Source organism: Amphritea pacifica (assembly GCF_016924145.1).
Lineage (GTDB): Bacteria > Pseudomonadota > Gammaproteobacteria > Pseudomonadales > Balneatricaceae > Amphritea > Amphritea pacifica.
This window is the reverse complement of the sequence record NZ_JAFFZO010000002.1, coordinates 57,672-173,014: the sequence shown is the minus strand read 5'-3', so window position 1 is coordinate 173,014 and position 115,343 is coordinate 57,672. Positions and strand designations below refer to the sequence as shown.

General features: G+C 50.1%; 105 protein-coding genes and 1 tRNA gene (2 of these 106 cut by a window edge). 22 read left to right on the top strand and 84 right to left on the bottom strand.

Going from position 1 to position 115,343, the window contains the following annotated elements:
* The 5 genes from JW499_RS01715 to nhaA form a co-directional block, all read right to left on the bottom strand.
* On the bottom strand, positions 1–9,282 hold the 5' portion of the coding sequence (locus JW499_RS01715; RefSeq protein ID WP_205208957.1) for a filamentous hemagglutinin N-terminal domain-containing protein. Its footprint begins 4,230 nt before the window's first position; 9,282 of the gene's 13,512 nt are visible here — the first part of the coding sequence; its start codon is at positions 9,280–9,282; the stop codon falls past the left edge of the window.
* Positions 9,283–9,373: 91 nt separating this feature from the next.
* Entirely contained in the window at positions 9,374–11,164 is a 1,791-nt protein-coding gene (locus JW499_RS01710; protein WP_205208956.1) for a ShlB/FhaC/HecB family hemolysin secretion/activation protein, read from the bottom strand.
* Between the two features lie 77 nt (positions 11,165–11,241).
* A complete protein-coding gene (gene tagH / locus JW499_RS01705) occupies positions 11,242–12,564 on the bottom strand; it encodes a type VI secretion system-associated FHA domain protein TagH (protein WP_205208955.1) in 1,323 nt (440 codons plus the stop codon).
* A 197-nt stretch (positions 12,565–12,761) separates the two neighbouring features.
* On the bottom strand, positions 12,762–14,246 hold the full coding sequence (gene trpE, locus JW499_RS01700; RefSeq protein ID WP_205208954.1) for an anthranilate synthase component I: 1,485 nt from the start codon (positions 14,244–14,246) through the stop codon (positions 12,762–12,764).
* Positions 14,247–14,529: 283 nt separating this feature from the next.
* Positions 14,530–15,750, bottom strand: a complete 1,221-nt coding sequence (gene nhaA, locus JW499_RS01695; RefSeq protein ID WP_205208953.1) for a Na+/H+ antiporter NhaA — start codon at positions 15,748–15,750, stop codon at positions 14,530–14,532.
* A 273-nt stretch (positions 15,751–16,023) separates the two neighbouring features.
* On the opposite strand from nhaA, the gene nhaR reads away from it, so the two are divergent.
* Positions 16,024–16,932, top strand: coding sequence for a transcriptional activator NhaR (nhaR, locus tag JW499_RS01690; protein ID WP_205208952.1), 909 nt, complete (start codon positions 16,024–16,026; stop codon positions 16,930–16,932).
* 41 nt (positions 16,933–16,973) lie between these two features.
* Here nhaR and JW499_RS01685 read toward each other — a convergent pair whose 3' ends face one another.
* Both JW499_RS01685 and rpe read right to left on the bottom strand, forming a co-directional pair.
* The gene (locus JW499_RS01685; RefSeq protein ID WP_205208951.1) at positions 16,974–17,663 is read right to left on the bottom strand and encodes a phosphoglycolate phosphatase; all 690 of its coding nucleotides are present in this window, start codon (positions 17,661–17,663) and stop codon (positions 16,974–16,976) included.
* 33 nt (positions 17,664–17,696) lie between these two features.
* Positions 17,697–18,368: a ribulose-phosphate 3-epimerase gene (gene rpe, locus JW499_RS01680; RefSeq protein WP_205208950.1), complete on the bottom strand. Its 672-nt coding sequence runs from the start codon at positions 18,366–18,368 to the stop codon at positions 17,697–17,699.
* A gap of 115 nt (positions 18,369–18,483) precedes the next feature.
* Here rpe and JW499_RS01675 point away from each other — a divergent pair, with 115 nt between their 5' ends.
* Positions 18,484–19,590 (top strand): DUF3530 family protein, encoded by a 1,107-nt coding sequence (locus tag JW499_RS01675; protein ID WP_205208949.1) that lies wholly within the window; start codon positions 18,484–18,486, stop codon positions 19,588–19,590.
* A 15-nt stretch (positions 19,591–19,605) separates the two neighbouring features.
* On the opposite strand, the gene djlA is transcribed toward JW499_RS01675, so the two are convergent.
* From djlA to JW499_RS01660, 3 genes are read right to left on the bottom strand one after another with little or no spacing between them, the layout of a single operon-like run.
* The gene (djlA, locus tag JW499_RS01670; RefSeq protein WP_091362175.1) at positions 19,606–20,451 is read right to left on the bottom strand and encodes a co-chaperone DjlA; all 846 of its coding nucleotides are present in this window, start codon (positions 20,449–20,451) and stop codon (positions 19,606–19,608) included.
* On the bottom strand, positions 20,441–21,133 hold the full coding sequence (murU, locus tag JW499_RS01665) for an N-acetylmuramate alpha-1-phosphate uridylyltransferase MurU (protein WP_205208948.1): 693 nt from the start codon (positions 21,131–21,133) through the stop codon (positions 20,441–20,443). Before murU ends, djlA begins: the two co-directional genes overlap by 11 nt.
* Entirely contained in the window at positions 21,133–22,185 is a 1,053-nt protein-coding gene (locus JW499_RS01660) for an aminoglycoside phosphotransferase family protein (RefSeq protein ID WP_205208947.1), read from the bottom strand. The genes murU and JW499_RS01660 overlap by 1 nt, the downstream gene beginning before the upstream one ends.
* A 133-nt stretch (positions 22,186–22,318) precedes the next feature.
* Here JW499_RS01660 and JW499_RS01655 point away from each other — a divergent pair, with 133 nt between their 5' ends.
* The 9 genes from JW499_RS01655 to JW499_RS01615 are packed head-to-tail and all read left to right on the top strand — an operon-like array spanning position 22,319 to position 31,475.
* Complete coding sequence (locus JW499_RS01655) at positions 22,319–24,964, top strand: LPS-assembly protein LptD (RefSeq protein WP_205208946.1); 2,646 nt, start codon at positions 22,319–22,321, stop codon at positions 24,962–24,964.
* Between the two features lie 25 nt (positions 24,965–24,989).
* Positions 24,990–26,246: a peptidylprolyl isomerase gene (locus JW499_RS01650; RefSeq protein WP_232846163.1), complete on the top strand. Its 1,257-nt coding sequence runs from the start codon at positions 24,990–24,992 to the stop codon at positions 26,244–26,246.
* A gap of 5 nt (positions 26,247–26,251) precedes the next feature.
* Positions 26,252–27,247 carry a 4-hydroxythreonine-4-phosphate dehydrogenase PdxA gene (gene pdxA / locus JW499_RS01645; RefSeq protein ID WP_205208945.1) on the top strand — a complete coding sequence of 332 codons (996 nt, stop codon included), beginning with the start codon at positions 26,252–26,254 and terminating at the stop codon, positions 27,245–27,247.
* A 4-nt stretch (positions 27,248–27,251) separates the two neighbouring features.
* On the top strand, positions 27,252–28,052 hold the full coding sequence (rsmA, locus tag JW499_RS01640; RefSeq protein WP_205208944.1) for a 16S rRNA (adenine(1518)-N(6)/adenine(1519)-N(6))-dimethyltransferase RsmA: 801 nt from the start codon (positions 27,252–27,254) through the stop codon (positions 28,050–28,052).
* A gap of 19 nt (positions 28,053–28,071) precedes the next feature.
* On the top strand, positions 28,072–28,458 hold the full coding sequence (apaG, locus tag JW499_RS01635) for a Co2+/Mg2+ efflux protein ApaG (protein ID WP_205208943.1): 387 nt from the start codon (positions 28,072–28,074) through the stop codon (positions 28,456–28,458).
* 10 nt (positions 28,459–28,468) lie between these two features.
* A complete protein-coding gene (locus JW499_RS01630) occupies positions 28,469–29,290 on the top strand; it encodes a symmetrical bis(5'-nucleosyl)-tetraphosphatase (RefSeq protein ID WP_205208942.1) in 822 nt (273 codons plus the stop codon).
* On the top strand, positions 29,290–29,610 hold the full coding sequence (gene glpE / locus JW499_RS01625; RefSeq protein ID WP_205208941.1) for a thiosulfate sulfurtransferase GlpE: 321 nt from the start codon (positions 29,290–29,292) through the stop codon (positions 29,608–29,610). The genes JW499_RS01630 and glpE overlap by 1 nt, the downstream gene beginning before the upstream one ends.
* A gap of 3 nt (positions 29,611–29,613) precedes the next feature.
* Entirely contained in the window at positions 29,614–30,738 is a 1,125-nt protein-coding gene (locus tag JW499_RS01620) for a hypothetical protein (protein ID WP_205208940.1), read from the top strand.
* Entirely contained in the window at positions 30,735–31,475 is a 741-nt protein-coding gene (locus JW499_RS01615; protein ID WP_205208939.1) for a pteridine reductase, read from the top strand. Before JW499_RS01620 ends, JW499_RS01615 begins: the two co-directional genes overlap by 4 nt.
* 22 nt (positions 31,476–31,497) lie before the next feature.
* On the opposite strand, the gene JW499_RS01610 is transcribed toward JW499_RS01615, so the two are convergent.
* The 8 genes from JW499_RS01610 to JW499_RS01575 form a co-directional block, all read right to left on the bottom strand.
* The gene (locus JW499_RS01610) at positions 31,498–32,178 is read right to left on the bottom strand and encodes a Crp/Fnr family transcriptional regulator (protein WP_205208938.1); all 681 of its coding nucleotides are present in this window, start codon (positions 32,176–32,178) and stop codon (positions 31,498–31,500) included.
* Between the two features lie 112 nt (positions 32,179–32,290).
* A complete protein-coding gene (locus JW499_RS01605) occupies positions 32,291–33,508 on the bottom strand; it encodes a cytochrome-c peroxidase (protein ID WP_205208937.1) in 1,218 nt (405 codons plus the stop codon).
* 10 nt (positions 33,509–33,518) lie between these two features.
* Entirely contained in the window at positions 33,519–33,821 is a 303-nt protein-coding gene (locus tag JW499_RS01600) for a nickel-binding protein (RefSeq protein ID WP_205208936.1), read from the bottom strand.
* Between the two features lie 237 nt (positions 33,822–34,058).
* The gene (locus tag JW499_RS01595) at positions 34,059–35,960 is read right to left on the bottom strand and encodes a M48 family metallopeptidase (RefSeq protein WP_205208935.1); all 1,902 of its coding nucleotides are present in this window, start codon (positions 35,958–35,960) and stop codon (positions 34,059–34,061) included.
* Between the two features lie 37 nt (positions 35,961–35,997).
* Positions 35,998–36,594, bottom strand: a complete 597-nt coding sequence (locus JW499_RS01590) for a LemA family protein (RefSeq protein ID WP_205208934.1) — start codon at positions 36,592–36,594, stop codon at positions 35,998–36,000.
* Between the two features lie 38 nt (positions 36,595–36,632).
* Positions 36,633–37,142: a 2-amino-4-hydroxy-6-hydroxymethyldihydropteridine diphosphokinase gene (gene folK / locus JW499_RS01585; protein WP_091362159.1), complete on the bottom strand. Its 510-nt coding sequence runs from the start codon at positions 37,140–37,142 to the stop codon at positions 36,633–36,635.
* The gene (gene folB / locus JW499_RS01580; RefSeq protein WP_205208933.1) at positions 37,142–37,498 is read right to left on the bottom strand and encodes a dihydroneopterin aldolase; all 357 of its coding nucleotides are present in this window, start codon (positions 37,496–37,498) and stop codon (positions 37,142–37,144) included. Before folB ends, folK begins: the two co-directional genes overlap by 1 nt.
* 55 nt (positions 37,499–37,553) lie before the next feature.
* The gene (locus tag JW499_RS01575) at positions 37,554–37,868 is read right to left on the bottom strand and encodes a hypothetical protein (protein WP_205208932.1); all 315 of its coding nucleotides are present in this window, start codon (positions 37,866–37,868) and stop codon (positions 37,554–37,556) included.
* A gap of 98 nt (positions 37,869–37,966) precedes the next feature.
* Between JW499_RS01575 and plsY the strand changes: the two genes are divergently transcribed.
* On the top strand, positions 37,967–38,557 hold the full coding sequence (plsY, locus tag JW499_RS01570; RefSeq protein WP_205208931.1) for a glycerol-3-phosphate 1-O-acyltransferase PlsY: 591 nt from the start codon (positions 37,967–37,969) through the stop codon (positions 38,555–38,557).
* Positions 38,558–38,573: 16 nt separating this feature from the next.
* Here the strand turns inward: plsY and tsaD are convergent, their stop codons facing one another.
* Positions 38,574–39,623 (bottom strand): tRNA (adenosine(37)-N6)-threonylcarbamoyltransferase complex transferase subunit TsaD, encoded by a 1,050-nt coding sequence (tsaD, locus tag JW499_RS01565; RefSeq protein WP_205208930.1) that lies wholly within the window; start codon positions 39,621–39,623, stop codon positions 38,574–38,576.
* Positions 39,624–39,843: 220 nt separating this feature from the next.
* On the opposite strand from tsaD, the gene rpsU reads away from it, so the two are divergent.
* The 5 genes from rpsU to JW499_RS01540 all read left to right on the top strand — a co-directional run bounded on the left by rpsU (position 39,844) and on the right by JW499_RS01540 (position 44,748).
* The gene (rpsU, locus tag JW499_RS01560; protein ID WP_019622914.1) at positions 39,844–40,059 is read left to right on the top strand and encodes a 30S ribosomal protein S21; all 216 of its coding nucleotides are present in this window, start codon (positions 39,844–39,846) and stop codon (positions 40,057–40,059) included.
* A 45-nt stretch (positions 40,060–40,104) separates the two neighbouring features.
* The gene (locus tag JW499_RS01555) at positions 40,105–40,554 is read left to right on the top strand and encodes a GatB/YqeY domain-containing protein (RefSeq protein ID WP_205208929.1); all 450 of its coding nucleotides are present in this window, start codon (positions 40,105–40,107) and stop codon (positions 40,552–40,554) included.
* 47 nt (positions 40,555–40,601) lie between these two features.
* Positions 40,602–42,524 carry a DNA primase gene (gene dnaG / locus JW499_RS01550; protein ID WP_205208928.1) on the top strand — a complete coding sequence of 641 codons (1,923 nt, stop codon included), beginning with the start codon at positions 40,602–40,604 and terminating at the stop codon, positions 42,522–42,524.
* 217 nt (positions 42,525–42,741) lie between these two features.
* Positions 42,742–44,559 (top strand): RNA polymerase sigma factor RpoD, encoded by a 1,818-nt coding sequence (rpoD, locus tag JW499_RS01545; RefSeq protein WP_205208927.1) that lies wholly within the window; start codon positions 42,742–42,744, stop codon positions 44,557–44,559.
* Between the two features lie 112 nt (positions 44,560–44,671).
* Positions 44,672–44,748 (top strand) — tRNA-Ile (locus JW499_RS01540).
* A 495-nt stretch (positions 44,749–45,243) separates the two neighbouring features.
* Here the strand turns inward: JW499_RS01540 and JW499_RS01535 are convergent.
* From JW499_RS01535 to rfbB, 19 genes are all read right to left on the bottom strand, one after another.
* Entirely contained in the window at positions 45,244–47,163 is a 1,920-nt protein-coding gene (locus JW499_RS01535; RefSeq protein ID WP_205208926.1) for a polysaccharide biosynthesis protein, read from the bottom strand.
* A gap of 31 nt (positions 47,164–47,194) precedes the next feature.
* Positions 47,195–47,743 (bottom strand): sugar transferase, encoded by a 549-nt coding sequence (locus tag JW499_RS01530; RefSeq protein ID WP_205208925.1) that lies wholly within the window; start codon positions 47,741–47,743, stop codon positions 47,195–47,197.
* Entirely contained in the window at positions 47,740–48,693 is a 954-nt protein-coding gene (locus JW499_RS01525) for a UDP-glucose 4-epimerase family protein (protein WP_205208924.1), read from the bottom strand. The genes JW499_RS01530 and JW499_RS01525 overlap by 4 nt, the downstream gene beginning before the upstream one ends.
* Complete coding sequence (locus JW499_RS01520; RefSeq protein ID WP_205208923.1) at positions 48,690–49,613, bottom strand: glycosyltransferase; 924 nt, start codon at positions 49,611–49,613, stop codon at positions 48,690–48,692. Before JW499_RS01520 ends, JW499_RS01525 begins: the two co-directional genes overlap by 4 nt.
* Before the next feature lie 42 nt (positions 49,614–49,655).
* Positions 49,656–50,756 carry a glycosyltransferase gene (locus JW499_RS01515; protein ID WP_205208922.1) on the bottom strand — a complete coding sequence of 367 codons (1,101 nt, stop codon included), beginning with the start codon at positions 50,754–50,756 and terminating at the stop codon, positions 49,656–49,658.
* Positions 50,753–51,340, bottom strand: a complete 588-nt coding sequence (locus JW499_RS01510) for a DapH/DapD/GlmU-related protein (protein ID WP_205208921.1) — start codon at positions 51,338–51,340, stop codon at positions 50,753–50,755. Before JW499_RS01510 ends, JW499_RS01515 begins: the two co-directional genes overlap by 4 nt.
* Positions 51,341–51,379: 39 nt before the next feature.
* Entirely contained in the window at positions 51,380–52,147 is a 768-nt protein-coding gene (locus JW499_RS01505) for a glycosyltransferase family 2 protein (RefSeq protein WP_205208920.1), read from the bottom strand.
* 174 nt (positions 52,148–52,321) lie between these two features.
* Positions 52,322–53,476 carry a glycosyltransferase gene (locus JW499_RS01500; RefSeq protein ID WP_205208919.1) on the bottom strand — a complete coding sequence of 385 codons (1,155 nt, stop codon included), beginning with the start codon at positions 53,474–53,476 and terminating at the stop codon, positions 52,322–52,324.
* Positions 53,473–54,378: an NAD-dependent epimerase/dehydratase family protein gene (locus JW499_RS01495; RefSeq protein WP_205208918.1), complete on the bottom strand. Its 906-nt coding sequence runs from the start codon at positions 54,376–54,378 to the stop codon at positions 53,473–53,475. The genes JW499_RS01500 and JW499_RS01495 overlap by 4 nt, the downstream gene beginning before the upstream one ends.
* On the bottom strand, positions 54,368–55,021 hold the full coding sequence (locus JW499_RS01490) for an acyltransferase (protein WP_232846175.1): 654 nt from the start codon (positions 55,019–55,021) through the stop codon (positions 54,368–54,370). The genes JW499_RS01495 and JW499_RS01490 overlap by 11 nt, the downstream gene beginning before the upstream one ends.
* Positions 55,021–56,040, bottom strand: coding sequence for a glycosyltransferase family 2 protein (locus tag JW499_RS01485; RefSeq protein WP_205208916.1), 1,020 nt, complete (start codon positions 56,038–56,040; stop codon positions 55,021–55,023). The genes JW499_RS01490 and JW499_RS01485 overlap by 1 nt, the downstream gene beginning before the upstream one ends.
* Positions 56,041–56,063: 23 nt before the next feature.
* Positions 56,064–57,521: a lipopolysaccharide biosynthesis protein gene (locus tag JW499_RS01480; protein ID WP_205208915.1), complete on the bottom strand. Its 1,458-nt coding sequence runs from the start codon at positions 57,519–57,521 to the stop codon at positions 56,064–56,066.
* A 324-nt stretch (positions 57,522–57,845) separates the two neighbouring features.
* The gene (locus JW499_RS01475) at positions 57,846–58,865 is read right to left on the bottom strand and encodes a sulfotransferase (protein ID WP_205208914.1); all 1,020 of its coding nucleotides are present in this window, start codon (positions 58,863–58,865) and stop codon (positions 57,846–57,848) included.
* Positions 58,866–58,969: 104 nt separating this feature from the next.
* A complete protein-coding gene (locus tag JW499_RS01470; protein ID WP_205208913.1) occupies positions 58,970–59,659 on the bottom strand; it encodes a WbqC family protein in 690 nt (229 codons plus the stop codon).
* A complete protein-coding gene (locus tag JW499_RS01465) occupies positions 59,650–60,771 on the bottom strand; it encodes a DegT/DnrJ/EryC1/StrS family aminotransferase (RefSeq protein WP_232846162.1) in 1,122 nt (373 codons plus the stop codon). The genes JW499_RS01470 and JW499_RS01465 overlap by 10 nt, the downstream gene beginning before the upstream one ends.
* Entirely contained in the window at positions 60,758–61,318 is a 561-nt protein-coding gene (gene rfbC / locus JW499_RS01460) for a dTDP-4-dehydrorhamnose 3,5-epimerase (RefSeq protein WP_205208912.1), read from the bottom strand. Before rfbC ends, JW499_RS01465 begins: the two co-directional genes overlap by 14 nt.
* Positions 61,319–61,332: 14 nt before the next feature.
* Complete coding sequence (gene rfbA, locus JW499_RS01455) at positions 61,333–62,205, bottom strand: glucose-1-phosphate thymidylyltransferase RfbA (protein ID WP_205208911.1); 873 nt, start codon at positions 62,203–62,205, stop codon at positions 61,333–61,335.
* Positions 62,202–63,077, bottom strand: coding sequence for a dTDP-4-dehydrorhamnose reductase (rfbD, locus tag JW499_RS01450; protein ID WP_205208910.1), 876 nt, complete (start codon positions 63,075–63,077; stop codon positions 62,202–62,204). The genes rfbA and rfbD overlap by 4 nt, the downstream gene beginning before the upstream one ends.
* Position 63,078: 1 nt before the next feature.
* Positions 63,079–64,152, bottom strand: a complete 1,074-nt coding sequence (gene rfbB / locus JW499_RS01445) for a dTDP-glucose 4,6-dehydratase (RefSeq protein ID WP_205208909.1) — start codon at positions 64,150–64,152, stop codon at positions 63,079–63,081.
* Positions 64,153–64,289: 137 nt separating this feature from the next.
* Here rfbB and mnmC point away from each other — a divergent pair, with 137 nt between their 5' ends.
* Together mnmC and JW499_RS01435 are read left to right on the top strand one after the other, a co-directional pair.
* The gene (gene mnmC, locus JW499_RS01440) at positions 64,290–66,281 is read left to right on the top strand and encodes a bifunctional tRNA (5-methylaminomethyl-2-thiouridine)(34)-methyltransferase MnmC2/FAD-dependent 5-carboxymethylaminomethyl-2-thiouridine(34) oxidoreductase MnmC1 (RefSeq protein ID WP_205208908.1); all 1,992 of its coding nucleotides are present in this window, start codon (positions 64,290–64,292) and stop codon (positions 66,279–66,281) included.
* Positions 66,282–66,316: 35 nt separating this feature from the next.
* On the top strand, positions 66,317–66,976 hold the full coding sequence (locus JW499_RS01435; RefSeq protein WP_205208907.1) for a CBS domain-containing protein: 660 nt from the start codon (positions 66,317–66,319) through the stop codon (positions 66,974–66,976).
* Positions 66,977–66,983: 7 nt separating this feature from the next.
* On the opposite strand, the gene JW499_RS01430 is transcribed toward JW499_RS01435, so the two are convergent.
* The 14 genes from JW499_RS01430 to ccmA form a co-directional block, all read right to left on the bottom strand.
* Positions 66,984–67,661 (bottom strand): DUF4126 domain-containing protein, encoded by a 678-nt coding sequence (locus JW499_RS01430; RefSeq protein ID WP_205208906.1) that lies wholly within the window; start codon positions 67,659–67,661, stop codon positions 66,984–66,986.
* Between the two features lie 17 nt (positions 67,662–67,678).
* A complete protein-coding gene (locus JW499_RS01425; RefSeq protein WP_205208905.1) occupies positions 67,679–67,891 on the bottom strand; it encodes a YheU family protein in 213 nt (70 codons plus the stop codon).
* A 3-nt stretch (positions 67,892–67,894) separates the two neighbouring features.
* A complete protein-coding gene (locus JW499_RS01420) occupies positions 67,895–68,482 on the bottom strand; it encodes a transglycosylase SLT domain-containing protein (RefSeq protein WP_205208904.1) in 588 nt (195 codons plus the stop codon).
* 13 nt (positions 68,483–68,495) lie between these two features.
* On the bottom strand, positions 68,496–70,526 hold the full coding sequence (gene ligA, locus JW499_RS01415; protein WP_205208903.1) for an NAD-dependent DNA ligase LigA: 2,031 nt from the start codon (positions 70,524–70,526) through the stop codon (positions 68,496–68,498).
* A gap of 19 nt (positions 70,527–70,545) precedes the next feature.
* On the bottom strand, positions 70,546–72,594 hold the full coding sequence (gene zipA / locus JW499_RS01410) for a cell division protein ZipA (RefSeq protein WP_205208902.1): 2,049 nt from the start codon (positions 72,592–72,594) through the stop codon (positions 70,546–70,548).
* Positions 72,595–72,663: 69 nt separating this feature from the next.
* The gene (gene ccmI / locus JW499_RS01405) at positions 72,664–73,917 is read right to left on the bottom strand and encodes a c-type cytochrome biogenesis protein CcmI (RefSeq protein WP_205208901.1); all 1,254 of its coding nucleotides are present in this window, start codon (positions 73,915–73,917) and stop codon (positions 72,664–72,666) included.
* Positions 73,914–74,387: a cytochrome c-type biogenesis protein gene (locus JW499_RS01400; protein ID WP_091361361.1), complete on the bottom strand. Its 474-nt coding sequence runs from the start codon at positions 74,385–74,387 to the stop codon at positions 73,914–73,916. The genes ccmI and JW499_RS01400 overlap by 4 nt, the downstream gene beginning before the upstream one ends.
* A complete protein-coding gene (locus JW499_RS01395) occupies positions 74,387–74,920 on the bottom strand; it encodes a DsbE family thiol:disulfide interchange protein (protein ID WP_332874402.1) in 534 nt (177 codons plus the stop codon). Before JW499_RS01395 ends, JW499_RS01400 begins: the two co-directional genes overlap by 1 nt.
* A gap of 21 nt (positions 74,921–74,941) precedes the next feature.
* Entirely contained in the window at positions 74,942–76,903 is a 1,962-nt protein-coding gene (locus JW499_RS01390) for a heme lyase CcmF/NrfE family subunit (RefSeq protein ID WP_205208900.1), read from the bottom strand.
* Positions 76,904–76,905: 2 nt separating this feature from the next.
* Entirely contained in the window at positions 76,906–77,367 is a 462-nt protein-coding gene (gene ccmE, locus JW499_RS01385; protein ID WP_205208899.1) for a cytochrome c maturation protein CcmE, read from the bottom strand.
* Positions 77,367–77,543 carry a heme exporter protein CcmD gene (ccmD, locus tag JW499_RS01380; protein ID WP_205208898.1) on the bottom strand — a complete coding sequence of 59 codons (177 nt, stop codon included), beginning with the start codon at positions 77,541–77,543 and terminating at the stop codon, positions 77,367–77,369. The genes ccmE and ccmD overlap by 1 nt, the downstream gene beginning before the upstream one ends.
* Before the next feature lie 10 nt (positions 77,544–77,553).
* Positions 77,554–78,306 carry a heme ABC transporter permease gene (locus JW499_RS01375; RefSeq protein ID WP_091361372.1) on the bottom strand — a complete coding sequence of 251 codons (753 nt, stop codon included), beginning with the start codon at positions 78,304–78,306 and terminating at the stop codon, positions 77,554–77,556.
* Positions 78,307–78,326: 20 nt separating this feature from the next.
* Entirely contained in the window at positions 78,327–79,016 is a 690-nt protein-coding gene (gene ccmB / locus JW499_RS01370; protein WP_205208975.1) for a heme exporter protein CcmB, read from the bottom strand.
* A 35-nt stretch (positions 79,017–79,051) separates the two neighbouring features.
* The gene (gene ccmA, locus JW499_RS01365; RefSeq protein ID WP_205208897.1) at positions 79,052–79,690 is read right to left on the bottom strand and encodes a cytochrome c biogenesis heme-transporting ATPase CcmA; all 639 of its coding nucleotides are present in this window, start codon (positions 79,688–79,690) and stop codon (positions 79,052–79,054) included.
* Between the two features lie 154 nt (positions 79,691–79,844).
* On the opposite strand from ccmA, the gene fliK reads away from it, so the two are divergent.
* Positions 79,845–81,404: a flagellar hook-length control protein FliK gene (fliK, locus tag JW499_RS01360; protein ID WP_205208896.1), complete on the top strand. Its 1,560-nt coding sequence runs from the start codon at positions 79,845–79,847 to the stop codon at positions 81,402–81,404.
* Positions 81,405–81,416: 12 nt separating this feature from the next.
* The gene (locus JW499_RS01355; protein ID WP_205208895.1) at positions 81,417–81,680 is read left to right on the top strand and encodes an EscU/YscU/HrcU family type III secretion system export apparatus switch protein; all 264 of its coding nucleotides are present in this window, start codon (positions 81,417–81,419) and stop codon (positions 81,678–81,680) included.
* Between the two features lie 21 nt (positions 81,681–81,701).
* On the opposite strand, the gene JW499_RS01350 is transcribed toward JW499_RS01355, so the two are convergent.
* The 32 genes from JW499_RS01350 to JW499_RS01195 form a co-directional block, all read right to left on the bottom strand.
* Positions 81,702–82,094 carry a DUF2802 domain-containing protein gene (locus JW499_RS01350; protein WP_205208894.1) on the bottom strand — a complete coding sequence of 131 codons (393 nt, stop codon included), beginning with the start codon at positions 82,092–82,094 and terminating at the stop codon, positions 81,702–81,704.
* A gap of 9 nt (positions 82,095–82,103) precedes the next feature.
* Positions 82,104–83,570: a hypothetical protein gene (locus JW499_RS01345; protein ID WP_205208893.1), complete on the bottom strand. Its 1,467-nt coding sequence runs from the start codon at positions 83,568–83,570 to the stop codon at positions 82,104–82,106.
* Positions 83,567–84,343 carry a ParA family protein gene (locus JW499_RS01340; RefSeq protein WP_091361385.1) on the bottom strand — a complete coding sequence of 259 codons (777 nt, stop codon included), beginning with the start codon at positions 84,341–84,343 and terminating at the stop codon, positions 83,567–83,569. Before JW499_RS01340 ends, JW499_RS01345 begins: the two co-directional genes overlap by 4 nt.
* A complete protein-coding gene (locus JW499_RS01335; RefSeq protein ID WP_091361387.1) occupies positions 84,343–85,323 on the bottom strand; it encodes a flagellar motor protein MotB in 981 nt (326 codons plus the stop codon). The genes JW499_RS01340 and JW499_RS01335 overlap by 1 nt, the downstream gene beginning before the upstream one ends.
* A 1-nt stretch (position 85,324) precedes the next feature.
* On the bottom strand, positions 85,325–86,074 hold the full coding sequence (locus JW499_RS01330) for a flagellar motor protein (protein ID WP_205208892.1): 750 nt from the start codon (positions 86,072–86,074) through the stop codon (positions 85,325–85,327).
* On the bottom strand, positions 86,074–87,204 hold the full coding sequence (locus JW499_RS01325; RefSeq protein ID WP_205208891.1) for a protein-glutamate methylesterase/protein-glutamine glutaminase: 1,131 nt from the start codon (positions 87,202–87,204) through the stop codon (positions 86,074–86,076). Before JW499_RS01325 ends, JW499_RS01330 begins: the two co-directional genes overlap by 1 nt.
* 39 nt (positions 87,205–87,243) lie before the next feature.
* A complete protein-coding gene (locus JW499_RS01320) occupies positions 87,244–89,391 on the bottom strand; it encodes a chemotaxis protein CheA (RefSeq protein ID WP_205208890.1) in 2,148 nt (715 codons plus the stop codon).
* 12 nt (positions 89,392–89,403) lie between these two features.
* A complete protein-coding gene (locus JW499_RS01315) occupies positions 89,404–90,222 on the bottom strand; it encodes a protein phosphatase CheZ (protein WP_205208889.1) in 819 nt (272 codons plus the stop codon).
* Positions 90,223–90,231: 9 nt separating this feature from the next.
* The gene (gene cheY, locus JW499_RS01310; protein WP_091361397.1) at positions 90,232–90,606 is read right to left on the bottom strand and encodes a chemotaxis response regulator CheY; all 375 of its coding nucleotides are present in this window, start codon (positions 90,604–90,606) and stop codon (positions 90,232–90,234) included.
* A gap of 73 nt (positions 90,607–90,679) precedes the next feature.
* The gene (locus tag JW499_RS01305; RefSeq protein WP_205208887.1) at positions 90,680–91,390 is read right to left on the bottom strand and encodes an RNA polymerase sigma factor FliA; all 711 of its coding nucleotides are present in this window, start codon (positions 91,388–91,390) and stop codon (positions 90,680–90,682) included.
* A 29-nt stretch (positions 91,391–91,419) separates the two neighbouring features.
* Positions 91,420–92,235, bottom strand: a complete 816-nt coding sequence (locus JW499_RS01300) for a MinD/ParA family protein (RefSeq protein ID WP_205208886.1) — start codon at positions 92,233–92,235, stop codon at positions 91,420–91,422.
* A 26-nt stretch (positions 92,236–92,261) separates the two neighbouring features.
* Positions 92,262–93,821 (bottom strand): flagellar biosynthesis protein FlhF, encoded by a 1,560-nt coding sequence (flhF, locus tag JW499_RS01295; protein ID WP_205208885.1) that lies wholly within the window; start codon positions 93,819–93,821, stop codon positions 92,262–92,264.
* A 23-nt stretch (positions 93,822–93,844) separates the two neighbouring features.
* Entirely contained in the window at positions 93,845–95,959 is a 2,115-nt protein-coding gene (gene flhA, locus JW499_RS01290; protein WP_205208884.1) for a flagellar biosynthesis protein FlhA, read from the bottom strand.
* A gap of 183 nt (positions 95,960–96,142) precedes the next feature.
* A complete protein-coding gene (gene flhB / locus JW499_RS01285; RefSeq protein ID WP_205208883.1) occupies positions 96,143–97,279 on the bottom strand; it encodes a flagellar biosynthesis protein FlhB in 1,137 nt (378 codons plus the stop codon).
* 2 nt (positions 97,280–97,281) lie between these two features.
* Positions 97,282–98,067 (bottom strand): flagellar biosynthetic protein FliR, encoded by a 786-nt coding sequence (fliR, locus tag JW499_RS01280; protein WP_205208882.1) that lies wholly within the window; start codon positions 98,065–98,067, stop codon positions 97,282–97,284.
* Positions 98,068–98,070: 3 nt separating this feature from the next.
* On the bottom strand, positions 98,071–98,340 hold the full coding sequence (fliQ, locus tag JW499_RS01275; RefSeq protein ID WP_091361412.1) for a flagellar biosynthesis protein FliQ: 270 nt from the start codon (positions 98,338–98,340) through the stop codon (positions 98,071–98,073).
* A gap of 43 nt (positions 98,341–98,383) precedes the next feature.
* On the bottom strand, positions 98,384–99,115 hold the full coding sequence (gene fliP / locus JW499_RS01270) for a flagellar type III secretion system pore protein FliP (RefSeq protein ID WP_408627310.1): 732 nt from the start codon (positions 99,113–99,115) through the stop codon (positions 98,384–98,386).
* Between the two features lie 8 nt (positions 99,116–99,123).
* Entirely contained in the window at positions 99,124–99,576 is a 453-nt protein-coding gene (gene fliO, locus JW499_RS01265; protein ID WP_205208880.1) for a flagellar biosynthetic protein FliO, read from the bottom strand.
* 5 nt (positions 99,577–99,581) lie between these two features.
* Entirely contained in the window at positions 99,582–99,989 is a 408-nt protein-coding gene (gene fliN / locus JW499_RS01260; RefSeq protein ID WP_091361417.1) for a flagellar motor switch protein FliN, read from the bottom strand.
* Positions 99,990–100,013: 24 nt separating this feature from the next.
* The gene (gene fliM, locus JW499_RS01255) at positions 100,014–100,988 is read right to left on the bottom strand and encodes a flagellar motor switch protein FliM (RefSeq protein WP_205208879.1); all 975 of its coding nucleotides are present in this window, start codon (positions 100,986–100,988) and stop codon (positions 100,014–100,016) included.
* 13 nt (positions 100,989–101,001) lie between these two features.
* Positions 101,002–101,529, bottom strand: coding sequence for a flagellar basal body-associated FliL family protein (locus tag JW499_RS01250; protein WP_205208878.1), 528 nt, complete (start codon positions 101,527–101,529; stop codon positions 101,002–101,004).
* A gap of 125 nt (positions 101,530–101,654) precedes the next feature.
* Positions 101,655–103,982, bottom strand: coding sequence for a flagellar hook-length control protein FliK (locus JW499_RS01245; RefSeq protein ID WP_205208877.1), 2,328 nt, complete (start codon positions 103,980–103,982; stop codon positions 101,655–101,657).
* A gap of 77 nt (positions 103,983–104,059) precedes the next feature.
* Positions 104,060–104,503: a flagellar export protein FliJ gene (gene fliJ / locus JW499_RS01240; RefSeq protein WP_091361424.1), complete on the bottom strand. Its 444-nt coding sequence runs from the start codon at positions 104,501–104,503 to the stop codon at positions 104,060–104,062.
* On the bottom strand, positions 104,500–105,897 hold the full coding sequence (gene fliI, locus JW499_RS01235) for a flagellar protein export ATPase FliI (protein ID WP_205208876.1): 1,398 nt from the start codon (positions 105,895–105,897) through the stop codon (positions 104,500–104,502). Before fliI ends, fliJ begins: the two co-directional genes overlap by 4 nt.
* Positions 105,890–106,654, bottom strand: a complete 765-nt coding sequence (locus JW499_RS01230; RefSeq protein WP_205208875.1) for a FliH/SctL family protein — start codon at positions 106,652–106,654, stop codon at positions 105,890–105,892. The genes fliI and JW499_RS01230 overlap by 8 nt, the downstream gene beginning before the upstream one ends.
* Before the next feature lie 5 nt (positions 106,655–106,659).
* Entirely contained in the window at positions 106,660–107,676 is a 1,017-nt protein-coding gene (gene fliG, locus JW499_RS01225; protein ID WP_091361428.1) for a flagellar motor switch protein FliG, read from the bottom strand.
* Positions 107,669–109,369 carry a flagellar basal-body MS-ring/collar protein FliF gene (fliF, locus tag JW499_RS01220; RefSeq protein ID WP_091361430.1) on the bottom strand — a complete coding sequence of 567 codons (1,701 nt, stop codon included), beginning with the start codon at positions 109,367–109,369 and terminating at the stop codon, positions 107,669–107,671. Before fliF ends, fliG begins: the two co-directional genes overlap by 8 nt.
* Before the next feature lie 53 nt (positions 109,370–109,422).
* Positions 109,423–109,776: a flagellar hook-basal body complex protein FliE gene (gene fliE, locus JW499_RS01215; RefSeq protein ID WP_205208874.1), complete on the bottom strand. Its 354-nt coding sequence runs from the start codon at positions 109,774–109,776 to the stop codon at positions 109,423–109,425.
* A 177-nt stretch (positions 109,777–109,953) separates the two neighbouring features.
* Positions 109,954–110,553, bottom strand: coding sequence for a 3'-5' exonuclease (locus JW499_RS01210; protein ID WP_332873974.1), 600 nt, complete (start codon positions 110,551–110,553; stop codon positions 109,954–109,956).
* A gap of 34 nt (positions 110,554–110,587) precedes the next feature.
* Entirely contained in the window at positions 110,588–112,414 is a 1,827-nt protein-coding gene (locus JW499_RS01205) for a DUF294 nucleotidyltransferase-like domain-containing protein (protein ID WP_205208872.1), read from the bottom strand.
* A gap of 153 nt (positions 112,415–112,567) precedes the next feature.
* Positions 112,568–114,376: a sodium:solute symporter family protein gene (locus JW499_RS01200; protein ID WP_205208871.1), complete on the bottom strand. Its 1,809-nt coding sequence runs from the start codon at positions 114,374–114,376 to the stop codon at positions 112,568–112,570.
* Between the two features lie 32 nt (positions 114,377–114,408).
* Entirely contained in the window at positions 114,409–114,672 is a 264-nt protein-coding gene (locus JW499_RS01195; RefSeq protein WP_205208870.1) for a DUF4212 domain-containing protein, read from the bottom strand.
* 281 nt (positions 114,673–114,953) lie between these two features.
* Here JW499_RS01195 and JW499_RS01190 point away from each other — a divergent pair, with 281 nt between their 5' ends.
* A protein-coding gene (locus JW499_RS01190) for a hybrid sensor histidine kinase/response regulator (RefSeq protein ID WP_205208869.1) crosses the window boundary here: on the top strand, positions 114,954–115,343 show its 5' end (the start). Its footprint extends 3,552 nt past the window's final position; the window shows 390 of its 3,942 coding nt (coding positions 1–390); it begins with the start codon at positions 114,954–114,956; the stop codon falls past the right edge of the window.

The window sequence follows — 115,343 nt, the reverse complement described above, 5'->3', positions numbered from 1 at the left end:
AGCGCTGACCAGATCGTGAATGGTTGTGTTGCCTGCGATTCGAACGTCCCGGGCTTGCACGGTCGATGCAAAATTTGCAGCGCCGCCAATCGACAGATCACTGACAGAGACTGCGCCGTTCAGATCAGCATCACCGCTCACCACCAGATGATGAGGCCCGGTCACGGATTGTGCACTGACATCACCGGTCAGGGTGACATTGCGGCTAAGACTCAAACCATTCATATAGGTTTGCACGCCCGCATAGATATCCACAGCAAGATCGGTCGCTTTATTAAAGACAACCTCACTCAGGGCGTCATCTGCCCCCATGTCACCCGCCAGATTGACCACTGCATCCAGCACCAGGCGATGATTGCCGTCAACCGTACTATTAAAATCAATGGTTGTGGCTGACAAGTTAGAATCGTTGCTCAGAGTAACCGCGCCTCCGAACACTTGTCCGGCCACCGTGGTGATATCTCCCCCCAGATCGGTGGTTCCCTGGATGACCAGACTTTCTGCGGAAACGGTATCCTCTATAACACTGTTGCCTCCGATGTTGATATCCCTGGCATTAACAGTGGATGCAAATGCAGCATTACCCGTGACACTCAGATCATTGACAGATACAACACCGTTCAGATTCGCATCACCGGTAATGGTCAGGTCTTGTGCGCCATTGACATCAGAAGCGGTGACCGTTGTAGCCTTAAGAATAACCGTATCACTCAGCGCTACTGCACCGTTGTATACCTGTGTTCCGGTGGTGGTAATAGCAGCGGCAAGATCACTGGTTCCGGACACGATCAGAGTTTCAGCGCTTACCGCATCTGAAATGGAAGTATTACCACCAATGCTGATAGCCCCGGCATCTACCGTAGCCCCAAAATCAGCATCGCCACTCACCAGAAGATCATGAACAAACACGGCGCCCTGCATAGCTGCATCACCATCAATGGTAAGATCCCGTGTACCCGTCATGCCTCCTGCGGTAATGGTTGTGCCTGAAAGGGTGAGATCGTTATCCAGAGTCACAACCCCGGCATAACTCTGCGAACCGGTAGTGGTGATATCCCCAGCGAGTATTGCATCGCCACCCACCACAAGACTGCCTGCGGTAACGGTATCCGACGCAGCAGTATTACCGGTAATGCTGATAATATCGGCAATCAGAGTTGATCCAAAAGCGGCGCTGCCATTAACTGACAGATTATTAACATCCACCGCGCCTTGAAGATTTGTATCACCGTTCAAGGTCAGATTATGACTGCCTGCCACACCATTAGCTGTAATGCTGGAGCCAGTAAGAGTGATGTCATCGCCCAGTGTCACAGCCCCTTCATAGCGCTGTGCACCTGTTGTCTGAATATCGGCAGCCAGATTACTGCTGCCGCCAACAGTCAGACTATCAGCGGTTACCGTGCCTTCAATCAGAGCATTTCCACCAATACTCATAACACCGGCATCAACGCTCGCGGCAAATGAGCCATCCCCACTGACGGTCAGATCATTCACTGACACCACACCCTGCAGCTTTGCATCACCATTAACCATCAGATTATGGGGCCCGATCACCGATTGAGCCGTAATATCACCATTAAGAACAGCATCCTGATGGAGGGTCAGATCACTCATATAGGTCTGCACCCCGGCGTAGAGATTACCAGCCAGTTCGGTTGCCCGGGTAAAGACAACTTCGCTCAGTTGTTGCCCCCTGCCTACATCTGCGGACATATTAACAACGGCATCCAGTACCAAACGGTGATTACCATCCACTGTGCTGTCAAAATTGATGGTTGTTGCTGACAATACTGCATCCTGTGTCAGCGTAACTGCACCGCCATATGTCTGCGAGGCAACCGTGCTGACATCTGCACCAAGCTGCGTTTCTCCGACAATCGCCAGACTATCTGCGGTCACTGTATCAGTAATGGCAGTATTACCACCTATCGTGATAACTCCGGCATCTACGGTAGAGGCAAAATCCGCATTGCCACTGATGCTCAGATCCTTGACGGATACGGTTCCATGCTGGACTGTGTTGCCCGAAACAGCCAGATTATGAGCGCCCGTCATACCGTTGGCATCGATGTCACTCCCGGTGAGGGTAATTGCCTTACTGAACCGTAAGCCACCATTGTATGTCTGAGCACCGGTGGTCGTGATATCGGCGGCCAGATCGCTGGCTCCATCCACGACCAGACTATCGGCAATAACAGTGTCCACGAAGATGGCATCACCACCAATAGTGATGCCTCCCGCATCCACTAATGATCCCAAACGGGTATGACCGCTCACTGAGAGATCATCTATAGTGACATCCCCATCCAGGTTGGCATTGCCATGAATAACTAAGTTATGTAAACCGCTAACAGACTGGGTTGTAACCTCTCCTGTTAGCAGGACATCCTGACTCAGACTCAGATGATTCAGATAGGTCTGTACATCTGCCGAGATATCCGCAGTCAGATCAACTGCTTTAGCAAAAACTATTTCATGAAGTTGTTGATTACCGCCAATACGATCTCCCTGACTAACTTGCGCGTCCAGGAACAAGCGATGATTACCATCAACCGTACTGACAAAATCGACAGTGGATCCGGTCAGTCTTACATCACCGGACAAAGAAACAGGCCCACCGTACAGCTGGCCGGCGACTGTCGAGATATCACCACCAAGATCGGTTGAGCCTGTGATGGATAAGCTATCTGTTGAAACAACATTATTCAGATCAGCATTACCGTCAACCGTCAGGCTAAACGGGCCATTTATCATCTGAGCAGTAACATTGCCGCCCAGCGTAACATTGTCTGTCAGAACCAGGCTGTCCATAAAGGTCTGAGTGTCCGCATTGATATCAACCCCCAGCGTTGTCCCCTGATCAAAGACAATCTCTCTCAGCGACTGGGTTGTACCGATATCTCCGGTCAGATTAACGGCAAGTGCATCCAGCTCCAGCCGGTAAGCGCCATCAATGGTATTGTCGAAATTAACAATAGCCCCCTTCAGTACCGTATCGCCGGTGAGGGTCACAGCCCCCATATAGGCCTGATCGGCGATGGTGGTGACATCTGCCCCCAGGCTGGCAGGCCCCGTAACATAGAGGCTCCGGGTATCAGTAGCCCCATCGATGACGGCGGCACCATCGACAGTAAAGTTATACGCTCCGCTGACTCCGTGAGTGGTGACCGAAGCGCCCCTCAGCACAACATCATTACCCAGCAACAACGTACCACCGTAGTTCTGGGTGCCGCTGGTATTCACATCAGCAAACAGCTTGCTATTACCCTGGATATCCAGGCTGCTGATATCAACCAGATTATTTAAATCGGCATTCCCGGTAACAGTCAGAGCAAACGGCCCGTTTACTGTCTGCGCAGTGACACTACCGTTTAACCTGATATTGTCCATCAGTCCCAGCGTGTCATTAAACGTCTGAATATCAGCATTAATATCGACTCCGAGAGCTATCGCCTGATCAAAGACAATCTCTCTCAGTGACTGGGTGGCGCCAATCTCCCTTGCCAGATTAATAACAGGTGCATCCAGTTCCAGTCGGTGAGCACCATCAATACTGTTGTTGAAGTTAAGACTGCTAGCCGTCAGTACTGCATCGCCGGTGAGGGTCACAGCATCCCTATAGGTCTGATCGTTAATGGTCGTAACATCGGCCCCCAGACTGGCTGAACCGTTAACATAGAGGCTCTGAGTATCAATAGCACCATCGATAACAGCAGTACCGTCAATAATAAAGTTATGTACACCACTGACCCCATGAGTGGTGACCGAGGCCCCCCTCAGTACAACATCATTGCCCAGCAACAACGTACCGCCATAGCTCTGGGCTCCAGTGGTAAGTACATCATTAGACAGATTGCTGTTACCCTGTATATCCAGACTGCTGATATCAACCACATTGTTTAAATCAGCATCCCCTGACACAGCCAGAGCAAACGGACCATTTATCATCTGCGCTGTGACATTACCCTTTAACGAAACATTATCACTCAGCGTCAGACTATCCATAAAGGTCTGAGTGCCAGCATCAATATCACCCCCGAGAGTTATCGCCTGGTCAAAGACAATCTCACCCAGCGACTGGGTGGCACCGATATTCCCGGTCAGATTTACAGCAGATGCATCCAGCTCCAGCCGGTGAGTTCCATCAATGGTATCGCTGAAGATAAGACCAGCACCAGTCAGTAATGTATCTCCGGTGAGAGTCACTGCGCCCATGTAGATCTGATCAGCGATAGTAGTGACATCTGCCCCCAGACTGGCTGGCCCCGTAACATAAAGACTCTGCGTACCAATAGCACCATCGATGACGGCGGCACCATCGACAGTAAAGTTATACGCTCCATTGACTCCGTGAGTGGTGACCGAAGCGCCCCTCAGCACAACATCATTACCCAGCAACAAGGTACCGCCGTAGTTCTGGGTGCCGCTGGTATTCACATCAGCCAACAGCTTGCTATTACCCTGGATATCCAGGCTGCTGATATCAACCAGATCATTTAAATCGGCATCCCCGGTAACAGTCAGAGCAAATGGGCCATTTACTGTCTGCGCAGTGACACTACCGTTTAACCTGATATTGTCCATCAGTCCCAGCGTGTCATTAAACGTCTGAGTATCAGCATTAATATCGACTCCGAGAGCTATCGCCTGATCAAAGACAATCTCTCTCAGTGACTGGGTGGCGCCAATCTCCCTTGCCAGATTAATAACAGGTGCATCCAGTTCCAGTCGGTGAGCACCATCAATACTGTTGTTGAAGTTAAGACTGCTAGCCGTCAGTACTGCATCGCCGGTGAGGGTCACAGCATCCCTATAGGTCTGATCGTTAATGGTCGTAACATCGGCCCCCAGACTGGCTGAACCGTTAACATAGAGGCTCTGAGTATCAATAGCACCATCGATAACAGCAGTACCGTCAATAATAAAGTTATGTACACCACTGACGCCATGAGTGGTGACCGAGGCCCCCCTCAGTACAACATCATTGCCCAGCAACAACGTACCGCCATAGTTCTGAGCGCCAGCGGTAAGTACATCATTAGACAGATTGCTGTTACCCTGTATATCCAGGCTGCTGATATCAACCAGATTGCTTAAATCGGCATCCCCTGACACAGTCAGAGCAAACGGGCCGTTTATCATTTGCGCAGAAACATTACCGTTCAGAGTAACGTCATCTGCCAGTGTCAGGCTGTCATTGAAAGTCTGAACACCTGCGGATATGTTCCCTCTCAGGTTAACCGCTTTATTGAATACAATCTTTGTTAGTGACTCTGTAGCACCGATATTACTATTGAGGCCTGTTTCTGCATCCAGTATCAGCCGGTGGGTACCATCCACTGCACCATTAAAGCCAACACGATTCGCTATTAATCTTGAGTTGGAAGCTAACGCCACATCCCCTTCATAATTCTGATCCAGGACTGTCATTATGTCAGCCTGAAGCTCCGCTTTACCAAAGACGATCAGATTATGAATACTGACAGCATCACCAAAAACTACATCGCCATGGATCGCAAGATCATAATCGCCACTGATGCCATGAGTAGTAACGTTGGTACCACTCAGGCTAACATCACCGCCCAGGGTTATCTCTTTAGCGTAGCTCTGATTTCCCAGTGTGGTTACATCACTGTTAATAGTGCTGCTACCTCTGACATCCAGACTATTCAGAGACACAGGACCATTCAGAGATGAGTTACCGTCAACGATCAGTTTTTTGCCACCTGTAATCGTCTGCGCATTCAGGTTACCTGCCAAAGTTACATCATCATAAAGATTCAGGTCGGATAGAAACGTCTGAGTACCCGCAAAAATATCTACTGCCAGATCAGCCGTTTTCTTAAACACGATGCTGGTCAAAGCCTCAGTGGCACCAATATTATTATTAATATTGGCATAGGCATCGAGTATCAATCGGTGTGCACCATTCACGCCGCCACCGAAGTTAACATTATTCGCTGTTAATCTGGCATCCCCTGTTAGCAGAACATCTCCGTAATAAGTCTGATCCCTTGTGGTGGTGACGTCAGCCAGGAGCTCTGTTGTGCCGGTAGCCGACAGATCATTGACACTCACGGTATCAGCCAGCAGTAAATCTCCGATAACGGTAAGATCATGACCACCACTAATACCCTGGGTAGAGATACTGGTACCGCTTAATTGAACATCACTACCCAGAGTTAAGTCTTTAGCGTAACTCTGCTGCAGAGTTGTTGTCACATCACCAATAACGGTGCTGCTGCCTTTAACAGTCAGACTGTTAACTGAGACATTACCATTGAGAGCGGCATTGCCGTCAATAATAAGATTTCCAGCGCCTGCAACTACCTGCGCATTGACATCACCTGTCAGTGTCACATCGTTGGCCAAAGACAGATCGGAGAGAAAAGTCTGAGACCCTGCAAAAACATCGACTGCCAGATTTGTTGCTCTGTTGAAGACGATACTTTTCAGGGATGCTGAAGCCCCCACATCGGTGGTGAGGTTTACATCAGCATTCAGTCTCAGAGTATGGGCACCATCAACGGCATCATTAAAACTGACAGTGTTTGCCGTCAGTTTTGAGTCATTTGTCAGGACAACCTTTCCACCATACACCTGATCCAAACCTGTAGTGACATCAGCCCCTAAATCAGTATCTCCCGTGATATTCAGGCTTTCAGCATTTATAGCGCCACCAATACCCGTCCGTCCTCCGATTGTGACTGTTTTGGCATGAACATCTGAAGCAAAAATAGTATCACCCGACACGTTCAGGTCATTAACGTCAACAGCCCCGGCAAAGCTTGCATTGCCTGAAATGCCATCAATAGTCAGGTCAAATGGTCCAGTTACCGACTCAGCTGTCACTTCTCCTGTCAGGATGACATCTTCATTCAGCGTCAGGCTATCCATAAAAGTCTGGTTAGCCGCTGAGATATTTCCCTCCAGGTTGACCTTCTTGTTAAACACAACTCGTGTCAGAGACTCGGTAGAGCCGATATCATTGGTGATATTTACATCTGCATCCAATATCAGCCTGTGGGCACCATCCACGGTCCCTTTGAATTTGACTCTATCTGCGGTCAACCTCGAATTGGAAGCTAATACAACGTCGTTGTATGTCTGATTCTGGGTAGTAGTTACATCGGCCTGAAGTTCTGTCGTTCCCCGGACGACAAGGCTATTCAGATTCCCCCCACCGGCCAGTAGCAGATCGCCAAAGACAACAAGATCATGAGCACCGTTTATGCCATCAGTAGTGACCGTGGAGCCCTCTAGTTTAACATCCCCCCCCAACGTTATATCTTTCCCATAACGCTGCCCCGCAAGCGTCTGCACATCACTGGTAATGCTGCTGTTTCCGGTGATATCCAGGCTGTTAATTGATACAGCGCCATTGAGCGAAGCATCACCATCAACTATCAGATTGTTTGCCCCTGAAATGGCTTGCGCATTCAGATTGCCAGTCAGGGTAACATCATCCAGGAGAGTCAGATCGGAGAGAAATGTCTGGGTTCCGGCGAAGATATCTACTGCCAGATCCGTTGCTCTGTTAAATACAATACTTGTCAGTGACTCTGAAGCACCCACATCGGAAGAAAAGCTCACATCGCCATTAAGCCTGAGTCTATGAGCACCGTCCAGAGCACCATTAAAGCTGACAGAGTTCGAGGTAAGCTTGGCGTCATCAGCCAGGACCACATTACCGTTGTAACTTTGATCACCGAGCGTAGTAACGTCAGCCCCCAGTTTTATCTGAGACACGGCAGAAGAACCCACTGTAAAATTGAGATCCCCCGTACCGGCATTGTTGATAGCTTTATTGATATGAATATTATCGGTAGCGTCCAGAGTCAGACTGGAAGCACTATTGATTTTCACTTCAGCATTTACTGCAATATCAGAAGAAGACTGGAGGGTAACATCTGCAAGCGACAACATGCTTTGTATCGTAACGCTGTCTATTTGATTGAGAGCGGCAATATCTCCATCAGCAACTATTTCGATGATCTCAGGGTCCAGTAATAGCTGCCCTTTCTCTCCACTTTCGGCACTTAAATCTACTTTACCAGTAAAGCCCAAGCCCTCTTTACCAGACACCTCAGACGAACCGCCAACACCGTTTTCCCCCTTCCCACGGGCACTTATCTTCCCCTGGTAAGAGGTATTTTTATCAGCCCAGACAATCACCCGGCCGCCATCGCCATCAGTGGTTGCATCAGCCTTAATGTCGACATCCTTACCGACAAAAGTATCGGAGGCATTGGAGATATCCGGATTCTTACCCTGAAAATCACCACCGATACGAATCGTACCTCCGCCGGTCTCTCCGGAAGCATCAACAACAGCATTACCCGTCAGGGCGACCCGGTCACCCAGCACATCGATGTCGCCGCCCCTGCCATCGACAGAGGTAGCCACCAGAGTCCCGCTGTTCACGGTATCCCCGCCTTCACCGACCAGGCGAATGACACCACCTTCATTGCTGACCCTGCCAGCCCGGATCACGCCTGTATTATTGACAACATGGGTAAAGACATCCCGGGCAGCTTTAGCGGTCAATAAGACTTCACCACCCTGTGCTTCAATCACGCCACTATTAGCGACCGCATCACCTGACCCGGCAGTCGTCTCTTCTTCAATGCGTAACTGGAGTAAACCATCACCATCAAAATCGATCGTGACCGCACGGCCTGAGGCAAGCTCAACATGCCCTTTCTCGGCAATAATAACTCCCTGATTGTCAACCTGACCGGCAACCAGAGCAACCGACCCACCAGTGGCCGCCTGAATCAGCCCCTTGTTAACGATCACTCCCGTGCTGTTGCCGCCATCCAAAATCAGCTTTCCGGACTGGAAGGCGGCATCATCTACATCAAGCGTTGTGGCAACAAAGGAGTTAACATCCACCTGAGAGTTGGGACCAAACACCATCCCGTTTTGGTTTTGCAAAACCATCAGTTTCAGGTTTGCATTCCCCTCGATACGCCCCTGAATATCGGATGCTTTGACATCCTGGATTTTGTACAGAACAGAGGAACCGGAAAGCTGGGCGTTGTGCTGCAACAGCTCATTTCCGGCCAGATCCAGTCGAGAAACAGTCGCAACCATCACTTTACTGTTCTGGGTGACGACCGTCGTTTTAGCGTCAGGCCTTGCAATGTTGCCCGAACCGGAAGAAACATTAAAATTATCAACCGCTGCATGCGCCCCGCTGAAAAACATGAAGGAGCCAGCACTTGTCGCACCAATCGCTTTAATTACCTGAACAAGCGGTTTCAGTTTCCATTCCATGGAGCATATCCCTTTTAACGTTTTAACCAGATTGACAACACTGCCAAGCTTAGTAATTTATATTGCAGATCTTTTTCGCATTCAGTCAGCATCAGAACAGATAGTTCAGTTCGCCATAAACCTGAGGGTCACGATTATTCGTAGCTTTCCTGCCCCCCAGCGGGGTAGCAACGGACAAGGTCGCTGTAAATGATGCCGCAGGCATCAGGCGCAAACCGACCCCCAGGCCACTCAGGTCTATCTGAGACTCTTCACCCAGCAATGCATTATTCTTATAACCATGAGCATAATCAGCAAACAGCATCAGCTGTAAAACCTCTCCCCAGGTTCGATTATTAAAAGCAGGCCGGCTGGCAAACCCGGGAGCGTTACTGATTAACTCTAAACCTGTATAAAAGCCGGAGTCAGCCAGATACTCACCGCTTGGATAAGCCCTGACACTGTCAAACCCACCCATGCTAAACTGTTTAACCGAGAATAATGAATCCGGCGAATACTGCGCATTGAACTTAACAATAAGCGCATTATTCTCAGACAGCCGCTGATAGCGGGATAGGTTTAATTCGATCAGGTTATAGTCGGCAGGAGCAGGTCCTTCAGATGTGATACGGCTGGCATTTTCATCATCATTATCCATCGCCCCCAGAATGCCGGCAAAGCCGTGCTCTACTGACACCTCCCCCCGGGTAAATCCACCACCAAAAATGTTATCTGAGAAATCATAGCCATAAGAGGCTACCAGAGCGGTAAGCTTATCCGCACTGTTCTGTACCGACGCCTGAGTATTTTTTACCCGATCATGAACCAGCTCACCCTTAACATAACTGTTTCGGGTCCGACTACGGCCCAGCTGTTTTTTCAACCCGGCTTTCCATTGTTTTGATTTACCCGCAAACGCAAATGCAGCCAGGTCACGCCCTATTTCGTAGTCGCTCTGATGGTAATGCAGTGAAGCGATATAGTCAGAGTCCACCGGACTAAACTCATATGTTGCCCCACTATACTTCGCATTATCCACTGAAAAGTCGCCATCAACTTCAGGCTTATTCTGTATAATAAAATTCAGCGTCAGCTTATCAGCCAACCCCAGAGGGTTATTCACGGAAAAGTCCAGACCCAGACGCTCTTCACCAGAGTATTGTGAACCTTTATTATCCAGATAGAGGGCACCGGAAACCCGATCTTCACTGTTAACGTTGATCAGCATTTTGGTAGAGCCTACCTGATCACCTGGCTCAAGAATCCCCGAGATATCAAGACCCGGGTAATCGAGTACGGTCAATAATGACGACTCAATATCCGACTTATTCAGCGGTTTCCCAATCTGATCAGAAAAAACGCGGCTTATCATTTCCGCGTCATAAGAGGAATCGCCCGAAACCTCTATATCTGTAAGCTCCCCCATCAGCAGATGCAGCTCTACCGTATTATTCACTACATCCTGGGCGGGAACATAGGCCGTTGCCAGCACCAACCCTTTGGCGCGGTAATAGTTCGTGATTTTATCCGCCAGTTGCTGCAAACGTCCCAGTGTAAAGCGGGCATTGTTCTCCACCATGGCAGCCATCAGCATCTCAACAACCACATCATCACTCACCAGCCTCTTAATATTCTTTGATGGAATCAACTGGTATAAATTCAGCACATCGACATCAAACTGAGGCCCGGCATCCAGATCAACAGGGCGCTCTTTGCGGGGAGGAATAGTCAGATCGAGCGCTTTTGGCGCGGGTTTCAACTGATCATAAAGCCGGGGAGCCGCACCGCCCGTTGACAAAGCATCGGTCAGATCTGCGGCGGATGCAGAAAAAGCCAGCAGGCTACTGAGCCCTCCTGCCACGAGCATCTGTTTTGGAGTATTCAACCAACCGGTGTTATTCATTATTTCTACTCATCCCTGTAAACGTAATCGTTCCATCTTCTTGTGTTAGTGATAACACCGTCACTCCAGTGCATCACCTACAAAACTTTATTAATCTGCCGCACCTGTTCTTCATACACCCGGGAGAACTCTTCACCAAAAAGACCATGAAAATTATCCTGAGCTTCTAGCTGTAACTGCTGATATGCCGTTGTGTACATATCCCAGTAACGACTCTTTTTTGACAGGGTAAAGCGGACATTTAACTGCGACTCTAATGCTGTTGGTTCAAAGCGTTTCAACAGAGCCGTCAACGCCGCTTGCATCCCAGACATAACCGCAACCTGGTGTGCTTTTACATCTACGACCCCTTCCGAAACCGACTCCTGCGGACCAAGATAACCTTCTGAGTGGGTTAACATAATCAACATCGCTTCTTCGACACGCTGACAAAATTTTAACGGGTTATTACGGACTGCACCGATGCGGGTGACATCCATACCAAATTCCCGTTTGATCTCATTGCGGGTCTGCAGAATCTCCATGGTTCCCTTGGTCAGAAGGTTCAGCATCTCCCCTGCCGAATGCATAATCTCAACTTTATTCCTGCCAATCAGATCTTCAGGCTTTAAACCAAGCCCGTCCAGAAAAGCGCGCATAGCACGACTATCGATATGTAACTCAGCAGTTTGATCATGTTCAGCTGTCGCAACACTCTCTTCCCTCCCGGTTAACAAGGTGTTCTGCGGCTGTTTTGTCAGACTACCGGAACCGGAACCGGGCGATTGCAACGGGTCAGACGCTTCAGAAACATCATCGACTACCGCTGACAGTTCACTGACGGGGGAAGGTGTCATTTCAGATGAATCTGCACCATGCGGGGAAAGATCTGAGAAATCAAAAGGATGCTGGTCGGCTGCATCTGCCTCATATTGATGTTTTTGCGCGCGGTAATAATCTGCGGTATTTCCCAAGGGGATATTGGGCAGGGGTACTACCCGCGAAGCCGCATTTGATTCAACGACATCGGCTTCAGTTTCAGAAAAAAAATCATCGATAGAAAAGGAGTCAATACTCGCCTGCTGCGGGTGTTCAGGCTCATCCTCTTCAACTGTCACCAGCAACTGATTTTCACCAATAATCAGGCGATCGCCATCCTGAAATTTATGCCGCTGACCACGGGTAATAAACTGGCCTGAATTAAGCTGGGTGCCGGGAGAACTGGTATCTTCGAGATAATAGCTACCTGATATCTGGTAGCAACGGGCATGATAACGCGAGCAGTATCGATCAGGGTCTTCCAGGACGATTTCATTATCATCCGCCCTGCCGATGGTGAACTCCTCGCCGGAAAAAATCTTCTCGACTTTTCTTGCGGGAGCAATTCCCCTGAATGCAATCAGAGTCACTTTAATCTTCACCGCAAACCATCCATAGTTAATAAACCCTAATTGAAAACGTTCCCTGTTCCCGCGAGAGTGCACATTTGGCCACAAACCTGGGTGAAGGTCAACCGCTCCAGATCAGTGAACAGCATCAAAAAAACATATTCCGCTATAATGAAAAGGGATAAAAAAAACCTCCACTGGGGAGGCTTTTTCAGAGCACCCGGCACCGCTCAGAGATTATCCAGTCCCTGCTCAACCATCGCCACAGCGCGAAAAATTGCGCGTCCTTTATTCATAGTTTCATCCCACTCTGAGCTGGGCACCGAATCCGCCACAATGCCTGCACCCGCCTGTATATGCAGCTGGCCATCTTTAATGACAGCGGTACGGATCGCGATCGCGGTATCCATATTGCCATTCCAGGACAGATAGCCCACCGCACCACCATAGACACCCCGCTTCACCGGCTCGAGTTCGTCAATAATCTCCATCGCCCGTACTTTAGGGGCACCGCTGAGGGTTCCCGCTGGCAGCGTTGCACGCAGAACATCCATCACCGACACCTCAGGTTTCAGCTGGCCAATGACATTTGAAACGATATGCATCACGTGGGAATAGCGTTCAACCACCATCTGCGCCGTCAGTTCTACTTTGCCAACTTCTGCAACCCGACCCACATCGTTGCGGCCCAGATCGATCAGCATCAGGTGTTCTGCAAGCTCTTTTGGATCGGCCAGCAGATCTTTCTCCAGCGCCCGGTCCTCAGCCTCGGTTTCACCCCGGGGACGGGTTCCGGCAATAGGGCGAACGGTGACAACGTTATCTTCCACCCGTGCCAGAATCTCCGGAGATGAGCCAACAACATGATGATCATCCAGATGTAAAACATACATGTAGGGTGAAGGATTGAGACAGCGTAGCGCCCGGTACAGATCCAGAGGACTACTGCTAAAGGGGATGGTCATTCTCTGAGAGATCACCGTCTGCATCACATCACCGGAGAGGATATACTCCTTAATACGATCGACGGAGTCCTTATACTGTTGCTCCCCAAAACTGGATTTAAACTCTGACTCGCAGACCTCCCGACGCTCAGTCACCTGAGTGTCCTGATGCGGCACAGAAAAGCGCAACCGGGTCACCAGTTCATCCAAACGCAGCTGTGCCTGAGCTAACGCATCCTCTTCATCAGGATCCGCATGGCTGATCAGTATCAACTTCCCACTGAGGTTATCAAAGACGACCACCTCATCTGAAACCATCAGTAAAATGTCCGGCGTCCCGATGACGTCTTCCGGAGTAGTGTCCGCCAGTCTTTTTTCCACATAACGAACACAGTCATAACCAAAATAACCGACCAGACCACCATTAAACCGCGGCAGACCCGGCAGTTCAGCCGCCCGGTAGCGGGCCTGAAACTGTTCGACAAATTCAAGGGGGTCAGCAACCTCTGCCTGTTCGACAATCTCACCGTCAGTCTCGATCTGAACACTATGTCCAGATACTTTCAGCACCGTCCGGCAAGGCAGACCAATAATTGAATATCGTCCCCACTTTTCCCCGCCTTCAACCGACTCTAACAGGTAGCTGTAAGGCTGATTTGCCAGCTTCATATAGGTGGACAAAGGGGTATCAAGGTCCGCTAAGACTTCGCGAATCACCGGGATGCGATTGAAATTCTGAGCTGCTAGCTCAGCAAATTGTTCTGGTGTCATGGTCTGCTCTCATAACTACTCTGCATTATCTGTTAACAGAGTTTTGAAATCTATTCCGGGTAGCCTGTAAAAAGTGTTAACCAGGCCCGGACGCTATAACTGAAAAGCGGGGCTCAGTTACGCCATCGCCAGCGCTCACCAACATAGAGAGGGCATAGGTTTATTTCAATTGGGGATACCAAATCTGACACAGTGATTCCAGACAATCGTTAATTCAGAGATCCAACCTTATAGCAGCCCACACTCTGAATCAACCGGGTCAATAAAGCTTCCACCGTTTTTTTTAAACGGATGGCCTGTTTTCGTCGCTGCTCTCATCACTGCGGCCAACCTCTTTAACATTGCGTAGTGCAAACCTGAGTATGAGATACCCCACTACCGCAGAGGTTGCAGAACCGGCAAGAATCGCCAGACGGTCAGCCGCGCCATAGAGATCCTCTCCCCCTTCATAGGCCAGCGAGTCGATAAACAGGCTCATAGTAAACCCTATCCCTGTCAACACAGAAACACCATAGAGCATCAGCCAATTAGCATCCTTTGGTTTTTCAGCCATGCCCAGCTTAATCCAGCACCAGGAGAACAGAAACACACCCAACTGCTTACCAATAAACAGGCCAAGCAATATTCCCAGCGGTACGGAACTGAAGAGTTGGGAAAAGGAGATTCCGGACAGATCAACCCCGGCGTTTACAAACGCGAACAGAGGGATTATTGCAAATGAGACCCAGGGATGCAGGGCATGTTCCAGCTTTTTCAGAGGCGACTCGTCCTCTTCTGTATCCCGATTAGGAATCGCTAGTGCCAGCACGACACCCGCCAGTGTCGCATGAACACCGGATTTCAGCACGCTGACCCAGAGCACGACACCCACAATTATGTAAGCAGCCACCCGAACGACACCGAGGCGATTCATCAACACCAGTACACTGATCGCGGCGGCTGAGACCAATAGAGAATTAGTTGCCAGATTATCGGTATAAAACAGTGCAATGACAATGATAGCACCAAGATCATCCATGATCGCCAGCGCCATCAGAAAGAGTTTGAGCGATGCCGGCACTCTCGGCCCCAACAGGGAAAGAATACCGAGAGCAAAAGCGATGTCAGTTGCAGTAGGGATTGCCCACCCCTGCATATCAATGGCACTGCCCTGCATATTCACCAGATAGAAAACCAGAGCAGGAACGGCCATACCGCCAACAGCCGCAATCCCCGGTAAGCTGACCTGAGATAAACTTGACAGCTGCCCTCCCTGAATTTCCCGTTTCAGCTCGAGCCCCACCAGCATAAAAAACATCGCCATGAGTCCATCGTTAACCCAATGGAGCAAGGACTTTTCCAACCCCAGCGAACCAATCCGCACCTCGCCTTTAATACGCCAGAATTCATAATATTCAGTCGACCAGGGGGAGTTGGCAAGGATCATCGCCAGAACCATCGCTATAATCAGCAGGATGCCGGTCGCCGCTTCAAACTGAAAGAATTCTTTGATTAATTTCTTCATCAACAGCACCACACAAAAAAAACCCGGCCTTGGGCGCCGGGTGAATGTTTGGATGAGAGTCCATTTGCTTAAGACTGGAGGAGAGTCTTACAACTTACTTACATAACAACCTATCAACAACTCGGTTGTCATCATCCTGTAGGGGAGAACCTGAGGGACCATGACAAATCCGATAAGTCACAGTATAGTCAGCAAAGTGACAAATAAAATTCGAATTTACCAAGAAAATAGTAAGATTTATTCGAACCATAATAACAAATGGCTGACATTTCTATGAATTTCAAACACCTGCGTTATTTCCTGGTAGTTGCTCAGGAGGGCAGTATCAACAGAGCCAGCGAGAAGCTGCACCTGACGCCACAAACCATCAGTGGTCAACTGAAACTGCTTGAACATGAACTGGGGGCCCGCCTGTTCAGAAAGCAAGGCAGAAACCTCAAACTCACCAAAGCGGGCCAACATGCACTTAACTATGCTGAAGATATTTTTTTGCTGGGCGATGAACTGAAACAAAGTATTCACAACCCCGTCAGCCTTAAACAGCAACGCTTCAATATCGGTATTGCCGATGTACTGCCGAAACTGATCACCTATCATCTGCTGGAACCCGCACTCAACCTGAATGATGCCAGCCGACTGATCTGCGAAGAGGGACCACTGCCCAGTCTGCTGGCCGACCTGGCAACCCAGAAACTGGATCTGGTGCTGGCTGACCGGCCACTGGATGCCAGTTTCCATATCCGTGGATACAATCACCTTCTGGGCGAATGCGGCCTGAGCTTTTTTGCCACCCGGAATGTCGCAGCAACTTACCGGGCCAACTTTCCAGCCTCTCTTGAAGGCGCACCGATGCTGATGCCATCCGCCGATACCGAGCGGGGAATGGGGCTGAAGCGCTGGTTTGAACGTTATAAAATACGACCGGATATTCGGGTTGAGTGCGCCGATACCGCCCTGATCGAAGCCTTTGGACTGTCCGGCGCCGGCATCTTTTGTGCCCCCACCGTCATTGAACAACAGATGACCCGACAGTATGGGGTCGAGGTTATTGGGCGGATGGATGATATCCGTGAACGTTTTTACGCCATTTCACTGGAACGCCGGGTGAGTCACCCCGGCGTGCTGGCGGTTTGTAATGCCGCCAGGATGGCGCTATTTGACGAGCTAGAGCCACCAGCGTAAGCGTGCGGGTCATACATATCTGACTAGTTTAGCTGGTGAGCTTAGCCGATGAGCTCTGCCAGATTATCAATAATAATATCGGGCTGGTAAGCAGAAACCGGCTCACCATGATTATAGCCATAAGTCACTGCGGCAACTTTACAGCCGGCCTGCTGCGCCGCTCTGATATCACTGCGGGAATCCCCCACCATCAGGGTTTGCACCGACGCAACCCCTAACCTGTCCATAGCACAGAGCAGCGGCATGGGGTGAGGCTTTTTCTCCGCCAGACTATCGCCCCCCAGAACAATGGAAAAAAAACGACGCAGGTCATACTCGTCCAGCAAGTGCTCCGTAAAGCCTATCGGTTTATTCGTCACCAGCCCCATTGAAACCTGGTTATCCCCGAGAAAGGTTAGCAACGCTTCAACCCCCGGATAGAGCTTACTTTGCTCCGCACAACAGAGACCATAATGATGCAGAAAAAGCGCAAAGGCCTGGTCAAACAGATCGGAGCCTGCTGCATCCTCTTCAACTCCTGTACTGTAAGCCAGCGCGCGTTTAACCAGCGCCTGAGCACCATTCCCCACCCAGTGACGCACCCGAGACTGGCCCGCTATCGACAGATCAAGAGCAGCCAGCATACGATCAATTGCCAGCGCCAGATCGGGCACGCTGTCAAGCAGAGTGCCATCCAGATCGAAAAGCACCAGTTGGGGTAACCCGGGGTTATACAGTTCCCTTAACGGCATCAGAAGCCCAATCCCTGCTTGCTTTCCAACGGATCAGCTCACGCAAGCCAGTTCAGCACGCATCTTATCGATAGTGGCTTTATAGTCATCGGTATTGAAAATGGCTGAACCGGCAACGAAGGTATCCGCCCCGGCTGCCGCAATCCCGGCAATATTACCAATACCCACGCCGCCATCCACTTCAAGACGGATATCGTAACCGCTCTGGTCAATCATCTTCCGTGCCTGTTTCAGCTTATCCAGCGTCGCGGGTATAAATTTCTGGCCGCCAAACCCCGGGTTTACCGACATCAGGAGAATCATATCCACCTTGTCCATCACATAATCGAGATAGCTCAGAGGAGTCGCCGGGTTAAATACCAGCCCCGATCTGCATCCTCCATCCCGGATCATCTGCAATGAACGGTCAATATGTTCAGACCCCTCTGGATGAAAAGTGATAATGCTGGCGCCAGCGTCAATGAAATCACCTATCAGGCGATCCACCGGTTTGACCATCAGATGCACATCGATCGGGGCCTGAATGCCGTGGTTACGCAGCGCTTTGCAAACCATCGGACCAATGGTCAGGTTAGGGACATAATGGTTATCCATAACGTCAAAATGGACATAATCAGCCCCCGCGGCAAGCACATTTTCAACCTCTTCACCCAGGCGGGCGAAGTCTGCAGAAAGAATCGATGGAGCAATCTTATAATCAGCCATTAGCGTAACTCGGAAAGTAGTAGGAAGAGGAATCCGGCTATTGTACTGTGCACACATTGAAACTCAACCGACTTTCACCCTTGCTAATCCTCGCATGCTCTTTAATAATCCCACCATGAAACCAAATAAAGCACTGATTTTTGCACTCTTTTTATCTTCATCGGCAACGCTGCATGGAGCACAGGGCAATGATGCCGACCAAAGCTCCGGCGAAAACAGTGCGCCCGAAAATACAGAGACAGCAGCGGCTAACAATCAGACTGACGCAGCAGTCCGGATCATGCCGGATCTGCGGCAACAACAGCAGCAGGATCTTGCTCAGGCACAAAGCCCGGAAACCGAAGTAATCTGGCTGGAGGCCGGGGAGCATAAACAACTGGCTTTACTGCTGCGCGCAGCCAGCTCATCACCCGCCGGCAGTGTTCTGATCTTCCCTGACAGAGCCACCAGTGCTGACTGGCCAGCCATTGTGCATCCTCTTCGCACTCAGCTCACCGAATATGGCTGGAACACACTGAGCATCACCCTGCCCGACCAGCCAGAGCAACAGATTCCTCGACGAACCCTGCCAACACTGCAGGATATACGTAAGGTTCAAACACCCGCAGGGGAGACAAACAGCAACACTTCTCCCCAACCAGCGGATCCGACAGCCATAAAAGATCAGCAAGCCAGCTATGCAACAACATCGGTTCCTGATAACGCTAATGCTGAGAAAAGGCTGTTGGAATACAAAAAAATGGTTACAGCGCTTGGCCAGCAAGCGTCCGGCCAACTGGCTGATATACAAGGGGACGTTCAAATCATTCTCGGTGTAGGCGAAGGGGCTGTCTGGGCGATGTACTATTTCATGCAGGATGAAACTCAGGCCAACCGTTTTCTGGTACTGCTTGACCCGGCTCAGGTGGACGATAAAAACGCGCCCAACCTGCTACAGATGATCTCAGATGCTAAATCTCCGATACTGGATCTGTGGTTTGACCGCAACAGTGTCCAGCAACAGCAGGCCAGTCTGCGAAAACGCACCGCACGCCGAAGTGGCAACAAGGGGTACCGGCAGATCCGCCTGAATCAGCGTAGTGCCGATCCCCGCAGAGAGCCGCTTTGGCTAACACAACAGCTCAGAGGCATTCTGAAAACCCATATTCTCGATACCCGAAAACCGGAGCCCCCTAAAGCTGAAGCAATGGAACTCACTCCCGGCTCAGGCCAGCTAAACTAACCGGAGACAGCCTCCTCAGCTGTTTTTTCTCGCCTCGCGAATCCGATCATATGCGGCCTGAATCTCCTGAGTTTTCTCTTTTGCCAGCTGCATCATATCTTCGGGCAACCCTTTGGCCACCAGCTTATCCGGGTGGTGCTGACTGATTAAGCGACGGTAGGCTTTTTTAAGTTCCGCATCAGAGACTGACTCGGCAACCCCCAAAACTCCATAGGACTCTTTCAACAACTCCTGCTCAGAAACATAACCACCCTGGTGTGACTGATAACTATGCTGCTGATAGGAAAACTGAGATTGCATCCGCGCCATCAATGCAGCCATCTCCGCCTGGGACATCTGCAGCAACTGACAAACCTCGCGAATGATGATGGTTTCCGCTTCACTGACCTGACCGTCCGCCATCGCTGCCTGCAACTGAATCTCGACAAACATCAGTTTCAGCGGGATACGAAAACGGATCAACGCACTGAGTGGTCGCATCACCTCTGCGATATCGAAATCGCTTGCCTTACCCTGGGAAAAAAGCTCCATCGCTTCACGCCGGCGCTCATCGCTCAGGCCCATGCGGTTCATCACTTCACGGGCATATTGAATCTCCTCTTCACTGACCCGCCCATCGGCTTTTGCCAGTTTGCCCATAACCGTAAAAGTTGCCCGAAAAAAGGCATCCTGGGGGTTAAGCGCATTACCCAGTGCGTTTTTAAGCAGTGATGACAACGCTACCGCAATACCTGCGCCAAACACTAAACCAAACAGTCCGCCACTCATCAGGCCGATCAGGCCTCCAATAATCAACGCTGTGCGGTTATTCCTGATCACTCTGCCGAGACTGAAACCTGCGTTTTCGCTACTAAATGCCATCTACCCAACCTTTTTTAATATCTTCGCTGACCTCCCGAAGCCGTTCAGGAGTGCCTATATCCCGCCAATAACCACAATAATATTCACCGCTCACCCGCCCGGATCGCATGGCACCACGAAGCAATGGTGCCAGCGGGAATTTACCCTCACTACAGCCATCAAACAACCGGGGGGAAAGCACACTGAGGCCACTGAAGGTTAACCTGTTACTGCCCGTTTCAGATACCAGCCCCTGTTGCAGGGCGAAATCCCCCTCCGGGTTATGTTCCGGGTTTGACACCATCACCAGATGCCCCAGACACTCTTCGGACAGACTTAGTTCCAACAAACGCGCAAACGGGTAATCGGTAAACAGATCACCATTCACCAGCAGGAAAGCCTCACCATCTTCACTTAACCGGGGCAGCGCCCGAAAAATTCCGCCGCCCGTTTCCAGAGGCTCGGTTTCAGCGGACCAGTGCACCTGTGCACCATAACGCCCGCCATCGCCAATATACGCTTCCAGCTGCTCCCCCAACCAGGCGTGGTTGATCACTATATCAGTGACTCCGGCAGCCACCAGTCGTTCAATATGGTATTCAATCAATGGCTTACCCGCCACCGGCAGCAATGGTTTAGGGGTTGTCAGGGTCAGTGGTCGCATCCGGGTACCAAGTCCCGCCGCCAGTATCATCGCCCGCATCAGCTGAACCACTTATCCAGATAGGCGTTATCAAAATGTTCACTTTCATACATTGCGGGTACCACAACTTCCTGCAGCCAGACGGCAAAAGTCAGCAGACTATCATAGCGACCGGCAACACGGATAATATAGTTAAGGGTCCGGGGGATATCGGCAAGATAGCCCGGTTTGCCATCCCGCAGCCAGAGCCGGGCAAAGATACCCGCTGCCTTGAGGTGTCGCTGAGCACCCATCAGGTCAAACCAGCGATAGAAGGTTTCACGGTCATACTGATCGATTAAGCCGTCCGCCACCAACTGCTCACCAAACTGATCAACCCAGCCATACACGCGCATATCGGGCCACTCGATATAGCAGTCACGCAGCAGCGAGACCAGATCATAGGTAACAGGTCCGATCACAGCATCCTGAAAGTCGATCACCCCGGGCGTGTTGTCACCATCCACCAGCAGATTGCGCGAATGATAGTCGCGGTGGACACAGACCCGGGGCTGCTCCAAAGCTGCGCAGATGAGACTCTCAGATACCTCTGATAACAGTTGCGTCACCCCCGGTCCGACCTCGATCGCCAACAGATCAGCCACCAGCCAGTCACGAAACAGATCCATCTCCCGCTGCAATAACTGCCGATCATAAAGAGGCAGGGGATGGCCAGCAATATCCTGACACTGCTGCAACCGGGTCAGGGCAGAGAGAGCCCGGCGGTATAACTCATCGGCACTGTTATCATTCAGCTGTCCCAGATAGAGATCATCACCGAGATCAGACAGCAGCATGTAGCCCAGCTCCAGATCTGCCGCATGCACTATCGGTGCATGAATATCCAGCGGTTCCCATGCCTTTGCGATACAGACAAAAGGGTGACTGTTCTCTTTTTCCGGGGGTGCATCCATCAGAATCCAGCTCATACCATGACTTTTAAGACGAAAATAACGTCTGAAACTGGCATCACCAGACACCGGAATGCACTGCCAGTCCTCAGCCAGATCTATATTCAGTTCGGTAAAAATCTGCTCTACCCACTGTTTCAGTCCGGCCAGCCTTTGTCCCATATCTATCAATCCCCTAGCGTTGTTATAGCTGAATGTTTTATCATGCCATGCTCTATAGGGTATGTTACTCGAATCAAGGTTTAGCGATAAGGGAAATAGACGCTTTTTCTGCGCTTCCTAATGGACAATCTGAATGCCGTTTTCAAGACGTTCTTCCTACACACTTACATTGGCGATCATTGCTGCAATGCCCGCAGTCCTGTTGGCCGCCGAAACCGATTCCGGCATCCGCGATGCGCTTTGGACCTGTACCATGGAGAATGGTCAGAACTGGCAGTGCGACCAGCCGGATCGGACCAATCCCCTCACGGACCAGGAAGGACAACTCCCGGAGGCTCCGGCAGAGGCGCTGCCAGTAACCGACAACGCTGCAGCCACCAAAACAGATACAGCCACGCCTGATCCCGCTTATCAGCAGCAAATCGGCGGTGCATGGCTGTGCGAAGCAAATGCTTCAGGCGGTTGGTCCTGCCTGGATAATCAGCCCACTACCGGGGCTGCTGCAGAACAGAGCTCCCGGACCAGGGTAGCAGCCCCTGCCGATGCAGCCAGCCGGAGCAGTGATCTGCCGGTAATTGAAACCGCGACCCAAAAAGCTGATCTGAGTGATATCCGCTATGCCGAGCAGGACTGGTACCCCATCACCGGTGCGTCAAAGGCGTGTTATGGGGTCTATATTGAACCGGATTCGCAGCTACCCGCAGAAGATGATGCCAGCCTCACGGTGGATGCTGATAGCTCTGAAACCCAGCTAGGAGGTCTGACCCGGCTCGAGGGTAATGTTGAGTTACGTCAGCGGGGACATTTTTTGCGCAGCGATTCCGCAGAGGTCGATCAGATCTCCAATCAGATCACCATGAACGGTAATATTCAGTATCGTGAGCCCGGACTGTTGCTGCGAGGCTCTAAGGCACAGACCAATGCCATCAGTGGGGAAACCGTGGTCAGCGATGCAGACTATGTGGTTCATGAGCGCTCCCTGCGCGGCGAAGCCAAACGCATTATTCGACTGAAGGACAACCGGATAAGGATGGAACACAGCAGTTACACCACCTGTCCGCCGAACGATGAAAGTTGGAAAATTGCTTCAAGTTCGCTGGTGCTTGATCCCAACAGAGGTTTTGGTACAGCGCGCAACGCCACCCTGAAAGTGGCCGATACCCCGGTGTTTTATTTTCCCTATATCGAGTTCCCCATTGATGATCTGCGTCATTCGGGCTTTCTGTTTCCCTCTCTGGGTTACTCCAATGAAGATGGGCTTGAGTTAGCTACACCCTACTATTTCAATCTGGCACCCAACTACGATGATACTCTGACACCGAAAATCTTCACTGAACGGGGGCTGTTGCTGGAGAATGAGTTCCGTCATCTGAATCACTATGGTAAGCAAATTCTCAGCACCGGCTTATTAGTTGATGATACCCAGGCGGACCGTGATCGATGGCTGGTGGGTATCGACCATACCGGAAGCCAGGGAGCCTGGAGCAGTCTGGTGGATTACACTGCCGTCAGCGACAAAAAATATTTTGATGACCTTGGCTCCAGTCTGGCGGTGGATCGTTCCACCCATCTTGATCAACGGGCAGAAACAACCTACACCCGTGAACACTGGTCGGCCACGTTACGTGCCCACAGCTATCAGACCATCAATGACAGTAAATCACCCTACCAGCGTATGCCACAGCTACAGGTTAACGGCAACTACGGTTATAAACTGGGAGAGGAAGTGGTATTCAGTTACCTGGCAGATGTGACCCGCTTTGAGCGAAAAATCGATGACCTGAGCGGCCTTGACCGGGTGACTGGCAGCCGGTTACATGTTCAACCTGCAGTCAGTCTGCCGATGCTCTGGTCCTGGGGTTACCTGACACCGAAGATGAGTTACTGGTTAAGCCATTACGATCTGCAGGATCAGGTCGCCGGACAGGACGATAGTATTAACCGGGCCACAGGAGTATTCAGTATCGATTCCGGGCTGGTGTTCGAACGTCAGCTGGACAACTACACACAGACCTTTGAACCCCGCCTGTTCACCCTCTACAGCCAGCGGGAAAACCAGCAGGGGATCCCGGATTTTGATACCGCCGAAGCAGATTTCAGCTATCAGGGGTTGTTCCGGGAAAACCGCTTTACCGGCCTCGATAAAGTCAGTGATAATCAGCAAATCTCTGTCGGTCTCAGTTCAGGCTTTTTCAGCAACGATGGCAGCGAAATAGCCCGTGTCGGAGTGGCCCAGGCATACTATTTTGCTGACCGCACCGTGCAACTTAATGGCGATACCAGTGTCGATACAGAGGATCAGTCCAACTACGCGGCAGAAGCCTACTGGAACCCCTACTCTGAACTGCGACTGTCGGTCGATACCGAACTGGATCGAAGTGGCTTTAATCCATTAGAGAGCAACTTCAAAGTACGTTACACTCCATCCCTCAATAAGGTTATCGGATTCAGTTATCGCTACCGGGAAGACGTTCGCAGCCAGGCGGAACTCTCATTTATCTGGCCACTGGCACCGGAGTGGACCCTGATGGGGCGCTGGCAGGAGGATATGGAACACTCCCAGACACCTGAAGCGCTGCTAGGCCTTGAGTATGCCAGTTGCTGCTGGAAAGTTCGGGTTGCCGCCCGTAAGTGGATAGAGGATGATAGCGGAGGAAGGGAAGACAGTGCACTGTTTCTGCAATTTATCCTGAAAGGCCTCGGCACCGTTGGCGGTGGCACCTCGGTGCTGGAAGATATTATCGGCTTTAAAGAACGTGAAGAGAATGATGACTACTAATCTCATAGAAAAACTAAAGCCAGGTATGGCTGCCCTTCTTTTGGGCCTCAGCATCTCGGCCAGCGCCGCAGATACCCCACTGGACCGCATCGTTGCAATTGTAAATGATGATATTGTGCTGCAAAGCGAACTGAACGACCGTGAAGCGATGATAAAGTCCCGCCTCAGCTCTCAGGGCCGTGCACTGCCGGATGAACAAACCCTGCAAAGCCAGGTCCTTGATCGACTGATTCTGGACAATATCCAGCTACAGATCGGCGCAGAACGAGGTATCCGTATCAGTGACAGCGAACTGAATGCCTCAATGGAACGGATCGCTGCCAGCTCTAATCTCACTCTGGAACAGTTTCGCGAAGCCCTGATCGCTGAAGGTCAGGATTATGCTCAGGCGCGCCAGCAGATCCGCAACGAGATGCTTATCCAGCGCATTCAACAGCGCATTGTTAACAGTCGCATCAATGTCTCCCAGCAGGAGATTGATAACTACCTCAACTCTCAGCAGGGTGAACAGCTGAGTGCCGCGACCTACAACCTTTCACAGATACTCATTGCAGTACCGCTACAGGCGACTGCGCAGATGATTCAGGCGGCACAACAGCAGGCAAACGAGATCGCCACAGCACTGAAAAACGGCGCCAATTTCGCAGAAACAGCGGTTGCTCAATCCAAGGGCCCCAACGCCCTGAAAGGGGGAGAGATTGGCTGGCGCAAACTCAATGAGATGCCGGAAGAGTTTGCCGCGGTGGTTAAAAAACTTAGTCCTGGTGAATTTAGCGCCCCACTGCGCAGCCCCAGCGGTTTTCATATCCTGAAGGTTAATGATAAAAAAGGCGGTTCAGTACAGCTGGTTGATCAGGTTAAGGTAAAACATATCCTGCTGACGCCAAATGAGATCCGCTCTCCGGCACAGACCCGCCGGGAGATAGAGTCACTCTACCGGAAACTGCAACAGGGAGAGCCGTTCGAAGAGTTGGCGAAACAGTATAGCGACGATCCGGGAAGCGGCTCACTGGGCGGCGACCTGGGCTGGACACAGGCAGGGCAGATGGTGCCTGAGTTTGAAGAGGTAATGTTTGACACCGCACCGGGCAAGATAAGCGCGCCGTTTGAATCCCGGTTTGGCTGGCATATTCTCAAAGTTGAAGATCGACGCCAGCAGGATATGGGCGAAGAGATGAAGACCAATCAGGCCAGGGCCACCATCCGTCAGCGAAAGTTTAACGAAGAGTTGCAAAACTGGCTGCGGGAAATCCGCTCTCAGGCCTATATCGAGATTAAATAATTCAGATGTCCATCTACAGACTGGCCCTGACCCCGGGCGAACCGGCCGGGATCGGGCCGGACCTATGTATTCAGATCGCCCAGCAGGGGCACGACCACCAACTGGTGGTGATTGCCGACCCGCTGATGATGCAGGCCCGGGCCCGCTTACTAAATCTGCCAATCACGCTGATCCCCTATAATGCGGAGGAGCCGGTTAGCCCGACCGCACCCGGCACCTTATGGATTGAACCGGTCTGCCTGGTAAAGACCGCTACACCAGGACAGCTGAACCCGGCTAATGCCCGCTACATTCTCGACACCCTGACCCGCGCAACCCAGGGCTGTCAGAGTGGCGAGTTCGCGGCGTTAGTAACGGCTCCGGTCCATAAAGGGGTGATCAACGATGCCGGCATCCCGTTTAGCGGCCATACCGAGTTTCTCGAACTACTGACCCACAGCAGCAAGGTGGTGATGATGCTGGCAACCGAGGGTTTACGGGTTGCACTGGCCACCACCCACCTGCCACTGGCAGCCGTTCCTGCAGCGATTACCCAACCGTTGTTAGAGGAGGTTCTGACCGTCTTGCATCAGGAGCTGCAGCGCAGCTTTGGTGTGCACAACCCAAGAATCCTGATCGCCGGGCTGAACCCCCACGCCGGAGAAAGCGGCCACATGGGACGGGAAGAGATTGATGTGATTCAACCGGTGATCGACCGGCTCCGGGCTCAGGGTTACAATCTGAGTGATCCATTACCAGCGGATACACTGTTTACCGATAAACTGCTGGATACCGCTGACGCCGTGCTGGCAATGTATCATGATCAGGGACTGCCGGTCCTGAAATATAAAGGTTTTGGCCGGGCGGTTAATATTACGCTGGGGATGCCGATTATCCGCACCTCAGTGGATCATGGTACCGCCCTGGATCTGGCTGGCACAGGAAAAGCCGATTGCGGCAGCCTCTTAACCGCTATTAATTATGCCGCCGAGATGTCGGCTAACCGTCATACCACCGGATGAATGAATGAGTAATAAACCCGCAGGCCATAAAGCCCGTAAACGTTTTGGTCAGAACTTTCTTCAGGACCAGGGCATTATCCGCCGGATTATCAGAGCCATTTCGCCTGGCGAAACTCAACATCTGGTCGAGATCGGCCCGGGACTGGGAGCCATTACCGAAGAGTTACTGGATCTTTGCCAGCGGCTCGATGTAGTGGAGCTGGACCGCGACCTGATACCAATACTGCGCACCAAATTTTTCAGCTATGCGGACAAGTTCACCATCCATGAGGGTGACGCCCTGAAGTTTGACTTCGCCACCCTGCAACAGCAGGGCGAACAGTTGCGTGTCGTCGGCAACCTGCCTTATAACATCTCTACACCACTGATCTTTCACCTGCTCAGCTATGCGGATCAGATTGATGATATGCACTTTATGCTACAGAAAGAGGTGGTAGACCGGCTGGCAGCACAACCTGGCGACAGTGCCTATGGTCGCCTGGGCATCATGGCGCAGTATTACTGCCAGGTAGAACCACTGTTTCTTGTGCCCCCCCATGCCTTTGATCCTGCCCCCAAGGTTGATTCCGCTATTGTCCGCCTGATACCTTATAAAGAGCTGCCTCATAAGGCACAGGATATCAGCAAGCTGGAGGCCGTGGTCCGCACCGCGTTTGGCCAGCGCAGGAAGACCCTGCGAAATAACCTTAAGCCACTGCTTGATGCCGCCGGGATCGAATCGCTGGGGATTGACCCGGGCCTGCGTCCGGAACGTCTCGCCCTGACTGACTTCATCCGGATAAGTGATTATCTGAGCAGTAAATAACAACTTATAACGAAACAATATGATCCTCTCAGAGATATCTCACAACATCGCTATCCAGGTGGAAACAGCCTATTTGCCGGAGCAGTCTGACCCGGACAAAAAACGCTATGTTTTTTCCTATCATATAACCATTACCAACCATGACTCTCAGCCGGTTCAGCTACTACGCCGCCGCTGGCTGATTGTCGATGGTGACGAGCAGGTTCAGGAGGTTGAGGGCGAAGGCGTTATCGGCGAGCAACCGGTGATAGAACCTCAGCAAAGCTACAGTTACACAAGCGGTACAGTACTGGCAACGCGAGTGGGCAGTATGCAGGGCCACTATCAGATGAAAACCAACGACGGCCAGACGTTCAATGCAGATATTGAACCTTTTACCCTGGCGCTCCCTAACGCCCTGCACTGAGGATAGCGCTGTGGCTACCTATGCAATCGGAGATATTCAAGGCTGCTATGATGAACTACAGGCACTCCTTGAAGCCGTCGGTTTTGGCGATACCGACCGACTCTGGCTGGCGGGTGATCTGGTAAACCGGGGGCCAAAATCCCTGCAAACCCTACGCTTCCTCTATAGCATCCGGGACCGGGTGACGGTAACACTGGGCAACCACGATCTGCATTTGCTGGCGGTTTATCACAAGGCGATCAGACCCAAACGATCTGACACCTTTCATGATATCCTCAATGCCCCCGATGCCAAACAGCTGATGAAGTGGCTGCGACACCAGCCGCTGTTAATCACCGATGAGCAGCTTGGGTATACCATGGTTCATGCGGGGATCCCTCCCCAGTGGTCTCTGGGAAAAGCCAGCAAGCGGGCCAGAGAGGTTGAAACTATTCTGCAGAGCACTCTGGCCACGGAGTTTTTCAAGCATATGTATGGCAACCAGCCGGCCTGCTGGTCGGGTAAACTGAAAGGCTGGGACCGGCTCAGAACCATTACTAACTACTTTACCCGAATGCGCTTTTGCGACAGCATGGGTAGAATGGAGTTTTCCGCTAAAGGCACCTTATCCAGCCAGCCAACCGGCTTTCGCCCCTGGTTCAGCCACGAAGGAAAAACCCTGCATGAAACAAAACTGATCTTCGGTCACTGGGCTGCACTGGAGGGAAAAGCAGAGACAGAAAATGTCTTTGCACTCGATACCGGCTGTGTCTGGGGAGGTAAACTCACCGCTCTGCGACTTGAGGATCAGGCATTATTTTCTGTCAATAGTAATATGAGGTATGGCAACTGATGGACAACTTTGAATGTATCGATATCGTCAGAGCCGAGCAACTGATCGCTGAAGGCGCGCTAGTCGCCGATATCCGCGATCCGCAAAGCTATCAGCAAAGCCATATCAGGAATGCCATTCACCTGAGCAATGACACACTGCACGATTTTATCCAGTCTGCGGATATGGATGCTCCCGTAATCGTCTGCTGCTATCACGGTTTCAGCAGCCAGTCAGCCGCCGGCTTTCTGATTCAGCAGGGCTTTGATCAGGTATACAGTCTGGATGGCGGTTTTGAACTCTGGCAAGCCAGCCGACCTGAGCTGTGCTCCAACAGCTAAACCATGCAAACCTATCTGGTTGGCGGAGCCGTTAGAGACAGTCTGCTGGGTTATCCGGTGTATGACCGGGATTGGGTGGTGGTGGGCACCACGCCGGAGCAGATGCTGCAACAGGGGTTCCGCCCTGTCGGTAAGGACTTTCCGGTATTTATCCATCCGGACAGTGGCGAAGAGTATGCCCTGGCCCGCACCGAGCGAAAGTCAGGCAAAGGTTATACCGGCTTTCTCTACCATGCCAGTCCGGACGTCACACTTGAAGAGGATCTTATCCGTCGCGATCTGACCATCAACGCCATGGCGATGGCCGATGACGGCACGATCATCGATCCTTACAACGGCCAGCAAGATCTGCAGTTAAAACGCCTTCGACATGTCTCTCCCGCGTTTTCCGAAGACCCCTTGCGGGTGCTCAGGGTTGCCCGCTTTCTGGCGCGCTATGCCCCACTGGGTTTCCAAATTGCGCCGGAAACCCTGAGCCTGATGCAACAGCTTTCCCATAGTGATGAGCTGCAGCACCTGAGCACAGAGAGAGTATGGCAAGAGTTTCAACGAGCACTAAGTGAAAGTGCACCGCAGCAGTTCCTGTGTACCCTGATGCAGACAGACGCCCTGGCAGTACTTTTTCCTGAACTGTTACCTGCCGCCCAGGATTCGAATACCCTTTCTCAGGTAAGTCAGGCAAGCGATCCCCGTGTGCGATTTGCAATACTCCTGCGCCGCTCATTTGCGGCAACGCCGGCTGAGCAACGCAGTCAGAAAGTTAAACTTTTTTGCGACCAGCGACGGGCGCCCAATGCATACAGGGACATGGCTTTACAGTTCTGCAATCATGCAGATCAGCTTTGTCACTTCAATCAGCTCAACGCCATTCAGCGGCTCGAACTGGTTAAGAACCTTGATCTGCTCAGACGCAGCGAACACCTTAGTCTTCTGTTGCAGGGCTGCGCAGTGATCTGCAATAACGACAACAGCGTAAAGCAGCAACTACCCCTGTTACTCCAGGCATTACAACAGATCGACCCGACGCAGTTAATGGCACAGGGTTTTCAAGGTAAAGCACTGGGTAACGCGATCAGTCAAGCTCAATTAGCGATCTGCCAGCAGCAGATTGACGGAGAATCACTGTGACACAACCCATAGCCCTGATTACCGGTGCCGGACGCAGAATTGGCGCAACCATCACCCGTCAGCTGTGGCAACAGGGCTATCGGGTTATTATCCACTGTCACAACTCCACCGAGGCGGCTGCCGCCATCGCACAAGAATTAAACCTGCAGAGGGCTGACAGTGCCAGAGTATTGCAGGCCGACCTGAACAGCAGTCAGCAGGTGTCCGATCTGGCCAGTAACGCCCTGAGCTGCTGGGGCCGGATCGATCTGCTGGTGAATAACGCCTCGTCGTTCTATCCCACACCGATTGATCAGAGCACTGATCAGCAGTGGGATGATCTGATCAATAGTAATCTCAAAGCGGCCTACTTTCTCGCAGCCAAGCTATCCCCGTCACTCAGACAGCAACAAGGCAACATCATCAATATCGTCGATATTCACGCTCAAAGAGCCTTGCCCGGCTATCCAATCTATTCCATCGCCAAAGCGGGCCTGCAGATGATGACGCTCGCACTGGCAAAAGAGCTGGCCCCCGAGGTGCGGGTGAATGGAGTTTCTCCAGGACCGATTCTCTGGCCGGAGCAGGAAGCGGAAATCAGCGCGGCAGAACAGCAAGCCATTCTGAATAAAACACTGCTCAAACGGATCGGAAGACCTGAAGATATTGCCCAGACGGTACTGTTCCTCGCTAGCCAGAACTTCATCACCGGGCAGATTATCGCCGTTGATGGCGGTAAATCCCTCTATAGTCACTGACCAGGGCTATCTGACCTTAACATCAGCAGGAGATCTGTCGGGCCAGCGCTGAAGGCTGAAGCAACGTAATACGTCCCCGCCCTGTAGCTATTAAACCAGCAGACACCATCTCTCCCAGAATACGGGCGATAACCTCGCGGGAACTGCCTAACCGACTGGCAATCTCCTGCTGTGTCATCAGTACCCGATTGTCGTCACTCGCCTGATGCAATAACAGATTTGAAAGCCGCTGCGACAAACTCCAGCCCTGCAGATGCTCGACCTCCGTCATCAGTTTGAAAACAGCTGAGGAGAGAGCATCGATAGTCAGATTTTGAATCGCGGACTCTTTTTGAAATAACTGTTTGTAGAGCGCCCCGCTAATGATGCAGATCTCTGTTTCCTCTTCAGCCACAACCCAGGCCGGATAAAGTAGCTGATTAAAAAGACAGTTGATGGCGAACACACAGGTTTCCCCGGGACGGATCAGATAGAAAGTCGACTCGTGCCCACTGGGTGTATAAGAAAAAACTCTCAGGCAGCCTTTTACGACGACATAAGCGCCGGATACTTTGTCGCCTTTATGAACCGGTATCCGGTTTTTCGCCACCTGAATGGTCTGGACAGACCGTAGTAACTGCTGTGCTTCGCGGGAAAGATCCAGAAAGGCGCTCAAAGGCGTCACCCTCTGCTCTGATATGTCGCCACTTTTTTGCTTAGCCATCAGTGCTATTCCATTGCTAAAACGACTCTAAATCTTCACTTTTTGCACCCGTGACATTCTGAAAACCGATAGCGGACAGATCACTATCTTTCAGAACCCCTGAATAACGAACTTACCGGGTCGTCAGATGTTGCTGTTCAGCAGCGGTCAGCCGGCGGCTACTCAGTGCCTTCAGAAACGCCACAATATCCTCAACCTGCTGATCGGTCAGATCCGGATTTTCGATAATACCCAATTTTTTAGCCGACCACTGAAAACTTCGCTTCTGGCTTCTTGCCAACTGAGTTCTGGCCATAATCCGCACTACGTCACGCAGATCATCTACCGCACCATTATGAAACCAGGGACCGGTCAGCGCCACATTACGTAGCGAAGGTACCCGCCAGACTGCCGGACCGTCACTCTCTGTATTCAGCCCATACTGCTGTGTAATCGGATCTGGATTAGCCGGAAACACTCTAAAGGGTAAGCCGCTGTTATAAATACTGGCCGCACTAAAATTAGGTCCGAAATGGCAGTGTACACACCCGGTTTTTTCAAACAGCACCATGCCACTGAGCTGCTGCTCTGTCAGGGCCGCGCTATCCCCCCTGACGTAATCATCGTAGGGCGAATCATTGGTGATCAGCGATCTTTCATAGCTGGCAATGGCCCGGACAATGTTAGCAATGGTAATATCCGGCTCATCCGCAAACGCAGCGGCAAATTCCGGTTGATAGGCCGCTTGCTCCTTCACCCGTTCAACAATTTGGGCGGGGGATAGCATCCCCATCTCAATCGGATTGAGAAACGGCTTAATAGCCTGCTGCTCCAGAGACGCCGCCCGACCATCCCAGAACAGACGTTTCTGAAACGCGGCATTCCAGACGGTGGGAGCATTGCGGTTACCTTTCTGACCGTTTATTCCGGTAGATACCGGCGCCCCATCTGTACCGGCATAGCTGTACAGTTCATGGCAGGAAGCGCACGCCAGGGTGCGGTCAAGAGACAGGTTTTTATCAAAAAAAAGCTTTTCACCTAAAGCAACTTTTGCCGCTGTGGTGGGGTTTTCAAGCGGTGCCGGGGCATCCGCTGGCAACGTCTGCCAGAGATATCCCGGAACCGGCTCAACCTCCTGCATGACAACCGCGTCGGGAACAGCAGGCCGCAGATCCGGCGCGTGACGCGCAAAGAAATCGTCAGGGACACTGTTTAAAAAGCTATAGACAGCCAGTTTAATCCCCAGGATGACCAGCATCACTGAAACGGCAACCAGCATCAACCAGTGCCCCACCCTGCGATTTCTGACTCCGGCCTGAGTCGCTGTAGATTTCCGAACATCAGTCATCATCCGCTACCTCTCATGCAACCGCAGAAAAGAACAGATCACCCGGAGTCACACTCTGTACCTCTGTGATCGTGTTAAACGGTAATCCAACCCGCTGATGTGCCCGGGCCACGGCATCACTCTCCTCAGCAAGTGTCAGACAGAACGCTTTGCCCGCCTCAACACCGGTAAAGATTTTTAACGGCACCACCCCTTCCGCTTCACAGGCTTGCTTATACTGTTCATAAAACTCGGCGAACTGAGGTTTAGTAATTCCCGCCGGAAAGGTTCCACTCTCAACATCATGTGTGTCCAGAAAGAGTTTCATTTTCTTCATTGTCGCGATCTCCTGTTAGTTTAGAGCTTTAATCTAAACCACAGAGCCCGCATCGTTCTGTAACCTATGCTACAAAGAAGAAATTTTTTCTGATAAACATGACTCCCTGCGAAAAGAGGGGCATATCAAAAGGTAAAGACGGAGTAACAGCGCGAATTCAACGTGTCAGACAAGAGTTCAGAGGTGTAGTGAATAGTGACCGGCTTCACCACCGACAGAGCCGGTCATAGGCTCGAACTATTCCTCATCAAGGCCAATCAGAGGGCTTTCCATCACAGCGGCAATTGCGGTGATCAGTTCACGCTCTACCGCCACTATCTGACCATCATGGCGTACCACCTGCACCATCCCCTTCAGCATCCGCTGCCGGATAAACGGCGTGGCCGCTGCCAGCTCGGAGACCGAGGCAGCAAAGCGTTCACGGGTACACTCTGCACGCGGCACAGGTTTCAGGTTATACAGACCGGCCACACCGGCGCCCCGGTTAAATGCTTTCAGGGTCATCTCATCCGACATCTCGCCATGATCAGCCAGCGTCGAAATAACCACCGCATAATATTCGGCAAGCGCTCCCATGTCATCGTAACGGTTTTGCCGCTGACGTGACGCACCAAAGTGGGCATCACAGAAGCGACTCACCAGTTGATACAGCACCCACTCAAACAGATCAATCTGCTGATCGGCCCGGACTACCTGGAGCAACAGCCGCTTAAACGCTTTGTACTGACTGGCGGATTGTGACTTAAGCGCGGGCAGTGTCAGCTCAATCAGCTGAAGATATTCAGCACGGGGCAGCTGCTGAAAGTGGCCCAGACAGTTGTAGAGACGATCCGCCAGCGCGGCATCCTCCGCCGCGATCAGTTTTAACTGCTTATCCCTGACCTGACTATCACCATCCATCAGCAAGCCAAGCAACACAATCCGGGCATCATAAGGGTCCCGCGCCAGATGATAGAGATCATTATCCGCCGATTGCGCCCCGGCTGACTGACCTTCCGCCTGATAGTCAAGCAGCTCAGCGCCGGCCAGGGAGCCGATAAGCGTCTCGATGATCGCCGTTCCCGCAAGATTTGTTTTGATCGCTTTATCCGTACCGGCCTCAGCGACTCGCAACGCCGGCTGAGGCTCAAGATATTTACCATCCCAGTGTGGATCAACTTTACGGATCCTGACATCAATGGGGGGATGGGTTGACCAGATCCAGCCCGGCATCACCGCAGAGAAGAACAGGTGTCCGGCTTCCTGACACTCCGGATGGTTCAGATGCCCCTGAAAACGACTGCCACCAATCACTTTCAGCGCCCCGCCAATACCGTCTGGATTGCGGGTAAACTGCACCGCCGAGGCATCCGCCAGAAATTCACGTTGCCGGCTGATGGCAGCCTTGAGCATATTGCCAACCATGACCCCGCACCAGCCGACCACCATCAAGCCCAGCCCCAGCAGCACCAGATACCCCCGACTGGAACTCTTGGATCTTGTAGAATCCGCCCACCAACTGGTTCTGCTGCTGGCAAAAACCCGGCCGAGTTCAGCAAAAAACACCATCCCATGCAGCATCACCAACAAACGCATATTGATGCGCATATCACCGTTAAGAATATGGCTGAATTCGTGAGCGATTACTCCCTGTAACTGATCCCGGTTAAGACTATCCAGCGCGCCCCGGGTGACGCAGATTGCAGCATCGGTCAAACCTAACCCCGCAGCAAAAGCGTTGATACCCGCCTCATGCTGCATCACATACACAGGAGGAACAGGCACTCCGGCAGCCAGCGCCATCTCCTCAACCACGTGGATTAAGCGTCGTTCGGCGGTGTCACGGGTCAGGGGCTGTACCTGCTGACCTCCAAACATCTCGGCAACCGCTCCGCCCCCTTTTTTCACATCCAGCCACTTTAACCAGGCGGCAAACAGCAACAGCAACGCGATAGCGACCGCTACTACAAAGATGCGCTGCCAGCTCAGATAATCCAGGAACACCCGGTCGGGGAGTGCCATAGGGTCATCATTGACCCAGAGATACCAGGAAAACAGCAGATTGATCAGTATGACCAGACCGATATTAAGCAGAATAAAGAGCAGTAGCAGAATGCGACTGCTCTTGCGGGCCTGATCCTGAGCCGCATAGAAGTTCATCGATAGTCCCTATCTCAGATACGGAGAACTGACAACATCAAAAGCTGACTTTTGGCGCAACCTGCAGCTGCTCCCGATCAGCAAACTCCAGCAGAGACGCATCCCGGACATGGCCAAAGGTGCCTGCCAGCAACACCGGAGGGAAGCTCTGTTTGTAGCTGTTGTAGTCAGTGACCGCATCGTTAAATGCCTGACGGGAGAAGGCGACGCGGTTTTCAGTAGAGGTTAACTCTTCACTCAGCTGACGCATATTGGTGTCTGCTTTCAGCTCAGGATAAGCCTCTACCACGATGCTGAGCTTACCCAGCGCACCCTGCAGGCCACCTTCAGCCTTCGCCAGCTGCGACAGCGCCTGCGCACTACCCGGATCAGCGGCGGCCGCTTTAAGCCCTGCCATCGCTTCATTACGCGCGGCAATCACCGCTTCCAGCGTCCCCCGTTCATGCTCAAGATAGGCTTTCGCCGTTTCCACCAGATTGGGAATCAGGTCGTAGCGACGTTTCAGCTGCACATCGATTTGTGAAAAACTGTTCTGATAGCGGTTTTTCAGTGTTACCAACCGGTTGTAGATCGCCACCACATAGAACACCAGTGCAACGATGATAACCAGAAAAACCAGTGATCCCATTCCCATTGTATAACTCCTTTAGCCATTAAAGTTCCGCCTGTTATTCAGGCAGAAAGGTCCTTCTCGTGCCAGATAAACGACACCGGATGCAGTGATTGTTTCTCTTTATCATAATCCAGCCACAGTTGCTGATAGGTCTCAGCCAGAACAGGGTGGCGGGCCTTAGGGGCCAGTTCAGCTAACGGCCAGAGTACAAATGCATTCTCGGTGATCTCCTCCCGCGGCAGGGTAACGCCGTCAATCTTACCTATCAGAGCATCATAGGTAAGAATATCGATATCCAGCGTCCGGCCACTGAATTTCGGTGATGTCCGGCAGCGGCCGTTATCATCCTCGATCATCTTTAGTTTTTTGCTCAACTCGCCGACGGACAAATCGGTTTTAAAAGACGCTACCAGATTGTAGAAGTTGTCTCCGTCAAAACCGACCGGCACACTTTCATAAACCGGCGACAGGGCCAGCTTTTCAAAGTTCGCATCCAGCGCATCAAGACAACGTCCAATATAAACTTCACGATCAGTATTACTACCGATACTTACATACACCTGAGCCATCAGAAGCGCTCTCCCCGTTCAATTATTACACCGACATCCTCAGCCATGGGTACTGCACCAGGCTTCCCCAGTTTCAGCTTCAGCCAACGCACACCAAACTCATTCAGAATAATCTGAGCAATCTCTTCAGCCATCGTCTCTACCAAAAGAAACTCGCTGGTTTCAATAAAGCTGATTAAGCGATCTGAAACGCTTTTATAATTAAGGGTGCTGTCTATATCTTCAGAAGCTGCCGCCTGCTGAATATCCGTTGCCATCTTAAGATCCAGACACACCGTCTGACGAATCTCTCGCTCCCAGTCATAGATTCCGATGACGGTCTCTACCTTTAGCCCCTTAATGTACACAATATCCAAGACAAAACCCTTACACTCTTGCAATCAACATCAGACTGCCCTAAAAAGCACCTGCTTAAAAGGGCTCCGTTAGCGATCTTTTAGAACGCGTCCAACCTGTTTTAATTATCATACGCCCGGAAACCTGCACCAGCATATAACGGCCATTACGCTGCCAGATATAACGCCGGGTAGAACAATACTTACGCTTCAGCTGAATAATATGATTACAGGTCTCCTTGCTGATCAGACGCTGCTGCTCTTTGCCCCAATGAGCATAAAGACTTTCGATATTATCACCCGCATGGATCAGACTGCCATCCTCCATCCGCAGTCCTGCGAAACAAGTGTTTACCTGCAATATCAGTATTAACACTATCCATTTCATCATCCCTGAACCTCCCTGTCGCACCGCTTTCAGCTTTCATCCAACGCTGAAGTGCGCTATAAAAAATAGTTTACTCTCTATAGCAACAGCGGAAACGGAATATGATCGAAGCAGATGCCGTCACAACGCTGACCATTATGCTGGTCGGCTATCTGCTGGGCTCAATTCCCTTTGCCGTGCTGATTTGCCACTTTATGGGGATCGGCGACCCTCGTCAACTGGGCTCGGGAAATCCCGGCGCAACCAATGTGTTGCGCACCGGAAACCGCCCGGCCGCCCTCCTGACACTGACCGGAGACCTGAGTAAAGGCATGCTGGCGGTGTCCATCGCACTATGGGCAGGCCTCAGTCAGTTCGACCAGGCGTTGGTGGGAATTTCAGCCCTGATCGGCCATGTATGGTCGGTTTTCTTACGATTCCGGGGCGGAAAAGGGGTTGCCACTATGATCGGCAGCTGCCTGTTTCTCGACTATCGTCTGGCCCTTGCCCAGTGCACTGTATGGCTTACAGTGATAGCAATTCGGCGCATCTCATCGCTGGCAGCAGTCAGCATGTCGCTGTTAAGCCCGCTGTTTAGCTGGTTTCTGGCGCCACAGTTACTGCTGCCCATCATTATTATGAGCAGTCTGATTCTGGCAACTCACCATCAGAATATACGTAACCTGCTCAACCGCCGGGAAAGCCGGCTCTGACCGGGATCTCAGTAATTCACTTAACATCAGCACCGTGGTGCTGTATCGGCTCCAGCGTATCCAGCGGCCAGCGGGGAACACACTGAATTGACAGATCGCTCTGCTGTCCTGCCAGCAGACGCTGACAACCGGCATAGGCGATCATCGCACCGTTATCAGTACAAAACTGTGGCCGGGCATAAAACAGCTGAGCCCGCTCTTTTTTCACCATCACCTCAAGGCGGTCGCGCAGACGCTGGTTGGCGCTGACCCCTCCGGCAATCACCAACTGTTTAAAACCAGTTTGCTGGAGTGCCCGGCGACACTTAATCGCCAGAGTTTCAACCACCGCTTCTTCAAAGGCTGCAGCGATATCGCGGCGATCTTTATCACACAGTTCAGCATCAACCCTGAGATCGTTGGATGTATTCAGGGTAAAGGTTTTCAAACCACTGAAACTAAAGTCAAGGCCGGGGCGGTCGGTCATCGGGCGTGGAAAGCGAAACCGTTTACGATCCCCCAGTTCAGCCAAACGCGCCACCTGTGGCCCGCCGGGGTAATCCAGCCCCAGCATCTTGGCTGCTTTATCAAATGCTTCACCGGCGGCATCGTCCAGTGATTCACCCAGCAGAGTATACTCACCGATTGCGTCAACCTGAACCAGTTGCGTATGGCCGCCGGACACCAGCAGCGCAACAAACGGGAACGCCGGTGGTTGTGGCTCCAGCATCGGCGCCAACAGATGTCCTTCCATATGGTGCACACCGATAGCAGGAACCCCCCAACCCAGCGCCATCGCCCGACCGGTAGATGCTCCAACCATTAATGCCCCAATCAACCCAGGCCCTGCCGTATAAGCAACCGCATCGAGCTCTTCTGGCCGGGTATCAGCCTGAGCCAGAACCTCTTTTACCAGTGGCAGCAACTTGCGAACATGATCGCGGGAGGCCAGCTCTGGCACAACACCCCCATATTCTGCATGCATCGCAACCTGGCTGTAGAGCGCATCACCCAGCAGGCCTGCCTCACTATCATAGATAGCCACACCGGTTTCATCACAGGAGGTTTCGATTCCAAGCACACGCATTGTTAAAGGTTCTCACTCATAATCATAAATAAATTGCTGCACGCAAAGCCGCAGGGCGACTCACAGGGCGCCATTATCATCCATTTTAACAATCATTTCATCGTATTTAGGCTTTACACTGCCGGATCATAAGAATAAAATACCGGCCCTTATTGGCCAGCTGTGTCTTAAACTCAGCGGAACAGACATTAAATTTCTACAGGAAAGGTAAGGTATTTATATGCCAGCAGTTAAAGTTAAAGAAAACGAGCCATTTGACGTAGCTCTGCGTCGTTTCAAACGTTCTTGCGAAAAAGCCGGTGTACTGGCTGAAGTGCGTCGTCGTGAATTCTACGAAAAGCCAACTTCAATCCGTAAGCGTAAGGCTGCTGCTGCTGTTAAGCGTCACCTGAAGAAAGTTCAGCGCGAAAACCAGCGTCGCGTTCGTCTGTACTAAGATCTTCACCCCGCATTAAACAGCCAATACAGCCAGGAGAGCGGTATGTCCGAACTGAAGCAACGCATCAGTGACGAGATGAAAGCAGCCATGCGCGCGAAAGCAAAAGAGCGCCTGGGTACTATCCGCATGATTCTGTCTGAGCTCAAACGCATCGAAGTCGATGAGCGGATTGAGCTGGATGATGCACGTGTACTCGCGATACTGGATAAGATGCAAAAACAGCGTCGCGATTCGATCGAGCAGTTTAACACTGCTGGTCGGGATGATCTGGCCAATATTGAGCAACAGGAACTTCTTGTGATTAAGGAGTTCCTGCCTCAACCCCTGACTGAAGCAGAACTTGCAGAGATTGTTGCTCAGGCGGTAACCGATTCCGGTGCACAGAATATGCAGGATATGGGCAAAGTCATGGCCCTGGTTAAACCACAGGTTCAGGGTCGCGCAGATATGGGCGCCATCAGCCAACTCGTCAAAAACGCTCTGAATAGTTAAAATAACTGCTGACCATCCTCCCCTCAATCAGCAGGTAGTCTGACACTATGGCCGGACGCATACCGCAAAGTTTTATTGACGATCTTCTGGCGCGAGTCAACGTACTCGATATCGTCGAAGCCAGAGTCAAGCTCAAACGCACCGGAAAAAACTATTCCGGACTCTGTCCGTTTCATAAAGAAAAGTCCCCCTCATTCACCGTTAACAATGAAAAACAGTTCTATTACTGTTTCGGCTGCGGTGCAGGCGGCAATTCACTCGGCTTTCTCATGGAGCATGACCGCTTAAGCTTTCCGGAAGCGGTCGAGGAACTGGCCAAACTGGCCGGTGTTGAGATGCCCAAAGCAGAGGGCCCTGTTGATCATCAGCGCGAGCAGCGCATCAAAGATATCTATGCACTGCTGCAGGAAGCCTCTGAATATTACCAACAGCAGCTGCGCGAACACCCCAACAAAGAGATCGCGGTAAACTACCTGAAGAACCGGGGCCTGACCGGACAGTTTGCCGCCCGCTTTGGTATCGGTTACGCCCCACCGGGGTGGGACAACCTGTTAAAAAAACTCGCCCGGGACGAAGAGACCAAGCTCCGGCTCGAGCAAGCAGGCATGCTGATCAATAAAGAAGATTCTGATCGTTATTACGACCGCTTTCGTGAACGCATTATGTTCCCCATCCGGGATATGCGCGGCCGGGTGATCGCATTTGGCGGCCGGGTTCTGGGGGATGAGAAACCCAAATATCTGAACTCTCCGGAAACTGATACCTTCCACAAAAGCCGTGAACTTTACGGCCTGTATGAAGCCCGTAAGTACAACCAGAGCCTCGAACGTCTGATCATTGTAGAAGGCTATATGGATGTTGTCGGCTTAGCTCAATACGGCATAGGCTACGCCGTTGCCACCCTGGGCACCGCGACCACAGCGCAGCACCTTGAGCGCATCCTGAAGATGGTACCTGAAGTTATATTCTGTTTTGATGGCGATGCCGCGGGCCGTAAAGCAGCCAAACGAGCATTGGACACAACAATGCCCGTTATCACCGATGGTAAGCAGGCGCGTTTTCTCTTCCTGCCAGAGGGAGAAGACCCCGACAGTCTGGTAAGACAGGAGGGCTGCGACGCCTTTGAACAGCGAATCAACGAGTCACTGCCTCTCTCAGATTTCTTTTTCAAAACCCTGGAAGAGGGTGCGGATATGAGCTCTCTGGACGGACGCGCCCGCTTCAGCAATCAGGCCCTGCCTCTGATTGACCAGATGCAGCCAGGCATTCTTAAACAGATGATGCAGGAGAAAATTTCCGAGCTGACCGGACTCAGTCTTGAACAGCTGATCAGCGTCAACAACCTACAGGAAACCACCCACGCTCACGCCACGCCGGAGCCAGATTATTATCAGGGCGAGCCAGATTACCCCGATGACGGATACTTTGACTACCCACCTGAACAGAGCGATTTCAGGTCCGATAAAAAACCGGGAAAAGAGTTCACCAAAGGCAGCAAAAAGTTTCGCCCTGCCCCGCCTGGCGGCTCCGCGGTTCACTTCAATCCGGCCAGCACGGCCGTATCCATTCTGCTGCACCTGCCCACCCTGGCAGACCATTGCGGCGACCTTGAGATACTGAGCGCCAGCCAGGAGGAAGCAGAGAAGCTTCTCTATCAGCTCAACCGCTATCTGCAGGAAAACCCTGGTGTCACTCCTGGCATTCTGGCCGTTGACTGGCAAGAGCACGACCACCTGAAACCCCTGATTCGACAGCTGAATGAGATTGCCCATCAGACGCCCATCATTGACGCCAGCAATGCTCAGCAGGTTTTAAGTGACTGCCTCAATCGCCTGCAGGAACGCCATCTCGACAGAGAGATTCTGCAACTCAAATCCCAGCCACACCTAAGCAGCGAAGATAAACAGCGACTCAACACCCTGATCATGAAGCAGGCGGGAAGCCGGTTAAGAAAAGCGCCTGAAAAATAACCAGACTGTATTGAAATTCCGCAAACCACCCCCATTTACAGAGCTACAGAGCAAACTAAGGCCCGGTTTTCATTTTTCTGCACAGCGCATTGAAAAATAGTCTATTTTAATAGATGAAATATCCCTATAACCCTACGCGGTCTGTAGAATTTATACCCCGCAATCGCTATAATGTCGGGCTAATTTTTTTCACTTTTGTCATCACTGAAGGGCAATTATGTCAGATACCTCCAAGCAGCAGTCACGCCTCAAGGAATTGATCGCACGGGGTAAGGAGCAGGGCTACCTTACTTATGCTGAAGTCAATGATCATCTGCCAGAAGATATTGCTGATCCGGACCAGGTCGAAGATATAATCCGTATGATCAACGATATGGGCATATCGGTCACCGAAGAAGCTCCGGATGCCGAAACCCTGCTCATGACAGAAGGTGACTCAGCTGAAGAAGCAGATGAGGAAGCCGTTGCAGCACTGGCCGCAGTCGAATCAGACGCCGGACGCACAACCGACCCTGTACGTATGTATATGCGTGAAATGGGCACAGTGGAACTGCTGACCCGACAGGGTGAGATTGAGATCGCCAAGCGGATTGAAGAAGGTCTGCGCGAGGTGATGTCAGGACTGGCAGCATTTCCCGGATCGGTTGACGCGATACTCGCCGCCTATGACACCAGTCAGGAAGAGGAAGGACGCCTGAGCGACATTTTCAGTGGCTATATCGATCCCGATGATGGCGCTGAAATCCCCTCCGCCGCTCAGCAAGCTGAAGCAGCCGAAGAAGAAGCTGATGATGCCGATGACGATGAAGAGAAAGAGCGCGGCCCGGATCCTGAGGAAGCCAAACGCCGCTTTGATCTGCTACGCAGCACCTACGATACCTACCAGAAAGCGGTAGCAAAAGAGGGTCGCAGCAGCAAAACAGCCGCTAAAGCATTCGAAGAACTCGCTGATGCGTTCTCCCCGATCAAGCTATCACCCCGCTTTTACGATATGCTGGTTGATAACGTGCGCAACTCGATTGACCGTATCCGTAAGCAGGAACGGACCATCATGCAGATCTGCACCCAGCGTGCAAAAATGCCGCGCCGCCAGTTCATCAAAGAGTTTCCAGGTAACGAGACCAACAGCGAATGGCTGGACAAGCTGCTTAACTCTGACGCGGACTACGCCCGCGCTCTGAAACGGCATGAGATTGAGCTGCGCAGAGCCCAGAAAAAACTGGTTCAGGCTGAGCAAGAGATTCAGCTGACACTAAACGAGATTAAAGAGGTGAACCGTCGCATGTCGATCGGTGAAGCCCGTGCCCGACGCGCCAAGAAAGAGATGGTTGAAGCCAACCTGCGTCTGGTTATCTCGATCGCTAAAAAATACACCAACCGCGGCCTGCAATTCCTCGATCTGATTCAGGAAGGTAACATCGGCCTGATGAAAGCGGTTGATAAGTTTGAATACCGCCGCGGTTACAAATTCTCCACCTACGCGACCTGGTGGATTCGTCAGGCGATCACCCGTTCCATTGCCGACCAGGCACGCACCATCCGTATACCGGTTCACATGATCGAAACGATCAACAAACTGAACCGTATCTCCCGTCAGATGCTGCAGGAGATGGGCCGTGAACCCTCTCCGGAAGAGCTGGCTGAGCGGATGGATATGCCGGAAGATAAGATCCGTAAAGTACTCAAGATCGCCAAAGAGCCTATCTCCATGGAAACCCCCATCGGTGACGATGAGGACTCCAGCCTGGGCGACTTTATCGAGGATATCACCATCGACTCCCCGGTAGACTCCGCCACCGGTGAAGGTCTGCGTGAAGCGACCAAGGAAGTTCTGGCCGGCCTGACGGCCCGTGAAGCGAAAGTTTTGCGCATGCGCTTCGGTATTAACATGAACACTGACCACACTCTTGAAGAGGTGGGTAAGCAGTTTGATGTAACCCGTGAGCGTATCCGTCAGATCGAAGCAAAGGCGCTGCGCAAGCTGCGCCACCCAAGCCGCTCAGACCATCTGCGCAGCTTCCTCGACGAACATTAAAATCTTTTAAATCAGACCGTTGCACCCATAATATCCTGTGGTATTATGGGCGTCCTCTCCCAGAGAGCTGCTTTTATTCCCGCTTCAACCGGGGAAGAAAGTTTTCACATGGGGGCCTTTAGCTCAGTTGGTTAGAGCGCTCGACTCATAATCGATCGGTCGCAGGTTCAAGTCCTGCAAGGCCCACCATCTCTTAGATTAAACTCTGTATAGAAAAGCTCGACTCAACTCTCCAATAGAGACAGATCGGTCGCAGGTTCAAGTCCTGCAAGGCCCACCATCCCTTAGATTAAACTCTGTATAGAAAAGCTCGACTCAACTCTCCAATAGAGACAGATCGGTCGCAGGTTCAAGTCCTGCAAGGCCCACCACCCCTCACTGGTACATCCCAGAAAAAGCTCGACTCAACTCTCCAATAGAGACAGATCGGTCGCAGGTTCAAGTCCTGCAAGGCCCACCATCCCTTAGATTAAACTCTGTATAGAAAAGCTCGACTCAACTCTCCAATAGAGACAGATCGGTCGCAGGTTCAGGTCCTGCAAGGCCCACCATCCCTTAGACTAAACTCTGTATAGAAAAGCTCGACTCAACTCTTCAATAGAGACGGATCGGTCACAGGTTCAGGAAGCCTCTCACAAGCCAAAAAACTAGAAATCGTCCGCTGCCAGATAACTGTATTTTATATTACAGAACCTGGGCAGACCCTTTACTGTACATTGGGTCTTTTATCCCGTGCAGAGGGTGATACCCATTAACCGATTCCAGCAGCAGTGAACGAATGGCCTCATAGTCAAAGCTGTCTAAAGCAAGCTGCATCTGAGCTATAACCGACACTAAGTCACCCCATTCAATCATCAGCTCTTCCGCCTGCATAATCATAGGATGGGCAGTCTGTTTGACATTATCCCCAATCAAAAGCTCCTCATAGAGTTTCTCACCATCACGTAAACCTGTGTAAACTATCTCAATATCACCATCAGGATGATTTTCATCTTTAACTGACAGTCCTGTCAGATTTATCATTTGCTTAGCCAGGTTGTTTATCTTTACCGCTTTTCCCATATCGAGTACAAAAACATCACCAGAGGCCCCCATTGATCCTGCCTGAATAACCAGTGAGGACGCCTCAGGTATGGTCATAAAATACCGTGTTATATCAGGATGCGTAACCGTAACCGGCCCTCCCTGACTTATCTGCTGCCTGAACAACGGAATAACAGACCCCGATGAACCAAGCACGTTCCCAAAGCGAACCATAGCAAAGCGAGCTCCACTCCCTTGCTCTCGCTTACTCAACGCCTGCAGTACCAGCTCAGCAAAACGCTTACTCGCACCCATGACATTTGTTGGTCGCACCGCTTTATCCGTCGAAATCAGTACAAAGTTTTTGACACCGTTATAAATGGCGACCTCAGCTGTATTCAGGGTGCCAAAAAGATTATTTCGTACTCCTGCAACAACGTTAGTTTCTACCAGTGGCACATGTTTATATGCTGCAGCATGATAGATAGTATCAACACGATATTGACGGATGACTCTTTGCAAAAGAACCCTGTCAAGTACAGACCCCAGAACCGGAACCACATCGACCAGACCATCAGTAAGCTTGCTCAACTCTTGCTCGATCGTATAAAGCGCGAACTCTGACTGTTCGTACAATATAACGGAGGAAGGCCGCTGCTTGACAATCTGACGACATAGTTCAGAGCCTATAGAGCCCCCGGCACCAGTAACCATTACACTCTGATTAAGAATACAAGCGGCAAGCAAATCCTGATTGGGTAAAACCTCCTCACGACCCAGCAGATCAGCGATATCGACTTCACGCACATCGTTTATTGTAACTTTGCCACCGGCTATATCGGAAAGCGCAGGTAGGGTGAGAACTCTTAACTGAAAATCACTGAGAGAATCGACAATAGCTTTACGCCGATACCTTGAGACAGAGGGAATAGCCAGCAATACAGCATTGATATCATAACGCTCTACAAGTCCTTCAATATCCGAGGGGCTATAAACCCTGATACCATTGATATCCATACCATTTAACGAGCTGTCATCATCTATATAGGCAACTGCAACGAACTCACTTGAATGATGCAAGGCAGTCGCCAATTGCCGCCCTGCCGTTCCTGCACCATAAATAAGAACCCTTTCTGAATCTTTTTGTGCACTATGATCACCGCCGGGAAACTGGTACAGAATAACCCATCGGGCCATCATCCGGCTGCCACCAATCACCAGCACTGCCACCAACCAAAATATGAAAATAACAGAACGGGGGGTATTCAGTTCAAGCGCCATCAGATAAACCGCGACCCACCAGATAAGCACGGCAAGCGATACAGCTTTGATCACTGTCCACTGAGCGCGGTAACCAATATAACGAATAATTGCCCTGTACAGCCCGAGCTTGATGAATATAGGTACAGCGATGACTGGCGCGATCAGATAGGCGGGCCAGTGAACAAAACCCATGGCTGTCCAGTCCCCATAACGGAGTGCATAACTCAGCCAACAACATAGCGGCAGGACTAACAGATCAAAAACAACAAAGATTACTTTCTTCGACTGCCGGGATGAATTAAGAATGAAGTGAAACAAGCAGTAGTCCTTCTAAAATTGCAATGGCTCTTCAGTGAATCCGGTCACCGGCGCCCTTTCCCAAGGCTGTAGCTACTATATAGTGAAAATAGGATTTTAACGACATTGTCTGAATCATTTTCTCATCCGTCTCTGCAAGCAGTTCCGGAGTCGACATATCAATCTCACTGATCTGCGCAAGCCCGGTAATACCTGGACGCACATTAAAAACATTTCGTTTAGAACGCGCATCTGTTAACTCAGTCTGATTGAAAAGACCTGGTCGCGGCCCTACCAGACTCATCTCACCCTTTAGTACATTCCATAACTGCGGAAGTTCATCAAGTTTTGTTCTGCGAAGAAAATGCCCGAACCGTGTAATCGAACTGGCACTTGCCAGATGGGACGCAACAGAAACAGTACCTACGGACATTGTTCTGAATTTAAGAAGAGTAAAAGGCTTTTGATACCGGCCAACCCTCGTCTGACAAAAAATGGGGGAACCTGTGTCAAAAAGGCCAATTATAGTTAGCAAAAGCAGCACCGGGAAACCCAGTACCAAACCTGCGAACGCAAAACATAAATCTAAAAAACGAATCAACGGTTATTCTCCGCTTCAAAACAACGTTTCAAGCCCTCTTCAACCGAAAGAGGAGGCTCCCACCCAAGAAGATCGCGGGCTTTAGAGATATCAACCTGAAGAGAACCTAACAAGCGATCAGCCAACGCCTTTTTTCCTATGAGCTTAGCACCCAGACGTAAAAACCTTTCAGGAAAAGGGATAAGTCGACTGGGTTTCCCCATGGCTCTGGCAATCCCTCGTAATAAATCAGAAGTGGACAGATCCTCGCCATCACCGGCAAGAAAAACCTGATTAGCCGCGGCAGGATGGTCGATACATGTTACGATCAAATCGATCAGATTATCGAGTGCTACAAATGAACGCTTATTGTGAATCGCACCAAGAGGAAGGGGGATCCCTCTCTCAACCCAATGAATCATTCTTAAGAAATTAGCTTTAACACCTGGACCATATACCAATGGAGGACGAATGATGACAATATCCATACCCGTCTCAACGGATATTTGCATCAAGCCAAGTTCAGCTTCATATTTAGATTTTGCATAAGCTCCAGCGGGATTCGGAGGACTGATAGCCGTAAAAGGCTGGCTCTCACAAGTAAACTCTCCCAAGACTTTCACTGTGCTAATAAAGACAAATCGGTGTACACCTGCTGCTGCTGCTAGTCTAGCAAGAGCCAGAGTGCCGATAACATTAACCTGGTGGAACTCACGTAACGATCCCCCGCCTTTATCACACATAACATGAACTCTAGCAGCGGTATGAATAACAACATCCCGATTGGAGAGTAAATCACCCCAGGCAACACTGTCTGATATATCTCTCACTACATGAAGATTATGATTAGCAGGAGAATCCTGCGGGTATGAACGCACGATTCCCAGGCAGTCATTTCCTATATCCGTAGAAAGATTATCAAGTAACGCCTTTCCAACAAAACCAGTCGCTCCTGTAACTAAGACCCTCACTTCTCTTTAGCCCCTGTAATTAAGGTGATAAACAGCACGATAAATACATAAAAACGTTCAATAGGCCTTCTACGAAGCTCATTGCTTTGCAATAACAAAAAAAGTACATCTCTCCGGCAAGATAAATTAAACTTAATAAACTGATCATTTGAAGGCAACACATCAATCAGTTTTTTTATTTGTTCAATCCCTCCTCCAAACAAAACATATTTTGCTCTCCTATATAATGATAATAACGACTTATTAACGCCCACCTGATTTCGATTATGCTGCCGGTAATCCATATACGGTTCAGAATCAATAAACCAAACATAACCTTGTGAACGGACGAACGCATAAAGTAACCAATCATGCAATATAATACTATCAGCAGAAAGCGTGGTTCGTAAAAAAAATTGAAACTTAACTGCGATTTCTTTTGTAAAAACATAGGTACATCCGGGTCCTGCAGCTTCAAAAAAATAATCAAATCTTTTCTGATTCTGCGCCTTATCGATTAATTGTCGTCGGCCATCACACCAAAAAGCAACAACATTACCCGAATAAGCATCCGCTGGCATATATATTAGCTTTTGAATAGCTCTACTCAGTTTACCAGGATGCCAAATATCATCTTGATCCGATAAAGAAACATAATCAAAGCAAGAAAAATCAGCCTCTTTAAATAAGCGAAAGAAATTTCTAGCGGCACCTCCATAAACATCTCCATAGGGAAGAACAGTAACATTTTTATGTTGTTCCGCTATGCGACTCACAAGATTTTCTGTTCCATCATCAGACTTATCAACGCTAATAATGATGCTTACATCAACCTTTTCCTGTTTAAGAATACTTTCGACCTGTTCATAAATCCATTTAACACCATTATAAGCCGCGAGCAAAACTAACGCCTTTGGCTTATTATGAGAAACCTCAGACATAATTAAAAACTCCGCTGCATAGGGCAATTTAGCACTTTAAATTTACTCCTCTAGTATCACTTTAAGCAGGGACGACCATCCCGAAGCAAATGGCTTGGATGGTAAAATAGCCTTATTACCAGGAAACTCGGCAGAGTGGATCGCTCGAAGCATTTTGTTAGCTAAATCGCGAGCATTGTTAGGTAAAAAAAAATCAACTTTAGTATAATTTCCTACCGTCTCATGTGCATAAGGTAGATCAGAAGCAATAATTGGTAAACCATGACGTTTAGCTTCAGTGATAGGCAACCCCCAAGTTTCAAGCTTAGAAGGAAATAACAGACAGTGAGACGTTTCATATATTTTAAAAACGTCTTGTCTTGATATCCGCCCGATAAAATTTATACATTCAAGATGACTATACTTTTTAAAAATTGACTTAGAATAAAAATTCTCAGTTCCATCGATAGTCAATAACACTTTAAAATCATGAAAGTCATTTTCAACTTCTATAATTTCAACAGCTTCACATACAATCTCAAAATTCTTAAACACTCTTGGAAATGATGGGTAAAAAAAACTGAAGCAGTCATCGGAATTATTCTTAACAGCTGTCGTAGGCGATTCGACCTCTGGATAGGCAACAACAACCACATCTGATTCCAAACCGTAACTCTTACAAAACCGACCTCTTAACCACTCTTGCTGCACGATTACATAATCATTTTTTTTCAAATTTATGCGATAGATGAAATGATATAATTTACAGAATAAAAAAAATCGAAAGTCTAAAAAAAATTCTTTTAAACCAACATCATAGAAAGGGGAAGGATTATGACAGTATACAACTCTAATATCAGAAACCACATTCGGGGACATATCATGTAAAGAAAGCCACAAATGTGGTTTTAACTTTAGTGATAGCTTCCTGAAATAGTAATATTCGTAATATAACCGTTTAGAATATGAATTTACTGAATCAGGGAACTCAATAATATCGAAAAACCTTCTTTGATCCAGTGGAACTAAACTTTCTGAGTGTACTAGCAATACAATCTCATATCTGTCTTTCATCTCATTTGAAAGATAGCCAATAAGATCCTGCAAGATAGAGAGTGGACCACCATCCCTAAAGTTAATCGCTGAAATTACAATTTTAGTCAAGCACTCACCCATTTTTTAGAAGCAAAATCAAATTTTTTGACAACCTTAGCTGGAACACCTACTGCAATGGTATATGCATCAATATTTCTTGTTACAACAGAATTTGCTCCGATGATAGATCCTTTTCCTATAGTAACGCCTGGAAGTATAGAAACAGACTCACCTATCCACACATTATCTTCAATAGATACAGGGCTGCTCGAAAGACGTCTAACGAGTGGTTTAATATCAGGATCAGTATGCTCCCCATCAAGTCCGTAGAATCCATGATTATGATCGGAAATAAAAACTTTACTTGCTATAAGCACATCATTCCCAATTCTTACAGAATCAATTGCACCGATATGTACGAAATCATTAATTTGAACATTTTCACCAAAGAATAAACACGCTTTATTATGAACAGGAAAGGCATCCATTCTACAATTAACCCCTGTTGTAAGCCCTACACCAAAATCAATATACTTTCCACCTCTGACACGAAAAGGAAATCTAACAAGCCTAGATTTTGAATAAAAAATTCGCGTCAGAACAACATTAATAAAAAGCCGAAAAAAACCCAACAAACCGTAACTTTCAAGCATATCAACTCCTAAAAAACATCCAAATGAGATGGAATAATATTAATACCATATCAACCTTCTAATACGCCATTTACAAAAAGACATAACCATAGAAGCATAGGCAGATACTCTTCCTTGAATCTTGTTATCTATTTTTACTTTAGCAACTTCATAGAAAACTTTAAATCCACCATCACTCGCCCCCTCAACTCTCATATCGGCGACTGTAACATCTAAGAACCCAGGCTTTATAATATCAACATTTCTGATAAAGAAATCATAATCAGAAACGATTTTGTACTTCAAACTAAAGCAACCACATTGTTCAAAAAGCTTTCTACTATGCAAAGACCCTACATGAGCCACATTCATAGATTTGCTAATTTTATCAGCATCAAATTTTGACCCAATAGTTCTAATATACCCGTTAACACCGATCAAATTAACACGAGCAGAAACATAGTTTAAATCACTACCTTTAATAAGATCTACATAATTGCTTAGTGCTTTTTTATACAATGTATCATCTGCACCTAAGAATGCGATCCAATCACCATTGCTAAGCTTAATTGCCTTATTCCAAGCATCATATATACCGTCATCTTCTTCGCTAATCCAATAGTCAATAGCATGATCATACTTTCTTATAATATCCAAAGTACTATCAGTCGACCCCCCATCAACAATGATATACTCAACGTTATCATAAGTTTGATTAATGACACTTCTTATTGTTTCTTCTATAAAATCTTCACCATTGTATACAACTGTCACTACAGTAATTAATGGATGGCTAACAACACTTTTCTTAAAGAGTTTTTTTTTCATGCAGCCCTCCACAGAAACAATTGACTAAATTACTGTTTAAAAAAATTAGAATCAACTTCAGAATTATACAATAGATAACCCAGTATTTTCTCAAGAATTCGAGCATCACTAAATAAGAATTTATTTTCAAAAATCAAAATTACCATATACAGAAACACCTAAAAAGACAAATAATCAACAGATACTACTAATTACTCTCGAGTAATTATGGAAATATTCTTTTGTTCTTTCCCTATTGCAAGCAACAGCATCATCTACTGTAAAATTTTCATATATAGAAAAGGACTCTATTGCAGCAACCAAAGAATCAGAATCATCCACTACAAAGAATTTTGCTTCAGGACACTGTTCTATATGAACAGCTATATTAGACAAAATCATAGGTTTTCCAGCACTTTTACACTCTTCCACTGTAGAGCTCCACCCTTCAAAAAGAGACGGATTTATTACTGCCTTAGAAAATTTTATCAAAGCCAACACATCACTATACGGAATACCTCCTATTAACTTTATTTCATCATTCAAATCATTTGAACTAATAAATTCATTATATTCCTGATAAAGCCCAGGAAATCTTGGATCATACTCATGCCCACTACAAACGATTTGTACACTCACACCCTTTTCTTTAAGTTTTTTAACAGCCTCAAATAAAACAATGTGATTTTTGTGTTTCCAAAATTGGTTTGGGATATAGTAATACTCATCATTTATAGAATATTTTTCAAACAGATTATTTTTATCAAGCTCATTCAAAGCGAAATAACCATCACCGACTTGCGAAACAAACCTAAGTACTTTAGATTTTTCATAAAAAAAATAATCAGAAAAATTCATATAGTCGGCTAACGCATCATTGCTACTCAGCAAAACCGCATCTGATCTTTTTATTATATCCTTAAAAAAAACATCCCGTTTTTTTCTTTCACTCTTTGAAAACAAATATGGTAGATGGACATGCTGAAAGTCGGGTATCCAGCCAATCTTTTTAACACCTGAGGGAAGATAAGGGCATGAGTGAGATACAATATCTATACTGTATTTTCTCATAAGATAATGCAACACAATATCATACTTAAAAAATAAACATGAGAGCTTTGATATAACCCATAATATACTTTTTCTATCAAAGAGAGATGAACGAATAACTACGGAGTCTTTATAGCAACTATCAATTAAATCAGCACACGTTTTAGTTCCTACAAATGCATAAATCTGATACAAAGACTTACTGTCATTATTTACAATTGCGTAAAATAAATTTTTATAATAATTTGCCCCCCCCATCCAACTCTTGTCAACTGGAGGAAAGAAACCTATCCTTTTCATTTCACACCTATAAACCATTGAGCATATTCATGAAACCCTTTATTTATATCTTTTTTTGGATTCCACCCATATTTTTCTAGCATTTTCATATCGGCACAGTAAAATTTCGGATCGCCAACCTTATTACAACCGTTAAATATAATTTCTGAGCTGGAGCCAAGTTCAGTCTTCAGTACACTTATAACTTCTGTAATTTTCATCGCTTTTCCAGAACCTCCATTGATAACCAGAGGAGGATTCTCTAACAAATAAACAAAGTAAATTAAATCAGCAGCATCAGAAACATGTAACCAATCCCTCGTTTCATCTCCCCCCCCCCAAAACACAGCTTTTTTATTAGAAACCAACTTATTGCAAGCATCCCAAAGCAGCTGTTTCTTTAATCCATTACCATATACTGAATAAAATCTTATCACTGTAGATTTTAAACCGTATATTTTGTTATAGTAATATACAATCTCTTCTGCCATTTTTTTATGAAAACCATAAACAGATACTGGTTCTAACACATCCATTTCATTAATCGGATTTTCATTATGCTGCCCATGAACTGCCGGACTAGATGGATATATAATATGAGCTTCATTATTGTATAAACGAGCATACTCAAGTACTGCCGCCGTACCAGAAACGGTTTTTTCGAAGTCTATATATGGGCCGTCATTTGCCGCTCCCACCGATGAGCCACCTCCACAATGAACAATAAGATCAAACTGTTTATCAAATTTCTTCAAGCTTTCTATGGAAACTGAATCTTCGATCCAAAAATTATAAAATGACAAGTCTGATTCTTTTTTTGAACGTCCAATACCATAAACATTGAAATCATTATCGTGAAATAACATGGCTATATTTGTAGCAATAAAACCAGCACCTCCAGTAATGAGGATATTACTTTTCATCTCTTATCCTTTTTATTAATTTTGCAGGGTTACCGGCTACAATACTCCAGGGTTCCACATGTTCCCGAACAACACTACCTGCACCGACAATACTACCTTCCCCAATGGTGACACCCTTTAGTATTGTACAACCAAAACCAATCCAAACATCATTTTCAATATTTATGCCCAAACTAGAGACCGTGCTCCAATCTTTCCCTTCAATAAATGACAGACCATCACGATGAGATTTTAGCTGCTGCTTCAAATCGTTTCTTCGGTCGATATAATTAATCGAGTGAGAATTGTGGTCATATATCGTACACCCCCAAGCTATAGTTACGTTTGAGCCAATAGATATTTTTTCTCTGGAGATCAACCTTGTGCCCGCATTAATAAATGTACCTTTTCCAACAGAAATACGCCCAACATCCGACTCAAAAATGAACTCACAGCCTACCATTGCATCCTGAGCAATTACAATTGAGTTACTATTTTCTTTAGATTCAAATACAAACCTACAACTTCGCATAAGAATAGCACTATCATCTAATATTATTTTTCTATTTTTCTTAGCCGCCCTATAAGGAGAATAAAAAAATCTATTCCATATATATTTTATCAAAATAACTACCCGCATATATAAAGAAAACTTTATAAGCATCACTTGTATATTTTTTTTATTAAAGCACTAAAGCTACTATACAAGAAAGAGGTAACAATATAGTATCTAAGCTTATCTGATAATTTTAGATACTTATAAAACTCTTTCATAAAATCTTTTTTCATCGAAAGATCATTTTTTATTTTATAGACTAAGCTCATAGCAAGCCTGGACTTGTATGACAAAAACTCATCTTTATAAATACCATCAGATAGCTTATTATAGACATCACAAGCATTTATCATCTTTCTTATAAATTCTGCATGATTCCCTGGATCATTCTGACTACTGGTCCAAGACCCAATAGACTGGACCCTGTATACTCCCATTGTTGTAGGAATACAGTATGCTCCATTTTTTTCCGAAGCTATTATCCTTATGAAAAAATCATATACTGGCGCTACACGCCAAATCTCTTTATCAAAATTTGCCACAACATCTTTATTAAAAACAATCGTATTAGTCTGAACAAAATGAAAATCTTCCAATATAAGATCTTTTGAGGTATATATCTTTTCTGCATACTTCATATTCGAATCAGCTAAGACATCATCTCTCAGAGTAGCTGATGGATGAAAAGAAAAATCAACATGTAACTCTTCCATCTTGTTAACTTGAATTCTTAATTTATCTTTATTGTTCCAAAAATCATCACCTTCGCAGAACGCTATATATTTACCACTAGCTACTGGCAATGTTATATTGAGCGCTCTCACTCCCTGCGAGTATTTATTCTCAGCCTGAATTATTGTAACAATAATATTTGGATATACATCAGAATACTCTTTTATAATTTCAGTCGTACCATCTGTAGATGCATCATCATGTAAAATTATTTCAAATGGAAAATCCGTTTCCTGTAACAGAAAACCATTTAGTGCATCTCTAATATACCCGACATGGTTGTATGTATGACACAAAATTGATACCAATGGCTTCGTTTCATCTCCTTTCCAGGTCGACATTACTTCCTTTTCTGCCCGTAGTTTTGAAAAATCTGATCCAACAATACTATCCATTTCGAGCTAGTCCACTTCTACACTTATCTAAAAAATCTTGCAATTCTGATTTTAACTTCTAGTTTTTTAACCAGTAAAACCATCCCTTCAGAACCAAGTAAATAGCTTATAACTAGATAAATCAACATACTAATAAAACCGCTACCTATAAGCCAAAGGAGTAGATTTTCCTGACCATGTTGTAGAAATAAATACAAGCAGAATCCAGAAACAACAGCAGAAATGATAGGTTTCGCTACATCTTCAATCTGATCTACAACTGAATACCCGATCAAGTCTGATGAAAAATAAGTATTTGGTATCAATGACAGAAAAGAAGCGATTACCTGACTTACCACAATACCAAATATACCATACGGTATAGCTAAAAAAAGTAATATCAGGTTGACAGTTTTCTTTAACAAGCCCACCTTTAACACAAGATCAGCCCGTCCTTTTACGATAAGTAGATTAACATTCAACGCATGCACTGGATATAAAATGCCTACTATACACAATAGCTGCAAGTACGGTACAGATGCTAACCATCGCTCACCAAACAGAAGATCAAACAGTGTAGGCGCTACTCCTGCTAATAGCGCCATTATCGGCGATACTATGAACATCATTAATTGCATGATCTGGCGATATTTATACCGGAGTATTCCGTTGTCATCCTGAAGTGTTGATAATGCAGGAAAAGTTGCCTGCTGTACTGCAGCAGTTAATTGTTGAGAAACAAGGTTACTAATTTTTTTTGCAAGAAAATATAACCCCGTGGCTTCAGCACTAAAAAATCGACCTATCACCAATATATACGAATTTTCAAACAGTACCTGCAGTAATCCTTCTACAAGTAGATTTTTGCCAAAACCAAAGAGCCTTGAAAATGACTCACCACTGAATTCCAGCCCAGGACGCCACCGACTGTTCAACCAGAGCATAAATGCAGATACTGTTGCAGAACTTAGCATTTGCACTACCAGACTCCAGACCCCCCAGCCAAACCACGCTGCCGTAAGAGCTAATGAACCAGAAACTACGACACTCATCGTGTTAGCCTTCATCTGAGACTTAAAGTCCATTCTGCGGCTGAGTACCGCAGTTTGGACCACTTTAGTGGCATTGAGGAACACCACCAAGCCCATCGCTTGTATTAGCAAAGTCAACTCTGGCTGACTGTAAAAACTGGCAATAAACGGAGCGCTTGCAAACAACCCTATATAGCTTAATCCGCTCAGAAACATGTTGGTATAGAATACTGTATTGAGATCTCGATTTGATACCGATTTACTTCGAATTATTGCGATTCCAAGGCCAGAATCAATAAAAGCACTGGTTAGTTCAAAAACCACAGTCGCCATGGCTACAAGACCAAAAGCATCAGGTGCTAAAAGACGAGCAAGTAACAACATAAATACGGTGCTAGCTCCTCGTGACATAAACAGGCTCACGAGGTTCCAAAAAACCCCTACACCAATCTTCTGGCTCATTGCTTTCATTAGTTAATGCCAGAATTCACGTCATATCTCCGCACTGCAGATAATCAAAATCAACTGTCAGAGGCTGATTAAGTTTGGGGGTGTTGTTATATCTATCTTTGTCAGATTTTTTAGTGCGTACAAACAATATTACATGTAGGTATTTAAGGACTTTAATCAGATAATAGAGGATAACGATTCTTCTACAACAGTAACGATCAACATTATGAATTATTGCTTTATACAAATACCCTTCTAACTTTTTAGCTATATTTATTAATATTGTGACATATTCCAGTTTCTCAAACGTCTTTCGCATATTATTGTTTACCTAACACCGTCTATTTATTTTTTCCTGTGTAACATTTCACCATAAACACGTACTGCTTCCTCCTGGCTGTACTCTTTTAACCGCCAAACATTTGTAGCCGAGAAACTTTTTTCACCACAGTATGCTGGAATATCCTTCTCACCTATACCTCCCTGATAGACCAACCGGCTTATAATCTCATTAAAGTAATGCTCTGGCCTCTGACAAAAGTTTTCATATTGAACTATTAGTTTCATATGGTCTGGTAATTTAGCGATTCCCTGCTCTACTGATTCATTAATGGCAACGATCTGCCCTGCTACTGACTCCAGTGGATCAAGATCTTTAAGGTGAGGGTATTCTTTGACTTTGAACGAATACCAAGTGGCAATATCACCATACTGTCTCTTCCGGGCTTCTAGCGCGGACTGGATGTTAAAAATAGGGTCTCTACGAATCCAGACAAACAAGGATTTATCGAACTGTTCAGCCAGCTCGGGGATATTCTGATTCATAATCATTGCTTTCATAGCGAAGGGTTTTTCAAAGATATTCGCTAATGCATTGAGTTCATCCCTAAGTCCGCTCAAGTTTCCTTTTTGCTTCAGCACATCAGCCGGCATGTAGTCCAGCTCATCGAACGGCAAGAAACGGCGCCAAAAATACCAAAACTCATTAGGAGCCAATGCACCTGTAGTCTTACCATTATCTGAACTAAAATTAATCTCGCTATTGAAGTCAAGTATTTCGTTCCGAAAGTTATAACGTGGATCTGTCAGCAACTGCTGGATTTTTGCTCCTACCAGCGAAACACCATAGAAGCGAGATAGTAGATTAGTGGGGTAGGCAACTAAACCACTGTTTGCCAGCCATTGGGTGAACAATGTAGTTCCGGATCTTAAAGAACCTACGATGAAGATTTTGGAAAAACGCTCGGAAGAACCCTCTAGGTATTGCTCATTGGGAAGCCTTAATCCCGAGTTCAATTCCTTTAGCAACACTTCAAGTGCAGATACACGTGCAAACGTCTTGGTTCGATTTTCAGACGAGGTCATTATTAAAAACCTTAGCTGGATTAGTGATAAATAGACTTCCTGATGCGGACTATAGGACTCTTAAGTAAAATGAACATTCTTACTCTTATTGTTTCCTTAGGCCTTCAATTAAGTTCATACTCCCCCAAAAGTGTCACTACTTCCTCAGATGAACAATTCATAAGTAAATCGATGATGGATAGGTTTGGTATAAACTCATTGCTACCTTGACGGTATTCTACAGGATATGAGTCAATAAATTTGAGCTCGATTCCATGCGTTGCAAAGTCAGACTTATTGTAGAGCGAGCGGCCTCCGGGCGCATTGATGTATGAATCAGTCTCAAATTTACAACATAGTTCTATTAGTCGATCTAGTGCAGACTGACTGCGCTCATAGTCGATTTCACTGGTCTTCTTGATTTCTTTCTTTAACCCAATATACGCAAATATAGCCTCAAAGCTTTTCAGGCACACTGAAGCAATACGACGATCATCATGTTCCATACATTGTCGTATCAATGGGAAAACAGTTTTAAAATATGGTGCTTTAGAGTAGCTTTGCTCAATTGTTTTCAGGACCTTTCCTACATCAGCTGAGAACTTCAAATCAGATATCAACCTATTTGAGGATGCCCCAGGTACAGGCACTGTAAAGCGTATCTCACCGGTCGAAGAAAGAACTCTGTTACGATTTATATACCCCTGTTTAATGTACGAGACATCATCGTAAATCAAAAATATATCTGCTGCATATATGAGCTGAAAATAGCCGATATAGGGAAACAGGTATGGTTGCATGACAGCTAATTGCATGCAGATAGCTCCGTTTTAATCAACTCAGTTATTTTTTTTTGGTCTGCTTTAGATAACTGATAAAAAATGGGAAGGCATAATATTCGGCTAGCTATCTCACTAGAAACCGACTGACTTACATCAACATCAAGACACGTCACTGATTCTAGTGACGGATAAAAGTATCTTCTTGCCAGCACACCATTCTCTTTGAGCGCCGTAACTGCACGCACTACCTGTTCCTCGCTATCAAAAACCACAGGGAAATATGCAAAGTTATAGTCAAGGAATTGATGTTTGGCTTGAAGCTGAAGATCATTACTCAGAGCCTCCTCATACCATCGCCAAATTACTGACCTTGCTTTCAGATTTTCTTCAATTTCATCCAACACACAAAGCCCCATCGCTGCCTGAAGCTCACTCATCTTGGCATTAATACCCAGCTCCTCAATACACTCAGGACCAGTAATGCCAAAATTGATCATCTTTTTAGCCCGTTCCAAGTCTTCCTTGCGCTTGAATACAATGGCACCACCCTCTCCTGTATGAAATAGTTTAGTAGCATGAAAGCTGAGAGTAGCCGCATCACCATAGTTAAGCAGACTTTCTCCTTTATATTTAACGCCAAAAGCGTGAGAAGCATCATAAACAACCTTCAGATTATGCTTATGCGCAATATTGTCGATTGCTTCAACATCACAAGCATTGCCGAACACATGCACCGGCACAATAGCCCGGGTATTAGGTGTTATGGCTGCTTCTATATTTTCCGGATTCATACACCAGGTATCAGGATCGATATCTACAAACACGGGTTCTACACCATCCCATTTCAAAGAACTGGCTGTAGCAATAAAAGTAAAAGGTGTAGTAATCGCTTCTGGGCACACTTTTGACTGGTCATCACTGATACCCAGTGCTCTGTATGCTATTTGCAGGGCCAAAGTTCCGTTAGCTACAAGTAGTAAATTTTCCACGCCCAGATAACTTGCCAGCCGGTGGGTAAGTAGCTGTACCAACTGACCGTTGTTAGTAAGCCACTGGCGTTCATAAATTCCGTCAATGTACTTATCGAACTTGTCACGATTAGGAAGGTAGGGTTTGGTAACGGGGATCATTTCAATAATACTCATTGAGTTCTGTCGCAGCTTGCCCAAAACTTTGCCCAATTCGATCTTTTTCTGAAAGAAGTATTTTATTAGCGCTATCCATACCCCACTCAATATTTAAAATTGGATCAGCCCAATGAATTGTACGCTCATACTCCTGGGCATAAAAGTCTGTGCACTTATACTGGAAATCAGCCGTTTCACTGATCACCAGAAACCCATGCGCAAAACCGGGTGGCACCCAAAGCATATGGCAGTTGTGCTCAGAAAGGTACTCCCCGACCCACTGCCCGAAGGTCGGTGATTTGGCTCGAAGATCCACAGCCACGTCAAACACTTCACCACGGGTTACCCGCACCAGTTTACCCTGAGGTTTTTTAATTTGGTAATGCAAACCTCGCAAAGTGTTTTTTACCGAGCGGCTGTGATTATCCTGAACGAATGCGGCACTAAAACCTGCTTCATTGAAAGCCCGCTGGTTCCAGGTTTCCATAAAGAAGCCGCGTTCATCTCCAAAGACTTTCGGTTTGATGAGTTTTACGTCGGGTATTCTGGTTGAAATAATATCCATGTAATTCCTGTTACCTATCTGCCTGTTTTCACAAGTTTCTTAAGATACGCGCCATAGCTGTTCTTCTGGAGTTTTTCTGCTTCCGCAAGTACCTGTTCCTCATTGATAAAACCCATTCGATAGGCCACCTCTTCGAGGCAAGCAATCTTAAGACCCTGACGTTTTTCTAAGGTCTCAATAAAGCTGGCGGCGTCATGAAGGGAGTCGAAAGTACCCGTATCAAGCCAGGCAAAACCCCGGCCCAGCAATTCCACCTTCAGATCACCCCGATTCAGATAAATCTGATTTACGGTGGTAATTTCCAGTTCACCACGCTCTGATGGAGTAACTGACTTTGCGATTTCAACCACATCATTATCATAGAAATATAGCCCTGTGACGGCAAAGTCGGACTTAGGATTTACCGGTTTTTCTTCGATGGAGATAGCCCGCTGCTCATCATCAAACTCAACCACGCCGAACCGCTCCGGGTCGGTAACCTGATAGCCAAATACAGTCGCCCCTTTATCCCTTGATGCTGCAGTCTGTAGAAGGTTGCTTAGCCCTTGTCCATAATAGATGTTATCACCCAGTACTAAACACACGCTGTCATCGCCAATGAATTCTTCGCCAATAATAAACGCCTGTGCAAGGCCATCAGGGCTCGGCTGAACGGCATAGGTAAGATTAATACCCCATTGTCCACCGTCACCTAACAGACGATTAAAACCTTCCTGGTCTTCGGGAGTTGTAATAACAAGAACATCCCGAATTCCGGCAAGCATCAGCACAGAAAGTGGATAATAAATCATCGGTTTATCATAAACCGGCAACAACTGCTTTGATATGCTACGGGTGATGGGATACAAACGGGTACCAGAACCTCCGGCGAGAATTATGCCTTTCATTTTTTCTCCAGAAACTCTGTCAGAGTAATTGCCAACTGACTTTTCCAATTGGGAAGCTTCAGATTCAGAGCGTTTTCCAGCTTGCTCAAGTTCATTCTTGAGTTTGCGGACCTTTTAGCTGGTGTGGGGTAGTCAAGGGTACTTATTGGCTGTGCATGTTCCACAGATAATGGCAGTGGCTCACTAGCCTGCCTCACCTCGTTAAATATCTCTGTTGCAAAGCCATGCCAACTCGTTTCACCTTTTGATGCTAATTGATATATACCGGATTTCAACTCATCACGGATCGCCAATAGGCTAATAGTGGCGATTAAACGAGCGGGGGTTGGGGCGCCAATCTGGTCTGATACGATTTCCAGCTGAGTGTGGCTGTGAGCCAGGCGAAGCATGGTTTTCATAAAGTTTTTGCCACGCGCACTATAAACCCAACTAATACGGAAGATAAGGAAGTCTGCTCCACTGTGCTCTATTGCCTGATCACCCACCAACTTGGTTTTCCCATAGTGGTTTAGCGGACCTGTTGGACTAGTTTCCGACCAGGGAAGCGTCCCCGTTCCAGGATAAACATAATCACTGCTGTAATGAAGGAAACGAATACCTCTTTCAGATGCATAGGTGGCCAGTTGAGCTGGCAACACTGCATTCAGACGATAAGCCTCAGCCTGATGCTCTTCCGCACCATCAACATCTGTCCATGCAGCAGCGTTAACAATAAGATCGGGGTTACTACCGATCAGATAATCGCTTACCGCTTCTTCACTCATAAGATCCAGTGTTAGTCGCGAAGGCGCATCAATGGCCCCTAATAGGCTCAACGTTCGATGTAACTCGAATCCGATCTGACCAGTTTTACCCAATAGTAAGATTTTCATCTTACACTTGCTCCCCTAAACGCTCTCGCTGATAACTTCCGTCCTGTACTCGTCGACACCACTCAAGATTTTCAAGATACCATTTCACTGTTTTGCGAATACCTGATTCAAAGGTCTCCAATGGCTGCCAGCCAAGCTCACATTTAATCTTACTCGCGTCAATGGCATAACGTCGATCATGGCCGGGGCGATCTTTCACTTCCGTAATCAGATCCCTATACTGAAAGCTGCCAGGTATGAGTTCCTGTAAAACATCACACAACGCATTTACGACTTCGATATTTTGTTTTTCATTGTGACCACCAATATTATAGGTTTCACCCACCTTGCCTTCGGAAACAACTGTGTACAAAGCTCGTGCGTGGTCTTCCACATATAGCCAGTCCCTGATCTGATCACCTTTGCCATACACTGGCAGCGGTTTGCCGTCCAGCGCATTGAGAATCACCAACGGAATCAGTTTTTCCGGAAAATGATAAGGGCCATAATTATTGGAACAGTTGGTTATCAATACAGGCAGGCCGTAGGTGCGCATCCAGGAACGCACCAAATGATCAGAACTTGCTTTACTCGCTGAGTAAGGAGAGCTGGGAGCATAAGCAGTTTCTTCAGTAAACAGTAGTTCTGCAGCGTTCTCATAATCAGCTGGATGGGGTAAGTCCCCATAGACCTCATCGGTGGATATATGATGGAGGCGAAACTTCGCTTTGCGCACCGGAGACAGGCCAGTCCAATAAGAGCGGCATTCCTCCAACAATATATAAGTGCCAACAATATTGGTTTGTATAAAGTCACCTGGCCCATCTATTGAGCGATCAACGTGCGACTCAGCAGCCAGATGCATTACAACATCTGGCTGGTGCTCAACAAATACTCGCCTAAGCTCTTTCTGATTACAGATATCTACATGCTCAAACGTATAGCGGTCATTATTGAACACTGATTCAAGAGACTCAAGATTGCCAGCATACGTCAGCTTATCCACGTTCACTACACTATCCTGTGTATGTTTAATAATATGACGTATAACAGCAGAGCCAATAAAACCAGCGCCCCCTGTAACCAATATCTTCATTCACTCATTCCTTTCATATTCATACAAAAGTCTCTGCTTGAGCAGACTATTCACAAACTTAAGCGAGGGTTAGACAGATTCGATACAATTGTCCGCTTAGCGCGGTACTACTGTCTAAGGTTATGACTTAAATACTTATGAAAAAACCATACACAATTGCCAATCTGGACTGGTCTTCTGAAGTACCTTTATCCACAAGGTTTGATGACATCTACTTCTCCACCGAAAACGGTCTCGCTGAAACCAACCACGTTTTCCTCGGGAACAATCAACTTCCCGAACGTTTCAGGGAGGCAGACTCATTTACCATCGCCGAAACAGGTTTTGGTACCGGGCTCAACTTCCTGGCGGCATGGCGGCTTTTCAATGAGACAGCTCCGCCATCTGCACGCTTGCATTTTATCACTGTGGAAAAGTATCCACTGACGCTGGATGATCTCATCCAGGCACTCGCTTTATGGCCAGAGCTTAACACACTCTCCGATAAACTCATTGCACAATACCCACCACTAACCCCCGGCTTTCATCGTCTCTGTTTAGACAACGGCCGGGTTACACTGACGCTGATGCTGGGCGAAGCAGTTGAATGTTACCGTCAGTTAGAGGCAAAAGTCGATGCCTGGTTCCTGGATGGTTTCGCGCCCGCCAAGAACCCCGATATGTGGTGCCCCCAGCTGTTTCAACAGGTCGCCCGACTCAGCTCTGCGGGCTCAACATTTTCGACCTTTACCTGTGCAGGTATTGTAAAGCGTGGTCTGAGAGATGTTGGGTTCCAGATCAGGAAAGTGCCCGGTTTTGGCAGAAAAAGAGAGATGCTAACCGGAACTTTTACAGATGCAGATCAGCTAACACCGCCTTCTTTGAACCATTCAGGTGTCTCTCCCGCCTGGTTCGGGTTACCTGATAAACACTGTAGCGATAAAACAGCACTCATTATTGGCGCCGGTGTGGCAGGCTGTTCGACAGCCTGGTCTCTGGCGCAGCGCGGCTGGAAAGTGACACTGGTGGACAAAAACAGTGAGATTGCGACTGAAGGCTCGGGCAATCGACAGGGGGCACTCTATGCCAAGTTACCGGTTGATCCGATCCCAGCCAGTCGTTTTCACCTTTCCGGCTTTCTCTATAGCAGTCATCTGCTAAGACAGCGTCTGGCGGATCGCACAGATATCTGGTCGCCCTGTGGTCTGTTGCAGCTGGCTGCCAATGATAAAGAACTGATTAAACAGCGTAAGTTGGCAGAATCCGGAAACTATCCCGATGATGTAGTTCGCTTTGTCGGGCAGGTTGAGGCGTCAGCGATTGCCGGCATTACGGTTAATAATAGCGGTTTGTTTTTCCCGGCGGCTGGATGGGTTACACCACCCCGACTCTGTCAGTGGTTAACCGAACATCCCTCTATTACAGTCATCACTGATACCAGGATCACCCGGCTGGAACGTGAAGCCAACCGGTGGCACGCTTATACAGACGATGATCAGGCGCTTACCGCTGATGTGGTGGTCGTCGCCTCGGCAGCCGAGAGTATGCAGTTTGAACAGCTGAACCACCTGCCACTGCAGAAGATCAGGGGGCAGGTTTCGCTGACCGATACAAACATTAATGCGCTGCAACTGAAGACCGTCCTCTGTAGCGAGGGCTATATCTCCCCGGCCAAGCAGGGTGCTTTCTGCTTTGGTGCCACATTTGATCTTAATGATACTGCCACCGAGATCCGTGAATCTGGCCACCAGCATAACCTTGATAAGGTGTACGACATGGCACCTGAACTTGGCAAGAGTCTGTCTCAGTACCATACTGAAAACGGACTACAGGGCCGTGTTGGATTCCGTTGTGCATCGCCCGATAAGCTGCCTCTCATTGGTCCGGTAGCGGTGTATCAGTCTTTTCTCAATGATTATGGCCGACTGCGTCATGATGCCACTACGATCATTGATACTCAGCCGCAGCACTATCCCGGCTTATTCGCAAACCTGGCGCATGGATCTAAAGGGCTGATCAGTGGTCCAATAAGTGGAGAGATTATCGCGTCTATGCTTGAAAGTGAGCCCCTACCACTGGAAAAGGAGTTAATAGATAAGCTGAGTCCTGCTCGATTTATCATCAAGAATCTGATCAGGCGGGCGATATAATCTCTATCGTTCACTCAGAGTAGCGCACTACAGTTATGGCATTGGTAATTTACGATCAGGGTTATCGTATCCAGACACCGGTTAAATCGATGTTTACCCCCCGTGGGGTAGAGCAACTGGCTGCGTCTCCCCATACCGCAGAGGCGGGGGTCGAAAAAGATCATGAGAAAGATCATGTGGACCAGATTCAGCACCATGAATATGGGCCACCAGCCAAAGGCAACGCTCGTAAAGCCGCCACGCTTTATACTCAGACCGGCGGCAGCGCTCAGGAACAGCCCCGCTCCTATATTCCCGCATCGCTGATTATGTCGCACCCGGTTCAGGCAGTGTTACAGGGCAGCAAGATTCAGTCAGCCCTGTATAAGATGAAACAGTTTGATATCAGCCATCTGTTGGTTCTCTCAGGGGCTGGCAGACTCATGGGAACCGTGACAGAAAAGCTACTGCTGCAGTACCTGAGTTATCAGGGAGCCCAGTCACATACCATTGAAGACACCATTGAGCAGTGCTACACCCGACAGGTTATTACAGCAACGCCCGATACCAATATCCGCCAACTGGCGGTCAGCTGCGTGGAACACCAGCTAAGTTGCATCCCCATTGTTCAGGAGAATGGTAATCTGGTGGGGATCATCACCCGCACGGATCTGCTGCAATCACTGATTAATAATGAATGGCTGGACAGCCGCTAAACCAGCCTTAGTTTTTATATCTGCCATGCTGATGGGGCAGAGCGTTGCTGTTATCCTCCGGGTAGCGAATATCGTCATCCCGGGAGCCAAACAGCCCGGCCAGAAAGGCAAATAGCTTCTTCACACCCCGCCAGATTTTTGGCAGCAACCAGACCACCAGTGCGATAAACAGCACCAGGCCGATCAGAAATGCCACCGGATAGTTAAGTGCTGTCCACAACCCGCCAAATACTGCCAGATCTTCCGTAATGGATGCAGTCCAGTTCGTCACCGGTTCCGGTGATGTATTAATCATCACCCGCCCCCCAGCTTTCAGGGCATGACTGGTAGCCGAGAGTGAACCACCGACAAGTGCGGCAGCCAGTATAACCGCTTCATTCATATCACCCACGGCGCCAGCCGCCAGTGCCGCACCCGCGGGGATCCGGATAAAGGTATGCAGAGTATCCCAACCGGTATCGACGCCGGGCACTTTATCGGCAAAAAACTCTACACAATACATAAACCCTGCAGCCATCAACACCATGGGGTCAGCAACAATTTCCAGCCCAGCGGGCAGTTGCAGATTGCCGGTATTGGCCATCAGCCCCAGCATCAGAATGGTCGCATAGAGATTAATACCGCTGGCCCAGCCAACCCCCATGGTCAGCGCTATCAGCGCTGTAATCTGTTCCAACTGATCCATAACAACACCCCGGTCTACTACAAACTATTACGGGCAACTATATTGCACTGGCCTGTACTCTGGCTGAACAGTACAACCGCTTCCCCCTGTTTCAGTTTAGCTCTAACCTGCTCTATGCGCGTCTCGGTGGTTGTTTCCTTAAAGCCATAGTCCGTACCGTCACGGGTGACAAACTCCTTTATAAGGCTTGTCAGCGTGTCTGGCTGAAGCTGTTCCCAGGGGATAATCATCGTTCACCAGGGCCAGCGAAAGAAGCTGTCTGCTCTTTCCCGGATGCGGGGACAGCTTTTCAGGTCTTGCCGGTATTGTTCCGCCCGCCGATCAACCGCTTCTGCCTGAGCCTGCAACACCGGATCGGGATGATATTCGATCCGGTATAACCCGCCATGGCCTATTCTCGACGCGATGTACAGTTTACCGGCCTGATTCATATTCAGATCGTTACGCCGGCTGGCCATCTGAGCGTGCCAGCCAAGGAAATCCAGCGCAGTGGTGATATCGGCAACCGTACCAGACCAGTTTTCACTGGCCAGACGATACTCTTCCCAATCGAAAGAGACCGGTGCGATATACTCGCTGGCCTCCGTGCCAACCGGCATATTCAGCTCCGCCAATGCGATATGCAGCGGTAAGCCCCAGCGACTTTCAGTCGATACCGCAGCATCAAGCCAGTCATTATTCTCATACAACCCGAGACAAAATGGGTTTTCCGGTTTTACAAAGCGTTCCGGTACCACCTGAGCCATCTGACTACAGCCCTGCAGCACAAAAGCACTCAGCAAGTACAGCGGTATTGATCTGTAAAACGTCGAACTGTGCATCTGTCAGATATCCTTAGCCGTTATATTTCGCCAGCAAAGCCAATAGCTCTGATTCATCCATTACGGGAATATTCAACTCTTCCGCTTTCTGTAGTTTAGACCCTGCCCCCGGCCCTGCCACCACACAGTCGGTATTCTTAGATACGCTGCCGGCCACTTTCGCGCCCAGTGCCAGCAACAGTTTTTTCGCCTCTGAACGGGGCATCTGTTCCAGCGTTCCGGTCAACACCCAGGTCTGCCCCGCTAAAGGCTGAGCTTTCTGGTCCACCTCGACATCCTGCCAGTGAACACCGGCATCACGAAGAGCCTGAATCACTTCACGGTTATGCACCTGATGGAAAAAGCTGACGATATATTGTGCCACCACAGGGCCAATATCCGGAGTGGCCTGCAACATCTCTTCGCTGGCCGCCATCACCGCCTCCAGAGAACCAAAGTGAATCGCCAGTGTTCTTGCTGTGGCTTCGCCGACCTCGCGGATCCCCAGGGCATAGATAAAGTTAGCCAGCTCGGTTGCCTTGCTGTTTTCGATACTCTGCAACAACTTAGTGGCTGACTTATCGCCCATCCGCTCCATACTGGCCAGCTGCAGATGGTGGAGCCGATACAGATCCGCCGGACTATGCACCAGCTCTTTCTCTACCAGAGCCTCGATCAGCTTCTCACCCAGACCATCAATATCCATCGCCTTACGGGATACATAGTGCTTCAGCGCCTCTTTACGCTGGGCAGCACAGCTCAGGCCACCGGAACAGCGTGCAACAGCTTCCGTTTCAACCCGGACAATCTCCGCATCGCACACCGGACAGCACTCTGGCAAGCTGACAGGCTGAGTCTGCTCTGGACGACGCTCCGTGACGACGGATACCACCTGGGGAATAACATCACCGGCACGGCGGATAATCACACTGTCCCCCGCTCTGACATCCAGCCGCTTCACCTCATCCATATTGTGTAGTGTGGCATTACTCACCGTAACACCACCGACAAACACCGGTTCAAGTCGCGCAACCGGTGTAATCGCACCGGTTCGTCCCACCTGAAACTCCACTGCTTTGACCCGGGTGATCTCTTCCTGCGCCGGAAATTTATGCGCAATGGCCCAGCGCGGCGCCCGGGAGACAAAACCCAACTGTTGTTGCAACGCTATATCATTGACCTTAAAGACAATGCCGTCGATCTCATAGGCCAGTTGATTACGCTTCGCGGACAGCTTGTCAAAATACTCAAGGCACCCCTCGGCCCCCTCAACAACGGCCATCTCAGCATTAATTTTCAGTCCCCAGGTAGCCAGTTTGCGCAAAATTGCTGCATGGCTATCGGGCAGCTCTCCCCCGCTAACAACCCCCACTGAGTAGCAGCACATCTCCAGAGACCGCTGGGCGGTAATTTTAGGATCAAGCTGTCGCAGACTACCAGCCGCCGCATTACGGGGATTAACAAAAGGTTTATCACCCCGTTTAAGGGCTTGCTCGTTAACCTTTTCGAAGCCTTTACGGGGCATATAGATCTCACCGCGGACTTCCAGCCGCTGCGGATAATCATCCCCCATCAGCCGTAGCGGGATCGAATTGATGGTGCGCACATTCAGGGTGATATCCTCCCCGGTAGTGCCATCGCCCCGGGTGGCGCCTCTGACCAGAACGCCGTTCTCATACAGCAGGCTAACCGCGATACCATCCAGTTTAGGCTCACAGGCAAACTCGATTTCAACCTCCTCACCCAGCCTGAGCCGGTCTCGCACCCGCTTTTCAAAACTGCGCATATCATCAGCAGAAAATGCATTATCCAGCGATAGCATCGGCATCTCATGGCGTACCTGGGTAAAGGCGGCCAGGGGTTCAGCACCGACACGCTGGGTCGGAGATTCCGGGGTTACCAGCCCGGGATATTCCTGTTCCAGTTTTTTCAGCTGCTGAAACAAACGATCATATTCAGCATCCGGTACCTGAGGATCATCAAGCACATAGTACTGGTAGTTATAGTGACGCAGTTGATCGCGCAACTGCTCAAGCAGCTGCGTAATGGAGATATCAGGTTTCATTGGCAAGTATCTGGAAGGTTCAGGCGGATGTTGTTTTTTTCAATTTACGCATTTCAAACTTACGGATGCGCTCACGATAGTGCTCTTTGGTCTGATCCCGCATGGTGGAGCGATTCTCATCCAGCAACACACCATGCAGGTTTTTTGCCACGGCAATCGCGGTTGCCAGCATACACTCGTAAGCATTCATGACATCACGGGGTTCTTCCATCGACATAAAGAAGGTTACTCCCCGGGTTTCCATGCTATCCATGGTATCGATATCAAAATAGCCCGGTTCAAGCGCGTTGGTCATACTGAACTGGATGGCGCCCTTATCAAGGCCATCTTCATAACGGTGGAAGATCTTCATATCGCCATAGCGCATACCGCACGCCAGCAGAATTTGCAGCAGACTCCGACCGGAAAAACCATTCTGCCCCTCAGCAGCAACCACCGAGATTACCAACACTTTATCGGCTTCCGGAATCTTCTGCAGAGACTGCCCCTTAATACCAATACCACTGTTGGGAGTATCTGCCGTATTTACCGGTTTTGCTGCTGTTATATCTGGCGTTCTGGAGGAGGACTGATCGCCGAAGAAACCATCGGCGATCTCTTCAGGTTCATCATCAATAGCGGAGAAGCGTTCAGGCTGAGGTGCCGGCTTTGGTTTTGGCTTCAGCGCAGCCTTGACCCTTGCCAATCCAGACTTTTCAAACGGCGGCTCAGATTCAACAGCCGGTTCATCAATCAGAGAAAAGATCGATTCCTGACGCTCCTGCAGGTCCATCGAGGTCTGTTGCAGCTGACTGTTATCTTCACATACCGGACGCATCAGCTCACTCACCGGACGGGTATAATCAAACTCACTTTCATCGTCATCATCATCGCTCTCAGCCACTTGATCTGTCCGAAACCCTTCAGGCAGGGAGTCGATCAGATCATCATCCTCAGCCGAGTATGACGCGCTAAGCTGAGAGTTTGCAGGAACGGCTTTCCTGTCCGACTCATCAGCGGGAAACAGTTCGACGTTTTCAGGCTGGGCGATTTCAGGCTCTGAGTTTTCAGTTTCTAAGTTCTGTAACTCTGAACTTTCTAATTCAGAGCTTTCTAATTCAGTACCTTCAGACTCCAGACGTGCGGAGTCAGTGAGTCCTTTTTCAAAGTGGGCTGCTTCAGGATTGTCATCTTCGATTTGTGCGGATCCCGGATATGCCGGTTCCAGGCTCTCAGATTCAGGGCTATCAGATTCAGGGCTATCAGATTCAAGGTTTTCAGGTACTAAGTTTTCAGGTCTGAACAACTCTGGCTCAGCAGAGGAATAGGCTGATATCCGCCCGGACTCTGATCCTGTTTTAGCGTCAGCGCCACGCTCTTGCTGAGTGACAATATGTTGAACAACAGGTATATCTTCATCCGCTGCCCCATCTTGTGGGGAATTATCAGAGGTTTTATCTGCAGGGTGTTCGTTATTTTTCTCTGAAGGCTTTGGGGTACGAACTACACGTACGGCGGAGATCCCTTCATCCATATCATCAAAGGATGGACCATCGTGGTGTGGCGGAAAGCTGTCGGATGAAGCGAACAGTGGATCATGCTCATCCTCAGAGAAGGTTGGGCTGATATGCTCTGATCGCCCTTGTACAGACTTGTTCATCCAGGCAGGTTTGGCGAAACGCCCGGGAGCAGCCGAAGGCTCGGTAGCAGGACTGGAACTGGCTGAACTCTGGTCAGGTTTATTCTGAGAAAGCGGCTTGCGAGACTCTGGTTTTTCCGCAGCCGAGCGGGCCGCTTTGGCAATCGACAACTCCAGCCCTTCATCTCCCAGCTCGGCATTACCAAAGACGGGCTCACGGCGTGTGTCGGCAGCGCTGTCAGACGCCCGGCCAACCACCCTTGCACCACCGCCAGGCAGTTCAGGATTAAAGGTCTCTTCGGGCACATCAGGGATATCATTGAACGACTTGTCGATTTTCATCTTCAGCCGGTTACCGCCGCCCCGCATGCGGCGCCAGCCATCCAACACAATCAGGAGAACAACTATCGCGCCACCGATAATCAGCCATTCGCGTAATCCTAATTCCATTGCCAGATATTACCCTTGTTTTAATTTAAATGCGGTCTGCCGATTCTCTATTGTCCTGAATTTGGTCAATCATTCAACTATATGATCAATAGACAGCTCTAATATATCAACTTGGTCATGAACAGCAACAGGAGAAATGGTTCCACTCAAGTCTCCAGGCTGCGGAGTCGGCTGTCCTGAAGCAGATACCCGCGCAGTCACTTCAACCGTTTCAGCGCCAGAAAGCTTTGCTTGCGGACTCATCGCCATACTGTCATCCAGGACAATGTTGAGTGGCAGGTCAGCAACGGTCACCCGTTTTGCCGCCAGCGGCATTCTGCCTCCCACCGGGCGGGCAAAGATAAACACCGTCATATCTGGCGTTACCCGGCTTTTCAGCTCAGGACTCAGACTAACCGCCAGCTGGATTTTCACCTCGGCAAGCTCCGGCAGATCGGGCACAGTTTCCCCTGCGGCAATCAGTTTATCCCGGGCAGAGATAATCCCGGATTTCAGCGAATCCGCCTGTTCAGTACTGGCGTTAGTCAACGCTTTACGCCAGAACTCCATCGCAGCACGATAGTCCTCAGATTCGTAAGATTCGATCCCCAGCAACCCCAGCGCGGTCACATCAAACGGGTCCAGCGACAGGGTTTTATCAACCTCATTGCGGATCTGCTGATTCATTTTGCCACTGTTCGCGAAAAACAGCGCCTGTGCATACTGGCCATTAACCCCGGCATATTGGGGGGCATCTTCCGGCAGGTATTTGAGAGCCTTGCCATAACCATCGGCGGCGGCAGAAAAATTCTGCATACTCATAAACGTATTCGCCAACAGGTACCAGCCCTCGGGATTTTCAGGCTCCTCTTTAAGACGCTCCTGCAACGCAGTGATCGCTTCTTCAACGGTCGGTTTGCGACCATTAAATGGGTCAGCAGGGCGGTTCATTGCTACGGCGAGATCGCCGGAACGACCATACTGGCTGTAAATCGCCAGCCCCATTGCCGGTATCAGTGCAGCCAGCAGAAAGGCGGTAATGATCGACTGGCGGGTAATGCGTACTGGCTTACTGGAAGAGGCAACCGTATCGTCAACATCTTGCAGCAGGTTACGCTCCAGCTCCAGCTTCAGAAAATCATAGTTTTCCTGATCGAGACTACCCGCAGCCCGTTCAGCATCCAGCTCTGCAAGACGTTCCTGATAAATACTGATGTTCAGCTCACGACGATCAACATCGGGCTGGACAGCATCCTCAAGCTGACGTCCCCGATAAACCGGCACTAAAACAAATGCCACTGCCAGAAGTGATAGCAGTGCGATTCCTAACCATAACGCCGTCATTTATTCTGTTCCTGTTTGAGTATCTGATCGAGTCGCTGTTTCTCGGCATCGCTTAAATTGCCGTCTGGTTTGCCCGGTTCAGTTTTCTTACGCTTGCCACTGATCAGTAAAACCACGATAACACCGATCAACAATAATGCTGCGGGTCCATACCAAAGCAGATAGGTTTGCTCTGACATCCGTGGACGATAGAGTACAAACTCACCGTAACGGGTCACCATAAAATCGATTACCTGTTCATCATCCGCGCCGTTTTCCAGCATCCGGTAGAGTTCATCCCGCAGATCCTTGGCGATAGGTGAATTAGAATCGGCAATATTCTGGTTCTGGCATTTAGGACAACGTAGTTCGGTGGATAATGACTGAAACCGTTCCCGGGTCGCATCATCTTTAAACTGGTAGGTATCAATCGCGGCACTCGCTAAACTGCTGAAGCTGAGTAAAACCACTAACAAAACCTGACGAACCATCAGTTCACCTCCAGCTGCTTCATTTTCTGCCGCAACTCACCCCAAACACGCTGGTCAATCGCCCCAACATGTTTGTAACGAATGATCCCCTGGGCATCCAGCAGGAAGGTTTCCGGCGCGCCATAAACCCCCAGATTGAGTCCCAGATGACCGTCAGGGTCATAGATATTCAGGGCATAGGGGTTCATATACTTATCCAGCCAGATCTTAGCCTTAGCCCGGTCGTCCTTGTAATTAACCCCATAGATGGTGACTCCCTCATCGCGTGCCATGCGGTTTAGCTGGGCATGTTCCTGCTTACAGGTCGGGCACCAGGTAGCCCATACATTGAGTAACGCCGGACGCCCCTTCAGGTCAGCTGCCGTGATAGTTTTCTGCTCGTCCAGCAGTGCCGACAGACTGAACTCTGGCACCGTCTTACCGATCAGCGGTGAAGGGAGGGTTTTGGTGTCTTTTCCGATGCCATTCCAGAGAAACAACCCCAGAGCGACAAACAAAACCAGCGGCAAAATAACAATTAATCGACGCATCATTATACCTATCGAAACACTTAATCAGGCGGCTGCCCGGGCGGCATCCCGCCGGGCCTGTTTACGGTAACGGGGGTCTGTGGCAGCCAGCAGGCCACCGGCAGTCATTAGCAGACCACCCAGCCAGAGCCACCGGACAAAGGGTTTATGCTGTACCCGCACGGCCCATGCGCCGTTTTCCAGCGGCTCCCCCAGTGCAACATAAAGATCGCGGAACAGTCCGGGATCAATATCGGCCTCCGTCATCACATTACCCCGGGCCGGGTAGAAACGTTTTTCCGGTCGCAGCTCACCATACAGTTTGCCGTTAAAACTCACCCGGATAACGCCCATATCTGAGCTGTAGTTTGGCCCCTGCTTCTTCTGAGCACCTAAAAACTCAAACTGATAGTTACTGAAGCTCAGCACATCACCGGGCGCCATCCGCAGATCACGTTCCTCATTGTAGATGCTCACCATCAGCGCCCCTACGACCGCAACCGCAATACCGGTATGCGCCAGAATCATACCAAAGTAGCTTCGGGACATACCGGAAACCGCAGCTTTAACGCTGCTTCGACCGGCCACTTTTTTCCAGAAGTCCCTGATGCTGCTGAAGACTACCCAGAACACCAGCGCCATCACACCCGCAACGGTCAGGTTAAATTCCTTAGCGTAAAGATACTGCACCAGCAAACCGGCAATGACACTGATAACTGCAGGCAGCCACAGCTGTTTCAACAGAAACGCCACTGACGTTTCCCGCCAGCGCGCAGCGACACCCAGGCCCAGAGCCCCCAGAATCAGCAGCATCAGCGGAATAAACAGGGAGTTAAAGTAGGGAGGACCAACCGAGATCTTACCCCAGCCCATCGCATCTACGATAAGTGGGTATATTGTTCCCAGCAGCACCATCATCGCTGAAACCACCAGCAGAATATTGTTCAGCAACAGCAATGATTCCCGCGATAGCAGCGCAAAACTGGATTCGCTTTTCACGTTCCCCGCTTTAACCGCATAGAGGATCAGAGAGCCGCCAATGGTGATCGCCAGCAGCGCCAGAATAAAGTAGCCACGATCCGGGTCAGAGGCGAACGCATGTACCGATGTCAGCACCCCGGAACGAACCAGGAAGGTCCCCAGCAGACTCAGGGAGAAGGCAAAAATCGCCAGTAACACGGTCCAGCTTTTAAACACGCCACGTTTTTCAGTAACAGCCAGTGAGTGAACCAGTGCAGTCCCCACCAGCCAGGGCATAAAGGAAGCGTTTTCAACCGGATCCCAGAACCACCAGCCACCCCAGCCAAGTTCATAGTATGCCCACCAACTACCTAACGAGATACCCAGTGTCAGAAACGCCCAGGCAATATTGGTCCATGGCCGCGACCAGCGCGCCCAGGCGGAATCCAGACGTCCGGTCAGCAGCGCAGCGATCGCAAAGGCAAAAGCAACCGAAAACCCTACGTAGCCCATATACAGCATTGGTGGGTGAATAATCAGGCCGATATCCTGCAGTAGTGGGTTAAGGTCGCCACCTTCGGAAGGAAACTGCGGCAGGTGACGATCAAACGGACTGGAGGTCAGCAGAGTAAACAGGATAAATCCCACAGCCACGATCCCCATCACCGCTAACACCCGGGAGACAATCTCTACCGGCAGGTTCTGGCTTTTAAAGGCAACCGCCACCGTCCAGCCACTGAGGATAACAACCCAGAGCAACAAGGACCCCTCATGACCACCCCAGATCGCACTTATCTTATAATACCAGGGCAATAGGGTGTTTGAGTTAGTAGCAACATAAGCCACCGAAAAGTCATCCACAACGAAGGAGTACCCCAGACAGGTAATACTGATCGCCAGAAAGAAAAACATCCCTACCGACAACGGCCGGGCATAGTTCATCAACAGGGTATTGCCGACAGATGCCCCTACCATCGGTACAACCGCCAGCAGTAAAGAGATACACAACGCCATAATCAGCGCATATTGACCCAACTCTGGAATCATAATTATTCAGCTCCTGCAGCGCGCATCTGTTCAGGCATTTTACCGGCCTTTTTAAGCGCCTCGGCAACTTCCGGAGGCATGTAGTTCTCGTCGTGCTTGGCCAGCACTTCAACCGCTTCAAACACCCCTTGGTTGTTCATCGCGCCCTGCGCAACAATTCCTTGCCCTTCGCGGAAAAGGTCAGGCAGGATACCGGTGAAGGTGACGGTTACCTTATTAGCAAAGTCGGTCATATCAAAGGTGACCTGCAGGCTCTCGGGATCTCGTTTCACGCTCCCCTCAACCACCATTCCTCCGGCCCGGATACGGGTGCCTTCCGGCGCTTTATGCTCAACAATATCGGTTGGCGAGTAAAACAGGTTAATATTCTGCTGCAGGGCATACATCACCAGCCCCACCGCAATCGCGGCACCAAAGACGATGAAAAGTACGATAATAAGTCGCTGTTTACGTTTCGGATTCATTAGCTCTGTTTCTCCCTGCGCAGGCGACGGGCCTGTTCTGTAAAGATGTGACGCTTGTGCATCAGCGGGTTGACAATATTTATTACAATCACAACCAGAGCGATCGCATAACTGAGCCAGACATAGAGGCCGTGCCCCCCCATATCGATAAATTCGGCAAATGATTCAAAACTCAAAATAATACCCTCAACCAGCTATCAGGTCGCGCACCCAACTGCTGCGACGCTCACGCTGAATAATTTCGTTACGCAGCCGCAGCATCATCGCTACAGCAAAGAAACAGTAAAAACCGATCACCATCACCAGCAACGGCACCCACATCTCTGCAGGCATCGCCGGGCGCTCGGTCAGTTTAAAGGTGGCAGGCTGGTGGAGCGTATTCCACCAGTCCACGGAGTATTTGATAATCGGGATATTCACCAATCCTACCAGCGCCAGTACCGCAGTTGACTGAGCCGCCGTGCGCTCACTCTCGATGGCGGAATTCAGGGCAATAATACCCAGATAGAGGAAGAACAGAATCAACATTGAGGTCAGTCGGGCATCCCAGACCCACCAGGAGCCCCAGGTAGGCTTACCCCAGATGGCACCAGTTGCCAGAGATAACACCGCAATCGATGCGCCAATCGGGGCACAACACTTGGCGACCATATCTGCAACTTTCATTTTCCAGATCAGACCGATCGCACCGGCAACCGCCATCAGCATATAGCATGACTGCGCCAGAATAGAGGACGGCACATGAATATAGATTATCCGGAAGCTATTGCCCTGCTGGTAGTCGGCAGGCGCAAACGCCAGTGCCCAGACAGTCCCCGTTACTAACAGCAGTATTGCTGCGATGACAAACAACGGTAACAGTTTGCCGGTAATTTCATAACACCAGCGGGGAGAAGCCAGTTGATAAAACCAACGAGGCATCCACTTCTTATCAGCCATATTTCAACCTTATCGGGGTATTACCCACTTACACTAATTCTTAATGCGGCACCAATTGCCAGCGGCGCCATCACCAACCCAAGCGAGAGCATCGCTCCCAGAATGGCCAAATACCCCCCCAAGGGTAACCCCGTCACTGCGCCCTGCACCGCAGCACTGCCGAAAATCAGCACCGGAATATAGAGCGGTAACACCAGCAGGGAGATTAACACGCCTCCCTTGCGTAACCCGACGGTCAGAGCAGCGCCGATGGCACCAATCAGACTCAGGGTTGGTGTGCCCAGCAGCAGACTCAGGACCAGCCCCCCCATACCTTCTGCAGGTAAAAACAGCATAACTCCCAATACCGGCGCCAGTAATGTTAACGGTAAACCAGTGAGCATCCAGTGCGCCAGTACTTTTGCCAGCACCACCAGGTAGAGTGGCTGTGGACTGAGTAAAATCTGTTCCAGCGTTCCATCCTCAAAATCAGAACGGAACATACTATCCATCGACAAAAGCGTCGCCAGTAACGCAGCAACCCACACCACACCGGGTGCCACATCAGCGAGGAAGGTTGGATCAGGGCTTACCCCCAGTGGAAACAGTGTTGCGACCATCAGGAAGAAAATAAGCGGGTTGACCAGATCACTTTTACGCCGATAGGAAAGTAACAGATCTCTCTTCAACGCCCCCCAGAAAGGGCCATCAACCTTGTATACATGGACCATCGACTCTTCTGTCGATTGGTTAGGCACACTATCGTTCATAAAGTTCCCGCTAATTGATCAAGATTAAGCCTGCGGATTTTATCCCCCATCGCCAGCTCATGATGGGTCGTCAGAATAACGGTCCCTCCCTCCTGAGCATGGGTAGTAATCAGCGCTTCTTTCTCCGCGACCCCGCGTTTGTCAATTGCAGTAAAGGGCTCATCCAGAATCCATAACGGCGCCCGGCTAAGATAGAGCCGTGCCAGGCTGACACGGCGATTCTGACCGGCAGAAAGCGTATGACAAGGTACATCTTCATAGCCCTTCAGGCCCACTTTAACCAGCGCATAATCCAGTTTAGTCAGATCCATCTCCGGGTGCAGAGACGCATACCACTGCAAGTTTTCTCGCGGCGTGAGCACCGCTTTGACACCCGGCTGATGCCCGAAATAGAGCAACGACTCGCGATACGCCTGAGCGCAGTTATCCAGGTGCTCGCCCTGCCAATAGATGTCACCTTCAAAATGACGCGACAAGCCGCTGAGAATACGCAACAGCGTGGTTTTACCACTGCCGTTTTGCCCTTCAATCTGGATCACCTCACCAGCATTGACCTCGAAACAGAGACCTTCAAACAGCACACGCTCATCCCGTTCGCAGAACAGATTGTCGATTTTCAGTCTTGGTGTAGACAACTGGACACCCTCAATAAAGCAAAACAGGCAAAGTCGCCTTTATAATTAGCAATACCCGCCGAAAGCAAGGCATTATATACAAAATAAACAGCCGAAGTGCATTACTCGGTCAAAAGAACTATATCCACTCTGAAACTGTGCAGGAAAACCGACAGTGCTGAATCCACTGAGCATACAGAATCTGCAGAACAGCGCCGGAAAACCGCTTTCGGCAGCAGAACTTGTGCGTGCCCTGCCCCTGAATACGCCGACTCCGATTACGATCCGTCAGGTCAGCGGGGATCCGACCCAGCCTAATCAGTTCAAGTTACAGGTGCAGCTTGGTAGTCAGCTGTATCAACTAAGGGGAAATCAACCACTACCTCCTGGCAGCTCGGCGACTTTAACCCGCACCGCAGCAGGACAACTACTGCTGAGCAATATTGCCGGCCAGCCCACGACGCAAACTCAGACACTTAATCAACCAGCCACCACTCAGTCCCAGCCGATACAACAGAGCGGTGCCATAACCCCGCCTGGTAACCATCAGACCATCGCCCCGGATCAACCCCCTGTGGTACAGATTAAAGGGCGCACGCAGCAAGGGCCACAGGAACCCCGCAGCCAACAACCGCAGCCGCCGGGGACGTCAACAGCTCAGACACCACAACCGCCGACAGCGACTGTCCCGGCCCGTTCATTACCGGGACTGAACCGCTTACTGCCACTGAATCAGCCGGTGCTGGCCAATCTTTCTGTAGCGATCAGAACCGGAAGCGGTGAGGGGAATCTGATTGCCAGTATTAATGGCCGGACACTGCCTCTCACCCTGCAACAACCGCCCCCCTTTGATGGCAAGGTACTCCTGATCAGAACCGCCTCTGATCAGGTGCAGATCCATCCGTTAACATCGCCGCTACAGAATCAGAATCTTAACCGCAGTATCACCGATGCATTACGCTATGTCTTACCGGCGCAACAGCCTGTGGCGGACAGCCTGATAAAGCTGCAGCAGCTAAACAATAGTGCCGGCGGTGAGAAAAGCCCGATAAACAGTATTATCAGCTCATTGATCAACCTGTTTGGGGTCAAGACGGAGTCTGCCGCTGCGGGGCAGTCCGGCATCCAGCAAAACCTGCTAAATGGCGGTCTGTTCACTGAGCGTAACCTCGCCGATCCCCGCAGTCAGATCCCAGCCGGAGAGATGAAGCATCAACTGAATCAGCTTTTACGTCAGGCAGACCGGCTACCGGAACAGGCGCGACAGCAGTTACATGAACTGGTGAAAGGACTGTTGAACCGGGTGACCGGTAACCAGCTGGAAAGTATTCAGAATACCCGCATCAACAGCGATGGTGGTCTGGAACGCTATTTTGCCCTTGACCTGCCAGTCAGAAATGGGGAGCGACTGGATAATGTTGAACTGAAAATATCGGAACACCGCAAACAACTTTCTGCAGATGAGTGGCAACGACTCTGGCGGGTCAGGCTTCACTTCGATCTCGAGGAGCAGGGCAGCGTTGATGCAGAACTGGTGCTGGAACAGGAACATCAGATCACAGCACATTTCTGGTGTAGCCTGGCAGCAACCGCCGAACAGCTGAGCGATAAATTACCGGACTTCAATCGCCAGTTACACCTGCAGGGATATAGTATTAACTCAATCCATTGCAGCGAGGGCACCGCCCCAAAACCGGTCAATCAGGTGGAACAACTCATCGATGTGGTCACCTGAAACGGAGTAGATGTGAACAAAAAAACAGAACAGTATCAGAAGGCGATCGCCCTGAATTATGATCATCAGGGTGCACCAAAGGTAACCGCCAAAGGACAGGGAGTTATCGCTGAACAGATTATCCGGCTGGCCCGGGAACATGACGTGCACATCCACGAAAGTCCGGAACTGGTGGAGGTTTTATTACGCCTGGAGCTGGGCGATGAGATACCGGAAAGTCTCTATCGCGCCATTGCAGAGATCATCGCCTTCACATACAAGCTAAAAAACGGCTAGCCCTCGGAGAGATACATTTGATCAGTTATGACGATCCGGAGCGGCAATCTCTTTGTGCAACAACGCCATCAGCTCAGCTTCAGGCCGCCCGATACCACAATTCTTAACCAGGTCATCTACATCGGCCCCCATCTCCATTAACCGGGCGGCCTGATTGTAAGCCAGTACTCCCGGATCACGATTGGCCAGCTCCTCTTGTTTTTCAGCGGTGATATTGAGCTTATTTTCCACATCCATCAGACGGTGTCCCATGCCGATAGAGCTACTGGTGAGGGCCTGAATCTCATTACGCAGCACATTGATCAGCGCTTCATACTGTCGCTGATGCTGTTGTAACTGACGGCGGGCGTGGACTGAGTAGCCAATCGATACACATGAAACGATGGCGACCACCGCCAGAGCTAACCAGATCATCCTATCTCCTTACGAGTTCAGGGCTGTATTCAGTCCGTGCAGCAACGCCGGAATATTGACTACAGCACACTGATACTTCATACAGGTACCCAGCAACCAGGGCCGGCTTTGAGGGTTTTTATTCCAGGTGATGAGATCCGGAGCGATCTCCTGAGCACCAATCATGGTATCGATTGTCACCGCCCAGCAAACATCCCTGAACTTAACCAGCTCGGTATAGGCCGCTTTATCCGGTTCATACCGTTCGGGGATAATCCACATGCCGGTATCCACAACCCGAACCAACTTACCCGATTCTTCATAATTACCCAGAATCCAGTCAGCGTCAGCACTCAACTCAAGATTCATAGAACTGAGATCATGCGCCCCCTGCAGATATTTAACCGGCAGGGCCAGTTTCACGCCATACATCTTGACCAGCAAGCACTGCAGTGGCTCAGAATCCACTTTAATCACGGGTTCTGGTGCAGGCTTTGGTTCTGGCGCAGGTTCCGGCACAGGCTCTGGTTCTGGTGCAGGTTCCGGCGTAGGTTGCGGTTCTGGCGCAGGCTCTGGTGCAGGTTCCGGTTCTGGCGCAGGTTCCGGTTCTGGCACAGGCTCTGGCACAGGCTCTGGCACAGGCTCTGGCACAGGCTCTGGCACAGGCTCTGGTTCTGGCGCAGGCTCCGGTTCTGGCGCAGGTTCTGGTTCTGACGCAGACTCGGGTTCTGGCGCAGACTCGGGTTCTGGCGCAAGCTCTGGTTCTGGCGCAGGCTCCGGTTCTGGTGCAGGTTCTGGTTCTGACGCAGGTTCCGGTTCTGGCACAGGTTCCGGTTCTGGCACAGGCTCCGGTTCTGGCGCAGGTTCTGGTTCTGACGCAGGCTCTGGCTCAGGTGCAGGTTCCGGTTCTGGTGCAGGCTCTGGCGCAGAAGGCTCTTCAATCGCTGCATATTCAGGCAGCACAGACTGATCCGACTCAACAACATCCTGAACAGTCTCTATCAGACTGTCTGCCACAGGATTAATTGCTGCCTCTGACAGGAGATCATCTGAATGCTCTGGGGCCTGTTTTACATTGGAAGTAGGATAGACAAGCTCGGGGGCCAGTTCCGCCGCAGTCTCTGTAGCAGGTTCAGTCTGTTGTTCAGTGGTCATTCCGGTATCAGCATCAGATACAGAGGAATAAACAGCTCCGGGGGCCAATTCAATTGCAGTTTGCGATGCTGCCCCTGATTCAGGCTCCGACTTCTCAGCTGCGATATGATCCGACTGAATATCCAGCGATATTTCCAGATCATCCAGATCAACCTCTTCCAGCTCCGGGCCCGCTTTTGGCAGCTCCGATGCAACCAACGGGGTTTCAATCAGATCGTCGGATTGTTCTTCTGACAACGCCAGCTCGGCTTCAATACTGAATGGAGACTGGTCATCCTTCAATAACGCATCAAGATACTCTTTTACCAACTGCTGTTGCCGGTTCAATTGCTCTTCACTCATCCTCTGCTCCGCTCCGCCAGACCGCGTAAAATGCGGATATATGCCTGCACACCCGGCATCGTCAGATCCATCTCTGATGGGGTTATGCCTTTAGCGCTGGCAGTAATAAACTTACTGTCCACAGGCACCACCGATGCTGCAATATTTTCAGCAAAACGCTGATGCAACTCCCGCAAACAGCTGACTGAGGCAGGAACTGTGCGATCATAGAACGTTGGAATCAGGGTATAGGTCAACTGACGTTTTCTTGCCCGGTTGATCATCGTAATGGTGCGCAACATTCGCTCCAGCCCTTTCAACGCCAGAAACTCTGTCTGTACCGGCACCAAAAGATGACCGCAAGCGGCCAGTGCGTTGATCATCAACACCCCCAGCACCGGCGGACTATCGATCACCACATAGTCATAGCGATCTTTTACTAACCGTAAAGCCTTAGCGACCTGCAGCCCCATCCCCTCCTGCCCTACTGACTTACGCTCCAGCGTAGCCAGTGCAGTGGTGGCCGGAATCAGATCGATACCTCTGTTTGAAGTCGGCATCAATAACGGTTCCAGCAGCTTCATGTCCACTTCGCTGCCCGGCTGGAACAGATCATAGACGCTGTTTTCCAGCTCATCCGGATCATACTTAAAATAGCTGGTCATCGAACCGTGGGGATCGAGATCCACCAGTAACACACGCTGTCCCGCATCAGCCAATAAACCGGCCAGTGAGACTGCGGTTGTGGTTTTGCCCACTCCACCTTTCTGATTGGCTACCGCCCATACCTGCATTACTGCGGTGACTCCTGTGTCTGCGGAGAGAAGCTCTCCGGTGACGTTAATGTTTCTGTATCCAGAGGCTGAGTTGCCTCCTTACGGCGAAAGGTTACCCGCCCCTGTTCATCTTTAACCGGCTCAATCGCCGACTCGGGCAGACCACTTTCAGTCAAAATACCTCTGATAGCATCTTCACTGACCTGCTCACTACCAAACGCTGACACGACCCGTTGCGTCTTACGATCCCGGGTAACCACAATCACAATTCGGCGGTTCACCCGCCGACCACTCTCTGTGTCGTTATCGGCAAGCGGCTGATACTCGCCAAAGCCGACGGCCGCCATACGCTGGGGTTTTACGCCATTCATCTCCAGAATACGCACAACACCCGCAGCCCGCGCCGCAGATAGTTCCCAGTTCGAGGGATACTGATCTGAAGAGATAAACTGATTATCGGTATACCCCTCTACATGGATCGGATTGTCATACTGTTTGAGTATTTTAGCCACCCGCTCAAAGACGGGATCTGTTGTGATTGCCGGTAGTGCACCGCCTTCAGGGTATACAAGGTTAGCCCCCAGTTCCAGTGCGACCCAGAGGTTATTACTCTGCACGGCGACATTGCCACTGCTGATCAGTTTTTTAAACTGCATCTGCATCTGCTCGCCAATCGCTTTCAATGCCGCACTGTTTTCCGGTTTTGGCGGGATGATTTTTACTGTCGGGTTTTCCTTGCTGGACTCCCCACCCTGAAAAATACCGATCCCCGCAGGATCGCTGTCAGACTTACCACCAATCGGAGGGTGCAAAGCCCCATCCTGACCGGAGAATATCCCGGCAAATGATTCGGTGACCTGCCGGTATTTCTCCTCATTGACCGAAGATATTGCATACAGGACAACAAAAAAAGCGAATAACAGGGTAATGAAGTCGGCATAGGAGATTACCCAGCGCTGCGAATGCAGATCCTGTTCTTCAACTCTGCGCCTGGACACTCTACGCCCCCTGCTCCAGATATCCCTGCAACCGAAGCTGGATAATCCGGGGGTTCTGGCCTTCAGCGATTGACAGCAATCCCTCCAGCATCATCTCCTGAAAATAAAACCGCTTCAGTACCATCGAGCGAATCTTATTTGCCAGTGGCAGGAACAGCAGGTTGGCGATCGCCACACCATAGATGGTCGCCACAAACGCCGTAGCGATGCCTGACCCCAGGTTTGCCGGATCCGCCAGATTTGACATCACATGAATCAGCCCTAATACGGCGCCGATAATCCCCATTGTGGGCGCGTAGCCCCCCATACTTTCAAGTACCTTTGCCGCCTGAAGATCCCGGTTTTCACGGCTAACCAGCTCTGTCTCCAGGGTAGAACGGATAACATCCGGGGTGCGTCCATCAACCAGCATCTGCAAGCCATTACGTACAAAACTGTCTTGCTGCTTGCTGATTTCATCCTCGAGTGCCAGCAGACCTTTGCGACGGGCAATGACACACCAGCTTACAATATGGTTTATACCCTCACGATAATTCTGATCATGATGGCCAAACACCGACCCCGACAGGGTGATCGCGCGCGACAGCTCGGTTGGCGACGACTGAACAAAGACAGCCGCAAACGTGCCCCCCACAACAATCAGCAGGGCGGGAATATTGAGCAGTTCATCGAAGGCGCCTCCGGCGAGATAATTCCCCCCAACGATTGCTATGATTGCCAGTAGTATTCCACTAATACTTACCAGATTCATCAATGTCCCCAATGCTTAAACAGCTGCCGGATGTTTTCAAGATTCAATACTGCATCTGCCAGTTCCGCCTCAATCACGGCTTTTGGCATACCAAAGATAGTACAACTGTCTTTGTCCTGCGCCCAGACAGTTGCCCCTGCTTTTTTCAATAACCGGGCGCCATCACAGCCATCCGCGCCCATTCCTGTGAGCACCAGCGCCACCGCTCTGCGGCCATAACCTTTTGCTACCGATGCGAACGTCAGATCGACACTCGGTTTATAGGTCATCCGCTCGTCACTTTCGCGGATAATAAGCTTGCCTGAATTGGACGGGTCAAGAATCATCTGTTGACCACCCGGCGCCAGATAGACATGTCCGGCAAATAACTTGTCACCATTCTCGGCTTCCTTAACCCTGACCGCGCACAGATCATCAAGTCGTTTAGCAAAGACCGAGGTGAATGCCTTCGGCATATGCTGAGTGATCAGTATCGGCACCGGAAAATCAGCGGGAATCTGAGTCAGGATAAATTGTAGTGCAGCGGGTCCGCCTGTCGATGAGCCAATAGTCACAATTCCACAGTCCGGAATTCTGACCTTCACATCCGATCTGCCCGACCGCCCCCCTGCAGTATCAGTTGCGGAAGCAGCGGGTTTTGGCCGCGCAGCGGCAGAGACCGGTGAGCGCAGGGCAGAAGCCGGTTGCGCTACCGCTTCGGAGCGGCTGTTCAGACCAGGACGAGGTTTACGCCCACCCAGCGCCAGAATTTTTGCTGCCAGCTCCTTTTCCACATCATCGCCACCGCTGCCCGCGAGCCATTGCCGGGCATCTTTTTCCATATAGTCGGCAGCCCCTAACGCTAAGGCTTCAAGGGTGACTGCTGCACTGCGGCGGGTCAATGAAGACAGCATCACCACCTGACAGGGACATTCAGCCATAATCTGCTTCAGCGCAGTGATACCGTCCATCTCCGGCATCTCTACATCCATCGTCACCACATCGGGGTGCAGTTGCTTTACCTTAGCGACCGCTTCTGTACCATTTTTGGCGGTATCAACAACCTCAATATCAGGGTGATGGGTCAGTATCTGCTTAATCCGGTTGCGAAAAAACACCGAATCATCAACGACTAAAACTCGAACTGCCATACAGTTATCCAGTATAGGCCTGCAGTAAAAACATTATGCTCAATTAGCATATGCCTTCAGCAGGCTTGGAATATCGACAATCAGAGCGATCCGACCATCCCCCGTAATAGTCGCTCCGGACAGTCCCGGCGTACCGTGCAAAATAGAGCCCAGCGGCTTGATAACAACCTCCTCCTGTCCAACCAACTGATCGACGACAAATGCAACCTGCATCGTACCAACATTGGTGATCACCACATGACCATTCTGTGGCAGAGGATCTTTCTCAAACCCTTTCATCAGCCAGCGTTTCAGATGAAACAGCGGCATCGCTTTATCACGAACAATAATAACCTGCTGACCATCGACCATATTAATCTGCGTCAGATCGAGATTGAAAATCTCATTCACATTCACCAGCGGCAGCGCGAATGCCTGACCTTCCAGAAGCACCATCAGCGTCGGCATAATCGCCAGTGTCAGCGGTACCTGAATTTCGATTCGCGAACCCATCCCCAGGGTTGAATCGACGTCGAGTTTACCATTGAGCTGGGAAATTTTGGTTTTTACCACATCCATTCCCACACCTCGACCCGAGACATCAGAGATCTGCTCTTTGGTGGAGAACCCGGCAGCAAATATCAGGTTATAACACTCATGATCACTCAGACGGGCGGCGGCCTCCTGATCCAGCATCCCTCTTTTGACAGCGAGAGCCCTGAGTTTATCCGGATCCATACCGGCACCGTCATCTTCAATAATCAGGAGGATGTGATCACCTTCCTGCTCAGCAGAGAGCAGCACGTGCCCCTCCCGGGGTTTATCATTTCTCTCACGAACCTCGGGCTCTTCTATACCATGATCGATCGCATTTCTGACCAGGTGAATCAGCGGATCAGCCAGCGCCTCAACGAGGTTCTTATCCAGATCAGTATCTTCACCCCGCAGCTCAAGATTAACCTCTTTATGCAGCTGACGGGAGAGATCCCGGACAAGACGCGGGAAACGACCAAAAACCTTCTTAACCGGCTGCATGCGGGTTTTCATCACCGACATCTGCAGATCGGCCGTCACCATATCGAGTGAACCCAGAGCTTTTGCCATATCCCCATCATCCAGTTCGGCTCCCAGACGAACCAGACGGTTACGCACCAGCACCAGCTCACCCACCATATTCATGATCTGATCCAGCAAACGGGTATCAACCCGGACATTACTTTCGGCAACGGGCTTATTTGCCTGAGGCTTCGCCGCCCCGGAAAGGTCGGACTGGGGAGTCTCGGAGGGGTGAGTAGCCGCGGGGGGGTGAGTAGCCGCGGGGGGCGGAACCGCCGCGAAAGCGCCTTCACCTTTGGACTGCAGATCATCCAGAAGATTCTCAAACTCATCATCAGTGATCAGATCAGCGGCAGGCGCGGCGGCCGGTGCCGAGTTTGTTGTCTCAGCAATGGCAGGGGAGCCCCCCCCCAGCAACTGATCAAACTCGGCATCGGCGCTGTTATCTGCCGAACTGAGGCCCGGCGCACCGTTGGGGCCATGCAGCGAATCCAGCAAACTATCAAACTCATCCTCTGTAATCAGATCAGACACTGGTGCTGCTGGAGCGACACCCGGAGCACCGTGGGGGCCATGCAGCTGATCCAGCAGGTCATCAAACTCATCCTCAGTGATCAGATCAGAGTCCCCCGCTGTTTTCGCTCCGGCAGTCGCATCGAGGCCGGAAATCAGTGATTCAAATTCAGCGCTGACCTCTGCATCACTATGAAGCGGAGCATCTGCCTCCGGAACCGCAGGAGGAGGTGTCGGCGCTGCAGTGGCCTGCCCCGACGCCATCGCATTCAAACCGGCCAGCAGTTGCGGATCAGCTGGCTGGGGAAACTCGCCCTGCTGAACACACTGAAACATTGAGTTAATTGAATCCAATGCCTGCAGCACCAGATCCATCAATTCTGAAGAAACTTTAAGTGCATCATTACGCAACTGATCAAACAGATTTTCAGCGCTATGACAGCAATCAACCATCGGGTCAAGCTGAAGAAAGCCAGCGCCGCCCTTAACTGTATGGAAACCCCGGAAGATTGCATTTAACAGCTCCCGGTCTTCGGGGTGCTGTTCAAGGTCAACCAGCTGTTCGGACAGCAGTTCCAGAATCTCCCCGGCCTCAACTAAAAAATCTTCCAGTATTTCCTGATCAACATTCAAAGACATCTGTTATACCCTTCAAAAGCCGAGGCTGGACAGGAGATCATCAACATCATCCTGACTGGATGCGACCTCCCCTTGATTGCGGCCCTTCATTTGCGGCCCTTCCGCTGTAACCTCTGACGCACCCTTCGTCTGCTCAGTTTCAGTCTCCGAAGAGTCATGCTGTGCGACCGGGAGCGCGCCAAGGTTATTCACCCGCGCAGCCACTTCCATCAATCCAACCAGTTTATCTTCGATATCGGCAACCAATTGGATAACACGTTTGATCAGTTGCCCGGTAATATCCTGATATTCCTGCGCCAGTAATATGCCGGTCAGGCGCTCTTTCAGCGAGGCCAGTGATGCAGAGTGATCATCAGCATAGCGGCAGGCTTTGTCATACAGAGCCTGTAGCGCTGGATGGTCATCTTTTAACGCCGCTAGTTCTTCGATCAGCTCCTGACGACGCAGGAACCCTTTTTCAATAAGACTGACCTGCTGTAACGCTTCATCAACCTCATCAATAGTCTTATGAGCGTTACTCTCGGTCAGCTCAATAACATAGGATAAGCGGTCACTGGCATCCGTGATAGAGGCGATATGTTGTTTAGAATCCTGTAACAGCTCAGTGGAGCTAACATCTTCAGTAAAACCAACAATCGCATTATGAACCGCCCGGGTAAGCGTCCCCACCTCATGATATAAAGCCTGATGACGCATCTCATTCAGCTGTTGAACCAGCTCCATCGCCTGGGGCAGTTCCCCCCGACTCAGCAGCTCAACCAGCTGTTCGGCGCGGGCCTGCAATTCGGCTTCAAAACGGTGCTGATCCCGGTATATATCAAAGTCAGACATAGACGCCTCCTAGCCCTGAAGGCGTTCAAATATCTTATCGATTTTCTCTTTCAGAACGGCAGCAGTGAAAGGCTTGATAATGTAACCGTTCACACCCGCTTGCGCCGCAGCAATAATCTGCTCCCGCTTAGCTTCAGCGGTCACCATCAGAATAGGGATATGGCGCAGTTCAGGGTCGGCGCGAACCGTTTTCAGAAGATCGATACCCGACATCTTTGGCATATTCCAGTCAGTCACCAGAAAATCGATGCCGCCCGCTTTAAGCACAGGCAGCGCTGTCGCACCATCATCAGCCTCAACAATATTGCTAAACCCCAGATCCCGCAGCAGATTCTTAATAATCCGGCGCATTGTTGAGAAATCATCTACTACCAGAATTTTCATGTCTTTATTCAAGACAATCCCTCCTAACACTCACTTTAACGGCGACAATGGCTTCAGCTATTCTCTGCTGCATTCACCGCCACTCTTTTAAACGACTACGCAACCGTAATGCCGCCTGACTATGTATCTGACTCACCCGAGACTCACTGACACCAAGCACTTTACCGATCTCTTTGAGATTCAGCTCTTCATCGTAATACAGTGACAACACAAGCTTTTCACGTTCAGGAAGCCCCTGTATCTCACGGGCGATCGCCTTTATAAAATCTTTTTGCTCATACTCTTCCGAAGGATCAGGTTCATTGCTGGCGATCCCCTCTCCCGGTCCTTCATCCTGAGGGCCGGTAAGCTTATCAAAGCTGAACAGGCGACTCTCGGCCGAGTCTTTCAATAATGCATGATATTCGGTCACACTGATATTAAGTTCCGCAGCAACCTCCCCATCTTGGGCATCTCTGCCAGTACGCGACTCAATCGCCTGTATCGCTTCGGATACCCGACGGCCATTACGGTGCACCGAGCGGGGCGTCCAGTCCCCCCGCCGAACCTCATCAATAATCGAACCACGAATACGAATACCGGCATAGGTTTCGAAGCTGGCGCCCTTGCTGGCATCATATTTTTTTGCTGCCTCAAGCAAGCCCACCATTCCAGCCTGAATCAGATCCTCCAGCACGACATTACTTGGTAACCGCGCCAACAGGTGATGAGCGATACGCTTAACCAGCGTGCTATGCTGCTCAATAATCTCCTGACTCGACTGAAACTGACGCGGGTTATACATAGAGATTCTTCACTTCTCTGCTAATTCATTCATGCACCGGTCACCAGGCGCTCAACAAAAAACTCAAGATGTCCCCGGGGGCTCGAGGACACCGGCCAGCTATCAACTTTAGTCGCCAGCTGCTTATACGCCAGGGCGGCCTTACTCTGCGGAAACGCTTTTAAAACAGCACGTTGCTGCTTCACCCCTTTTCGAACCGCTTCATCATAAGGGATTGACCCCAGGTATTGAAGGGTTACATCAAGAAAGCGGTCGGTCACTGTCAGCAACTTGTTATACATATTACGCCCCTCCTGCTCAGACCTGACCATATTTGCCAGTACCCGAAAGCGGGTCATTTTGTAATCCCGGTTCAACAACTTCATTAAAGCATAGGCATCCGTAATTGAGGTGGGCTCATCGCATACCACCACCACAACATCCTGAGCCGCTTTAACAAAACTGACCACCGCCTCAGAAATGCCTGCAGCAGTATCAATAACCAGAATATCAAGGTCATCAGCAATTTCACTGAATGCGTGAATCAGCTCTGAGTGTTCATGGACACTGAGCGAGGTCATCGCCTGCGTACCTGAAGCCGCCGGGACTATACGCACATTGGTATCCACTTCGATCAGCAGATCTTTCAGACCACACTCACCGGACAGCACGTCAGTGATATTGCGCTTCGCCTTTACGCCCAGCAAGACATCAACATTCGCCAGTCCCAGATCCGCATCCATCAACACCACCCGATGCCCCATCTCCCCCAGAGCCAGACTCATATTGACCGAGACATTGGTTTTGCCTACGCCACCCTTGCCTCCGGTAACAGCGATCACTTTAACCGGCCGAGTACTACCCATTGTGGCTTCCTGTATCTGCTAACAACTCAGCTCTCCCAATGTTCATCTTTGGCCAGCCGCTCCTGCTGGTGTTGGTGGAATACCCGACGACTGCGGGTCGCCTTTTGCGCAGTGATCACCGCACGACTGACAAGATCCTTCTTATGGGCCACATCGATATCGTCTGGCACCCGTTGCCCATCTGTTACATAACTGACTGACAACCCATTCTCCATCACCAGATCAAGCGCTTCACCCAGATTACCAGACTCATCCAGTTTACTCAGAACACAGCCACTCAGCCCCAGCGGTGCATAAGTCTCATAAGCACTTTCAATGACATGCCGCTGACTTGAACAGGAGAGCACCAACAGTTTTTTTAACCGCACAGAAACATCTTCCAGCATATTCAGCTGCGCCTGAGTGTGCGGTTCATGGGCATTCATACCTGCGGTGTCGATCAGCACCAGACGTTTACTGCGAAGTGACAGCAGCACCTCGTCCAGACTATTCTTCTCATCAACCACCCGCACCGGTACATCCAATATACGACCAAATGTCAGCAACTGCTCATGGGCTGCAATCCGGTATGAATCGGTGGTCACCAGGGCAACACTGGAGCTGCCATGTTTCAGCACATAGCGCGCGGCCAGTTTGCCAATTGTCGTGGTTTTACCCACCCCGGTCGGTCCGACAAAAGCGATCATCCCGCCTCGTTCTACAAAATCTTCATCCATTACCGGGATATTATTGCTAAAACGGGTCAGCGCTGAGCGCCAGGCATCATCCAGTTCATCATCGTCAGCCACCGTAGCTGATAACTGGCGGCAAATCTGTGGCCCTAAACCGATCCGTTCCAGACGGCGCTCTACCTTGATTACCGCCGAGTCGGCATATTCATGCCGGGGGCGCTGTGTACGCGGCGCAGCGGGTTCAGACAGATCAGACTCCGGCGGCACAGAGAAGGCCGGTAAATCATCCTCCTGCGGTTCGCGCTCACGGGGCCGGCTGAGGATACTTTTTAACGACTCGATCTCCTGTCGCAGAGAATCGATCGTCTCACGCGTCTCCCCCTCCCGCTGTGACGAATCTGCAGGCGACTGAAACGTCCGTTCCTGACGAGTAGGGTCCAGCCGGGGTTGAGCCATTTTTTCCGGCGCACTGTGTGTTTCCGGGGATCTATGCATTTCCGAAGCACTGTTGACCCTGGGGGGCGGTTGAACCCGCCCACGCTGACGACGCTTGAGGGTATCCAGAATCTCACTCAACTCGTCATCATCGCCATCCAACTGACGATTTTTCTGTCGTGGTTCCGGCACACCTTCCTGAGCGGTAGCGATCCGTGCCTGCACCTTGCGTAGCTCTTCTGCCAGATTGCTCTGCACACGCTGCTGCATCTGCGGGTTTTCACTGCGGGAGTTATCCACCGCCCGTTTGCGCTTAAACGCCTGCTGTGCGGCTTCATACTCATGTTCGTGGGCGGCAACGACTTCAACGCCGCCTGCCACACGGTGATTCGAGACAATAACAGCATCCGGGCCGATCTCGTCCCTGACTCTCTGCATAGCCTGTCTCATATCCGGAGCAAAAAAGCGTTTAACTTTCATAACCGTCTCTATTCATTACCTGATCAGGCACCGGACTGGTTCTGACCGCCCACCGTTGCAATAATCGTAACCCGTTTATTTTCAGGAATCTCCTGATAGGAAAGCACACTGATCTGATGCTCACCATAACGCACAAATTTCGCCAGCAACGGCCTGATAGGCGCCGCCACCAGCAGTATTGACGCCCTGCCTGCAATCTCCTGCTGTTGCGCCACTTCAGCCAGTGAGCTCTGCAACCGCTCCGCCATCATCGGCTCAATCACCAGCCCATCGCCACCCTCGCCCCGCTGCACCGACCCCAGCAGCAACTGCTCCAACTGCGGATCCAGCGTAATCACCGGCAATTCTGTTTCATTACCAACAATATTCTGTACGATCATCCGTGACAACGAAATTCGTACGGCGGCAGTCAAACCCTGCGGGTCCTGTGTTCGCGCAACCGCTTCGGCCAGCGCCTCGGTTATGGTTCTGAAATCTTTGACCGGAACCTGCTCCATCAGCAAGTTTTGCAATACTTTCAACAGTGTACTCACAGAAAGCTTGCCAGGTACCAACTCTTCTACCAGTTTTGGGGACGTTTTTGCCAGAAGGTCTAGCAATTTCTGTACCTCATCATGCCCCATCAACTCATGAGAGTGCGCCTGAAGAATCTGATTCAGGTGGGTTGCCACGACGGTGCCGGCATCCACCACGGTATACCCCAGAGTTTGCGCCTGCTCTTTCTGGCTCGACTCAATCCAGACCGCATCCAGACCGAATGCGGGATCTTTCACATCGATCCCTTTCAGTGTCCCAAACACCTGGCCCGGATTGATCGCCAGCTCCCGGTCAGGGTAGACCTCTGACTCTCCCACCGAAACTCCCATCAGAGTGATTCTGTATGCGCCGGGCATCAGATCCAGGTTATCCCGGATATGGACCGAAGGTACCAGAAACCCCAGATCCTGCGAGAGTTTCTTACGCACCCCTTTAATGCGACTCAGAAGCTGACCGCCCTGCAGCTTATCCACCATCGGAATCAGACGATAACCCACCTCCAGGCCGATCATATCCACCGGCATAACATCATCCCAATCCAGATCTTTAATATCCTGATCCGGCTCCGGTTGCTTCTCCTGTACGGCACTCTCTTGCGCTATACTCGCCTCAGCGGCCAGGTTTCGCTGTTGAATAAAATATGCTCCCACACCCGCAGCAATCGCCAGAGACAGAAATGCCACATGCGGCATCCCCGGAATGGCCCCCATGATAAACAGAATCGCCGCCGCCACTGCCAGCGCCTTTGGTGAGCCGAACAACTGACCGATGACCTGCTTACCCATATCCTGAGCGGAGTTAACCCGGGTTACCATGATTGCAGCCGCTGTTGACAGCAACAGCGACGGAATCTGCGCCACCAGACCATCACCTATCGTCAGCAACGAGTAGTAGCGGGCTGCCAGTTCGAATGACAACCCATGCTGCAGCATACCGATCCCAAGACCACCGAGAATATTGATCACCAGAATCAGAATACCGGCGACGGCATCACCCCGAACAAACTTACTGGCACCATCCATCGAACCATAAAAGTCAGCTTCCTGCGTGACCTCCTGACGACGTTTTTTGGCATCCTCCTGACTAATCAGCCCGGCGTTCAGATCGGCATCGATCGCCATCTGCTTACCCGGCATCGCATCCAGCGTGAAGCGGGCACTCACTTCGGATATCCGCCCGGCCCCTTTCGTCACCACAACGAAGTTGATGATCACCAGAATCAGAAACACCACCAGACCGACAACATAGTTGCCGCCGATCACCACCTCACCAAAGGCCTCAATCACCTTACCCGCAGCATCCCCGCCTTCGTGACCATAGAGCAGAACCACCCGGGTCGAGGCCACATTGAGCGCCAGACGCATCAGCGTGGTGATAAGCAGGATCGTGGGAAAAACAGCAAAATCCAGAGGTCGCATCGAATAGACACAGACCAGCAACACAACGATAGAGAGGGCAATATTAAAGGTAAAAAGCGTATCCAGCAGAAAAGGAGGCATCGGCAGGGTAACCATGCCAAGCACCAGCAACAGCAGAAATGGGATCCCCAGGTTGCCCTTTCCCACTCCACGAACATTATTGTAGATCGCTGCTCTGTCCACTTACGCCCCAAATGAGATCTCGCCGCCCGACAAAGCGTCAAAAAAACATCACATTACAAATAATTATTTTCAGATTGAAAAATAACATTAAACAGAGGCTAAAAACACCAATTTTTTGACGCTTTGCTCACCATAGGAGTAAGAAATGCAAGAATCCCGCCAGATAAGAAGCTCTCCCCCCTCTCATTCATCGCGGCGGAGCTCCTCCGGTATATCCAGATCGCTGGAAACATCTTTAGGCGCGGGGCCCTGCTGCTTTTTGTAGCGCTGTAACTGGAACACATAGGCCAGCACTTCTGCGACAGCTTTAAACAGACCTGAGGGAATCTCTTCATCAATCTCAGTGGAGTGGTAGATCGCTCGCGCCAGCGGTGGCGCAGAGAGTATGGGGATATCGTGTTTTTCGGCGATTTCGCGAATTTTCAGCGCGACAAAATCGCCTCCCTTCGCTACCAGATAGGGGGCCCCACCGCCTGACTGATCATATTTCAGCGCCACGGCATAGTGGGTCGGGTTGGTTATGACCACATCAGCTTCAGGTACCGCCGACATCATTTTCCGCTGCGAGATCTCCCGCTGCAACTGCCTGATCCGTCCCTTGACTTCAGGCTTACCCTCCGTGTTTTTCATCTCATCCTTGACCTCTTGCAGGGTCATTTTGAGCTTCTCAGTGTAATCGTATATCTGAAATGGCACATCGATCAGCGAGATAATGATCATCGTTGAACTCATCACCAGAAACGCCCATATCACCAGCTCTGTGGCATGTGACATCGCCGGAAACACATCCTGGGTCCCCAGGGAAAACAGCGCTTGCCGGGAGGAGTACAACACCAGAAAGGAGAGCGATCCAACCACCAGGAATTTTGCCAGCGCCTTAAACAGCTCAAGCAACGCTTTCAGCGAGAACATCCGTTTAATGCCCGCCAGAGGATCGATGCGGCTAAGTTTGGGCGCCATCGCCTTCATACTCAGGTTCCACCCCCCCAAAGCGATCGGCCCGACAATAGCCGCAACCAGCAGAACCAGAAAGAAGCCGATAAGTGCCTGCAGCGCTTCGGACAATGAGTAACCCAGATGGATAAACATCAAAGCGGGGTCCATCACCGCTTCCCGATCGAGGGCGAAGTTAAACTTCATCATCCCGGCCATTTTATCGGCCACCAGCCCGCCAAACATCATCGCTGCAGCCGCAGCGGTGAGTAAAAGAATAGTGGTCGCCAGCTCTTTCGAACGGGCAATATCGCCTTTCTCTTTGGCATCCCGCAGCCGTTTTGATGTGGGCTGTTCGGTTTTTTCCTGACCGCTGTCTTCAGCCATCGCTACAGCACCCCCACACCGATAACCTGATCAAGATAGTTAAATGCAACGGAGACAAATCGCTGATATTGACCCAGAAACCCTTCCAGGCTGACCCAGGTAATCACCAGCCCGACCATCATGGTAAATGGAAAGCCAATGGCGAATATATTCAGCTGCGGGGCCGCTTTCGCCATGACACCAAACGCAAAGTTGATCACCAGCAGCGCAGTCACCGCCGGCAAAGCCATCAACAGCGCACTCGCCAGCATCCAGCTACCCGATTTCGCCAGCGCCATATATCCGGATACGGGCATCGCCCCTTGCGATACAGGCAAAACAAAAAAGCTGCGCGCCAGCGCCTCAAACAGCACCAGATGACCATTAAAAGCCAGAAACAGCAACATCACCATCATCAGATATAACTGTGATAATACCACCACTGACACGCCGTTAGCCGGATCACTGACCGACGCAAAACCAAGACCCATCTGCGAGGAGATCAACTGCCCACCCAGGGCAAACACCTGAAACAATATCTGAACAACAAAGGCCATGGCGGTACCGATGATGATCTGCTCTGCAATCAGAATATAGGTTTGCAGCGTCATCCCGCTTAACAGCGGCATCTCAGGCAGGGTTGGCAGCAACACCACTGTCATCGCCAGCGCCAGACCAAGACGGATGCGCGCCGGAACCAGCTGAGTACCGATCATCGGCACCACCATAAAAAACGATGCGATACGAAAAAAGGGCAGCAGAAACTGAGCGACCCACTGTTCCAGCTGAAGCGAGGTTAGCTGCAGCACACTCTACCCCAGAAACAGCGGAATATTGGCAAAGATGTTATTAAAGTGATCCATCAGTTGCCCAAGTATCCAGGGACCGGCCCACATAATCGTCAACAGGGTAACCAGCAGACGCGGTAAGAAGCTCAGCGTTTGCTCGTTAATCTGGGTGGCCGCCTGAAAGGTAGACACCAGCAACCCCACCATCAGTGAAGGCACGACAATAACGGCCACCAGCAAAACCACCAGATACAGCGCTTCACCAAACAGGTCCAGAACCATTTCCGGCGTCATAACATCTCCTCCAGACTCATCAGGCCAGCCTTAAGATTATCCGTCATACGACAAAACTGCCAGCCAGAGTACCAATCACCATAGCCCAGCCGTCCACCAGCACAAACAGCATAATCTTAAACGGCAGCGAGATAATGACCGGCGACAACATCATCATACCCATAGCCATCAACACGCTGGCGACTACCAGATCGATCACCAAAAATGGGATAAACAGCATAAAACCAATCTGAAATGCGGTCTTCAGCTCGCTGGTCACAAATGAGGGCACCAGCACGGTAAAAGGGATATCTTCAGGCTTATCAACAGCAGGGGTTCTGGAGATCTCCATAAAAAGATTGAGATCGGTTTCCCGGGTCTGCGCCAGCATAAAGCTACGAAACGGGACACTGGCGGCCTGCAACGCTTGAATTGAGGTAATCTCTTCATTCAGATAAGGCTGCACCGCCTGCTCATTCACCTTATCCAGCACCGGAGACATAATAAACAGAGTCAAAAACAGCGACAACCCCACCAGTATTTGATTGGACGGAGTTTGCTGCAATCCCAGCGCCTGCCGCAAAATGGCAAAAACGATAATAATCCTGGCGAATGAGGTCATCATCATCAGGATCGCTGGCAGGAAAGTCAGCAGCGTCATCAACCCCAGAATCTGGAGCGTCACACTGTAATCTGCACTGCCGTCGGGATTGGGAGTCATGGTAACGGCGGGAATGCCGGAATCCGCCGCCAGGACTATCCCTGGCAGCAGCAAAAGGGGCAGCAATAGCACCAAGCCTCGTTTCACTCCGCCCCCTTACGACTCATCGCCTGCTGCAGGCGGGAGGCAAAATCACCCATCGCCGCACCCGGCTCAATCAGCGGCTGATCGTAACTTTTCAGCAGGTTCACCTGCCCCGGGGTAACTCCGAGAAGTAACTGCTGCTCTCCAGCCTGAACCAGAACCAGTCGTTCACGGGTTGATAATGGCAGCGTAGCCACCACACGCAGGGCCCGGTTTTGACCCGGCAGCCCCGAATACCGCTTCACCAGCCACCCCAGCAGCAGGATCAGCGCCACCACAAGAATCAACCCCGCCAGCAACTGCATCACGGAGCCTGCATTAACCGGGTCTGCAACTACCGGTCGGGACGGCGCCACTGCCGCCCCGGTCGACACTGCAGCAGACGCCAGGCCACTGAAACCCGTCGTCAGCAATATGACAGAGGCACGGTAATAATATGCGGGAACGCGCAATCGGGTTACCTCAGTTTATCTATGCGTTCCTGCGGACTGATAACATCAGTCAGCCGGATACCGTAACGATCATTCACCACCACCACTTCACCATGAGCCACCAGGGTACCGTTGACCAGGACATCGAGGGGCTCGCCCGCCACCCTGTCCAGTTCTACAACCGAGCCCTGATTAAGCTGCAACAGATTGCGGATCGAAATATCAGACCGGCCAACCTCCATCGATAACTTAACCGGAATATCGAGAATCACATCCAGACTGGGATTACTCAGCGCAGCCCCTTCATCTTTCAACTCATCAAGATCGATTGACTGCCCCTGGGAAGCCTCCGCCTGAGCCTGTTCAGCCATCGCAGCGCCCCAGTCATCCAGACCTTCATCCTGATCCTGGTTTTCAATATCATCATTACTCATGGGTAATATGCTCTGTTTAACGGTTTAATCATTTTTTATCCGGCTGACAATCTTGACCGCCAGATTCCCACGGGATGTCCCCAGTTTACAATTAAAAACCGGCACCCTGGCAGCCTTCAGCTGAAGCGTATCAGAAATATCGATCGGGATAATATCCCCGGCCTCCAGTTGCATCACATCCCTCAGCTTCATCTTCCGCTCGGCAACTATCAGATCCATATTTATCGGCGCTCCCAGCATGTCATGTTTGAGCGCAGTCAGCCATTGCTCATCCAGCTCCTCCTCAACCGGCTTGTAACCTGAGACCAGAATATCCCGGATCGGCTCAAGCATTGAGTAGGGCATAGTCACGTGGAACTCACCGGTACCCCCTTCCATATCAACCTGAAAGCTGCTGACAACGACCACCTCAGACGGATTAATGACATTCGCCATCGCCGGATTCACTTCGTGGCCAAGCACTTCAAACTTGAGCCGCATAACCGGCTCCCAGGAGCCCTCCAGATCGACAAAAAACTGACTAATCACCTTATTAATCAGACGGATCTCGGTCGGTGTAAATTCACGTCCCTCGATTTTGGCATGCCGGCCATCACCGCCAAAAAAGCCATCTACCAGCCTGAACACCAGTTTAGCGTCCATCACCAGCAGTGCGGTACCCCGCAGAGGGGTGACACGCAGAAGGTTGATACTGGTGGGCACATACAGGGTATGAATATAATCGGAATACTTCATAATCTGCACGCCACCCACGGAGACATCCGCGTTATTGCGTAACAGATTAAACAGGGAGATCCGGGTATGACGGGCAAAGCGCTCGTTAATCATCTCAAGCGTCGGCATCCGGCCACGAACAATCCGCTCATGACTGGCCAGATCATAGGCCTTTACAGCGCCATCATCCTCGACAACGCCCTCTTCAGTCTCAATATCGCCATCATCCACACCATGCAGCAGTGCGTCGATTTCATCCTGAGAGAGCAGGTCTTTAACTGTCATATATGCCTTTCCATCACTGCATTATAAATCCGGTAAACAGTATTTTTTCGACCCCGGGCTTGCCGATTTTCTCCTGCATAACCCCCTGAATTCCAACCAGGGCCGCTTGCTGAAGCATCACTTTACCCTCAGGAGTTCGCAGTTTGTCAAAAGACTGCCGGGAAAATAGCTGATTAAGCACAGATACGATCTTCGGCATATGTTTGGTCAGCGCCGTGGCGACTTCATCATCGCGACTTTTAGCTTCAACATAGAGCTGCATATAGTGAGTACGCCCATCGGCACTGGGAACAACAACGGTAAAGTAAGGACTTCCCTCGAGAGTTCGAATCTTGGTATAGATCGCCTGCGCTGGTTTTGCAGGCTTAGCATCCTCAGCAACAGGTTCAGTATCAGAGCCCCCCATCAAAAACATCGTGGCTCCGCCACCGATCAGAGCTGCCAGAATCACTCCGGCAACAATAATGAGAATCAGCTTAAGCTTCCCAGGCTTCTTCGTTACGCCTTCTTCATCAACCGCTTCAGTCGTTTCTTCAGCCATTACCTGCCCCACTATCAACCAGCCGAAATACCGGCCGGTGCATTAAATCACAACCCAGAGCGTAATATAACATACTGATTCAGCGGCGGAAGCAGACGCCGGCACATTCCTGCCAAGATTACCGGTCAGGCGTAATAATCGACCAGAGAGAGGCTCTCACTGACAACCGTTTCAACCCGGCTATCATCGGCAAAATCACTCTGATAACCGGTGAAAGATGAGCCTGAACCGGAGTCAGAGCCATCCCGCTGACCGCCATTACTGTGATCTTCCACTGAAGATTCTGACAGATTTAACCCCTGATCGGCGAACATCTCCCTCAGCCTTGGCATATTTTGTTCCAGAGCCTCCCGGACACTACCGTGGGGCGTATTAAACACCACAGTCACCTGTTCATTTTTAACCTGCAGCCGCACATGCAACGACCCGAGCTCCGGCGGATCAAGCTGAATATCCGCAAACTGACCATTTTTTGACGCCATAACCATCACCCGATCATTCACCGCCTGGCTCCATGCAGCTTCACCGGGGCGCACTCCATGAGGCATCACCAGCTGAACGGATTCCTGAGAAGGACGAACACCTCTGGATGCTGCTGCCAGAGAGTCGGCAAAACTGGTAAGCTGACTCTCCTGACGCCCCTCCACACGGCCGGAAGACTCAATACCGCCTGATGATCTATCGGCATCAGCTGCGATCGCTTTTAATTGTTCCCTGACACTATCTGCACTCAACTGCCCACCAGACATAGAGGCCGCAGTCGCCTGCATGCGAGTCTGAGTCTGAGTCTGAGTCTGAGTCTGAGTCTGAGTCTGAGTCTGAGCCTGAGCTTGAGCCTGAGAGGAAGATGAATCATGACGCGCAGCTGCCTGATTGTTTTGATCCTGACTCTGAATCAGATTCTGCGACTGCAAAGACAAACCTTCCGCTGCGCGACCCCGCCCCGTATCGGTTTGATTTCGCGCAAGGGCTTCACGGCTCCGGTCAGCGCTGGTGCTACTGACTGACGCCTGAGCGATTGCAGCAGACGTCACTGCAGGCTGACCAGCCATTGCTACCACCCCCTGCGGGCTCTTCTGTTCTGTGCTACCGGTTAATAGCGAAGCGGTAGAGTCTCCTGCCTGTTTATCTGCTGGTGACCTTCCACCCGCCTCATGCTCTGGCAAAGCCTGCGGCGACGAAATGAAGGGTTGAGCCATTGGCTGAGACAAGGCGCCTGTCGACTCAACCCCCGCAATCCGCTCTGGAGACTGCCCGGCAACCGGAGTGTTAGCTGACTGTTCAACAATCCGAGTGTTTACTGATTGCTCAACAATCGGAGCCACCGATGCAGAAGTGGTAACTGACTGCTCGATAGCCAGCGCTATCCCCGCCGCAGGAGGCTGCTCAGTCCGCACATCAACTGCCACTGCCTGACCGGCCACAACAGTCTCTCCGGACCTTACAACTCCGGGCGCCACTGTTAATAACGTTGCATCATTTCTGCCAGCCTCACCAGATTGTTTTTCGCCCGTTTCTGCAGCAGCTCCCGTTGCCCGGCCAGCTATAGCTTCACTGATGACGGTCGCTACAGGACTCTCCTGGTAAGCACTCTGATCCTGATAGGCTGACACATAGTCAGCCCGCGACACGACAGGGGGCACAGGGTCAGACGCAGAACTATCAGCTTTAGCAACCGGATTCTGCGCTCTAATGTCGATCCGCGCCTGCTGATTTGGCAACAAGCCCGGGCCAGTGCTCACTGGCGCAACCTGAATATTTTCGGCCACCGGCTTCACTTCGGACGAAGGTCGCGCCTGCGAGGCAGCAGGTACGCCATCAGCCTGCTGTGCGGGCATTGTCGCCACCGGCTGAGACGTCCTGAATTGTTCGACTGCACTTCGCTCAGTACGACTATCCGCTGTAGCCAGCTGCTTCAATGCAGAGTCCACCGCCACCGCCAGATCCGCGCGCCGATACTGATCAATCTGCTGCAGCGCATATTCACCCGCTTGCGGTACGACCTGAAGAGCGTCGCTGCTGTCTGCCGACTCAGAACGCATCTGTGAAACTTGTTTAAAGCGCTGATCTAATTGCTGCTCTAACTGTTTTTCCAGCTGCTGGCGCTGCTCCCGCTGCCCAACTGCCACAGTAGTTGCTACAGCCGCCTGAGTGACCGTACTACTATCATCCTGCCCCAAACTCGCGACCACATCAGCTGTCGCGGCGTTCCCTGCAGGCAATAACTGGCCACTCTCCGGCAACTTTTGTCCGCCGCTACCTTGTTGACCACCCAATAGTTCATCACCGCCCGGGATCCGTTGCGCCTGTCGCAACGATTCTCCAAATGACGGTAAATTGTTTGTCGCTGCGCCATCACCCGGCGCAATACCGGTGAATACGCCACTGCCTGGTACTGAACCGACATTCAATAGTGATCCGACTCCATTAGGAGCGGAAAGTGTTTGATCCATACTGCGTTCTCCGGCAGAGTTCTATCCACTGAGTTATTAGCATAATCAGTGCCAGATACTCCGGAGAAGCAGAAACATCAGATAAAAGGTGGGCGGATTAACTGCGAACGCTCATCCAGTTCTTTTTGAAGTTGTTTTTCAGCTTGTAGAGACTCTTCGCGCCTGAGCTTATCAACCAGCATCTCTACCGCTTTAAAATGCTGATAAGCACTCTGCCAATACTCCTTCACCTTCTCCAGCTGAGCACGATCCGTCTGCAGGGCTTTTTCCTGCTGCTGCACAGCACCACTTAACTTTTGCATGAAGGCCTGATGAGTCTCAATCTGCCCGGGTGAAATACCCGAAGCCCCCACCTGATAGAAACTATTGGCATAGTCAGCGTGATAGCTTCGAAGCTGCTCCAGCGTCGCCTCCCCCTGCTGCACACGGGACTGGGACTGACTTAACCACTGATCCGCCTGCTTACGCTTACGCTCGGCAAGATCGAGCACTACCTGCAACCGCTTTGACCGTTTTTTCACTGCGCCTGATTACCCATAGCAATATTCTGCCGCCCCTGCTGATCTGTGGTATTCGTATTGCCGGGATTAGGCGTCAACACCATCGCCAGGTCGGTAAGGCTCTTTTGAAACGCGTAGGCTTCATCCAGCCCCTGCTGCAGAAAAGCATTCATCAGCGGCATCCGCTCAACTGCAAAATCAGTCTCGGCATCGCTGCCCCTGACATAAGCACCGATAGAGATCAGATCGCTGTTTTGCTGAAATTTAGAGTAGAGCTGCTTAAACCCCATGGCCGCTTTAAGATGGTCTGAACTGACGATCTGCGGCATCGCACGACTGATTGATTGTTCAATATCAATAGCGGGATAGTGCCCCCGCTCCGCCAGTGTCCGGGATAACACTATATGACCATCCAGAATAGCCCGGGCGGAGTCCGCGATGGGATCCTGCTGATCATCCCCCTCGGTCAGGACAGTATAGAATGCGGTGATTGAGCCACCGCCCTTATCACCATTACCCGCGCGCTCCACCAGTTTAGGCAGTTTGGCAAACACCGAAGGCGGATACCCCTTGGTTGCCGGAGGCTCACCAACGGCGAGGGCGATCTCCCGCTGCGCCTGAGCATAACGGGTCAGCGAATCCATCAGCAGAAGAACATTTTTCCCCTGCTCCCGGTAATATTCTGCCAACCGGGTGGCCAACTGAGCAGCCCTGAGACGCATCAGCGGCGACTCGTCCGCAGGAGATGCCACCACGACGGCACGACGCATCCCCTCCTCACCAAGACTGTGGTCGATAAACTCCTTTACCTCCCGACCACGCTCTCCGATCAGCCCCACCACGACAATATCCGCTTCAGTAAAACGGGTCATCATCCCCAGCAGCACACTTTTACCCACACCACTGCCCGCAAACAGCCCCAGCCGCTGCCCCCGGCCAACACTCAACAGCGAGTTGATTGCGCGAATACCCACATCCAGCGTCTGCCTGATAGGCTGTCGACTCAGAGGATTAATATTGCGTCCCTGAAGCGGCACTGTGGTCTTACACCCCAACGGGCCAAGACTATCCAGCGGTTTGCCAACCCCGTTAATGACCCGGCCAAGCAGCTCAAAACCGACCTCGACATCGCCCCCGCCCTGCATCGGACTGACCCGCGCTCCCGGCGCCAACCCCTCCAGCAGATCAACAGGCATCAGATAGATCCGGTCACCGGAAAATCCAACAACCTCTGCCTCTACCGGTTCGCCATGCGGAGGATAGATAAGGCAGTACTCACCCATAGAAGCCTTGATTCCCACCGCTTCAAGAGTCAAACCGATCAAACGTGTTATCTGCCCGTGAGCCACAGGCGCAGGTATCTGATAGTCCAGTCCTCGCAAGCGGGACAGGCGTTTCAGCAATTGATCACTCATGAGATTCCGGCGTTTGAACGGAAGCGTCAGCCACTTCATCCAACTGATTCAGCGCGTTACGCAAACGGGATGCTGCAGCATCAAAGCGCCGCTCAACCGTATTGTCGAGCAAGCCATAACCATTGACGACTTTGCAGCCTCCCCGGGTGATCGAGGGCTCTTCCACCAGCGTCAAGTTTTCATTCAGCGCGAGCAAAGGCTCCAGCACCGGTACATCATCCGGGTTAAGAATAATTTTAATCTCAGCTCCGGTCTGGGGTAACTGCGCGATCGCATCCTCAACCGCCTTAATCACCGCTTCACCGCCCTGCTCTACCTGCGCCCCGATCACCGCTTCGCTTAACTCAGTAATCAGCTCGACCACCAGTTGCTCTATCTGAGCATTCACCTGCTGTAGCGGCTTATCCAACTGTTGCTGTAATGCTCTTAGCAGCTGCAGCTGGGCGTCGATCTCAGCCTGCGATGCCGCCAGCCCTTCCTTGTGACCTGCTGCGCGCCCCTCTTCAAGCCCCTGCTGCATGCCCTCTTCGCGCCCCTGTTGCAGGCCTTCCTGATAAGCATCCTCGCGAATCTTTTCAAGCTCAGAGAGCTTCAGGCGGCCATCGACCACCTCTTCAACCGCTTCCTCTTCAACCGGCTCAGGCTTGCGTTGCAGCCCCACCACATGTTGACTCTGCACCACTGGCAGCGTCCATAACGCCGCAGCTCTGGCATCCTCCGCACGAATTCTGATAACCGATTTGTCGATCGCCTTCATCCGCATTACATCATCTCTTCGCCGCCACTACCCAGCACGATTTCACCCTCATCAGCCAGTCGGCGAGCAACATTAAGAATCTCTTTCTGGGCATCTTCCACTTCACTGACGCGCACCGGACCTTTTGCTTCAAGATCATCTCGCAGCAGCTCGGCAGCACGTTTCGACATATTTTTGAAAATTTTGTCCTGCAACCCGGTTTCCGCGCCTTTCAGTGCAACCACCAGAGTATCGGTGTTGATCTCGCGCAGAATCACCTGAATACCACGATCCTCAACATCGATCAGATTGTCGAAGACAAACATCATCTCGGAGATCTGATCACCCAGCGCCTCATCCACCTCACGAATTTTCTCCATCAGCTCCTGCTCAATATTACTATCGAAGTAGTTCATAATATTGGCCGTGGTTTTCAGACCACCCAGACTGGCACTCTGACTGCTGGCGCCGGAGAACTGCGATTCAAGTATGTCATTCAGCTCCTGCAATGCCGATGGCTGAATCTGATCAAGCGAGGTAATCCTCATCATAATTTCCAGACGCACATTCTCATCAAACCGCTGCAATACATGCGCCGCCTGATCGGGGTCCAGATAGGCGATCACCACCGCCTGAATCTGCGGATGTTCATAACGGATAATCTCGGCAACCTGCCGCGAGTCCATCCACTTCAGACTTTCAAGACCTGAAGTATTGGTGGTCATCAGAATACGATCAACCAGCGTCTGAGCCCGATCACTCCCCAGCGCCTGGCTCAGCATCTCTTTGATATAGTGGTCATTATTAATACCGATACTGGTCTGATCGCTGATCGCTTCCATAAAGTCAGCCATCACCGCTTCGACCGTGGACTGAGGGATATTATCCAGATTACTCATGGTGAGCCCCAACTGCTGCACCTCTTTCTGTCCCAGATAGCGCAGCACCTCTGCGGCATCAGCCTCCCCCAGCGAAATAAGCAACACCGCCGCTTTCTGAACGTTCGTCAGCTCAACACCGGATTCTGTTACCTGATCATTCATTCTCAATCACCCACTGACGTATTGCCTGCGCCACTTTGGCTGGATCTTCGGCAATCATGCTGCGTATCGCATTCATCTGATATTCATAGGTTTCATTCGGAGTCGGCGCAAGCGCGTTATCAATACCACTGAACGTCACCTGATCAGCCGATATACCACTCATATCCAGAGATTCAAGCTCTGACGCCATATCAGCTTCAGTCTTAACCGCTGCTCCCTCCGCTGCCGCTTTATGGGCCGCACTGACGGCCAGATTTTTCATTATCGGGCGCAACACACCAAACACCAACAGCAGGACAAACAGACCACCCAGTATCTGCTTAGCAAGATCGAGCACCCACTCCTGCTTCCAGATAGGGATCTCCTCTTCCTGATACACCTCAGGCACGGCGAAAGGCGAGTTGATTACGCTCACACTGTCCCCCCGGACAGCGGAATAACCAACGGCATCCTTAACCAGTATAGTCAATCGATCCAGTTCATTCTGATCCCATGCGCTTCGGGTTGTTTCACCGCCATCAGGACTGGTTGTAGGAATATCATCAACCACTACCGCCACGGATAGCCGGTTAATCTGCCCCATCTGGTGCTTGGTATAGCTGATGGACCGATCAAGCTCATAGTTGCGGGTCGCCTGTGAGCGGGCATTTTTCGGCCCACTCGGCCGCGCCACAACGCCTTCATTCTGAATAGGCAGACCGTTAGCCCCCACCTCAGGCACTGAACTCGCTCCGGGGGGCTGATTTGACAATGCCCCTGGCACCCCACCTGCAGCAGCCTGTCCGGTTGTGCTTTCATCCAGTACCTGCTCACTGCGCAGCGCAGGAAGATCCGGGTTATAGATCTCATCGGTCTGCTCAACGGCGGTAAAGTCTATATCGGCAGAGACCTCGGCCCGGTAACGCCCCAACCCCACCACCGGCTGTAAAATACTGTTCACCCGGTTGACCAGGGTCTCCTCTATTCTACGGGTATATTCCAGCTGTTTAGCCGCCAGAACCACATCGGTATCCATATCCCGGGTATTCAGCAGACGTCCCTTCTGGTCAACGACAGTTACATCTTCACTGGAGAGTTCTGGAATACTGGAGGCAACCAGATTGGTAATCGCTTCCACCTGGATTGGCTCCAGCCGCTTACCGGCAACCAGATCGAGAAACACCGATGCCGTAGGCTTACGCTGATCACGCACAAACACTGACTGCTTCGGCAGCGCCAGATGCACCCGGGCGCTACGCACCGCGAGCATACTGGTCACCGTGCGAGCCAGCTCACCCTCGAGTCCGCGCCGGTAACGGGCATTTTCCATAAACTGACTGGTGCCCAACCCCTGCTCTTTATCCAGCAGCTCAAAACCCACCGTGTTATCGTTGGTGAACCCTTCAGCAGCGAGGCGTAGTCGCGCTTTGTGCAGATACTCATCCGCAACCAGAATATTGTGTCCGGTTGAGTCAAACTTATAGGGAATACCATTCAACTGCAGTTGCTCAACGATCTGATTGGCATCCGCATAGGAAACATTATTGTAGAGCACCCGATAATCCGGCTCCTGAGACCAGAGCACAACCGCAAAGCCGATCGCAATAGTGGCCGCAAGCCCCACCATCAGACCTAACTGACGCACCAGCCCCAAGCGGTTAAAGCCAAAGGCTACCGACCCACCTGTTCCTGCCTGCACTGTTGCGCTCTCCATCTAACCCGACACCCTGATGCTACTGCTTCATATTATTGTGTTTATCAAACTAATCAGATCGGCATTTTCATAACGTCTTCATAGGCGCTGACCATTTTATTACGCACCTGAGTCAGCGCCTGAAAAGAGACCGATGCTTTTTCCATACTGATCATCACCTGATGCAGATCGACCCCCGCAACACCCTGCTCATAAGCGGTCGCCAGTTTTTTGGCGTGTGCCTGGGAGTTGTTGACCCCGTCTATCGCCCCCTTAAACAGATCAGCAAAACTTTCTCCGCTTTGCTCTCCGGCAACAGGACGAATTGAATTTGGCTGCGGAATATTAGGCGAAACACCCTGCTGAACCTGCATCTTCACTTCTCGCATCTGCTGCAAAACGGCGTTGATGTCTGCACGCTCAACCATAGACCCCTCCAGAATGGCAATATATTGACATTATAAGATTGAATAGCTACTTAGCAAGCAGCAAAACAACCTATTCGCCAAAAATATGACACAAATCTGTGTCAATTTTTAATCTCATCTGAGTACAAAGCAAAAAACGAGCCATAGGCCCGTTTATTTTTTGACGTATTCCAGTTTTTATCCTGCTGCTGGCGGCTCACCATACTTTAACCGCACATACATCAACGCCACAGTAATCGCATCCCCCAGCGCCGTATGCCGCTCCAGCATCGGAATATCGAGACGCTTGGAAATGGTATCAAAACGCAGATCGATATCTCCGCCAACATAGCGCCACTTGATAATGTCGTGGTAGACATGGGATAACTCAATCGCTTTACCCGGCAGTCCAAAGCCATAACGGGGTCGCAGATATTTCTCCAGCATACGCACATCATAGTTAACGTAATACCCCAGAATCGGACGATTACCGACAAACTCCAGCAGCCGCTCCAATGCTTCATCCATATATACACCATCGGCCAGATCGGCAGCACGGATCTTATGGATCTTAATGGAGTCTCCGGTAAGACTTTTTGGCGGTTTAAGTTTTATATCCAGCCGGTCGCTGGTAATCACTTTCCGGCCCTTTATCTTTACTGCGCCAATCGACAGTATCTCACCCTCTTTCACATTCAGACTGGTGGTTTCACAATCCAGTGATACCACTTCATCCCCTTCATAGGGTTGAAACAGGTGCGCATATGGACCATTTTTATGATCCATCCGATCCTTCATTTTTCTTATAGTTCTGGGAATAATCATATTCCGTTTAACCTCCCAGGTGATACCTGAGTGTCAGATGCTTTTTGAAACCCTTAACGATATGCATACCGTCCCGCAGCAGATCTCGTTCCATTTTATCCAATGAAGACAACTCAAGGATATTAGGCGTTTGGTCTACCCCATCTTCAGATATATCGATACGTTTCACCTGCTGCTTCAAACGTGTCTGAATAAACAGCGCCAGCGCCTCCGATAACTCACGGCCATGCTCCTCTTTCATCTGCCCCATCTCCACCAACGCTTCTATACGCTTAAAGGTGTTGGTTTCCAGTATGCGGAACTGTAAAGCCATGGTACGAATACCATGCACGATCGGAAAAATACCCGCTTTCTTAACATCCAGCTCCCCTTTATCTTTGAGATTACCAAAGAAGGTCAGCGGCGTATCAAACTCAATCGCTGCCCGGGCGAAATGAGAAAAGAATACATCATTATTTTTCAGATGGCGCAAAAACCAGTTACGGGAGGTTTTAAACAATGCCGAATTACCCGCAACCGGATGAGCATCAACAGCTATTGCCAGGTTCATTTGCGCCTCACCCTCACACAGATAAGACCAGTCACTCAACTGTTGTGTCCACTCACCAATCGACTTAACCCAGGCGGGGTTTGATACCATTATATTGCCCGGACACTTGGGAAAACCGAAAGAGATAAGGGTTTCACTAAAGCGCTGCATGGTCTCCTGCATCTCAGGCCAGATAAGACCATCGCGATAGATCAGGGCATTATCCTGATCCGTCTTCATAATCTGCTCACCCCGCCCCTCACTACCCATCACTACCAGACAAACATGGGGCTGCATATCCCGGGGTATCACCAGACCAAACAGTTTGGCAATCACCCTTTCATTCATTGCCGCAATCAGCTCCATCACAAAGCGCGCCTTAACCCCCTGCGACACCAGCGCTTTAATCAGATCATTCAGACCATGCGCGGCTTCATACAGATCCTCGACGGTCTGAGCGCGCTCAATACGCAGACCGATAACATGGGAGTGACTGGAGAAATAACTCAGCACATCGGTCAGCTCAATCACCCCGGTCAGACTGCCATCATCCACCACCACTACCCGCTCGATGCGCTGCTGCGTCATGGTGATCAGTGCGTTAAAGAGATAATCATCGGAAGTGGTGGAGATCAGCCGATAACTGGCTATCTCTGCAACATCTGAATCAAGACCGAGTTTATTAATCACCACCGCATCAAGAATATCAGTTCCGGTGACCATACCGTAGCGATTGCCCCGCTTTACCAGCACACAGTCAGCATGTTTTTCACGCATCATCACGGTCGCTTCAGTGATAGTTGTGCCCTCAAGGACCACCAGAGGCTCACGGATCAGGCCATCTTTAATCTGCGCCAGCATAAACTCTGCCATATCCTGATCGCCACCCTCCTGGGCCTGAATCTCAGTTTTGGCAGACAGACTTTGCTGAAAATAGTCGGCAAACCGGCTATTACTAGCACACAGATCAAGTAACACCCGGGTGGGTAAAATATGGCAGATAGTTTCCTCAACGGCGATAAAGTTGTGAATTGCTTTACCCCTGATCGCCGACCAGCCGCCAAAATAGTCCTCATTGGTATAGTGAACATACAGATGCTGCTGAGCGCCATTCTCTTCAGGCAGATCGCTTTCAGCCACACGCCCCTTGAGAATGACATACACCCCCTCAGGCACACTGCCAGCGGCGATAATTGTCTCACCCGCCTGGTAATAACCAATATCCAGACTGGAACGCAGAGTGTCCTGCTCTTTTTCGCTGAGCAGACTGAACGGCATATTCTCGATTTTAAATGATGACGGCATAGACTAATCCCCCTACCCAAAACAACCTCACAGTGCCTGACTAAAGAGTCACATAACCCTTTAGTCAGACACTTTGCACTTAAACAGAACCGATAAAAAAGGCGCGCCAACCCTCGCTGGCGCGCCTTGCGTTTATTTAGATCTGTTCAGATCTTAGTGCGCGTGAGCAACACCAGCACCACGAGGCACACGGATGTTCTCAACAATCTCCTGAATTTCAGCAGGAGGTGGCGGAGTCATCATAGATACAACGTAGGCAACGATAAAGTTCAGAATCATACCAACGAAGCCGAAGCCACCGGTGGAGATACCCAGGAACAGATCGTCTTTTGAACCACCCATGAAGGTGAAGTAGATCATGTAAGCCATGGTAGAACCCAGACCAACGATCATACCCGCAATCGCACCCTCTTTGTTCATACGGCTGTTGAAGATACCCATCACGATAACCGGGAATACGGAGGAGGAAGCCAGACCAAAGGCCAGTGCCACCACCTGCGCCACAAATCCCGGCGGATTGATACCGAAGTAACCTGCAATACAGATCGCCACAATAGCCGCAATACGAGCGTACATCAGCTCCTGCTTCTCTGTTATATCAGGGTTAATACAGGTTTTCATCAGATCGTGAGCAATCGCAGTAGAGATTACCAGCAGCAGACCCGCTGCAGTCGACAGCGCTGCAGCTACCGCACCTGCGGCTACCAGGGCAATTACCCAGTTAGGCAACTGAGCAATCTCAGGGTTAGCCAACACCATGATATCACGGTCAACATACACTTCGTTCGCGAATGGCGCACCCGCAGCCGGAGCAGGATTAGTCAGCGCGTTGGTGACCGCACGCTCACCGTACGCACCACGGGCATCGCCATCAAACGCTGGCTTACCACCAGCAAACGCCGCACCGGCAGAGTATTGAACCTTGCCGTCGCCGTTATAATCGTGCCAACCCAGCAGACCAGCATTCTCCCAGTTCTTGAACCAGCCAGGCATCTTCGCATATTCAGTACCGACATTAGCCTCATCAGTACCGTTAATGGTCTGAATCAGGTTTACCCGGCCGAAACCAGCAACACCCGGAACCGTAGTGTAGAGAATAGCGATGAAGATCAGCGCCCAGCCCGCAGAGGTACGGGCATCTTTTACACGCGGCACGGTGAAGAAACGTACAATTACGTGAGGCAGACCCGCAGTACCCGCCATCAGCGCAGCGGTCAGACAGAAGATATCAATAGTTGATTTCTTACCGGCCGTGTATTCGGCGAAGCCGAGATCCACCGACAGTTTATCCAGCGTTGCCAGTACAGACATACCAGAATCCAGCGTCGCGCCCAGACCCAGCTGAGGCAGGAAGTGACCGGTAATCTGCATAGACATAAAGATTGCAGGCACCATGAATGCCAGAATCAGTACGCAGTACTGAGCAACCTGAGTATAGGTAATACCCTTCATGCCACCCAGAACGGCGTAGAAGAATACGATCGCCATACCTACGATAACACCGGTATTGATGTCAACGTGCAGGTAACGGGAGAATACGATACCTACACCACGCATCTGACCTGCCACATAGGTGAAGGAGATAACGATAGTACAGACAACCGCAACAATACGGGCGAAAGTAGAGTAGTAACGATCGCCGACGAAATCAGGCACGGTGAACTTACCAAACTTACGCAGATACGGTGCCAGCAGCATCGCCAGCAATACATAGCCGCCGGTCCAGCCCATCAGGTAAGCCGCACCATCACGACCGATGAAAGATACCAGACCTGCCAGAGAGATAAACGATGCTGCAGACATCCAGTCAGCCGCAGTCGCCATACCGTTTGCAATCGGAGGTACGCCACCGCCTGCAACGTAGAATTCCTTTGTAGACCCGGCACGGGCCCAGATAGCGATACCGATATAGAGTGCGAAAGAGCCCCCTATAAAGAGATAAGTAAGTAGATCAAGACTCATAGTAGTCATCCTCAGCGCAACTGTTATTGTTCTTATTCGTGAACGTCGTATTTTTCATCCAGCTTGTTCATGCTGTATGCGTACATCCAGATGAGAGCTACATATATGAAAATTGCACCCTGCTGATCGATCCAGAATCCCAGCGGGAAGCCGAAGAACGGAATAGCGTTCAACTGATCAACAAACAGAATCCCACCTACGAATGACACTACAAACCAGATAGACAGGTAAGTCATGATAATGCGCAGGTTTTCGGCCCAGTAGGCCGAAGCATTGTCTTGTGAAGAAGTAGACATTTGCACCATCCTTATTTTTGTTATTAAAAGGTTAAGTAAAAGTTGTGGACTGATAGAATTTAACAAAGTGCTCTGGCAAACAAATCCCCTACTTTGGTCTGATCAAACGGATCAGACCCGTAGCAAACGGGCCGTAACCCAAGCACGGCGCGACCTGAAGAGGTTTTAAAAAAACCTTTATAACTCAATATATTAGACAAAGGTATAAGAGCAATAGGGTTATTCGCCTGAGTTCGGTTACACTACCCACTCCAACACAGCAACAACGGACAGACCTGACTATGCTATCCGGCGGCTCAATTATTCTGATATCACTGGCCTATGTGGGTCTGCTCTTTGCTATCGCTTACTTTGGCGACCGCAGTGCTCAGGGACGCTCCTACGCCAGCAACCCGGTTATCTATTCTTTGTCTCTGGCAATCTACTGTTCCTCCTGGACCTTCTACGGCGCAGTCGGGCGCGCCTCCGTCAGTGGCTGGCAGTTTCTTGCCACCTACCTGGGACCGGCAATCGTGTTTATTTTTGGCTGGCGAATTATTGAGAAGATCATTCTGGTCAGCAAACAGCAGAACACCACGTCCATCGCCGACTTCCTCTCTTCCCGTTACGGTAAAAGCCAGGCACTGGCAGTTCTGGTTACCATTATCGCAGTGTGCGGCACCATCCCCTAT

What these genes read in the sequence shown, in the direction of transcription:
- djlA (WP_091362175.1), bottom strand. Translation starts at nt 20,451, where the DNA reads ATGGCATTTAGTAGCGAAAACGCAGGTTTCAGTCTCGGCAGAGTGATC.
- JW499_RS01500 (WP_205208919.1), bottom strand. Translation starts at nt 53,476, where the DNA reads ATGAAAAGGATAGGTTTCTTTCCTCCAGTTGACAAGAGTTGGATGGGG.
- JW499_RS01575 (WP_205208932.1), bottom strand. Translation starts at nt 37,868, where the DNA reads ATGATGAAATGGATAGTGTTAATACTGATATTGCAGGTAAACACTTGT.
- dnaG (WP_205208928.1), top strand. Translation starts at nt 40,602, where the DNA reads ATGGCCGGACGCATACCGCAAAGTTTTATTGACGATCTTCTGGCGCGA.
- JW499_RS01660 (WP_205208947.1), bottom strand. Translation starts at nt 22,185, where the DNA reads ATGGGACAAAGGCTGGCCGGACTGAAACAGTGGGTAGAGCAGATTTTT.
- rpoD (WP_205208927.1), top strand. Translation starts at nt 42,742, where the DNA reads ATGTCAGATACCTCCAAGCAGCAGTCACGCCTCAAGGAATTGATCGCA.
- tsaD (WP_205208930.1), bottom strand. Translation starts at nt 39,623, where the DNA reads ATGCGTGTGCTTGGAATCGAAACCTCCTGTGATGAAACCGGTGTGGCT.
- JW499_RS01300 (WP_205208886.1), bottom strand. Translation starts at nt 92,235, where the DNA reads ATGGGTAGTACTCGGCCGGTTAAAGTGATCGCTGTTACCGGAGGCAAG.
- rsmA (WP_205208944.1), top strand. Translation starts at nt 27,252, where the DNA reads ATGAGTAATAAACCCGCAGGCCATAAAGCCCGTAAACGTTTTGGTCAG.
- murU (WP_205208948.1), bottom strand. Translation starts at nt 21,133, where the DNA reads ATGCGGGCGATGATACTGGCGGCGGGACTTGGTACCCGGATGCGACCA.
- rpsU (WP_019622914.1), top strand. Translation starts at nt 39,844, where the DNA reads ATGCCAGCAGTTAAAGTTAAAGAAAACGAGCCATTTGACGTAGCTCTG.
- JW499_RS01485 (WP_205208916.1), bottom strand. Translation starts at nt 56,040, where the DNA reads ATGGATAGTATTGTTGGATCAGATTTTTCAAAACTACGGGCAGAAAAG.
- nhaA (WP_205208953.1), bottom strand. Translation starts at nt 15,750, where the DNA reads ATGAAGAAATTAATCAAAGAATTCTTTCAGTTTGAAGCGGCGACCGGC.
- JW499_RS01600 (WP_205208936.1), bottom strand. Translation starts at nt 33,821, where the DNA reads ATGAAGAAAATGAAACTCTTTCTGGACACACATGATGTTGAGAGTGGA.
- folK (WP_091362159.1), bottom strand. Translation starts at nt 37,142, where the DNA reads ATGGCTCAGGTGTATGTAAGTATCGGTAGTAATACTGATCGTGAAGTT.
- trpE (WP_205208954.1), bottom strand. Translation starts at nt 14,246, where the DNA reads ATGACACCAGAACAATTTGCTGAGCTAGCAGCTCAGAATTTCAATCGC.
- JW499_RS01620 (WP_205208940.1), top strand. Translation starts at nt 29,614, where the DNA reads ATGCAAACCTATCTGGTTGGCGGAGCCGTTAGAGACAGTCTGCTGGGT.
- JW499_RS01305 (WP_205208887.1), bottom strand. Translation starts at nt 91,390, where the DNA reads ATGTATAACCCGCGTCAGTTTCAGTCGAGTCAGGAGATTATTGAGCAG.
- cheY (WP_091361397.1), bottom strand. Translation starts at nt 90,606, where the DNA reads ATGAAAATTCTGGTAGTAGATGATTTCTCAACAATGCGCCGGATTATT.
- flhB (WP_205208883.1), bottom strand. Translation starts at nt 97,279, where the DNA reads ATGGCTGAAGACAGCGGTCAGGAAAAAACCGAACAGCCCACATCAAAA.
- JW499_RS01350 (WP_205208894.1), bottom strand. Translation starts at nt 82,094, where the DNA reads ATGATCTGGTTAGCTCTGGCGGTGGTCGCCATCGTTTCATGTGTATCG.
- zipA (WP_205208902.1), bottom strand. Translation starts at nt 72,594, where the DNA reads ATGGAATTAGGATTACGCGAATGGCTGATTATCGGTGGCGCGATAGTT.
- JW499_RS01435 (WP_205208907.1), top strand. Translation starts at nt 66,317, where the DNA reads ATGGCATTGGTAATTTACGATCAGGGTTATCGTATCCAGACACCGGTT.
- nhaR (WP_205208952.1), top strand. Translation starts at nt 16,024, where the DNA reads ATGAATTTCAAACACCTGCGTTATTTCCTGGTAGTTGCTCAGGAGGGC.
- JW499_RS01520 (WP_205208923.1), bottom strand. Translation starts at nt 49,613, where the DNA reads ATGTCTGAGGTTTCTCATAATAAGCCAAAGGCGTTAGTTTTGCTCGCG.
- fliM (WP_205208879.1), bottom strand. Translation starts at nt 100,988, where the DNA reads ATGACAGTTAAAGACCTGCTCTCTCAGGATGAAATCGACGCACTGCTG.
- flhF (WP_205208885.1), bottom strand. Translation starts at nt 93,821, where the DNA reads ATGAAAGTTAAACGCTTTTTTGCTCCGGATATGAGACAGGCTATGCAG.
- JW499_RS01555 (WP_205208929.1), top strand. Translation starts at nt 40,105, where the DNA reads ATGTCCGAACTGAAGCAACGCATCAGTGACGAGATGAAAGCAGCCATG.
- JW499_RS01330 (WP_205208892.1), bottom strand. Translation starts at nt 86,074, where the DNA reads ATGAATCTGGTAAGTATTAGTGGAATACTACTGGCAATCATAGCAATC.
- JW499_RS01685 (WP_205208951.1), bottom strand. Translation starts at nt 17,663, where the DNA reads ATGCCGTTAAGGGAACTGTATAACCCCGGGTTACCCCAACTGGTGCTT.
- JW499_RS01200 (WP_205208871.1), bottom strand. Translation starts at nt 114,376, where the DNA reads ATGAGTCTTGATCTACTTACTTATCTCTTTATAGGGGGCTCTTTCGCA.
- JW499_RS01605 (WP_205208937.1), bottom strand. Translation starts at nt 33,508, where the DNA reads ATGATGACTGATGTTCGGAAATCTACAGCGACTCAGGCCGGAGTCAGA.
- JW499_RS01675 (WP_205208949.1), top strand. Translation starts at nt 18,484, where the DNA reads ATGAAACCAAATAAAGCACTGATTTTTGCACTCTTTTTATCTTCATCG.
- ccmB (WP_205208975.1), bottom strand. Translation starts at nt 79,016, where the DNA reads ATGGTCCATGTATACAAGGTTGATGGCCCTTTCTGGGGGGCGTTGAAG.
- JW499_RS01375 (WP_091361372.1), bottom strand. Translation starts at nt 78,306, where the DNA reads ATGGCTGATAAGAAGTGGATGCCTCGTTGGTTTTATCAACTGGCTTCT.
- rpe (WP_205208950.1), bottom strand. Translation starts at nt 18,368, where the DNA reads ATGGCTGATTATAAGATTGCTCCATCGATTCTTTCTGCAGACTTCGCC.
- JW499_RS01710 (WP_205208956.1), bottom strand. Translation starts at nt 11,164, where the DNA reads ATGAATAACACCGGTTGGTTGAATACTCCAAAACAGATGCTCGTGGCA.
- JW499_RS01230 (WP_205208875.1), bottom strand. Translation starts at nt 106,654, where the DNA reads ATGAAGGCGATCGACAAATCGGTTATCAGAATTCGTGCGGAGGATGCC.
- JW499_RS01325 (WP_205208891.1), bottom strand. Translation starts at nt 87,204, where the DNA reads ATGGCAGTTCGAGTTTTAGTCGTTGATGATTCGGTGTTTTTTCGCAAC.
- JW499_RS01340 (WP_091361385.1), bottom strand. Translation starts at nt 84,343, where the DNA reads ATGCAGGTATGGGCGGTAGCCAATCAGAAAGGTGGAGTGGGCAAAACC.
- JW499_RS01345 (WP_205208893.1), bottom strand. Translation starts at nt 83,570, where the DNA reads ATGAGTGAAGAGCAATTGAACCGGCAACAGCAGTTGGTAAAAGAGTAT.
- JW499_RS01475 (WP_205208914.1), bottom strand. Translation starts at nt 58,865, where the DNA reads ATGACCTCGTCTGAAAATCGAACCAAGACGTTTGCACGTGTATCTGCA.
- JW499_RS01395 (WP_332874402.1), bottom strand. Translation starts at nt 74,920, where the DNA reads ATGATGCGTCGATTAATTGTTATTTTGCCGCTGGTTTTGTTTGTCGCT.
- JW499_RS01315 (WP_205208889.1), bottom strand. Translation starts at nt 90,222, where the DNA reads ATGTCTGACTTTGATATATACCGGGATCAGCACCGTTTTGAAGCCGAA.
- JW499_RS01465 (WP_232846162.1), bottom strand. Translation starts at nt 60,771, where the DNA reads ATGAGTATTATTGAAATGATCCCCGTTACCAAACCCTACCTTCCTAAT.
- JW499_RS01495 (WP_205208918.1), bottom strand. Translation starts at nt 54,378, where the DNA reads ATGAAAAGTAATATCCTCATTACTGGAGGTGCTGGTTTTATTGCTACA.
- JW499_RS01590 (WP_205208934.1), bottom strand. Translation starts at nt 36,594, where the DNA reads ATGGGAATGGGATCACTGGTTTTTCTGGTTATCATCGTTGCACTGGTG.
- fliF (WP_091361430.1), bottom strand. Translation starts at nt 109,369, where the DNA reads ATGGAGAGCGCAACAGTGCAGGCAGGAACAGGTGGGTCGGTAGCCTTT.
- JW499_RS01470 (WP_205208913.1), bottom strand. Translation starts at nt 59,659, where the DNA reads ATGCAATTAGCTGTCATGCAACCATACCTGTTTCCCTATATCGGCTAT.
- mnmC (WP_205208908.1), top strand. Translation starts at nt 64,290, where the DNA reads ATGAAAAAACCATACACAATTGCCAATCTGGACTGGTCTTCTGAAGTA.
- JW499_RS01490 (WP_232846175.1), bottom strand. Translation starts at nt 55,021, where the DNA reads ATGCTTATAAAGTTTTCTTTATATATGCGGGTAGTTATTTTGATAAAA.
- JW499_RS01400 (WP_091361361.1), bottom strand. Translation starts at nt 74,387, where the DNA reads ATGGTTCGTCAGGTTTTGTTAGTGGTTTTACTCAGCTTCAGCAGTTTA.
- fliI (WP_205208876.1), bottom strand. Translation starts at nt 105,897, where the DNA reads ATGAGTGATCAATTGCTGAAACGCCTGTCCCGCTTGCGAGGACTGGAC.
- fliG (WP_091361428.1), bottom strand. Translation starts at nt 107,676, where the DNA reads ATGAATGATCAGGTAACAGAATCCGGTGTTGAGCTGACGAACGTTCAG.
- JW499_RS01505 (WP_205208920.1), bottom strand. Translation starts at nt 52,147, where the DNA reads ATGAAAAAAAAACTCTTTAAGAAAAGTGTTGTTAGCCATCCATTAATT.
- plsY (WP_205208931.1), top strand. Translation starts at nt 37,967, where the DNA reads ATGATCGAAGCAGATGCCGTCACAACGCTGACCATTATGCTGGTCGGC.
- JW499_RS01595 (WP_205208935.1), bottom strand. Translation starts at nt 35,960, where the DNA reads ATGAACTTCTATGCGGCTCAGGATCAGGCCCGCAAGAGCAGTCGCATT.
- JW499_RS01250 (WP_205208878.1), bottom strand. Translation starts at nt 101,529, where the DNA reads ATGGCTGAAGAAACGACTGAAGCGGTTGATGAAGAAGGCGTAACGAAG.
- ligA (WP_205208903.1), bottom strand. Translation starts at nt 70,526, where the DNA reads ATGAAACCTGATATCTCCATTACGCAGCTGCTTGAGCAGTTGCGCGAT.
- ccmI (WP_205208901.1), bottom strand. Translation starts at nt 73,917, where the DNA reads ATGACGGCGTTATGGTTAGGAATCGCACTGCTATCACTTCTGGCAGTG.
- JW499_RS01195 (WP_205208870.1), bottom strand. Translation starts at nt 114,672, where the DNA reads ATGTCTACTTCTTCACAAGACAATGCTTCGGCCTACTGGGCCGAAAAC.
- fliQ (WP_091361412.1), bottom strand. Translation starts at nt 98,340, where the DNA reads ATGACGCCGGAAATGGTTCTGGACCTGTTTGGTGAAGCGCTGTATCTG.
- fliE (WP_205208874.1), bottom strand. Translation starts at nt 109,776, where the DNA reads ATGGTTGAGCGTGCAGACATCAACGCCGTTTTGCAGCAGATGCGAGAA.
- JW499_RS01210 (WP_332873974.1), bottom strand. Translation starts at nt 110,553, where the DNA reads ATGAAGGATCGGATGGATCATAAAAATGGTCCATATGCGCACCTGTTT.
- JW499_RS01650 (WP_232846163.1), top strand. Translation starts at nt 24,990, where the DNA reads ATGGCTGCCCTTCTTTTGGGCCTCAGCATCTCGGCCAGCGCCGCAGAT.
- JW499_RS01320 (WP_205208890.1), bottom strand. Translation starts at nt 89,391, where the DNA reads ATGTCTTTGAATGTTGATCAGGAAATACTGGAAGATTTTTTAGTTGAG.
- pdxA (WP_205208945.1), top strand. Translation starts at nt 26,252, where the DNA reads ATGTCCATCTACAGACTGGCCCTGACCCCGGGCGAACCGGCCGGGATC.
- JW499_RS01245 (WP_205208877.1), bottom strand. Translation starts at nt 103,982, where the DNA reads ATGGATCAAACACTTTCCGCTCCTAATGGAGTCGGATCACTATTGAAT.
- JW499_RS01610 (WP_205208938.1), bottom strand. Translation starts at nt 32,178, where the DNA reads ATGGCTAAGCAAAAAAGTGGCGACATATCAGAGCAGAGGGTGACGCCT.
- fliN (WP_091361417.1), bottom strand. Translation starts at nt 99,989, where the DNA reads ATGAGTAATGATGATATTGAAAACCAGGATCAGGATGAAGGTCTGGAT.
- JW499_RS01390 (WP_205208900.1), bottom strand. Translation starts at nt 76,903, where the DNA reads ATGATTCCAGAGTTGGGTCAATATGCGCTGATTATGGCGTTGTGTATC.
- rfbB (WP_205208909.1), bottom strand. Translation starts at nt 64,152, where the DNA reads ATGAAGATATTGGTTACAGGGGGCGCTGGTTTTATTGGCTCTGCTGTT.
- JW499_RS01655 (WP_205208946.1), top strand. Translation starts at nt 22,319, where the DNA reads ATGCCGTTTTCAAGACGTTCTTCCTACACACTTACATTGGCGATCATT.
- apaG (WP_205208943.1), top strand. Translation starts at nt 28,072, where the DNA reads ATGATCCTCTCAGAGATATCTCACAACATCGCTATCCAGGTGGAAACA.
- JW499_RS01420 (WP_205208904.1), bottom strand. Translation starts at nt 68,482, where the DNA reads ATGCACAGTTCGACGTTTTACAGATCAATACCGCTGTACTTGCTGAGT.
- JW499_RS01510 (WP_205208921.1), bottom strand. Translation starts at nt 51,340, where the DNA reads ATGCTTGAAAGTTACGGTTTGTTGGGTTTTTTTCGGCTTTTTATTAAT.
- JW499_RS01480 (WP_205208915.1), bottom strand. Translation starts at nt 57,521, where the DNA reads ATGAAAGCAATGAGCCAGAAGATTGGTGTAGGGGTTTTTTGGAACCTC.
- rfbA (WP_205208911.1), bottom strand. Translation starts at nt 62,205, where the DNA reads ATGAAAGGCATAATTCTCGCCGGAGGTTCTGGTACCCGTTTGTATCCC.
- rfbC (WP_205208912.1), bottom strand. Translation starts at nt 61,318, where the DNA reads ATGGATATTATTTCAACCAGAATACCCGACGTAAAACTCATCAAACCG.
- rfbD (WP_205208910.1), bottom strand. Translation starts at nt 63,077, where the DNA reads ATGAAAATCTTACTATTGGGTAAAACTGGTCAGATCGGATTCGAGTTA.
- JW499_RS01430 (WP_205208906.1), bottom strand. Translation starts at nt 67,661, where the DNA reads ATGGATCAGTTGGAACAGATTACAGCGCTGATAGCGCTGACCATGGGG.
- JW499_RS01425 (WP_205208905.1), bottom strand. Translation starts at nt 67,891, where the DNA reads ATGATTATCCCCTGGGAACAGCTTCAGCCAGACACGCTGACAAGCCTT.
- glpE (WP_205208941.1), top strand. Translation starts at nt 29,290, where the DNA reads ATGGACAACTTTGAATGTATCGATATCGTCAGAGCCGAGCAACTGATC.
- ccmE (WP_205208899.1), bottom strand. Translation starts at nt 77,367, where the DNA reads ATGAATCCGAAACGTAAACAGCGACTTATTATCGTACTTTTCATCGTC.
- JW499_RS01205 (WP_205208872.1), bottom strand. Translation starts at nt 112,414, where the DNA reads ATGCCGTCATCATTTAAAATCGAGAATATGCCGTTCAGTCTGCTCAGC.